Consider the following 110529-nt stretch of genomic DNA (forward strand, 5'->3'; position numbering starts at 1 on the left):
GGCGCGGCTGCGCGACGGGCGTAGCGGCAGGACCAGGTTTTCCGGCAGGAAGCCGTGCATCACCCAGTCACAGGCGGCGATCCGCTCCAGGGTCGGCTGCGCCTCGGCGAACAGCGGATGGCGATCGCCACAGAACACGCCGATCTCTTCGCGATACAGCGGGCGGTATTCGAGGCTCGGCCGCGAACGGCTGAAATAGGAGATCGCCAGGTCCAGCTCGCCTTCGATCACCGCCAGTTCCAGCTCGGTGGGCGAATTGACGAAAAGGTTCAGCTGGACATCCTGGTCGCGCCGCTGGAAGCGCGCCAGCGCATCGCCGAAACGGGCCTGGGGCAAGGTCGCGAGATTGTCCGCCAGGCCCAGGTACAGCTCCCCGACCAAACGTCCGGACAACGCCTGCGCCTGGTCGCGAAACAGGCCGATGGCGTCGAACATCGTTCGCGAAGCCTCCAGCACCCGGCGACCCTTGGCGGTCAGTCGGAAGCCGCCCTTGCCGCGCTCGCAGAGCCGGTAGCCGAGGCGCTTCTCCAGGCTGGCGATGTGCATGCTGATGTTCGACTGGCTCATGTTCAGCTCGGCCTGGGCCGCGGTGAAACCGCCGCACTTCACCACGCAGGCGAAGATGCGCAACAGACGCAGGTCTAGGTCGGTGACGTTTCTCAGCATGGCGGTCCGATCCGGCGCGAGGTCCCGCAGTCTAGCCGAGCGCCGCGACACGCGGCCATCCAGCGGCGGCGCACCAGAGGCGCTGGCGTATCATCGAAAATCTGGTCTATTCCAATTTCTTGAAAATACGTAGAAAAGTCCCGCCAAAAGGTGCCGCCAGGACAAGAAAATGCACCAATCCCAGGCAATCCCTCGAAAAAATCGAATCGTTTCGCCCTGTTTTTGGTCTAGACCATAAAAATACCCGGTGCTAGATTGACCTTCGCCAGCCGGCCCAGCCTGACCGGATCGGCGCCACGTACCGCCACCAAGCCTTCACAATCCATCTCAGCCTCGGCAGGACCGAGCAGGAGCGCGTCGACAGCCAACCTTGCGCACGAAAAAAGCCATGGGAAAGGCATCTGGCCTAGACCATGCATCCGGACAGCTTTGCAGCAGCACAACAAGAACAACCTCCCCGCACTGTCTAGACCCATAGGGACCCACATGAACAACCACAACGGTACCCTGCACCGTGGCTGGCAATCGCTCCAGCGCTGGCGCATCCAGATCTTCGTCATCACCTGGCTGGCCTACGCCGCCTTCTACTTCACCCGCAAGGCCTTCTCGGTGGCCAAGCTCGGCATCGCCGAAGACCCCTCCTTCGAGCTCGACAAGAGCGCCATGGCCGATCTCGATGCCCTCTACCTGGCCGCCTACGCCGTGGGCCAGTTCATGTGGGGGGTGTTCGCCGACCGCTTCGGCACCCGCGTGGTGGTGCTCGGCGGTTTGCTCACCTCGGCGCTGGCGGCGCTGGTGATGGGTACCTTCGCCACCCTGCCGATCTTCGCCGCCTGCATGGTGGTCCAGGGCCTGGCGCAGTCCACCGGCTGGTCGGGGCTGTGCAAGAACATCGGCGCCTTCTTCGCCACCTACGAGCGAGGCCGCGTGCTCGGCCTGTGGAGTACCTGCTACGCCTTCGGCGGGCTGGTGGCGACGCCGTTCGCCGGCTGGTGCGCCTACCGGTTGACGCATGACTGGCGCATGGCCTTCCTGTCCTCGGCGGGAGTGGTGCTGGCGGTGGCCGTGCTGTTCTTCTTCCTCCAGCGCAACCGTCCGCAGGACGTCGGCCTGCCGCCCGTGGAGGCCGAGGCCGCGCCCCCCGCCAACGCGCCCCGGCCAAGCCATTCCGGCGCCCTGCTGAAGGCGCTCAGGAATCCCCACGTGCTGGTCCTCGGCCTCGCCTACTTCCTGCTCAAGCCGGCGCGCTACGCGATCCTGCTCTGGGGCCCGGTGATCATCTACGAACGCATGCCGGAGATCGGCAAGGTCGCCTCGGCCATCGTGCCTTCGGCCTTCGAGGTCGCCGGGCTGGCCGGGCCGATCCTCATCGGCCTGGCCTCGGACAAGCTGTTCGGCGCCCGCCGCATGCCGGCCTGCGTGCTCAGCCTGGCGGCGCTGACCGTGAGCCTGGCGCTGTTCGTCCCGGCGATGCAGAGCGGCAGCCTGTACCTGGTGGTCGGCCTGCTGTTCATGATGGGCGTCACCCTCTACGGGCCGGACTCGATGATCAGCGGCGCCGCCGCCATCGACTTCGGTACCAGCGAAGCAGCCGGTACCGCCACCGGCTTCGTCAACGGCTGCGGCTCGGTCGGGGCGATCCTCGGCGGCCTGCTGCCGGGCTACTTCGACACCCTCACGGTGTTCTTCGTGTTCACCGCCACCGCGCTGCTCGCCAGCCTGCTGCTGGTGCCGTTCTGGAACAGCCGGCCAGGCGCGTGCCGCGTCGAACCGAAGGCGCATGCCGGCGGGCCGCTGCTGGCGGCCGGCAAGCCGCGTTGAAACCTCGCCGAACCACCGCCCGGCGCCAGGCGTGCCGGGCCAATCCCTAGCGAACAAGGAACCGCCTATGCCACTTGCCCTCTTCGACCTCGACGACACCCTGATCGACGGCGACTGCGCGACCCTCTGGGGGCGCTACATGACCGAACTGGGCTGGGTCGAGAAGACCGCCTTCCTGCACCAGGAACGCCGCCTCATGGAACTCTATGCCGAGGGCCGGCTGGCCATGGAGGACTACATGGACTTCAGCCTGGCGCCCATCGCCGGCCGCACCCCGGCGGAGATCGCCGGCGCCGTCGAGGATTTCGTCGCGCGGATCATAGCGCCGCGCATCCACGCCGACGCCCTGCGCTGCCTGGAACGCCACCGCCAGGCCGGCGACCGCCTGCTGATCATCTCCGCCTCGGCGCACTTCCTGGTCAGCGCCATCGGCCGCCGGCTGGGGGTGGACGAGGTGCTGGCGATCGACATCGAGGAGCGCGACGGCCTCTACACCGGGCGCACCCGCGGCACCCTCACCTACCGCGAGGGCAAGGTCCGTCGCCTCGACGCCTGGCTGGCCCAGGAGGGCGAGACGCTGGCCGGCGCGACCTTCTATTCCGACTCGCGCAACGACCTGCCGCTGCTCTCGCGGGTCGACCGGCCGCACACGGTGAACCCCGACCCGGCGCTGCTCGGGCACGCCCGCGAGGCCGGCTGGCCAGTGCTGGAATGGCGCTGAGAAGGCGCGCCGCGCTATACCGCCGGCGGCCCGGAAGCATTACCCTGTAGCCCCCCGGAGCCCCAGCGGAGAAGCGTCGATATGCGCGACGAGCCGTCCCGCCCCCTGACGGTGATCTACCAGTCCCTGCGCGAGCAGATCGAGCGCGGCCTGCTCGCGCGCGGCAGCAAGCTGCCCAGCGAACGGCAATTGAGCGAGCTGTTCTCGACCACCCGCATCACCCTGCGCGAGGCGCTCGGCCAGTTGGAGGACCAGGGCCTGATCTACCGCGAGGAACGCCGCGGCTGGTTCGTCTCGCCGCAGCGGCTGCTGTACAACCCGCTGGTGCGCAGCCACTTCCACGCGATGGTCGCCGACCAGGGCCGGGTGCCGGAGACCGAGGTGCTCGGCGCGGCGATGATCCCGGCCAGCGTCGACATCTGCCAGCGCCTGGAGCTGCCGGCGCTGTCGCGGGTGTTCCAGATCCGCCGGGCGCGGCGGGTCGACGGGCGGCTGGTGCTGTACGTCGAGCACTACCTGAATCCCGCCTACTTTCCCGGCATCGAGCGCTTCGACCTGACTCGCTCGCTGACCGATCTCTACGCCAACCACTACGGCATCCGCTACGGCCGGGTGCGCTTCGAAATGGTCCCGACCATCCTCCCGGCGGAGGCCGCGGGACCGCTGCGGGTCTCGGTGGGCAGCCCGGCGCTACAGATCGTGCGGATCAACCGCGACCAGGCGGGCCGCCTGATCGACTGCGACCTGGAGTACTGGCGCCACGACGCGCTGCAGGTCAACGTCGAGGTGCCCGAGTAGCGCTCCGCGGTCCTGTTCCTGGCGCATGCATGACCGCCTGGCGGGTTTCCCGCCGCTTCCAGCGCATTGGTCGACCGCTGGGCACGCTGCGTCGACGCTGAGCGGTTGCCGCTGACGGCACGGCCTGCTAAAAGCGGCGACGACATTCGAAAATGCGATACGACCATGAGCGACAGTGAAAAATCGAATAGCCGCCTGTTCGACCTCGACCTGCTCCGCGCCATCGTCACGGTGGCCGACTGCGGCAGCTTCACCACTGCCGCCGCGCGCCTGCACTCGACCCAGTCGACCGTCAGCCAGAAGGTTCGCCGCTTGGAGGAAATGGCCGGACACCGCCTGCTGGAGCGCGGCAACCGCGACGTGTTGCCGACCGACGCCGGCGATACGCTGCTCGGCTATGCCCGCCGCCTGCTGGCACTGAACGACGAACTGGCCGAGGCGCTATCCGGCGCCACGGTGGCGCTGACGGTACGTATCGGCGTGCCGGACGACTTCGCCGCCGGCCGTACCACCGAGCGACTGGCGGCCTTCAACCGGCGTTATCCACAGGTCAAGCTGGAAGTCACCAGCGGCATGAGCCGCGACCTCAGCGCCAGCTACGACCGCGGCGAACTGGACCTGGTGCTGCTCAAGCAGCGACGCGCCAGCCGCGAGGCACTGGCCTGCTGGCCGGAAAAGACATGCTGGGTGGACAGCGCCAGGAACCCCTGCATCGACCTCGACCCGCTGCCCATCGTCACCTTCCCGCCGCGCGGGGTCTACCGCGACGAGATGATCGCCGCCCTGGAAGCGGTCGGCCGGCGCTGGCACATCAGCTTCACCAGTTCCAGCCTCAGCGGTCTGCAATCGGCCATCGCCGACGGCATGGGCATCGGCCTGCTGCCGCTGCGCGCGGTGAGCGCAGGCCATGCGGTACTGCCGAAGAACGCCGGGCTGCCGGCGGTGGACGTGTTCGAAGTGGCGCTGCTGCACCGGCCGGCGGCGGATCCGATGGTGAAGGCGCTGGCGCGCGTGCTGTCGCGGGTGCTGGCGGAAGATACCCGGAGCCGCCCCGCATTCGAAAAATGAATATGCTGGATTCCAACATTTAATTTGTGCATGCGCCAGGCGCTGGATATCGTTGCCGTCAGCAACGGCTCGCGCCCGCCCGTTTCGCTCCGGCGGCGCGTGAGCCGGCAGCAAGACAACAACGAGGAAACGCTCCATGTCCAAGTCCAGCTACTACGCGCCGCACGGCGGGCACCCGGCACAGACCGAGCTGCTCACCGACCGGGCGATGTTCACCGAAGCCTATGCCGTGATTCCCAAGGGGGTGATGCGCGATATCGTCACCAGCCACCTGCCGTTCTGGGACAACATGCGCATGTGGGTGATCGCCCGCCCGCTGTCCGGCTTCGCCGAGACCTTCTCGCAGTACATCGTCGAACTGGCGCCCAACGGTGGCAGCGACAAACCGGAGCAGGATCCCAACGCCGAGGCCGTGCTGTTCGTCGTCGAAGGCGAGCTGAGCCTGACCCTGCAGGGCCAGGTCCACGCCATGCAGCCGGGCGGCTACGCCTTCATTCCGCCGGGCGCCGACTACAAGGTGCGCAATACCACCGGCCAGTACACCCGCTTCCACTGGATCCGCAAGCACTACCAGAAGGTCGACGGCGTACCGCTGCCGGAAGCCTTCGTCACCAACGAGCAGGACATCCAGCCGCTGGTGATGCCGGACACCGAAGGCCGCTGGAGCACCACCCGCTTCGTCGACATGAGCGACATGCGCCACGACATGCACGTCAACATCGTCAACTTCGAGCCGGGCGGCGTGATCCCCTTCGCCGAGACCCACGTGATGGAGCACGGCCTGTACGTGCTGGAAGGCAAGGCGGTGTACCGCCTGAACCAGGACTGGGTCGAGGTGGAGGCCGGCGACTTCATGTGGCTGCGCGCCTTCTGCCCGCAGGCCTGCTATTCGGGCGGCCCGGGGCGCTTCCGCTACCTGCTGTACAAGGATGTCAACCGGCACATGCGCCTGACTCTCAATGCGCCGCATTGAGGGCGGGACAGGCTGAAAGGGAACCCGGCGCCATGGCGCCGGGTTTTTCGTTTGCGGAGGGCGCCCAGCCCTTCGTCAGCTCCGGGCGCGGAGGACTTCAGGACGAACCGAACATGGCTGTCCAGTAGATTCCCGCGTCGCTCTTCGGATCGGTGGCGTAGGCCGCGCCCAGCTCGCGGTAGCCGGGGTTCATCAGGTTGGCGCAGTGGCCCGGGCTGGCCAGCCAGCCGTCGACCACCTTGTCCACCCCGTCCTGGCCGGCGGCGATGTTTTCGCCGACCAGCCCGCCGCTGTAGCCGGCCAGCTCGGCGCGGTCGCCGGGGGTGCGGCCGTCGCGGTCGAGGTGGTCGAAGAAGTTGCCGTTGGCCATCGCCCGCGAATGCGCTTCGGCGGCGCCGCCAAGGGTGGCGTTCCAGGCCAGCGGCTGGGCCGCTGCGTAGGGCTTGCCACCGCACTGGCGGGCTTGCCCGCGGGCGGCGTTGATCCGTTCCAGGAGCTTCTGCCCTTCCGCCTGCCAATCGCCCATGCCGCCGCGCAGCAATGGCCGGGCGAGGACGATGCGCCAGTCGCGGTCCTGGCGGCTGACGCCGACGTCGACGAATTGCGGGTCGAGCACCACGCGGCAGAAGCTTTCCTGCAGCGCCTTCATCGCCGCGCCGGCATCGCGCGGCCCGGAAAGGCTGATCGACTGCACGTTGACCATCGGGTAGGCAGCCTGCGCCATCGCCTGCTGCAGGTCGCCGGCGGCATTCACCGGCAAGGCCAGGCGCGGATCGGCGGCCAGCGGCGGCAGTTCGCCGCTGGCCTGCCCGCCGCAGGACTGCACCTGACCGCGGTAAGCGTTGATCGCCTCGATCAGTTGCGCCTCGTCGGCGGCACTGGCGGCCGCTGCGAGCGCCAGCCCGAGCGTCAGTACGGCCAAACGCGGGATGCTTGGGATTGCCATGGAAATCTCCTCGATCTGATGGCGCCTATGATGCGCGATTCCGCGGCGCGCCGCCGCATTCGACCGGAACCCGGCGCCGGCGTTGCAGGCTCAGGCCGGCGCTTCGGCGAACGCCTCCACCAGCCGCTCGATCACCGCGCGGACCCGCGCGGTGTGGCGCAGGTCCTTGTGGGTAACCATCCACACCTCGTATGGCCGGCGTCGCTCGCGCTGCGGCCAGACCCGCACCAGTCCGTCGAGCTCGCCCATGTACAGCGGCAGCTCGCAGAGCCCCAGGCCGCGCGCCAGGGCCTGGCGCACCATCATGTTGGAATTCACCGCGATGACCACCCGGCCGTCGCGGATCGGCTCGCCGCCCAGGGTCAGTTCGCGCTGGCTGTGCCAATAGGGTTCGTACATCACCAGGTCGTGGCCGCGGAAACGCTCGCCGGGCACCGGTACGCCGTTGCGCCGCAGGTAGTCCGCGGAAGCGAACAGGCCCATGGGCCAACTGGCGAGTTTTCTCAGGATCAAATCGGGATTTTCCGGCCGCAGGGTGCGAATCGCGATGTCGGTCTCGCGCTTGGGCAGGTCGACCACGGCCGAAGCGCTGTCGAGCAGCACGCGGATATCCGGGTGTTCAAGGTGCAGGCGGGCCAGGGCGGGTAGCACGAAGTCGACGGCCAGGGAGTCGGTGGTGGACAACCGCACCTCGCCGGACAGTCGGTGGTCCATCCCGCGGGTCCGCCGCAGCAACTCCAGGGCCGAGCGTTCCATCTTCTCGGCCAGTTCGAAGGCCGCCTCGCCGGCCGGGGTCAGCAGGTAGCCGGACGAGGTGCGCAGGAACAGGGTCGAGCCCAGCGCCGCCTCCAGCGACGCCAGCCGCCGGCCCACCGTGGCCTGGTCGACGTGAAGCGCGCGGGCGGCGCCGCGCAGGGTGTGCTCGCGGCAGAGCGCGAGGAAGACGCGGGTGTCGTCCCAATTCATGGCGGTTTTCCTGATGCATTTTCGCATCAGTCTAATGAAAAAGCGCTGCGCGACCACGGCATCCGCGCTGATTACCATGCGAACCAGGTCCGAACCATTTTCCCAGGAGCATGCGATGAGCAGCACGAACCGATTTCCCGAACGAATGACCGCCATCGAGATCGCCCGGCCCGGCGGCCCCGAGGTACTGGTGGCGACCAGCCGGCCGCTGCCGACGCCCGGCCCGCGCGAGGTCCTGGTCGAAGTCCGCGCCGCCGGCGTCAACGGTCCCGACGTGCTTCAGCGCAAGGGCGTGTACGACCCGCCGCCCGGCGCCTCGGACATTCCCGGCCTGGAGATCGCCGGCACGGTGCGGGCGGTCGGCAGCGAGGTCAGCCGCTTCGCCGTCGGCGAGGCGGTGATGGCGTTGATTCCCGGCGGCGGCTACGCGCAGTTCGCGGTGGCCGACGAGCGCACCACCCTGCACCTGCCCGACGGCCTGGGCATGGAGGAAGCGGCGGCGCTGCCGGAAACCTTCATGACCGTCTGGGTCAACCTGTTCCAGCGCGGTGGCTTCAAGGCCGGCGAGACGCTGCTGGTCCACGGTGGCGCCTCCGGCATCGGCACCGCCGCGACCATGCTGGGCAAGGCCTTCGGCGCGGCGAAAATCTTCACCACGATCTCCAGCGAGGCCCAGCGCGAGGCCAGCCTGCGCCTCGGCGCTGACCTGGCGATCAACTACACCGAGCAGGATTTCGTCGAGGAAGTGCTGCGCGGCACCGAAGGTCGCGGGGTCGATGTGATCGTCGATATCGTTGCCGGCGACTATGTGACGCGGAACTACCAGGCGGCGGCGATGAACGGACGGATCGTGCAGATCGGCGTGATCAAGGGCAAGGCCGCCGAAGTCGACCTGTTCCCGATGCTGAGCAAGCGCCTGGTCCATCTTGGCTCGACCCTGCGCTCGCGGAGCCACGACGAGAAAGGCGCGATCATCGCCGAACTGGAGCGCCAGGTCTGGCCGCACGTGCGCGCCGGCACTGTCCGGCCGCAGGTGTTCCGCACCTTCCCCCTGGAACAGGCGCGCCAGGCCCACGAACTGATGGACTCCGGCCAGCACATCGGCAAGATCGTCCTCACGTCAGCTCCCTGAGGCCGCTCAGACCTCGATATCGCCCAGGCGCAGCGCCCGCGCCACCGCCTGGGCGGTGGACGCCGCGCCGAGACGGCGGCGGGCGGCACGCAGGTGATTCTCCACGGTGCGCTCGGAAATCATCAGGATCGCCGCCACCTCCGCCTGCTGCTTGCCCAGGGCGATCCATTGCAGGACTTCCCGCTCGCGCTCGCTGAGCGCTTGCGCATCGCCCGCCGACACAGGGCCGCGCAGGCGCTTCAGGGCGAAGAACAGGATCGGGCAGAAGGCCTGGGCGGCGAGCTTGCAACCGGCATTCAGGTCCAGCCGCTCGCCGGCGAAAGACACCGCGCCCTCCAGGCCGTTGCGGCCGAACACCGGCACCTGCATGCCATTGACCTGGCCGAGGTCGCGGACCCCACGGACGATGCGGTAGGTCATGCGCTCGGGATCCTCCGAGGGGCTCTTCGACCAGAAGAACGGCTCGTCCAGTTCGAGGATGTGCCGGGTGACCGGACAGTGCAGAAGATAGGCGTCGCGCTCCTGGGCGCTGCGCCCTTCGGCCCAGTCGCCATGGACGAAGAACAGCTCGTCGATCAGTTCGTCCTCGTCGGGGCGGGGGAACAGGCTGCAGACGATCACCCGGTCGAAGCCCAGGCGTGCGGCGAACTCCACCATCTCGCGGCAGACCGCCTCGGTGGTAGCGGCCTTGCGCAGCCGGGCGACGCTGTCGAAGAGAAGGCTGGCGTAGTCGGTCATGGCGCGGGCATTCCTGGCTTTTTCCGCATGATCCCCGGCTTGCCGGCAAAAGCCCATAGGGGAAAACCCTCAGGCGACCGATCGTGGGTTAGGGGATTTCCCCTATTTCGCCGGCCGGCGACCCCGCCTATCGTCTTGGTACGACCTCCATCACGCAGAAAGGAACGAGCCATGAGCAACGAGCGCGATACCAGCAGAACCCCGACGCCCGACCCCGCCGAGCACAACGCGTTCTTTCCCTCGCCCTATTCCCTGAGCCAGTACACCTCGGCAAAGACCGACTTCGACGGCGCCGACTACCCGACCCCGTACAAGGGCGGCAAGAAGGTGCTGATGATCGGTACCGACGAACGCTACATCCTGATGCAGAACGGCAGCATGTTCTCCACCGGCAACCACCCGGTGGAAATGCTCCTGCCGATGTACCACCTGGACAAGGCCGGCTTCGAGTTCGATGTCGCCACGCTCTCCGGCAACCCGGTGAAGCTGGAGATGTGGGCGATGCCCGGTGAGGACGAGGCGGTGAAGAGCATCTACGCGAAGTACCTGCCCAAGCTGAAAGCGCCGCGGAAGCTCGCCGACCTCCTGGAGCAGGCCGTCGCCGACGACTCGCCGTACGCCGCGGTGTTCGTTCCCGGCGGCCACGGCGTGCTGGCGGGCATTCCGCACAGCCGGGAGGTGAAACGGCTGCTCAATGCCTTCCTCGCCAAGGACCGCTACATCATCACCCTTTGCCACGGTCCGGCCTGCCTGCTGGCACCGGCGGTCGACGAGAAGCCGGAGGACTACCCGTTCAAGGGCTACGAAATCTGCGTGTTCCCCGACGCCCTGGACACCGGCGCCAACCTGGAGATCGGCTACATGCCCGGTCCCCTGCCCTGGCTGGTGGGCGAGAACCTGCAGAAGCTCGGGGTGAAGATCCTCAACAAGGGCATCACCGGCCAGGTCCACCGCGACCGCAAGCTGCTCACCGGCGACAGCCCGCTGGCCTCCAACAACCTTGGCAAGCTGGCCGCCAAGACCCTTCTCGAAGCGTTCGCCCGCTGATTCCCCGCCGCGCCCCGTCCGTGCCCCACGGACGGGGACATCTCCCGTTCGTCCCGGCGTCATCGAACTTAAACCGGCCTGGCGCAGCATCGTCCTTCAGGAAGAGGAATGGCGCGTTGCCCGACGCCGTTCGGCGAAAGACGAATCGATGACCGCACAGAAAGAAAACTCTGACAGCACACCGACTAGTCGTCCTCCCTTCCCGCCGTTACGGTTCCGGGCTTGCGCACAAAGCCGAACCCAAGGGGGCCCCTCATGTCACTGCCGCCGTACCTCAAGCCCGGCGACAAGGTCGTGTTGTACGACCAGCACTGCCGCTTCTGCACGCTCTGGAGCGGTTTCCTGGCACGCCGCGCCGACCACCGGCTGAAGCTGCTTGCCGCGCAGTCCGCCGAAGGCCTGGCGATTCTCGATTGGTTCGGGCTGGCACCCGATCATTTCGACACCTGGCTGTTCGTCGACGGCGCCTACGCCTGCGACGACAACGATGCCCTGCTCGAGGTGCTGCGCCTGTTGCCGGGCCCCTGGCGTCACCTGCGCTGGCTGCGCCTGCTGCCAGCCTGGCTGCGCGACGAGTGCCACGAGGCGCTACGGCGCAACCGCTGGCGCTGGTTCGGCCGCCAGCGCCCACCCCTTCGTCGTCGCTCCTGGCGTCCCCGTCGAGCCTGACGCCTCTCCGCGCTGGCCGTGGCGGGTTATGCTGCCTGCGCACCAGCCTGCGGACCCATACTTGCCATGGCCCTTGACCCGAGCCAACGCCGACGACTGCGCCACGCGCTATCCGACGCCTTCGTCGACACTCTCCTGGAGCCCGAGGATATCGCCCGGCGGATAAAGGGCGTCGACCCGGCGTTGCTGGAGCGGTTGTTCTTCGAGGAAGTGGCGCCGGTCTGCCACGGCAACCTGCTCAGCCCCGCTCCGGCGGTATGGACCGCCTTCGACGAGGCCTGGCTGGAAGAGGCCATCGAGCGACGCCTGGCGCGGCAAAGGAGCTGCGCCCTGCGACGCTGGCACGAGCGCTGCCTGGTCGCCTGGCTGCGATGGCGATACGCCGACACCTGGCGCGCGATCGCCGGCGCTCTTTGAGCGAGCGCCTCAGCGAAATACCGAATGGATGAGCTTGCCGGCCTTCTTCGTGTCGACCGCCTGCTGGCGTACCGGCGGCAGCGGCTCGCGCTTGTCCTTGTCTGCCTCGTTCATCTGCGCCACCCAGGCGTCCACCCGATCGCGGCTGACGGCGCCGTAGTTGAGACGGCAGCTGTCGACGAGGGTCTTGCCCTTCTTCTCCTTGTAGCTGCACTGCACGCGGAAGTCGCCGATGTAGTTGGTGGCGAAGCTCTCGGCACGGAACGGCGCGGAGAACGGCTTGGAGGTATAGGTCTCGTAGTAGTAGTCGGTCTTGGTCAGCGGCGTAGAACGACAGTTGGACTCCACGTTCACCGCCGTGTGGGTGACGCTGCGCTTCCTTTTCTGGACCGTCTTCTCCAGCGCCTCGCCGTTGGCCTCGCAGCGCTCCTCGTACGCACCGGTCTCGCGGGTGACGGTATAGGACAGGTACCTCACCTCGAACTCGTAAAGCTCGTAGTAGCGCGGCGTCAGTGCGAGGCTGAACAGCTCGGAGTACGACGAGGTGGTGACGTGGGCCGCATGGGTCTTGGAGGCGGGATCGCGGAAACGCAGGGTCAGGCGGGTGGACGGGTCGTTGCTGCCGGTGTTCTCGAAGCCGACCACGCCGGTGACGAAGCTGGGCGGATCGCCGGCGCGCATGGAGAACCAGGACGACACCGAGCCCTGGTTCGCCGGGTTGATGTTGCAGCCCGCCAGCGCTGCCATGCAGGCGAGCACGGCAGGTAGCTTTCCTTTTCTGGGCGTCATTGAAATCCCTTTGCTCGCGACAGGAGGAAAATATCGTTAGAAAACAACGTTGAGAGGCCGGCAAGGATACCCGACTGGCGCACGGGTCACATCATTATGACATCACACCGCCCGCCGGCGTTGCCGCGACCGTTCGTCGAACCTGTGAATTCCGGTAGTTTCCCTTGCCGTCGCTGGCGTCCCAGGATCGGGATTTCCTGTGTTCGCCGGGAGGGTCCTGGCGTGTCCACGACCAGCCTCTGCCCCTCCGCCACGCGGGAACACGGTCCCGGCGCGAAACGCGTCCTGCCTCTGCTGTTCCTCACCTGCCTGCTGGATGCCGCTGGCGTCGGCCTGATCGTGCCCCTGCTGCCGACGCTGATCGGCAGCGTGGCGCCGCTGGCGATCCGCGACGCGGCCACCTGGGGCGCCGCCCTGGTGATGACCTTCGCGCTGCTGCAATTGTTCTTTTCGCCGGTCCTCGGCAGCCTCAGCGACCGCTTCGGACGCCGCCCCGTCCTGGTCCTGGCGATGCTCGGCTTCGCCCTCAGCTATCTGCTGCTGGCGCTGGCCGACAGCCTCTGGATGCTGTTCCTCGGTCGCGCGCTGGCCGGGCTCACCGGCGCCAGCGTGGCCACCGCGATGGCCTGCGCGGCTGACCTCGGCACGCACGGGCAGCGCACCCGGCACTTCGGCTGGCTGTACGCCGGCCTCGCCCTGGGCATGATCCTCGGCCCCGCCCTCGGTGGGCTGCTGGCGGTGCACGGCACGACGCTGCCGCTGTTGCTGGCCGCCGGCCTGTGCCTGCTCAACGCCCTGCTCGCCGGCCTGTTCCTCGAGGAAACCCTGCCCCCGACGCGACGCCGCCGCCTGGATCCGAGGCGGATGAATGCCTTGCGCTCGATCAGCGGCCTGGCTCGGCAACCGGGGGTCGGACGCCTGCTGGCGGTGCTTGCCCTGGTATTCCTCGGCTTGCAGGCGGTGATGGTGGTCTGGCCGTTCTTCGTGATCGAGAAGTTTCACTGGAGCAGCGCCTGGATCGGCTACTCGCTGGCCCTCTACGGCGTGCTCGCGGTGCTCGCCCAGACCCTCGGCGTGAACCTCTGCAAGCGGCGCCTGGACGACGCCCGCCTGCTGCGCCTGGGCCTCGCCCTGCAAGGCTGCGGCCTGCTGCTGTTCGCCCTGGTCGACTCGTCATTCTGGCTGGTCTGCGCGCTGCTGCCCTTCGCGCTCGGCAGCCTCGCCACCCCGGCCATGCAGGGGCTGCTCTCGGCCCGCGTGCCGGTCGACCGCCAGGGCGAGTTGCAGGGCGTGCTGAGCAGCCTGATGAGCCTCGCCGCGATCGTCGGTCCGCCGCTGATGAGCGGCCTGTTCCACTGGGGCAGCGGTCCGCTCGCGCCGCTGCCCCTGGCCGGCGCGCCATTCCTCGCCGGCGCCCTTCTCGTTCTGGCCGGGCTGGTCCTGGCCTGGCAACTTCGACCTACGGGAGAAGAACGATCATGGACCGGATAGACATGGGCGTGCTGGTGGTACTGTTCAATCCTGGCGACGACGACCTGGAACACCTTGGCGAACTGGCGGCGGCGTTTCCGCAACTGCGCTTCCTTGCCGTCGACAACTCACCGCACAGCGATCCGCAGCGCAATGCCCGGCTGCGCGGGCAAGGCATCGCCGTGCTGCACCACGGCAACCGGCAGGGCATCGCCGGCGCCTTCAACCAGGGGCTCGACGCGCTATTCCGGCGTGGCGTGCAGGGTGTGCTGCTGCTCGACCAGGACTCCCGTCCCGGCGGCGCCTTCCTCGCCGCCCAGTGGCGCAACCTGCAGGCGCGCAACGGTCAGGCCTGCCTGCTCGGCCCACGGATCTTCGACCGGGGTGACCGGCGCTTCCTGCCGGCCATCCATCTCGACGGACTGACGCTCAGGCAATTGTCTCTGGACGGCCTGACGACCCCGCAGCGCACCTCGTTCCTGATCTCCTCCGGCTGCCTGCTGACCCGCGAGGCCTACCAGCGCCTCGGCCACTTCGACGAGGAACTGTTCATCGACCACGTGGACACCGAATACAGCCTGCGCGCCCAGGCGCTGGACGTGCCCCTGTACGTCGACCCGCGGCTGGTCCTCGAGCACCGCATCGGCACGCGCAAGACCCGCCGCCTCGGCGGTCTCAGCCTCAGCGCGATGAACCACGCCCCGCTGCGCCGCTACTACCTGGCGCGCAACGGCCTGCTGGTCCTGCGCCGCTACGCCCGGTCCTCGCCGCTGGCCCTGCTGGCGAACCTGCCGACCCTGACCCAGGGCCTCGCGGTGCTCCTGCTCGAACGCGACAAGCTGCTCAAGCTGCGCTGCCTGGGCTGGGGCCTGTGGGACGGCCTGCGGGGACGCGGCGGCGCGCTGGAGACCAACCGCCCGCGCCTGCTGAAGCGCCTCGCCGGCCCGGCCGTGGCGTCCGTAGCTTCCGGCAAGGCCAAGGCCTAGTCGGCGAAACGCATTCCCGCATAGGGCGCTTGCCGGCACGCCGCGAGCCGGCTGCGCAGGTCGCCGACGTGGGCCTCCAGGCGATGGCCGTCCGGGTCGAGGAAGTAGAACGAATCGCCCTCGCTGCGGTTCTGCTTCCATTCGCGCACGCCATGCGCGCGCAGCTGCGCGGCGAAGCGGGCGAAATCCGCGGCGGCGATGCCGAAGGCGTAGTGCGTGTAGTCCGCGGCCGGCCCGCCGTACTGCGGCTCCCGGGACAGGCACAGCCACAGCGAACCCAGTTCGAGATAGGCGCCCTGGTCCCAGCGCGCTTCCAGGCGAAAGCCGAGAAGATCGCGGTAGAAGGCGATGCTGGCCGGCAGGTCGGCGACCGCCAGGGTCAGGTGATTGAGACCGGTGAGCATGGGGGGCTCCTTGCAAGGTTTGGCGGGAGGACGATTCAGGCACGCCCCAGCCAGTCGCCGCGGATCATTTCCATCAGTTGGCGCAAGCCGGGTTGCGGCTGGCGTCGGCTCGGATAATAGAGGCAGAACGGCGCGCCCATCGAGGTCCAGTCGGGCAATACCAGTTGCAGCCGGCCGCTACGCAGCTCCTCGGCGATTCCCACTTCCAGGCAGTAGGCCAGGCCAACGCCGTCCAGGGCCGCGGCGACCGCCGTATTGCTTTCGTTGACGCTGAAAGGGCCGGGCACGTCGACCTCGACCATCCGCTCGCCGTCGCCCAGTTCCCATTTGTAGAACGAGTTGTCGCCCAGGCGCATGCGGATGCAGGCGTGCCGCAACAGGTCGTCCGGCCGCTGGGGCACGCCGTGGCGCGCCAGGTAATCGGGCGACGCGGCCACCACCCAGCGCAGCTCCCCGGTCAATGGCACCGCGACCATGTCCTGGGGCACCGTGCCGCCGTAACGGATGCCGGCGTCGTAGCCGTCGGCGACGATGTCGACCATGCGGTCCTCCACCGAAAGTTCCAGTTGCAGGTCCGGATACGCCTCGGTGAAGCGCCTGAGGACCGGCCCCAGCAGCAGCCGCGAGGCATCGCGCGGCACGTTCAGGCGCAGCCGGCCCACCGGCGAGGTGCGATAGGCATCGAGCTCGCCGAGCGCCTCGCCGATCACCTGGAAACCATCCTCCAGCTTGGCCGCCAGCGCGCTGCCGGCATCGGTCGGCACCACCGAACGGCTGGTACGGTTGAGCAGCTTCACCCCGAGCCGCGCCTCGAGGTTGCGCATGCTGTGGCTCAGCGCCGAGGTACTGACACCCAGTTCCTGGGCCGAGTGACGGAAGCTGCGGCGCCGGACGATGGTCATGAAGACGTTCAGGTCGGCGAGTTCGGAACGGGTGAAAGCCGGCATTCCAGGGCTCCTGGCAGTTCTCGGAGGTCAATGCAGCATTGAGCCACATTCAATCTCGGGTGATCTAGAGTAATCGCTCCGTGCCGCCGGGCGCATTGCCGGCAAGCGTTTTCCCGATCTGCAGGAGTATTTCCATGAGTGTTGAAAGCATTCGCATCGAGGGTATCGACACGCCGGTCTCGCGCATCGGCCTCGGCACCTGGGCCATCGGCGGCTGGATGTGGGGCGGCGCTGACGACGCGACGTCGGTGGAAACCATCCGGCGTGCGGTGGAATCCGGGATCAACCTGATCGACACCGCGCCGGTCTATGGCTTCGGCCATTCCGAGGAGGTCGTCGGCAAGGCCTTGCAGGGCCTGCGCGACAAGGCGGTGATCGCCACCAAGGCGGCGCTGGAGTGGAGCGACGCGGGCATCCACCGCAACGCCTCCGCCGCACGCATCCGCCGGGAGGTCGAGGACTCGCTGCGGCGGCTGAAAACCGATCGTATCGACCTGTACCAGATTCACTGGCCGGACCCGCTGGTGGCGCACGAGGAAACCGCCGGCGAACTGGAGCGCCTGCGCCGCGACGGCAAGATCCTCGCCATCGGCGTGAGCAACTATTCGCCGGAACAGATGGACGGGTTCCGCCAGTTCGCTCCGCTGGCCAGCGTGCAGCCACCCTACAACCTGTTCGAGCGCGCCATCGACGCCGACGTGCTGCCCTACGCCGAGCGTAACGGCATCGTCGTGCTGGCCTACGGAGCGCTGTGCCGCGGCCTGCTTTCCGGACGGATGAACGCCGAGACCCGCTTCGATGGCGACGACCTGCGCAAGTCCGACCCGAAGTTCCAGCAGCCCCGCTTCGCCCAGTACCTGGCAGCGGTCGCGCAACTGGAGGAACTGGCTCGCGAGCGCTATGGCAAGTCGGTGCTGGCCCTGGCCATCCGCTGGATTCTCGATCGCGGCCCTACGGTGGCGCTGTGGGGGGCGCGCAAGCCGGAGCAGTTGAACGGCATCGCCGACGCCTTCGGCTGGCGCCTGGACGACGAGGCCATGGCCCGCATCGAGCGGATCCTCGCCGAGACCATCCAGGATCCGGTCGGTCCCGAGTTCATGGCGCCGCCCAGCCGCAACGCCTGATCGGACGGCCGGGGCGGCAACGCCCCTGGCCGCTGGCCTGACGGAGCGGCGGAAGGCAAAATGGCGGTTTTTCTCAAGGACTGCCGGATCAGTTATGGAAAACGTCTACAAGACCCCGGAAGCGCCCCTGGTGGAAACCCGCGGCGCGAAGCGGGCGCATTTCTTCGTCACTTCCCTGGGCAAGATGAGCGTGCTCTTCCTCGTCACCCTGGGGCTCTACGGCGTGTACTGGATGTACAAGCACTGGAAGGCCCAGCAACCGCAGATGGAGCGGCGGATCAGCCCGGTATGGCGGGCGATCTTCGGCATCTTCTTTTTCCACGCCCTCGCCCGGCGGATCCACCAGGCCCTGCCGGAAGAGCGCCAGGCACTATGGAGCCCGAGCAAGGATGCGACCTGGGCGGTGCTGCTGACGGTCGCGGCGAACCTGATCAGCCACCTCACCGACGTGGTCCCCGCGCTGGAGCCCTACTCGCTGCCCTCGCTCCTGCTGCTGCTCACGCCGCTTATCCCGATGCGCAACATCCAGCGCCAGGCCAACCTCGCCAGCGGCGACCCGCAGGGCACGGGCAACGCCGGCTATTCGGGCTACAACCTGCTGTTCATCGTGCTCGGCGCGCTCTACTGGCTGCTGATCCTGATCGGTTCCGCGGTGATCCTCTTCGGCTCGTCCCAGGGCTGAGCCGCCTCAGCCGGGAAACGCCCGGCGCAACAGTTCGGGCAGCACCTCGCCGGCCGGACCGACGAGACAGTGTTCGCGCGGATGGCGGGTGCGCACCGGTTGCGGGTTCACATGCACGACGCTGGCACCGTGTTCCAGCGCCAGTCCGGGTATCCGCGCCGCCGGCTGCACCACGCCGGAAGTGCCGACGCTGAGCAACAGGTCGCACTCGCAGGCCGCGGCGAAAGCCTCGCGCAGCGCCGCCTCGGGCAGCGCCTCGCCGAACCAGACCACGCCCGGCCGGACCTGTCCGCCGCAGGCCGGACAACGCGGCGGCTCGATCCGTCGTCCCTCTTCCGGCTCGACCGAATCGGGCAAGGCGTCCCGGTAGGCTGCCGCGCAGATCGCGCAACGCGGCGCGTGCAGGCTGCCATGCAGGTGAAGGACGTCGCGGCTGCCGGCGCGTTCATGCAGGTCGTCGACGTTCTGGGTGACCAACCGGGTGCCGGCGATCCGTCCGCTCAACGCGGCGATCGCCCGGTGCGCGGGATTCGGCTGGACACCCAGCACCTTCAGGCGGCGCCACTCGTACCAGCCCCAGACCAGCGTGGGATCGTCGGCGAAGGCCGCGGGCGTGGCCAGGGCCGCCGGATCGTAGCGCGCCCAGAGACCGCCAAGGGCATCGCGGAAGGTGGGAATCCCGCTTTCCGCCGACACCCCGGCGCCCGTGAAGATCACCAGGCGACGGGCGCCGGCGAGCAGTTCGACGACAGCGCGCATCTCGCTCCTCCGCTTACAGCGCGGACAACGCGCGGTATTCGTCCTGGGCATGCTGGTCGGTCATGCCGCTGACGAAATCCTGGAGCATGCGGCAGCGGTGGTAGAACTCCCACTGCCGCTGCAACGGGTCCTCCGCCACACCTTTCATGGCCTCCAGGTAAGCCTTGATCTGCTGGCTCGGCAGGCGCCGAACCAGCAGTTGCGGATGCGGCGCGGCGGCCTGGCGACCTTCGGCGAGGGCCTGGAACTCCTCGGCCGGCAGGCGCAGCAGCGGCGCGTAGAAATCCAGCAGGCCCTGGATGATGCGGTAGCCCTGCAATTCCAGGGTTTCCACCTCCGGATGGCAGAACACCCATTCCATGGCCACGTCCTTGAACGTCTGGACGATGGCGTGCGGCAGGCTGCCGTCCTCCATCAGCGCGCGGCCGAGGGTGCCGGCATGAACCGCTTCGAGGTTGTCGATGAACTGCTGGGCGGCGTGCTGGACCAGCGGGTGGATCATTTTCACTCGCAGGCGGATGAAGAATTCGCTGACCTTGTTGATCGGCTCCCGCTCGGCCTTTTCCAGCGAGTAGTCGACCATCCGCTGGAAGCTCATGTTGTCCGCGTCGCCGGGAATCGGCGCGTCCGGCGAATGGTGGACGGCAAACTTCTTCACCAGCAGATCCGCCAATTGACGGATGTCGAGGATGCCTTTTTCCACCGAGTCTTCGATATCGGCCAGGCAATAGGAGATATCGTCGGCCGCTTCCATGATGTAGGCCACAGGGTGGCGAGTGCCCGGGCGCATGCCGAGGACTCGGCGCAGTTCGTCGACGAAGGCTTCCTCGGAAAGATAGAAGCCCGGCTTCTTGTTCAGGTAGTGGTTCGCCGCCGCCTTGTCCGGCTTCGGCTCGTAGGCCGGGCGCACGTACTTGAGCAGGCCGGCGGTCTGCGTGTAGGTGAGGTTCAGGCGCAGCAGCTTCACCACCAGGCGGATGGCCTGGGCGTTGCCTTCGAAGTGCTTGAGGTCGGTGAGCATGCGCTGCTGCAACAGGCCGTCGCCCTGGCCCGGCGGTATGCGGCGCTCGAACAGGGCGTCGAGGTTGCGTTCGAACCAGTCGTTGATGGCGTACTCGCCGAAATGACCGAACGGCGGATTGCCGACGTCGTGCATCAGGCAGGCCATTTCCACCAGGCTTTCCAGCGCGCCTTCCAGCCCGTCCAGGCCGACCTCCGCGGCACGCGGGCCCAGTTGGCGGAACAGCGTGCGGACGATGAAACGCCCGGTCTGCTGCACTTCCAGGGAATGGGTCAGGCGGCTGCGCACCGCCGCGTTGCGCTCCAGCGGGAAGACCTGGGTCTTCTGCTGCAAGCGACGCACGGCGGCGGAATTGACGATGCGCCCGCGGTCGCTTTCCAACTGGTAGACGATGTCTTGCAGATCGGTATTCCCGGCATGTCCGTAGGTTTCCCTGTCATGCGGACGCTGGCGGGATATCCGCTCCTTGAAATCCACGGCCCCTGGCATCTGGCGCTGTTCTCCACTCGGTCGGCTGCGAACCCCGAGCCTAGCGCGTGGCGGCGGTTTAACCAAGGTCGCGACAATCCGTCCCACTACCGTTCGCGATCCGCCCTCTTCCCCGGGCGGCGGCAACTGGCAGAATACCCCGCTCGGCACCAGCGACCCCCGCCGCAGAACGGGGGCGCCGCCGATCATGCGTGCGCCCAGAGAAACAGGAACGTTCAGGGAGGTTCCGCATGAGCATCACATCCACCGACATCTGCCAGGCCGCCGATGCCCTCAAGGGGTTCGTCGGTTTCAACCGCAAGACCGGCCGCTACATCGTGCGTTTCAGCGAAGACTCCTTCGGCATGGACGTAGCCGACGACAGCATCACGCCCACCAGCGAGTTCGTCTGGAGTTCGGTACGCGACGACGTCATGCGCCTGGGCCGCGAGCAGTTGCAGATCCTGCTGGAACAGAACATCAACGAACGACTGAACATCGGCGAGCCGCTACTGGTCTATCTGCGCCGCCAGGACCTGCCGGAAATCACCGCACAACGCCAGTTGCGCTGAGCGCCGTCGATCGCCGCCCGCGCCGGGCGCTGCGCCACGCATTATGCTGGAAGCGTCCGCCGCCGTCCGGCGCCGCGGACGCCATCGGCCATCCGGCGCGCCACGCAGGTGCTGCCTGGGGAGGTGAACGCCATGAGCAAGGGACTGAACGCGAAGAAGGAAACTCGTAGGAAACCGCTGAAAACCGCCCAGGAGAAACGCCTGGCGAAACGAGCGAAAAAACACGCTCCGGCGGCGCCGCTCGGCACCCCATCGCGGAGCTGAGCCAGGCCGGAGCGGAGCCGCAGGCGCAATCGCTCAATCGTCCGCGGCGGGGTCCAGGTCGGGGAACAGCACCTCGGTGAAGCCGAACTTGCTGAAGTCGGTGATTCGCGAGGGATACAGGCGGCCGATCAGGTGGTCGCACTCGTGCTGCACCACCCGCGCATGGAACCCTTCGACGCTGCGGTCGATCGGCTGTCCCTGCGGGTCCAGGCCCTGGTAGCGGATGCGCCGATGGCGCGATACCGCGCCGCGCAACCCCGGCACCGACAGGCAGCCCTCCCAGCCCTCTTCCATCTCGTCGTCCAGCAGGGTGATCCGCGGGTTCAGCAGGATGGTCGGCGGCACGGCCGGGGCGTCCGGATAGCGCTCGCTGCGCTCGAAACCGAAGATCACCAGCTGCAGGTCGACGCCGATCTGCGGCGCGGCCAGCCCTACCCCGCCGACGTGATGCATGGTTTCGAACATGTCGTCGATCAGCCGTTGCAGCTCCTCGCTGCCGAACAGTTCGGACGGCACCGGCTGCGCGATACGCAACAGGCGCTCGTCACCCATCTTGAGGATTTCCCGGATCATGCCGCCCCCTGATAAAGGTCAGTAACGCCCTACATGCTCAGCCAGAAAACCAGACAGGACAAGACGCAAAGCGCTTCCATCTCCGGCAATTGCGCCATTGATTTGACACCGAACGGCTTTCTTTCCCGGCACATCCGGTAATATTCGCCGCACACCGACTACACTGGCCAGTCGTGCCACCCCGCTACGTTTTCCTGGAGGAAACCTTTTTGCCTTCGTTGCCCACCTTGCAGCCCCTCGACCTCTACAGGCGCACCCTGGCCTGCCTGGTCCTGGCGGTTTCCTGCCTGGGCGGCGGAGGCCTGTGGGCGGACGACGCACGGACGTCGGTCGAGCAACGCAGCAATGCGGTCAGCCAGGTTCTGCTGGGCATATTCAGCTACGTGCGCTGGCCGAAGGAGCCGGCGGTCCTGCAACTCTGCGTGGTCGGACCGACCGAGTACGCCGACGGCCTGCTCCGCGGCATGGTGCAGGCCAATGGCAGGCGCGTGCATGCGGAACGCCGCGCGGTGGACAACCCGGACCTCGGCACGCTCTGCAACGTGATCTACCTCGGAGTGGTCGACGAGCGCGAGCGCCAGCAGGTGTTCCGCAGCCTGGCCGGGCATCCGGTCCTGTCCATCAGCGAGCGTGGCACCGAATGCAGCGTCGGCAGCATGTTCTGCCTCAACGTCGGCGGCCCGCGCATCACCTTCGAGGCCAATCTCGACTCCATCGCCCGCAGCGGCGTACGCGTGCACCCGAGCGTATTGAAACTGGCAAGGCGGCAGGCCACTCCGTGATGAACCGTCGTCGTCGCTATACGGGTTCCAATCCATCGCTGCGCCGGGTGCTCTATCGCGCGCACCTGGGCGTGGCGCTGGTCGCGGTATTCACCGCCGGGCTGGCGGTGACCCTGGTCGGCCTGCTGACCCTGCGCGCCTATGCCGACCCCAACCAGCAACTGATCGCCCGTTCCATCAGCTATACCGTCGAAGCCGCGGTGGTCTTCGGCGATGCCCAGGCCGCCGAGGAGTCCCTGGCGCTGATCGCCTCCAGCGAAGAGGTCTCCAGCGCCATCGTCTACGACCGCCAGGGACAGACCCTGGCCAGTTGGCATCGGGAAAGCACCGGGCCGCTGCACCTGCTGGAACAGCAACTGGCGCACTGGCTGCTCAGCGCGCCGACCGAACAACCGATCCTGCACGACGGCCAGAAGATCGGTTCGGTGGAGGTGAAGGGCTCCGGCGGCAGCCTGCTGCGCTTCCTGCTCACCGGTTTCGCCGGCATGGTCCTGTGCCTGCTGCTTACCGCCCTGGGCGCCTTCTACCTGTCGCGGCGGCTGGTACGCGGTATCGTCGGCCCGCTCGACCAACTGGCGAAGGTCGCGCATACCGTGCGCCGCGAACGGGATTTCGAGAAGCGCGTACCGGAAGCCGGCATCGCCGAGCTGAGCCAACTGGGCGAGGACTTCAACGCCCTGCTCGACGAACTCGAATCCTGGCAGGCGCGCCTGCAGGACGAGAACGCCTCGCTGGCGCACCAGGCCCACCACGACAGCCTGACCAGCCTGCCCAACCGCGCCTTCTTCGAAGGCCGCCTGAGCCGGGCGCTGCGCGATGCCAACGAGCATCGCGAGCAATTGGCGGTGCTGTTCATCGACAGCGACCGCTTCAAGGAGATCAACGACCGCCTCGGCCATGCCGCCGGCGACACCGTGCTGGTCAACATCGCCATGCGCATCCGTGGGCAGTTGCGCGAAAGCGACCTGGTGGCGCGCCTGGGCGGCGACGAATTCGCCGTCCTGCTCGCACCGCTGGCGTCCGGCGCCGACGCCCTGCGCATCGCCGACAACATCATCGCCAGCATGCAGGCGCCGATCCGGCTCAGCGACGGCAGCACGGTGAGTACCTCGCTGACCATCGGCATCGCCCTCTATCCCGAGCACGCGGATACCCCGGCGGCGCTGCTCCACGACGCCGACATGGCGATGTACATCGCCAAGCGCCAGGCCCGCGGCAGCCGGCGCCTGGCGGAACTCAACGACCCCCGCATCCTTCAGGAAGAAAAGGAGATAGACAGTGCTACCCCAGAGGCTCCACCCAAGTAGATTGCTTGCCCTCGCCCTGTTCAGCCTTGTGCTGGGCCTGGCCGGTTGCCAGACCAAGCCGCCGCAGACCGGCCTGAGCGCCGAGCAGATCGCCGTGCTCCAGGAGCAGGGCTTCGAACTCCGCGACGAAGGCTGGGAGTTCGGCATGTCGAGCAAGGTGCTGTTCGGCAACAATCTCGACCGTCTCAATCCCGACAGCCGCAACACCCTGACCAAGATCGCCCGCGCCCTGCTCGCGGTAGACATCGACAAGGTCCGCCTGGAAGGCCACACCGACAACTACGGCGACGAAGGCTACAATCAAAAGCTCTCCGAACGGCGCGCCGAATCGGTGGCCGCGGTATTCCGCGAAGCCGGCATGCCGGCGGCCAACATCGAGGTCCGCGGCCTTGGCATGAGCAAGCCCGTGGCCGATAACAAGACCCGCGCCGGCCGCAGCGAGAACCGCCGCGTCGCCATCATCGTTCCCGCCGAGTAATCCTGCGCTCGCGGGCTGCGTACGGCCCACCCGTACCTGGCCCGTCCATCGCCCGGCCCCGCCACTACCCCGCTTCCGGCCTATGTTGAAGGAAGAAGCCAGCAGACCGGCGTACCGGCCGCCGCTGCCGCGGATGCTAGACTGAATGCTGCGCAAGAAACCGACAATCCCGGCCGACCTGCCGCTTGCGGGTGCTCCGGGATTCACCGACAGGGGGTATCGACCTTTGCCTGTTCGCCCAAGGAACAGGCCGTCAGACGATGGGAGGCATGCCATGAACCGGCATTACTACATCAGCGACAACCTCGACGAGCTGGAACGGCTCGAAGCCGAACTGGAAGCCAGCGGCATCGCCACCGAGCAGATCCACGTCCTCAGCGAAAAGGACGCGGAGACCGGCCAGCGCCATCTGCACGAAGTCTCTCCGTTCATGAAGAAGGATGTGGTCCGCTCCGGCCGTGTCGGCCTGCTGGTCGGCCTCGTCCTGGCCATCGTCGCCGTGGCCTTCGCCTATGCCAGCGGCTGGACGGAAACCGCCGCCGGCTGGATTCCGGTGATCTTCCTCGGCGCCATGCTCTGCGCGTTCTGCCTGTGGGAAGGCAGCTTCTTCGGCCTGCAGCGCACCAACCGCGCCTTCCGTCCCTTCGAAGAACGCCTGCACCAGGGGCAGCACCTGTTCTTCGTCGATGTGAAGAACGCCCAGGAGCCGATCCTGGTCAACGTGGTCAGCCACCACCCGCGCCTGCAGGACGCCGGCACCGGCCCCGCGGTCTCTCCGCTGCTGCTGGGCTGGCAGCAACGCTGGCGGCAGTTCCGGCGGATGGTCTGAGCGGCGGGGCCTGCGCACCGCGCAGGTCCTGCGGCGTCCCTCCGGCTGCTAGAATATCCGGCTACCCGCCCGCCATCCCGGCCGGCGCGGCCCGTCAGGAAACTCCATGAAACTCGATAAAGCGGCAGCCATCGCACAGCTCAACCAGGCCTTGGGCATGTCCGTGCTGGATGCCGGCAACACCCTGCTCGCCCGCTTCAACAAGAGCAAGAACGTCTGGTGGTTCGATATTCCGCTCAGCCAACTGAAGGCCGGCAAGTTCCTCAACCTGCTGCTGGCGAACCCGGCCGGCGATGCAGTGGAGCACCTGAAGGTGCCCACCGGTTTCCTTCGCCAGCAGCAGGACAGCCTGGAACTGCGCGACAAGAACGCCCGCCGGCCGACCCTCAGCCTGGAGCTGAGCGCGGACCCCGGCAAGCGCCTGCGCGACGTCCGCCCCGGCGGCGCTGGCCTGGACTTCGCCCCGTTCCTCCAGCCCTGAGCGGAAACCTCAGCGCGGCAGTTCGATGCGTTCCGGATGGATCAGGATCAGGCCTTTCTTGTAGAGGCCGCCGATGGCCTTCTTGAAGGTCCCCTTGCTGACCCCGAAGAGCCGGTGGATATCTTCCGGCGAACTCTTGTCGCTGAGCGGCAGGCTGCCGCCGGCCTCCAGCAGCCGGGCGAGAATCTGCTGGCTCAGCTCGATGGCGGCCTCGGCGCCGACCGGCTGCAGGCTAAGGGCGATCTTGCCGTCCGCGCGCAATTCCTTGATGTAGCCCTGTTCGCGCATGCCGCTGCGGAGGAACTTGAACGCCTCGTTCTTGTGGATCAGGCCCCAGTGCTTGCCCTCGATGATCGCCTTGAAGCCCATCTCGGTACGCTCCACCACCAGCAGGTCGACCGCCTGGCCGACGCTGTAGCGTGGCGGCAGGTTGTCCAACTGGCGGTCCAGGCGTGCGGTGGCGGTGATGCGGTTGGTGCGCTTGTCCAGGTAGACGTAGACCACGCAGTAGTCGCCGACCTGCAACGGACGCTTTTCTTCCGAATGCGGCAGCAGCAGGTCCTTGGGCAGGCCCCAGTCGAGGAACAGGCCGATCCGGTTGATCTCCACGACCTTCAGGCTGGCGAAACCGCCGACCTGGACCTTGGGCGTCTGGGTGGTGGCGATCAGGCGGTCGTCGCTGTCCAGGTAGATGAACACGTTGAGCCAGTCGCCCACTTCGCTGGGCTGGTCCTTCGGCACATAGCGCTTGGGCAGGAGGATCTCGCCGTGCTGGGTACCGTCGAGATAGAGCCCGAACTCCGTGTGCTTGACCACCTGCAGTGAATTGAAACGCCCGATGACCGCCATGTTGTCTCCCCCTGTCGAAGGGGCGGCATTCTACCGGGCGCCACGCAGGCGAGCGGAAGTTTTTGCCGGTACGCCGACGCCGCTCATCGCCTTGCCGGCCATTCGCGCCGAAACATCCTGAACCACGCGGACATTTCCCAAATGCCGACTGTCTACTGGCAGTAAGCACAACGATGTTTCAAAATCGTGAACCCTAAAGACTTTTTTGGAACATCCTTATCAAGGATTCTCGCTGCCGCTCATCAGGAGTTCCTGTGCGTCCACTCAGCCGTTGGCTCTCATCTTGCGGCTCGCTTCTGGCGCTGGCCGCGCTGTTCCTGGTCGTTCCCCTCGCCGGCCGCTACTGGCTCGGCTGGTCGACGCCGTTCGGCTATCTCTCGGACCTGGCCCTCGGCAGCCTGCTGGTGCTGCTCCTGCATCGACGCTCCCTGTGGTTCGCGCTCCCGGTCATGCTGCTCTGGTGCCTGTTCCTGATCGGCAATGCCGAACTGGTCGGCGCGGTCGGGCGCATGCCGGAACCTTCCGACCTCAAGTACCTGCTGGATCCGCAGTTCGTCAGCAGCTCCACCCAGGGCGGCGGCCTCGCCCACCTGCCACTGGCGCTCGGCCTCGGTGGCGCGACATTGCTTTGCGTGCTGCTCTGGCGTCGCCGCGGACCGCGCCTGCCGCGCTATGCCTACGCGCTGCCGGCGGCGTTCCTGGCGGCGCATGTCGGCCTGCAATACCTGCGTCCGAGCGATGCCGACCAATGGCAGCAGTACAACCTGCCGCACAAGCTGCTGGCCAGCGCGCTCAGCAGTGGCCAACTGGCGGTCGAAGACTGGCTCGCCGACGACCGTCCGGACACCCCGCCGGACGTCGCCGGGCTCAACCAGCTCGACCTTTCCGGAACGCCGCTGCTGGCCGGCGGAGGGCGCGCGCGCAACGTCCTGATCGTGGCCATGGAGGGAATCCCCGGCGCGTATATCGCCGCCAACCGCGCCGCCATCAACAGCAGCTACCACGAAGCGCCGATGCCCAGGCTGAGTGGCTGGGCCGAACGGGCGATGACCACCCCGGACTACGTGCTGCACAGCCACCAGACCATCCGCGGCCTCTACGCCATGCTCTGCGGCGACTACAGCAAGCTCGACTCGGGCACGCCGAAGGGCGTCGAGCTGCTCAACAACCCGGCCCGGGCCAGGGAGTGCTTGCCCGCCCAGCTGCGCCAGCACGGTTTCAGCACGCACTTCCTGCAGGGTGCCGGCCTGCGCTTCATGGCCAAGGACAAGGTCATGCCGCAGATGGGCTTCGACAAGACCCTCGGGCGCGACTGGTTCCGCAACACGTCCTACCTGGAGTTTCCCTGGGGCATGGACGACAAGGCCTTCTTCGAGGGCGCCGCGACCTACGTGAAGCAGCTGCGCCAGCAGAAGAAACCCTGGATGCTGACCCTGCTCACCGTCGGCACCCACCAGCCCTACTCGGCGCCTGCCGACTACCTGGCCCGCTACCCGAGCGCCAAGCAGGCCGCGGTGGCCTATCTCGACGACGCGATCGACGCCTTCCTCGCCGACCTGGAGAAACAGGGCGTGTTGCGCGACACCCTGGTGGTGCTCACTTCCGACGAATCCCACGGTGTCGACCAGGTGCGCCTCGCCTCGGCCTGGGGCTTCAACCTGGTACTGGCACCGGAACAGGCGGCGCTGCCGCCGATCAAGAGCGGCGTCTACGGCCACGTCGACCTCGCCGCGTCCGTCCTCGACTATTTCGGCTACCGCGTGCCGGCGGGGATTTCCGGGCGCTCGCTGTTCCGCGACTACGCCAGCGGCCGCGAAATGATGTCCTACACCAACGGCATGCTGCGCCACCACGACGGCAAGGACACCTTCGTCGAATGCGATTTCCAGCAGGTCTGCCGGCGCTACCGCAGCGAGGGCTTCATCGCCGACGAAGCCGAGTTCCTCGGTCGCTTCAGCGGTCGCCAGGCACGCCTGGTCAGCCAGCGCGCCGCCGTTCTCGACCACTCCGTGCAACAGGCCGGCCAGTTGGGCCAGGAGTTCCAGTTCGCCACCCACGAACGCATCCGCCTGAAGCCGGAAACCCACAACGACTGGACCGACAACCTGATCGGCGCGCAATACCTGGAGATGCCGAAGAACAGCAGGACCACGGTCACCCTGAAGATCCGCGCCTTGCAGATGGACCGCAACGGCGCCCGGGTGACGCTGAAGACCAAGGAGTTCGAACGCGACGTTCCCATACCGGTACCGGACATCCCGCGCCTGCTCAAAGGCAAGCCGCTGGACATGAGCTTCACCTTCGACAACCCGGAAGCGCGCAAGGCCTTCTCCTTCCACTTGCTCGCCGAGGGCCGCGGGATCATCGAGATCAGCGACTTCCACGTGGTCACGGCGGCCAACCCGGAACCCGTGGAAAGCCGCAGCCAGGTCGCCGAAGCGGCGAAGGAACAGCCGCTGCTGAGCACCCTGAAAAGCCTGTTCGCCAACCGCCCCGAAACCGAGGAAGCGGAACGCGCGGACGCCCCTCGGGAGCGCACCGTCATCCCCGAACAGAAGGCCCTGATCCTTTCGCACTGACCGCGCCGGAGCGGCCCACCCGGCCGCCGCGCGCTCCCCGCTGAACCCAGCGCCGTCGCGGGCGTCGAAGATTCGCAAGCAACCAGGCGAAACGGAGAACGGCATGAAGCACCTGGCATTCCTCGCCCTCGGCGGACTCCTGCTGGCGCCCCTGGCCGAAGCGGCCAGCTTCGATTGCGAAAAGGCTGAGCGAGCGGACGAAAAGGCCATCTGCGCGAACCGGGCGCTGAACGACAAGGACGTCGAGATGAGCGTCAAGTACCACTTCCTCCGCGGCCTGTTCGCCATGGGCGGCCGCGGCGCCATGCAGGACCGGCAGCAGGACTGGCTGCGCCAGCGCCGGCGCTGCGGTGGCGACACCGACTGCCTCTCCCGCGCCTACGCGCAGCGTATCGACGAGCTGGACAAGCAGTACGCGGGCATCGACAAGCCGCTCTGAAGCTAGCGTCCGCCGGCAGCGAACTGCAGTTCCGCCAGGCGCGCATAGAGCGGGTTCTCGGCGATCAGCCGGGCATGGCTACCAATGGCCACCAGCCGCCCCTGGTCGATCACCGCGATGCGGTCGGCGCTCTGTACCGTGGCCAGGCGATGGGCGATCACCAGGGTGGTACGTCCGCTCATCAGGCCTGGCAGGGCCTGCTGGATCAGGTGCTCGCTTTCCGCATCCAGGGCGCTGGTCGCCTCGTCGAGCAGCAGCACCGGCGCGTCTACCAGCAACGCCCGGGCGATCGCCAGGCGCTGGCGCTGGCCGCCTGACAGGCCGATGCCGCCCTCGCCCAGGTGGGTGGCGTAGCCCTGCGGCAGACCCAGGATGAACTCGTGGGCATGCGCGGCACGCGCTGCGGCCTCGACCTCGGCGGCGCTGGCATGCGGACGGCCGTAGCGGATGTTTTCCTCGACGCTGCCGAAGAACAGCGCGGGGTTCTGCGACACCAGGGCAAAGCTGCGGCGCAAGTCGGCCGGGTCCAGTTCGACGATCGGCTGTCCGTCCAGCAGCAGCCGTCCCTGCTGCGGATCGAAGAAACGCAGGAGCAGATCGAACAGGGTCGACTTGCCGGCGCCGGAAGGTCCGACCAGGGCCAGGGTTTCCCCCGGTTCGACGGCCAGGCTGATGTCGTCGATGGCCCAGTGTTCGGGACGGGTCGGATAGGCGAAGCGCACCGCCTGCAATTCGATCCTCCCGCTCACCCGTGCCGCCAGCTTGCGTGGTTGCGCTGGCGAGCGGATCTCGCTGCGCGCCCTGAGCAGCTCGGCGATGCGCTCTGCGGCGCCGGCGGCGCGCTGCAATTCGCCGATCACCTCGCTGAGGGTGCCGAAGGCCATACCGACGATCAGGCTGTAGAAGACGAACGCGGCCAGTTCGCCGGCCGAGATGCTGCCGGCGATCACGTCGCGGCCGCCGACCCAGAGCATGACGCCGACCGCGCCGAGCACCAGCACGATCACCACGGTGATCAGCCAGGCGCGCTGGGCGATGCGCTTGCGCGCGGTGTCGAAGGCGCGTTCGACGGTGCCGGCGAAGCGCTGGCGATCCTGCGCCTGGTGGTTGTAGGCCTGCACGGTCTTGATCTGACCGAGGGTTTCACCGACGTAGCTGCCGACGTCGGCCACCCGGTCCTGGCTTTCCCGCGACAGGCTGCGCACGCGGCGGCCGAACAGCAGGATCGGGGCGATCACCAGCGGCAACGCCAGCACCACGATGCTGGTCAGCTTGGCGTTGGTGACGAACATCAGCAGCACCCCGCCGACCAGCATCAGGGCATTGCGCAGGGCCATCGACAGCGAGGAACCGATCACCGTCTGCAGCAGCGTAGTGTCGGCGGTCAGGCGCGACTGGATCTCGGAGCTACGGTTGGTTTCGTAGAAACCGGGATGCAACTCGATCAGGTGGTCGAACACGCGCTTGCGGATATCGGCGACGAAGCGCTCGCCGATCCAGGACACCAGGTAGAAGCGCACGAAGGTGCCCACGGCCAGGCCGAGCACCAGCACGAAGAACAGCAGGATGTAGCGATTGAGCAATTCGGGCGAGGCGGTGAGGAACCCCTGGTCCACCAGCAGGCGGATGCCCTGGCCCAGGGACAGGGTGATCGCCGCGGTGAACAGCAACGCCACCAGGGCCCCGAGCATGCGCCAGCGGTAAGGCGCCATGAAGCGCCAGGCCAGGCGCAGGGCGATACGTTGGCGGGAGGAGAGAATGGCTGGCATGCGGCGCTCGCTCGGCAGCTGGGGTTCCGCAGGTTAGCACCGGGAACGCAGCGAGGCGATGCATGCCCCGGCCGGCAGCGCGATGATATCGACGTATATATCCGGGCAACTTAGCCGATAACTAATCGTGAACTTTTCATTATTCTCGATATAGGTGAGATAGAGGCCCGGAGAACTTTCTCGCATCAACTAATGCAAACATTGGAATTCATGCCGGGATGCGCGAAGGGAGTTATCCACCTGGCGGTATCCTGCGTCGCCCGGGATCGGCGGAACATCCAGCCGCGGAGACCTCGAGCAGTTCGCCGCCGGATCGCCAATGCCGCAGCGCCTCGCTCGGGTATTGCCTAACGGACTTTATAGAAAACAGCAGGTTACGTCCGAAATCTGATCGACAATATTCAAGATGAAATAAAACGCCGCTTCGGTTATAATGAACGGCCATATTTAATGCAGAGACAGGTCCCCGGATATGGCCATCATGAAGAAAACCGTCGCGCCGAAAGCCGCCAAGCCGGCTCCCGCGGTCGAAACCCGCGAGTCCATCGAAGCGCAGGTCGCCGCCTTCCTCCAGGCCGGCGGCGAGATCCAGAAGATCGCCAAGGGCGTCAGCGGCCAGGTCTACGGCCCGTCGCGGCAGATCACCATCAGCAAGAAGCGCTGAACGCCCGCCCCTCGCCGGGGACTACGAAGGGGATGGCAGGCCGGCACGCAGATGTGCCACGCTCCATCCCCTTTTTCATTGCCTGAATCCCGAGCCCTTCATGCCTGGCCATCCCGATCCACTGCACGGCGTCACCCTGGAAAAACTGCTCACCGAACTGGTCGCCCACCACGGCTGGGCGGAGCTTGGCAAACGGGTCGACATTCGTTGTTTCAGGAACGACCCGAGCATCAAGTCCAGCCTCGCCTTCCTGCGCAAGACGCCCTGGGCCCGGGAAAAGGTCGAGGCGCTCTACGTCCAGCTCAAACGCAACCAAGGCTGAAGGCTAGCGCGCCAACCCCAGGCGCAGCAATTGCCCGTCCTTCTGGTCGGTGAGCAGGTAGAGATAGCCGTCCGGGCCCTGCCGCACGTCGCGGATGCGCACCCCGAGATCGCCCAGCAGGCGCTCTTCGTGGACGACCCGGTCGCCATCCAGTTGCAGGCGGATCAGTTCCTGCGTCGCCAGCGCGCCGATGAACAGGTTGTGCTGCCAGGCCGGGAAGCGCTGCGCATCGTAGAACGCCATGCCGCTGATCGCCGGCGACTTCTCCCAGACATGGTGCGGCGCCTCGGTACCGTCGACGGCCTTGCCCCTGGCTTCGGGGATCGGCAGCAGGGTGTAGTTGATTCCATGGGTCGCCAGCGGCCAGCCGTAGTTCCCGCCGGCCTGGGGTATGTTGATCTCGTCGCCGCCGCGCGGGCCGTGCTCGTGGGTCCAGAGCCGGCCGGTCCAGGGATTCAGCGCGGCGCCCTGCTGGTTGCGGTGGCCATAGCTCCAGATCTCCGGCCGCGCGTCGGCACGGCCGACGAAGGGATTGTCCTTGGGAACGCCGCCGTCCGGATACAGGCGGACGATCTTGCCCTGCAACTTGTCCAGGTCCTGCGAGGTGCTGCGCTGGTTGTTCTCGCCGAGGGCGATGAACAGGTGGCCCTTGCCGTCGAAGACCAGGCGCGAGCCGAAGTGATGGCCGCTGGAAAGCTTCGGCAACTGCCGGAAGATCACGTGGAAGCCCTCCAGCCGTCGCTTGTCCGCCGATAACCGGCCGCGTCCCGCCGCCGTTCCGGCGCGGCCGTCCTCGCCGGCCTCGGCATAGGTCAGGTAGACCAGCCGGTCCTCAGCGAACCCCGGCGACAAAGCGACGTCGAGCAGGCCCCCCTGGCCGCTGGCGAAGACCCTGGGTACGCCTTCCAGCGGCGCCGACAACTGTCCCTCGGGACTGACGAAACGCAAGCTGCCGGGCCGCTCGGTGACCAACATGCCCTGGTTGTCCGGCAGGAAGGCGACGGCCCAGGGATAGGCCAGACCGCCAACCACCGGGGTGACCTCGACGGCGCCCAGCTCGCTGTCGTGGCGACCGGCGTCCACCGCCTCGGCCGACGGGGCGAGCAGTGCGACAGCGCTCAGCAGAATGGCATTCAAAGACAGGCCCGGCATGCGTTCTCTCCTTCCCAAGCAAAAACACCACTCTAGTCGCAGATCCGCCGCGCCTGGCGGTCCGCACACGGGCTGTAACAAACCCGCCCCTCAAAGCAAGGCGACCATTTCCTTGAGGGTCACCGCCCAGGTGCCCTTGGCATTGATATAGCGATAGCCGAACCGGGAACCGTGCGCCTCGCTGGTGATCACCGCGTTCCAGGCCTGCCCGCGCGGCAGGTCGTGGGCCGGGTCGAGGAGCAGGAAGGCGCGCTCGCTCATGCCGATGGCCAGGCCCCAGTGGCGGATATCGCTGCCCTTGCGGCCGTGGAAACCGAGCACTACCGGAAAGCCGGCCTCCAGGTATTCGCGGGTGTGCCGGACCAACCTACGCCCCTCGCCCTTGAGGGCGAAATGCTCGGTATCGTTGATCTCGGCCAGCAGCTCCAGCAGGTCGACGCCGGTGGTGCCGACGCGCAGCAGCGGGCCGTGCTGGTCCAGCGCCTTCATCAGGCGCCCGTAGCGACTGCGACTGTCGACCCGCTCCAGGCCCTTGGCCTGGCGCCGGCGCAGTTGGCCGCGGACCAGCATCGCCATGACCAGGCAGTAGGGCCCGCAGGCGCCGTCCATGTCGCCCTGGCGCAGATGGACCTTGTCGCCATGGACGTTGCACAGGCCGCCGCTGCCATCCTCGTCCAGGTCCCATTCCAGGCCATCGATCAGGCGTGACTGCATGAGGGTCTCCTCTCCGGTTCCTTAAGTTGGGACCGAGCGGGCGCCGAATCATTCCTCGGCGCCCATCGCCACAACGAGTAAACTGGCGGTCTTTCATTCCAGTAGCCTCGCCATGACCGACCCGATCCGCCTGTCCAAACGCCTCGCCGAACTCACCGCCTGCTCGCGCCGCGAAGCCGAGCTGTACATCGAGGGCGGCTGGGTCAGCGTCGACGGCGAAGTGATCGAGGAGCCACAGTTCAAGGTGCTCGACCAGCGCGTGGAGCTGCTGCCGGGCGCCCGCGCGGAAACGATTGAACCGGCCACCCTGCTGTTGCACAAGCCGGCCGGCTGGCGCCACGACGACTTCGAAGGCCTGCTCGCTGCGGGGCGGCGCTGGAGCGATGACCCCAGTCCCTTGCGAGCGCTGAAAAAACACTTCGCCCGCCAGCGTCCCACCCTTGCGCTGGACAGCGAGGCTTCGGGGCTGGTGGTGTTCAGCCAGCAGCACGGCGTACTGCGCAAGCTGGTGGACGACGGTGCACGGCTGGAGCAGGAATACCTGGTCGAGGTCGCCGGCGACCTGGCCGCCGGCGGCCTCGAGCGCCTGCGCCACGGCCTCGCCTACCAGGGCCGCAGGCTATCGCCGTGCAAGGTCAGTTGGCAGAACGAAAGCCACCTGCGCTTCGCCCTCAAAGACGTGCTGCCCGGCCAGTTGCGCTTCATGTGCGAAAGCGAGGGGCTGGAAGTGCGGAGCATCCGCCGCCTGCGCATCGGCGCGCTGTCGCTGGCCAGGCTACCGCTCGGCGAATGGCGCTACCTCGGCCTCCACGAACGCTTCTGAGCGCTCATTCGAGGCCACGCAGGGCGCGCCCCGGCGACTGCCCGCAGACCCGCCGGTACATGGCGATGAACGCGCTGTCGCTGGCGTAGCCCAGGGCGTGGGCGACCTCGGTCACCGAGCGGCCTTCGGCCAGGCGCCTCCGCGCTTCGAACAAGCGCGCCTGGGTTCGCCAGCGGGAGAAACCCAGGCCGGTCTGCTCGGTGAACAGACGCGCCAGGGTCCGCCCGCTGGCGCCGACCTCACGTCCCCACGCCTCGATGCTCCAGTCCAGCGCGGGTTGCGCCAGCAGCGCCTCGGCCACCTTCAGCGCCCGCGCATCGCGCGGCATCGGCAGGCTCGCGGCGTGTGCCGGCGCGCTCGCCAGTTCATCGAACAGTGCGCGCAACAGCGTCAGGTGCGGCCCTTCCAATTGCAAGTCGGCTGCCCAGCCGGTCATGCGCAGGATCAGTTCGCGCATTAGCGGCCCGACTTCGAGGACCTGGACGCTGTCCGGCAGCTCGGCGAACGCCGAGGGTTCGAAGTACAGGCTACGGTAGGCGAAGCGCCCGTGCAGGACCGTGCGATGCGGCACGCCGGCCGGCAGCCAGGCGGCCTGGAGCGGCGTCAATTGGCAAATGCGCTCGGCGAAATACAGCGTGACGCTACCGGCCGCCATGTACAGCAACTGCGCGCGCCGGTGGCAATGCCAGTCGCTGCGGTGGCCGGTGCTGTCGACCTCGAGGCCGACCACCGGGCAGCGGGCGAGATCGGGATCCTCGACTCGTTCGTAGGGATAGCGCGGCACCTTGTCCTCTTCGCGATGTTTTCCGTCCTGACCGCAGCATTCTGCCAGGCGCAGTCGGCCTAGGCTTGGCTCTTTTTTCCGGAGCCATCATGCCTGACCGTCCTCGTCCTCCCCTGCTGCTGGTGCTCGCCCTGCTAGCCCTGCCGCAAGTCGCCGAAACCATCCTTTCCCCCGCGCTGCCGGCCCTGGCCAGCCACTGGCGACTGGACGACGCTACCAGCCAGTGGACCATGGCGCTGTTCTTCGTCGGTTTCGCCCCCGGCATCTGGCTCTGGGGCTGGCTGGCCGACCGCCTCGGCCGGCGCCCGGCTCTGCTCGGCGGGCTCGGCCTGGCGGCCCTGGCGACCTTCGGTGCCTGGGCCAGTACCGACTATTCCTACCTGCTTGCCTGTCGCCTGGTCCAGGGCCTCGGCCTGGCGACCTGCTCGGTGACGGTGCAGGCCAGCCTGCGCGATGTGCTGCAAGGCCTGGCGTTGATGAGCTATTTCGTCACGCTCGGCGCGGTGCTGGCCTGGTCGCCGGCAGTCGGCCCCCTCGGCGGCCAGTGGCTGGCCGACCTCGGCGGGCACCCGGCGGTGTTCGCCACCCTGGCGGTGCTGCTCGCCTCGCTGGCGGCGCTGGTCGTCCCGGCCTGGCCGGAAACCCGTCCGCTGCTGGCGGGCACGCCCGAGCCCGCGACCCTGGCGATCTTCCGACGGGTCCTGGCCGACCGCCCGCTACAAACGCGCGCACTGCTGGTGGCGGTGCTCAATGTGCTGGTGTTCTCCTTCTACGCCGCCGGGCCGTTCATGGTCGGCGACCTGCCCGGCCTGGGCTTCGGCTGGATCGGCCTGGCCATCGCCATTGCCGGGAGCCTCGGCGCCTTGCTCAACCGACGCCTGCCGCGCACCTGGAACAGCGCTCGCCGGGTACGCCTGGGCCTAGCGCTGGCGGCCGCCGGCGCGACAGCGCAGACGCTGTTGGCCGCCGTCGGATACGCCGAAGGCCTGTACTGGGCGCTGCCAGCCCTGCCGATCTTCATCGGCTTCGGCGTGGCGATTCCCAACCTGCTGGGTCCGGCGCTGCACGCCTACGACGATTGCCGGGGACGCGCCGGAGCCCTGTTCGGGCTCGCCTACTACCTGCTGATCGGCCTCGGACTGGGCGCGTCCACCCTGCTACCGTTCGACCGTCCCTGGCCGCTGGCCGCGTACTGGAGCCTGCTGGGCCTGGTCGCACTGCTGCTGGCCAGGCGGCTGCCGGAATGAAAGCGGCGCCAGGTACGCCCGTGCAAACCGGACGACCGGCCCGGAAAGCCGGATAGGGCGGCCGTCGCGACGCTGCTATGCTGTGATGGCACAGCGCCCATGCGGACCCGCAGAACGTGGCCAGAACGACGCTCGAATCGATCCAGCACGCCATCGAGGTGAATTCGTCCCTGGCCCTTCCCATCGCCCTGGAGAATCTCTCGCGTCTGACCCACCTCGCGCTGCTGACCGTCCCCTTCAACCTGATCCACATCCTGGTGTTTTCCCTCAAGGACTTCCGCCCGGACCTCGGCCATCAGCTCTGGCGCCAGGAAATCATGTACGCCCATGGCGCCATGGCCCTGCTCTTCGGCGGCATCGGCCTGCTCGCGCTATGGCTGCGCCGCCAGCCGCCCAAGCTGTGGCGCATGCGCCTGCTGATCCTGCTGGGCGGCGCAGGGATCATAGGCTTCGGCGTCGCCATCGCCTGCATCGACCAGCGCATCACCAGCAACATCACGCCGCTGCTGCTGGCCTGTTTCGCCTGCGCCATGTTCATCCTGATCCGCCCGGCCTACGCGGTGCCCTTCTACGGTCTGGCGATGCTGGCCTTCGAGGTGGCGATGGACCACGCCCAGGCCGACCCGCAACTGCGCCTGTCGAACCAGGCCAACGGCCTCACCGCGTTCGGCCTCGGCCTGCTGCTGTCGCTGATCCTCTGGCACGGCCACGTGCGCAACCTGCGCCAGCAACGCAAGCTGGAGTTGCAGCGGCAGGAGCTGGAGGAGAAGAATCGCCAGTTGGAGTACCTGGCCGGTCACGACCCCCTGACCGGCCTGTTCAATCGTCGCGAGTTCGACCAGTTGGTGCTCATGGAGCTCGCGCGCATCGCTCGCCAACCGCAGCCGCTGAGCCTGCTGATGGTCGACCTGGATCACTTCAAGTACATCAACGACCGCTATGGGCACCCCTTCGGCGACGAGGTCATCCGCCATGCCGCCAACCTGCTGCGCGGCAATACCCGTAGCAGCGACAGCGTGGCGCGCCTGGGCGGGGAAGAATTCCTCCTGCTCCTGCCCGACACCGCCGAGCAGCAGGCTCGCAGCCTTGCGGAAAAACTCCGCGAACGCCTCGAAGGTACCCCGCTGGCGACGCAGGACGGCGTGCTCTGCCTGACCGCCAGCTTCGGCGTGGCCAGCCTCGACGGAGGCGGCCAGGCCAGCTACGAGCAGCTCTACAGCGCCGCCGACCAGGCTCTCTACCGGGCCAAGAGCAGCGGTCGCAACCGGGTGGAAGTGATTCGCCTGGCCAGCCTCGCGGAAAGCCTGCGGTAACAATTGATCGGCCGGCCCTGACGAGCGGTCGGTCAGCCGCCCGAACCTTAGTTAAGATGGTCCGTGGCGCTCTAGCTCGCCGCTCTTCCTGCCCTTCCGACCTGCCCGACCTCGCCCGGCCCCATGCCGCGGCCTTGCCGTTGGCGTCGTGCGGGAAGACCGGCGCAGCGCCGTTGTCCGCATTACCAGGGGAGAACCATGCTCAAGCACCTGCTCGTGCTCACCTGTGCCCTGCTCGCCAGTTCCTCGGCCCTGGCCCAGGTGATGGCCCGCGACCTGGGCGATTTCGAACTCAAGCTGGCCACCAGTCCGACCCGCAGCATGGCCCAGGGCCTGGTCACCCCGGGCAGCTCCGGCAGTTTCCACGGCGGCCTCGACCTAAGCCACGAAAGTGGCTGGTACATCGGCAACTGGACCTCCAACCTCGACCCCGGCAAGCCCACCGAGATCGACTCCTACGCCGGCTTCAAGCGCCCGCTGAACAACCGCCTGGGCTACGAAATGGGCCTGATCCGCTACAGCCGCCCGGAGCAGCCGGCCAACGACGCAGCCGAACTCTACGGCGGCCTGTCGATCTTCGGCAGCCGGCTCGGCGCGGCCCTGAGCAGCGACCCGGGGCGCAACGACACCACCCTGTTCGCCGACCTCGGGGTCAACCCGCCGTTCGGTTTCGACGTCACCCTGAAGTACGGCAACCATCGCCTGGACAACCCGGCGAGCCTCAGCGGCGGGGGCTACGTGAGCGTCTTCAACGACTGGTCGGTGAACCTCTCGCGGCCCTGGCTGGGCATCGACCTGAACCTGTCCTACAGCGGCACCAGCCTGACCGGCAGCGATTGCAGCGCCTACTCGGGACACAACAGCTACTGCGACACCACATTCATGCTGAAGGCGTCGCGTCCGTTCTTCTGAGTCGTCAGTCGTCCTGGCGGCGGGTACGCTGGGCGAGTTCGTCGAGCTGTTTCTGCTCGCGCTTGTCCTCGGCCTGGCGCGCCTCTTCCAGGTAGCGCTCGACCAGCTTGCGCAGCCCTTCCAGGCGGGCGTATCTCTCCTGCCAGTTGAGCCGCGCCTTGTCCACCGCCTCGCGGTGCCAGGTCACGCTGTTGGCCTGCTGGGCGACGGCGGTCTCCAGTTGCGAGAGGAAGCGCTGGTAGTTCATCAGCCACTGGCCGCTGACGCCCTTCTGGCCCTGGCTGATCCATTGCTGCTGGTAGTCGTTGCGGTAGCGTTCCAGCTCCGCCAGCTTCTGCTGTGCCGCGAGCAATTGCTGCTGGCACCTGCCCAACTGGGTCGCGGCATCCCGCTCGGCCTTGCTGGCCATGTCCACCACCGGCGCCAGCCGCGCCGCGCGCTTCTCCATGCCTCAGGGCGCCTCAGGCCTGCCCGCCGGCGAGCAGGCTCGCCAGCCGCGCACGGCTTTCCGCCAGGCTTTCGCTTTCGTCGAGGCCCTGGCGCAGGAACTGGCGCATGACCGGGAAGCGCGCGATGGCCAGGTCGGTCTCGGGATCGCCGCCGGCCACGTAGGCACCGACGCTGATCAGGTCGCGACTCTGCTGGTAGCGCGACCAGAGCTGCTTGAAGCGCTGGGCGTCGCGCAGGTGCTCGGCCTCGACCACCTGCGGCATCACCCGGCTGATCGAAGCTTCGATATCGATGGCCGGATAGTGGCCTTCCTCGGCCAGCCGCCGGGACAATACGAAGTGCCCGTCGAGCACGCCGCGAGCGGCGTCGGCGATCGGGTCCTGCTGGTCGTCGCCCTCGGAGAGCACGGTGTAGAACGCGGTGATCGAGCCGCCACCGGCTTCGGCATTGCCGGCGCGTTCCACCAGCTTCGGCAGCTTGGCGAACACCGATGGCGGATACCCCTTGGTCGCCGGCGGCTCGCCGATGGCCAGGGCGATCTCGCGCTGGGCCTGGGCGTAGCGGGTCAGCGAGTCCATCAGCAGCAATACGTTCTTGCCCTTGTCGCGGAAGTACTCGGCGATCCGCGTGCAGTATTGCGCGGCGCGCAGGCGCATCAGCGGCGCGTCGTCGGCCGGCGAGGCGACCACCACGGAGCGCTTGAGGCCTTCCTCGCCGAGGATCTCGTCGATGAACTCCTTCACCTCGCGACCCCGCTCGCCGATCAGACCGACGACGATGATGTCGGCCCTGGTGAAGCGGGTCATCATCCCCAGCAGCACCGACTTGCCCACCCCGGTACCGGCGAACAGGCCGAGGCGCTGGCCGCGGCCGACCGTGAGCAGGCCATTGATCGAGCGGATGCCGACGTCGAGAGGTTCGCTGATCGGGTGGCGCTTGAGCGGGTTGATCGTCGGGCCGTCCATCGGCACCCAGTCTTCGGCGCGCATCCCGCCCTTGCCGTCGAGGGCGCGGCCGGCGCCGTCGAGCACCCGGCCGAGCATCGACATGCCCATCGGCAGGCGCCCGGTGTCCGGCAGCGGCACGACCCGCGCGCCAGGCGCGATGCCGGCGAGGCTGCCGACCGGCATCAGGTACACCTTGCTACCGGAAAAGCCCATCACTTCGGCCTCCACCTGCACCGGGTGGTAGCCGCTTTCGTTGATCACGTTGCAGCGGCTGCCGACCGCGGCCTGCAGGCCTTCGGCTTCGAGGGTCAGGCCGACCATGCGCAGCAGGCGGCCCTCGACCACCGGCTGCGCCGGCAGCGAGACAGCCTCGGTGTAGCCCTCCAGGCGCCTGGCGAAACTGGTTCGCTCAAGGCGCATCGACGTCTCCGGGGGCGTCGAGGTCGATCCGGATGTCGCTGGCCAGCGGATGGGTCGCCTGTTCGCGCTGTTGCTCGAACAGTTGCTTCACTGCCTGCGCCAGGCGCGTCTCGATGGTCGCGTCGATGCGACTGTGTTCGGTCTCGATGCGGCAGCCGCCGGGCAGCAACGAATCGTCCTCGAGAATCCGCCAGCTCTCTTCGTGGCGCTCGCGCAGCGCCTTGACCCGCTCGAAGTCCTGCGGGTTGACATGGATACGGATGTTCGCCGCGCCCATCGGCAGCAGCTTCAGAGCCTCGCGCAGGACCTGGCGGACATGGCTGGAGTCCATGTGCAGTTCGCGCTGGATCACCTGGCGGGCAACGTGGTTGACCAGGTTGACCATGCCCTGCTCGATCAGGGCGTCCTGCTCGGCGATGGGTTCCAGGAGCTGCGTCATCAGACGCTCGAGACTTTGCAGGCGCTCCTTCAGCGCCTCCTCGGCTTCCTGCCGCGCCTTCAACTGGCCGGCGTGGAAACCGTCGCGCTCGCCGGTGGCGAAGCCTTCGTTGTAGGCGTCCTGGCGGATCGCCTCGATTTCCTCCAGCGTCGGCGGCTTGACGGTCTCCAGCTCGACCTCTTCCACCGCCGGCGGCGCCGGCGCGGGTTCGGCGACCGCGGGCACCTGCGGCGCGGCAACGGCCGGCTCGTCGCGCGGCTCGTCGAAGCTCGGCAACGACCAGAGGCCGAAGGCCGCCACGTCCTTGCCGCGGATCAGTTCGCTGGGATTGTCTTTGTCCTTGTCGTGGGGGACCACCTCAGATCATCTCCTCGCCACCCTTGCCGCCCAGCACGATATCGCCGGACTCGGCCATGCGCCGGGCAATGGTGAGGATTTCCTTCTGCGCACCTTCCACTTCGCTGACCCGTACCGGCCCCTTGGCCTCCAGGTCGTCGCGCAGCAGCTCGGCGGCACGCTTGGACATGTTCTTGAAGACCTTCTCGCGGATCGCCTCGTCGGAGCCTTTGAGCGCCAGCACCAGTACGTCCGAGGAGACTTCCCGGAGCAGCGCCTGGATGCCGCGGTCGTCGACGTCGGCGAGGTTGTCGAAGACGAACATCAGGTCCTCGATCTGTCCGGACAGGTCTTCGTCGACCTCGCGGATCGAATCCATCAGCTGGCCTTCGATGGAGCTGTCGAGGTAGTTCATGATGTCCGCCGCGCGCTTGACCCCGCCCATGGTGGTGCGGGTGGCGTTGGAGTTGCCGGCGAACTGCTTCTCCAGGATCAGGTTGAGTTCCTTCAGCGCCGAGGGCTGCACGGTGTTCAGCGAGGAGACGCGCAGGACGATATCCAGGCGCACCTTGTGGTCGAAATGGCTGAGCACCTCGGCGGCCTGGTCGGGATCGAGGTAGGCGACCACGATGGCCTGGATCTGCGGGTGTTCGTAACGGATCACGTCGGCCACGGCACGCGGCTCCATCCACTTCAGGCTGTCCAGGCCGCTGGTGCTGCCGCCGAGGAGGATGCGGTCGATCAGGTTGTTGGCCTTGTCCTCGCCGAGGGCCTGGGTGAGCATCTTGCGGATGTAGCCGTCGGCACCGACGCCGAGGCTGGTCTGGTCGCCGACCACTTCGACGAACTCGCCCATCACCTGCTCGACCTGCTCGCGATGCACGTTGCGCATCGACGCCATGGCCACGCCGACCCGCTGCACCTCTTTCGGCCCCATGTGCCGCAGCACCTGCGCCGCGTCGGTCTCGCCGAGCGACAGGAGCAGGATGGCGGCCTTGTCGACCTTGGTCAGTTTGGCGGCGAGACGATTCTCACTCATGGCGCTTACTCATCGGCGTTGATCCACTCTTTCACGACCTGGGCGACGCGGCCCGGGTCCTGTGCGACCAGGTTCTTGATCGCGTTCAATTGCGCATCATACCCCTCCGTGGGGCTCGGCAGGAGGATGCTCGACGGCCCGCCGATGCTCACCCGGTCGTCGGCCAGCGAGCCTTCCAGGCCACTCTCGCCCAGCGCCAGGTCGCCGTCGCGACCGCCGCCGCCGGCCAGCGACTTGCCCTTGCCGCCGCCGGTGATGTTGCTCAGCACCGGACGCAGCACGCCGAACACCAGGACCAGGATGAACAGCACGCCGAGCACCTGCTTGACGATGTCCCAGAACCACGGCTGCGAGTAGAACGGAATGCTGTCGATCTCTTCGGCCTGGGCCGGGGCGAACGGCGCGTTGATCACGCTGACGCTGTCGCCGCGGCTGGCGTCGTAGCCCACCGAATCCTGTACCAGGCGGGTGAAGCGCGCCAGTTCGTCGGCGCTCCAGGGCTGGTGGCTGACCTCGCCGGTCTTCGCGTCGACCTTCATCTGGTCGTCCAGCACCACCGCCACCGACAGTCGGCGCAAGCGCCCCTGCTGCTGCTTGGTGTAGCTGATCGAGCGGTCCAGTTCGTAGTTGCGGGTGGTCTGGTCGCGCTTGTCGGTCGGGTACGGCGCCAGCTCCGGCTTGCCGGTCTTCGGATCGATGATGGTCTGGCCGTTGGCGTCCTTCAGCGGCTGGCCCGGCGCGACGTAGTCGGCCGGCGCGCTGGCGGTGGCCTGCTGCGGCGCGCTGGCCGGGCCCGGCGGCTGGTTCGACAGCGCCCCCGGCACGCCCTGCGGGCCGGACGAATTCTGCCGTTCCTCGTTGTTGCGTTGCTCGCTGCGCAGGGCCGGCTGGTCCGGGTTGTACATCTCCGAGGTCGACTCGACCGCGCTGAAGTCGACGTCGGCGGACACCTCGGCCTTGTAGCGACCGTTGCCCAGCACCGGTTGCAGGATATTGTGCACGCGCTGGGTGAGCAGGCCTTCCATGCGCCGGGTGAAGTCGAACTGCTTGCCGGCCATGGTCAGCTCGGAGAGTTCCTGCTGGTCGGAGAGCAGGTTGCCCTTCTGGTCGACCACGGTGACTTGCGACTTGTCCAGCTCCGGCACACTGGTGGCGACCAGGTTGACGATCGCCATCACCTGGCTCGGCTCCAGGCTGCGACCCGGATACAGCTCGACCAGCACCGAGGCGCTGGGCTTGCGGTCGTCGCGGACGAACACCGAACTCTTCGGGATCGCCAGGTGCACGCGGGCGGCCTTGACGTTGTTCAGGCTCGACACGGTGCGCGCCAGCTCGCCTTCCAGGCCGCGGCGGTAGTTGGTGGCTTCCATGAACTGGCTGGTGCCCAGCGCCTGTTCCTTGTCGAGGATCTCGAAACCGACGTTGTTGTCGGTCGGCGCCACGCCGGCGGAGGCCACCTTCATGCGTGCCCGGCCGAGGTCGTCGGCCTTGACCAGCAGCGCGCCGGAGTTGGGTTCGACCTTGTAGGGAATGTCCGCCGCGGTCAGCGCTTCCACCACACGGTTCGCGTCGACCCCGTTGAGGCTGCCATAGAGCGGCTTGTAGTCCGGCTGCTGGGACCAGAGCACGACGGCGAAGCCGATCGCCACGCTGGCGGCGAGACCGACCAGCAGGCCGATCTGGCGCAGCATGGTCATCTCGGAAAGGTTGTCGAGGAACGACAGTCCCGGGAAGGATTTCTTCAGCATCCCGGCACCGCCGCTCTTGGCGGGAACCTGGCTGTCGATCAGTGCATCGGCCATGAACTAGTTATCCTCGCGCCGCTCAGACCGGCATCTGCATGATGTCTTGGTAGGCCTGGACCAGTTTGTTGCGCACCTGGGTCATGGCCTGGAACGACACGCTGGCCTTCTGGCTGGCGATCATCACGTCGGTCAGGTCGACGCCGCTCTGGCCGACCTCGAAGGCGTTGGCCATCGCGGTGGAGGCCTGCTGGGTCTCGTTCACCTTGTCCACGGCCTGGGAGAGCATTTCCGAAAAGCTCGGCGCCCCCACTTCGGCCGGCGCCTGAACCGGTTTGGCCTTGGCCATGGCTTCCATTTGCATGGAACGCATTTCCAGCATCAGACGATTGAACTCGACACCCTGACTCATGACTCTTCCTCCAACAGCCGCGGCTTTTTTGACGCCGCCCGGCACTTTGCAGAGGAGTTAGCAACAAGGGTGCCAAGTCGACCCCAAGGCCCGGCATCGGCGTTCGCCGCCAATGCCCGCGACCGCTGCAGGGTCCGTCCCTGCTCCGGTTATCGGCAGGCGCGCACGCTCGAACAGCCCCGGGCGACGACCGGCGGCGGACGCAAAAGGCCCGCACGAGGCGGGCCTGGGGAACATGGCGAGCACTCAGATGGCGTAGAGATAGGCCTCCACGTCCATCCCCGCGTCGCGCATCTGGGCGAGCTTGTAGCGCAGGGTCCGTGGGCTGATGCCAAGGCGCTCGGCAGCCTCCTTGCGGCGGCCGCGCTCGGTGCGCAGGGTATCGATGATCACCTGGAATTCGCGGCGGCGCAGGTCGTCGCCCAGCGCGCCGCTAGCGTCCTGGCCTGCGGCCGGCGACGGAATCTCGACGCTCGGCGGGGTGGCCGGTGGCATTGCCGGCATGGGCACCGGCACCGGGGCCGCGAGCGGCATGCCGATCGGCGCGGTGAGGCACAGGTCGGCGGGCTGGATCAGGCCGCCCTGTTGCAGGATCAACGCACGCTGGATGGCGTTGTCGAGTTCCCGTACGTTGCCCGGCCAGGCATGCCGGACCAGGCACTGGGCGGCCTCGGGGCCGAGCGCCACCGCGCCGAGGTTCATCTTGCGGCTGTGCTTGCGCAGCAGACGCTCGGCCAGCGGCAGGATGTCCGCAGGGCGTTCGCGCAGCGGCCGCCAGGCCAGCGGGAAGACCGACAGGCGATAGTAGAGGTCCTCGCGGAAACGCCCCGCCGCGACTTCCGCCGCGAGGTCGCGGTTGGTCGTGGCAAGCACGCGGATATCCAGGTTGATCGGTTTGCGCGCACCGACCCGCTCCACCTCGCGCTCCTGCAATACGCGCAACAGCTTGGCCTGCAGGCCGAGGGGCATTTCCGATATCTCGTCGAGAAGAATGGTGCCGCCGTCGGCCAGCTCGAACTTGCCGGGCTGGGCGGCAATGGCGCCGGTGAAGGAACCTTTCTCGTGGCCGAACAGGGTGGCCTCGAGCATGTTGTCCGGGATCGCCGCGCAGTTGATCGCGATGAACGGCTTGCCGGCACGCGGCGATTGCTGGTGGATATAGTTGGCCAGGACTTCCTTGCCGGTCCCGGACTCGCCGGAGATCAGCACGGTGGAATCGCTGCGCGCGACCCGCGCGGCCAGTTCCAGCAACTGCCGGCTGGCCGGCTCCAGGGCCACCGGACCATCCTCCTCGCTGCCCGGCAACTGGCCCAGCGCATGGCGTGCCACCAGGTCGAGCAGCGCCCGCGCCTCGAACGGCTTGACCAGGTAGTCGGCGGCGCCCTGGCGCATCGCCTCGACGGCGCGATCGACCGCGCCGTAGGCGGTCATCAGCAACACCGGCAGGTGCGGGTAGCGTGTACGGATCAGGCCGAGCAACTGGTGCCCGTCCATGCCCGGCATGTTCACGTCGCTGATCACCAGGCTGAAGGCTTCGCGGGCCAGGACCGGCAGCGCCGCCTCCGCCGAGTCCACGGCGACGAACTCGTGACCGCCCAGCAGCAGGGTGTCGCTGAGGGCTTCGCGTAGTGCGCGGTCGTCTTCGACCAGCAGGACTTTGGCTGCCATGGGGTTACTCCTGAATCGCAGAAAGAGGCGCCGCCGGAATCAGCGGCAGGATCAAGGTGGCGCAGGTGCCGCGCCCCGGCCGAGAGCGCAACTGCAATTGCCCCTGGTGGGCGCGCGCCACGGCCTTGACCACCGCCAGGCCGAGCCCGGTACCGGTGGTCTTGGTGGTGAAGAAGGGTTCGCCCAGGCGCGCCAGGGTCGCCGGGTCCATACCCGGTCCGTTGTCGCTGACGCTGAGGCGCAGGCTGTCGGCGCGGGCATAGAGATGCACCTTCAGGCGCAGTTCGGGCCCGCAGGCCTGGATCGCGTTCTCCACCAGGTTGAGCACGGTGCCCACCAGGGTGTCGCGATTGCACAGCAGCTCGCCGCCGCGCGCCTCGCACTGCCAACGCACCTGGAGCCCCTGGACATGGACTTCGGCCGCCGCGCGCAGGCTGTCGAACAGCGCCTTCGGCGCCACCCGGTCGGTCAGCGGCAGCTCGCCGCGGGCGAACACCAGCATGTCGCGTACCTGATGCTCCAGTTCGTGCAGGCGCTCCTTCAGGCGCCCGGCGAAGCGTTGCTGCTGGTCGGTCGGCAGCGCCTGCTCGCTGAGGTGCCCGGCATAGAGCAACGCCGCTGACAACGGCGTGCGGATCTGGTGGGCCAGCGAGGCGACCATCCGCCCCAGCGCCGACAGGCGCTCGTGGCGCGCCAGTTGCTCCTGGAGACGGCGGGTATCGGTAAGGTCGTTGAGCAGGATCAGTTGACCCGGTTCGCCGTTCAGCGAGCGGGTGGCGATGGACAGGCGTCGCCCGTCGCGCAGGGAAATCTCGTGACCGTCATCCTCGCGCGGAGCGAAGCAGCGGGCGATCACCTCACGCCAGAGCATGCCCACCAACGGCTCGCCAAGCAGGCCCAGGGCCGCCGGGTTGGCCTCGCGGACCACGCCATGGGCATCGATGACGATGACGCCGCCGGGAAGCAGGTCGAGCAGGCTCTGCAAGCGGTTCGCCAGGCGCTCCTTTTCCGCCAGCTCCTCCATGCGCTGCGCGCTGACCAGGGCCAGTTGCCCTTTCAGCTCGGTAACGCGCTCCTCCAGCAGGCTGTAGGACTCGCTGAGCTGGCTGGACATCTGGTTGAACAGCGCGAAGGCCTGCTCGAGGCCGGCGCGGCTGGTGGCCTCGGCCGTATCGGCTGGCTGCTCGGGGAAGGCGTTGAGGGCTGGTTGCATTGCGTTTCTCTCGGTCGGCGCGACGTCATGGTTCTGTCGGTCGACGGAGATATAGCAATACCCGTGCCTAAATTTTTTTCATTTGTAAATCAAAGCGTTGCGAAACGACCTGTCAATCATCCGACAGGTCGTCGTCGCGCCGGCTCATGCCGTACTTGCGCATCTTCTCCACCAGCGTGGTGCGACGGATGCGCAGGCGTTCGGCGGCCCGCGCGACCACTCCGCCGGCGTCGTCGAGGGCCTGCTGGATCAGGCCCTGCTCGAGGTTGGCCAGGTAGTCCTTGAGGTCCAGGCCTTCGGCCGGCAGCATCGCCGGCGCGTCCATTCCCGGCAGCCCGGCGTTGATCGCCGCGCGCTCTTCCAGCTCTTCGCGCAGGCTGCTGGCGAGTTGCTCGTCCTCGTCGTCGACATGGCGGAATTTCTTCGGCAGTTCGCCGACCCCGATCACCCCGTATGGATGCATGATCGCCAGGCGCTCCACCAGGTTCGCCAGTTCGCGGACGTTGCCCGGCCAGTCGTGGCGGCAGAGCGACATGATTGCCGCCGAGTTGAAGCGGATCGACCCGCGCTTCTCATGCTCCATCCGCGAGATCAGTTCGTTGAGCAGCAGGGCGATGTCTTCCACCCGCTCGCGCAGCGGCGCCATCTCGATGGGGAATACGTTGAGGCGGTAGTAGAGGTCTTCGCGGAAAGTGCCGTCCTCGATCATCTTCTCGAGGTTCTTGTGGGTCGCGGCGATGATCCGCACGTCGACGTTCTGCGTCTTGTTGCTGCCAACCCTTTCGAAGGTGCGCTCCTGCAGCACGCGCAGCAGCTTGACCTGCATCGGCAGCGGCATGTCGCCGATCTCGTCGAGGAACAGGGTGCCGCCGTTGGCCAGCTCGAAACGTCCGGCACGACTGGTGATGGCACCGGTGAAGGCGCCCTTCTCGTGGCCGAACAATTCGCTTTCCAGCAGTTCCGCCGGGATCGCCCCGCAGTTCACCGGGACGAAGGGCCCCTCGCGGCGCTTGGAATGGTAATGCAGGTTGCGCGCCACCACTTCCTTGCCGGTGCCGGACTCGCCGAGGATCAGCACGCTGGCATCGGTATCGGCGACCTGCTGCATCATCTGCCGCACCTGCTGGATCGCCCGGCTGGTGCCGACCAGGCTGCGGAACAGGTTCGGCTCGCGGGAACGGCCGCGCTCGCGGGCCTGGTCGTACATCTCGCGGTAGACCTGGGCGCGATGCAGGGAGTCGAGCAGCTTGTTGTAGCTGGGCGGCATCTCCAGGCTGGCGAGCACCCGGCGGCGCAGCTCTTCCGGCCAGTCGGCCGGGGCCGGCTCGCCGATCAGCAGGATCGGCAGGTACTCGTCCCAACTGGCCAGCTGCTTCAGCAGCTCTACCGCCCCGCCCTTCGACTCGACGCTACCGAGCAGCACGCACAGGGCTTCGCGACTGTTGCTCAGGCCCGCCGCTACCTCTCGCCAATCCTCGCTGTTGCAGGTCAGCTGATCTTCGCCGAGGAAGTTGAGAATGACTGCCAGGTCGCGACTGCGATCGAGATTGTCGTCAATCAGCAAGAGTTTGGTTTCGCGCCACATTTTGATCAGCTGCCTTGCATCGAATGGGTCTCGCTCGACCCGAAAGAGGGCTGGGACTAATGCCTATTTCTAATAAGCAGCCAGCATTTGGCCACTAGTTAAGTCAAATGTGAACGATTAGTCAATTTTATGGCGTGTTTTTTTTGCTGTTTCCGACAGGGAGAGGCAATAAAAAACCCCTACAGACCGCATGGAAAGCAGTACTGGCAGGGGTTTTGGGGGATATGTAAATTTTTCCGAAAAGCCTTGCGCCAAAGTAACGGCACAAAGCCATGAAAAACTTATCCGAACATCTGGTAGACCTTGGCGCCTTTACTCGCACGCTGCAGACCGGTCAGCTCCGCACCGATCGCTTCGCGCTGCTGCCGGCAAGCGCTGAGCATATCGTTGTACAAGCTGAGCAACTGCTCCAGGCTCACGCGCAAGGCCTGCTCGTCGCGCTCGTCATCATGCATGGCCTGGTCGATCTTGACCTGACAGACCTGATCCAGCTCACCGATGGCATCCCAGTTGCCGGCCTGCAACGCATCGGCCAGGGCGAGTCGGGTTTCATCCAGTTGTTGCGTGGCTTGGCTCATAACCGATCCCTTTACATCTCTTTCAGTGCGAAATACCGTCCCAACCGGACTTCACTTCCAACAACAGGGCGCTGACTTCGTCTAGCAGGCTGGTATCGTTGCTGGTATTGGCCTCGACCAGACGAGCGATCATGTACTCGTAGAGACGATCCAGATTGCCGGCCAGCTCGCCACCACGCTCGCTGTCCAGCGCTTCGCGAAGGCCGCCGATGATGCCGATGGCCTTGCCGATCAGGATCCCCTTTTCCGGGATCTGCTCCCGCTCCATCGCACCACGCGCCTGGGCCAGACGCTCCAGACCACCCTGCATGAGCAGTTGGATCAGACGGTGCGGGTTGGCATCGGAAACCTGAGCCTCGATGCTGACCTGCTGGTATTGCTTCATCGCTTTCATCGCGTACATGGACCGCTCCCAGTGGGCTTCGCTATGACCAAGTTATCGGCAAGGAGCGCGGGAGCTTTACGGTGGGCGGGAGGTTTTTTTGCCGGCGATACGGCCTTGGGCCGCACCGCCAGCCAGCGGATCAGGTCTTCTTGCCGCTGCCGTAAGGCAGGCTGGCGAGGTTGTCCGTGATGCTCTTCTGACGCTTGGTCATTTCATCCTGCATCGCGGAAAGCAGGTTGAACTGAGTGGTCAGTTTCTCCTGCAGCGCCGCCAGCCGCTTGGCCAGATCAGCCTTCTGCGTGTCGACGTTGCTGAGGGTCTTCTGCAAGGTCGTGGTGCGCTGGTCGAGAATCCCCTGGGCGTCGGTGTAGGGCTTCATCTTATCGCCCAGGCGCTTGGCCAGGCCGGTATCGCCGGTGAAGTAGCTGGCAACGCCTTCGAAGTCGGCGCTGATCGCCTTGTCGAGCTTCTTCTCGTCGATCTCCAGCGTACCGTCCTTGGTCGTGGTGATTCCGAGGGCGGCAAGGTTGCGTACGCTGCCGTTCTCGTTGGAGGCGATCAGTTCGCTGCGCATGGTGTTGACCAGCGCACGGACGGAGGCATCGCCGAGCAGAGCACCAGTGACCGGATTCTTGTCTTCGCCGACCTTGGTCACCACGGTCTGTTCGTTGATGAACTTGGTGAGGGTGTTGTAGGCCTCGACGAACTTCTTGACGTTGTCCTTCACCCCGGCATCGTCCCGGGAAACAGTCAGGGTGATCGGCTTGCCGGCTTCGGTGACGGCTTTCACGTCGAAGCTGACGCCGTCAATGACGTCGCTCACGCTGTTGGAGGCGATGCTGCGCTTGAGGCCGTCGACGGTGATTTCACCGTTTGCCGCCTTGGTCACGTAGCCGGCAGCGGCGCCGTCGCTGAGCTTGGGAGCCGTCGCGGGATCGAAGGCCAGTTGACTGAGCGACGTATTGCCGCCGCTGCCGTCATCGCTGACCTCGACCTTGATGTCCTTGCCGTCGCCGGTCTTGGTGCTGCTCAGCACCAGACGCGAGCCGGAGTTGTCGGTAATGATGGTGGCGCTGACGCCCGCTTCCTTGCCGGCCTGATTGATGGCGTCACGCATGCCGGCCAGCGTGTTGTTGCTGGAGTCGACGGTGATCGCCGGCAGCTTGGTGTCGCCGACGGAGATGTTCAGCGTACCGCTGTTGAACTTGGCATTGGCCGGATCGGCGATGGCCTGGAGGGCAATCTTGCTGCTGGTGGCAAGGCTGTTGACCTGGATCTGGTAGGTGCCAGCCACCGCGCTCTGGGTGGCGCTCGCCTTGAGAATGTCTTCGTTGGAAGACTTGGCGGTGCGCGCCATGAACACAGCATTGCTGTTCAGCGCCGTGAGCGCCGTCTGGAACGCGCTGATCGCACTCTTGAACTGACCCAGGGCAGTGAGACGAGTAGTGGTGGTCTTCTCCAGGGTGGCGAGCTGGTTGGTCTTAGCCGCGCCCTCCAGGTTCACCATCTTGTTCACCAGATCGGTGTAATCGGTCGAGCCTACTCCTATCGAGATACCGGCCATAATCCATCTCCGTCAAAAAACCGTGCATGTACTGCCCTATCCCTTCGATAGGGCAAGCACCATGCCAAGTCGTTCAACCCGCGCGTCAGGCGCGGGTTTCGAACAGGACACTGCGTACGTCGTCGAGCCGGGCGGCAAGTTTTAGTACTTCTTCGGAAGGGATTTGCCGCACGACTTCGCCCGAGTCACCGTCGATCACCTTGACCACGACCTGGCCAGAGGAGTCGTCGATGCTGAAGTTCAAGTTGCGCTTGACGCTCTGCACGAAAGACTGGATGTCGCTGACGGCGAGCCCCAGGTCATCGCGAGATTCGCTGGCCTCCCGGGAAGCCGTCACTTCCGGCAACGGTTTGCCGCTGCCATCCGCTGCGCTGCGCGGCGCAAAGATATCGCCGCTGGCCTCCGGGGCCCTGCCGGTCTTGAACGTAGAAAGGGAAGTGATATTTCCGACGTCCATTTCTCATGCCTCGCAAAGGGAAAAGGGAGGAAGGGTCACCCCTTCCTCCCAGTACCGCGTGAGTGACCGTTCCCGGGCTTAGCGCAGCAGGCTCAGGACCGCCTGCGGCAGCTGGTTGGCCTGGGCCAGGATCGCGGTACCGGCCTGTTGCAGCACCTGGTTCTTCGACAGCGCCGCGGTTTCGGCAGCGAAGTCGGTGTCCTTGATGCGGCTACGAGCGTTGGTAGCGTTTTCCGAGATGTTGGTCAGGTTGTCGATAGTGTTCTTGAAGCGGTTCTGAACAGCACCGAGGTCAGCACGCTGGGCGTCGATCGCAGCCAGGGCGTTATCGACTACCGCGATGGCGTTCTGGGCGCCGTCGGCAGTGGAGATGTCGACGCTGGCAACGCTGTTCTTCTGCGCGGCGCTGGCGTTGCCGAAGACCTGCGAAGCCTGGGTGCCGGTACCGCTGACCGAGTAGGCGGTCGGCGAGTTCAGTTGCACGTAGCCGGTCACGATGGTGGTGGTAGCGGCAGTACCGCCGGCAGCTACCACGTTCTTGGCGGCCGCTTCGAACTTGCCGTCGGAACCCTGGACCTTCACTGCGACCTGACCGGTAGCAGCGGTACCGGTCTGCGCACCGAACTTGACGTTCTCGCCGGTAGCGGAGGTGATGGTCAGTACACCCTTGTCGTTGATGCTGGCAGTGATGCCCAGCTTCGACGAGTTGGAGTTCAGTTGGTCAGCCAGATCCTGAGTGGAGGTCACGCCTGCCAGGCTCACGGTGTTGCTGCCAACGGTTACGTCGAAGTTCAGCGAACCACCGGTCACGCCGCTGACATCAGCGGTGAACACGGTACGGGCACGAGCCGACAGGTTCGGGATCGCACCGTCCATCTTCTCGGCGATGGCCTTGGCGCTATCGCCGGCGGCGATGGCGATGTTCTTCACCTGACCGCCACCGACCAGGTTGACGGTGCCCGAGGCGATGCCCGAAGCGGTCGCGGTGCCCGCTACGCTGGCGACGGTACCCGCGCCGTTGCTGCCGACCTGGTAAGAACCGATGGCGCTGGCAGAGGCATTCTGCAGGCTGATGTCAATGGTCTCGTAGGCGTTGGAACCGACCTGGAAGCTGGTGGTGCCGAAGGAGCCGTCGAGCAGCTTGCGGCCACCGAAGGTGGTGGTATCGGAGATACGGGTCAGTTCGGCCTGTTGCGCAGCGACTTCTTTCTGCAGGGCGGCACGGTCGGCGTCGCTGTTGGAGCCGTTGGCGGATTGCAGGGCCAGGTCGCGGATACGCTGCAGGATATTGGTGGACTGCTGCAGGGCACCTTCAGCGGTCTGCGCCAGGGAGATGCCGTCGTTGGCGTTGCGGGTGGCAACGTTCAGACCGCTGATCTGGTTGGACAGGCGGTTGGAGATCTGCAGGCCGGCAGCATCGTCCTTGGCACTGTTGATGCGGTAGCCGGTGGTCAGACGCTGCAACGAGGTGTTGAGGTCGTTGGAAGAAGCATTCAGGTTGCGCTGAGTGTTCAGGGAAGCAATGTTCGTGTTGACTGTAAGGGCCATGGTGATTTCCTCCAAAGGACCTATTTCGGTTACCTGAGCTTGCGATCTCTCGGCCTGCTTGCTCAGGTGCCCCAAGAATTCGCGTTCATGGTGTTTATCGGCGTTTCCCGGCGGAGCTTTAGAGAAAAAATCAACATTTTCTTTTTCTCTTCCTCTTCAGTGGGTTACATGCTTCGAAGAGGACTCGCCAATATCGGTCCTAAACCGCCCCCGGTTGGTCCGGCAGAGGGTGGAAGTTCCGACACCCATTGCATCGACCCCCCGGCGATTTTCTTTAGCCCTCCCGTGCAACAGGGCACGCCGGGCATGAAAAAAGGCCGATGGCTTGCGCCACCGGCCTCGTTCGAGAAAACCCCGGATTCAGTCCGGCAGCCAGGCTGCCGCCCATGCCTCGAGATGCGCGCCTTCGAGCATCCAGTCGCGGCGCACCGCCTCGCGCAACTGCGCGCCGGCCGCGGCGTTGGCGTCTGCATCGGCCAGGTGCGCGCGGATCGCCTCCAGCCAGTCCCTGGAACGGTTCTTCACCCGCGTGACCGGGAGACTGTCGCGATAGCAAAGCACGTCGCTGCAGATCACCGGGAAGCCGAGCACGCCGTACTCCAGGAGGCGCAGGTTGCTCTTGCACTCGTTGAAGCGGTTCTGCTCCAACGGCGCCAGGGCGAGATCGAGGTCGAGGCTGGCCAGGTAGGCGGGATAGCGTTCGATCTCCACCCCCGGATGGTATTCGCGCACATAGGGACGCAAGGCATCCGGGCAGAATCCGAAGAACACCCAGTCCACCTCGTCCGCCAGCTCGCGCACGACCTCGGCGATCACCTCGAGATCGCCGCCATGGCCGATCCCGCCGGCCCATCCGACCCGTGGCCGCTCTGCGTCCCGGCGCCGACTGGAAAGGTCGCGCCACCAGGGCAACGGAAGGCGGTTCGGCACGACCCGGATGTCCCCGTGCATGCGCCGGAATGCCTCCGCCAACGGTTCGGTCGAGACCACGAAACGGTCCGCCAGGCCCAGGGCACGACCGAGGATCTGGCGAATGTCGCCGGGCATCTCGGCCCGATGCAGGCTCTTCAGCGGCAGCTCGGGCAGATAGTCGTCCAGTTCGTAGACCCGGAAGGCGCGGTTGAACGACCGCATCCGGGAAATGGCCCGCAACTGCTCTTCGCTGATCTGCCGCTGGAGAATCACGCTGTCGACCTCCAGGCGCTCCAACGCCACCGGCTGCAGGAGCGACTCGCTGAGCATGCCGTCCAGCAGGCCGGCGTCGTGCAGCGCGCGGAACGGCTGACGCACGCGATAGTGGCCACAACCGTAGGGATCGGCAGGATGCGCCAGGACCCGCGGCAGCGGCGACCGTCCGAACAGCGGTTGCCAGGCCGGTACCTCGGGGCGCTCCAGGGCGAACCCGGCCCCCTCCAGGCTGAGATTGCGGTTGTACGCGGGATCCCGCGCCAATGCCGGTAGCCAGCGCCGGTAGAGCGACTCATCGGCCTCCACGGAAGGCAGCTCGACGTTTCCGTTCTGGGCCAGGATTGCATAGGGCGTCCACACCGACAGGTAGCCGAGCTGGCGGGCACGCAGGCTGAAATCGACGTCGGCGTGGCCATGAGCGAAGTCGTTCTCGTCGAAGCCGCCGAGTTCGTCGTGCAGCGAGCGCTTGAACAACAGGCAGGAAGCCGACAGAGCCGTGTGATTCTGGACGACCAGCAGGCGATGCATGTAGCCGGCGCTGTCTCCCGCCTCGCCGGCGAACGCGCGGCCCGCCGTGCCGCCCAGGCCAAGCACCAGGCCCGCCTCGCGAATCGTTCCGTCCAGGCCCAGGAGCTTGCCGCCGACCGCCCCGACCTCCGGGCGGCGGCCGTGGTTGAGCAACTCGCGCAACCAGTCCGGACGAAGGGCCACGACCCCCGCCCCCAACGACAGGAGGAATTCGCCTCGGGCCTCGGCCACGCAGAGGTTGAGGCACCCGGCCAGGCTCGAAGCCTGCGGGCTGAGCACCCGGATCTGCTCGCTCCCCAGTCCCTGGACCGCCTCCAGCCAGGCGGCCATGTCGGGCGCCAGCGGGCCGGAGGCGACCAGCAGCAATTCGTAGGACGGGTAGTCGGTGTTCTCCAGGAAGCTTTCCACGCTGCGCTGGAGAGCGCTCAGGCTGTCTCCCACGGGAAGCAGCAGGGACACTGCCGGCGTCCCCGGATAGTCGTAGGCGATGCGGTTGATCACCGCCAGCCGGCCCGGCTCGATCCGGTGCGGAACCCCGAGGCGGTTCAGGTGCTCGTCGACCACGCTCGCGATGAACGGGCGCACGGCGGCGCTCGCCAGCCATTCTCCGAAGGCGCGAGCGCTGTGGTAGAGGACCTCGGCGAGATGGCCGATACGATCCAGGCCCTCCCGCTCCGCCAGGCGGAACATGAAGTCCTGCAACGCCAGATCGCCGAAGCCTTCCTGCAAGCCGCCCTGCGCCAGCAAGGCGGCACGCTGGAAGGCCAGGGAACGACCGCAGTAGGGGTAGCTGCGCAGAAGGTCGAGGTTGAAGTCGGGCTTCAGCAACGGTGCCTCGTAGCGTCCGTCGCACACATGGTCTTCATCGCTGTAGCAGCACAGCAGCGCGGTTTCCGTACGGATCTTTTCCGCCAGCAGGAGCAACGCGGAACGCGCCAGTTCGTCTCCGGCATGGATGACGATCAGCCAGTCGGCGTCGCTGGCGGCCGCCGCCAGGTTGATCCGCTCGGCGGCGGAACCACCCTCGGCCAGCCACGCCAGGCCCTTGCGCGCGAACGCCGGGGCTCTGCCCAGTATCCGCGTGCGCCAGGCCGGCAAGGCCTGGCCGTCGATGCTCGCCAGGCTGCGCTGCAGGTCTGCGTCCTCGGCCTCCTCGGCAAGCACCAGGACTTCGATCCGCGAGTCGCGTCGCAAAGCGTCGATGAAGGGACGGTAGCGGGCCGGCTCCACTTCGCGCCCGTGCAGCCAGGTCTCGTATTCGCTGCGGAAGTCCTCCCCCGCCTCCGGGCTCGCTGCGCCGGCCGCGAGGGCCGCGCAATAGTCTCCCGGCGCCGGCTGGAACGCGGTCTGGAGCAGCAGGGAGACCGGCGTGGAAACGCCTTCGAAAGCCGGATAGCTGCCGTCGCACTCCAGTTCGATCGTCATGCCACCGCGTTCGTCACCCCGGAACGGCAGGACCAGCGACTTCGCTCGCGCGTCCTCGACGCTCACGCGGCTGAAGAGCTGGCCGTTAAGGCACACGCGCAACTGGAACGGGAAACGGTCGTAAAGCTGGCTGGCGAAGGGCGTGACCTGCAGGACGACCTGGCGCTGGCGCAGCGGCAGGCCCGACACGCAAGGAACCGCGCGCAGCCGAGCGCGCGCGCAGAGCATATGCACGTCGCCCTGGCGCAACAGTCCCTCTTCGGCGAACAGGTTCAACTGCCCGACGGGCCATTCGACCGGCGCCTCGGCTGCCGCCACGGCGCGCAGCCACAACGGCTGCTCCGCTTCGTCCGGCAGGTCGGCCAGTTCCTCGCGCAACAGCGCGGGCGCCAGCAGACGCCAGGCCGGCTTCGGCTGCAGGCGCGCGAGCAACCTGTGCAGGCGGCGGGCGCTCCAGTCGGTTTCGCCAGCGGGCCCGGCCTCGCGCTCCTCCAACGCCAGCCGGGCATGCCGCAACTGGCCCATGGCGATGGCCGGCAGGAGCGCGCTTACCTGATGCGCGCTGCCCGGCAGCAACTGGCCGTCGTCTTCCACCAGAAGCACCGCCGAAGCCCTGCGTTCGAGCGTGGCAGCCTCCGCGTCGCACCAGGCCCGCCACGAATCGAAGCGCCGCACGTCGGCCGGCAATGCCGCGCCGGACGGAGCGATCAGGTCGATACGGCGATGGGCGAAGCAGGCCGCATAATGTTCGGCCAGGCGCTGCCCGCCATCCGCAGCGGCCCGCGCGTCGAGCACGATCTGCAAGCGCGGCGCCTCGGCGATCGCTGCGGCGACCCTCTGGACGCTGCGTCCGTCGCGAAACCGGCCGTACAGCTGCTGCGTGCGGTTCTCCTGGGTATCGCGACTCTCCGCGTGCCGGGTAAAGGCATTGGCCAGCAGGTCGAGCAGTTGCTCGTCGTCGGCGAACTCCAGTCCGATATCGCGCCAGGCGTTCCCTGGAGCCTCCGGGTTGTAGGCCCAGCGGGCGATCCGCTGTTCGCGGGAGAACAGCAGGATCGGTCGGTCGAGCGTCATGAACTCGAAGATCAGCGAAGAACGGTCCGCCAGCAGAATGTCGGCTTCGGCGAAGCTGGCCGCGATGCTCGCCTCGGGGTCGTCCACCAGAGTGACCAGCGGGTCCGTGCGTGACTGTTCGCGCCAGAGCTTCATGAGGTCGCGGAACAGATCCTTGTCGCTGACGAACGCATGTTCGTGCTGGACGATGGCGGGATGCGGCTTGATGATGATCCGCGACGCGGGATAGACCTTGCGGATCAATGCCACCACACGCTCGCCGAGGTGGACGGCGGCGCTGATCTCGGGGTTGTAGGTGGGGGCGAAGAGGATGGTCGGCGCGTTCTCCGCCGGGGTTCTCGCGGGCAGCCGGAACACCTCGTCGCACCAGGCGTTGCCGGTCAGCAGGAAACCGTTGCGCGGCATCACCGAGGAAGCCAGGGTGTCGTCGATGTCCCAGGCGCTGCCGCACAGATAGTCGGCGTAGCGGTAGGTGCCCTCGGCGAATCCGTAGCGGGTGACCGAGCCATGGCGCATGCCGACCAGCAATACGTTGTGCGCATCGCAGTAGTCGCGCCAGAACTCCACCGACCAGCCGTCGGCCACCGCTATCACGTCCGGTTTCCAGGCCATGACTTCATCGATGTCGAGGCTCAGGAGGCTGTCCTCGAAACACTCGGCCAAAGGACGCAACGAGCGGTAGTGGAAAGGCATGTTGCCGTAACAGGCGACCCTCAGGCCCGAGTAGCGCTGCATGCGCGCAACCGCCAGGTCCTGCCGGAACAGTTGCAGCACCCGCTGGCGTCCGCCGTCGTCCGGCGCGCCCAGGCGCAGTTCCGCGACCTGCCGCAAGCCCAGGGAAAGCGCCAGGCGGGCCTGCGCCTGGGGACTCCGGCAAGCGCCTGCGGCGCATACCGAGAGAGCCTCCTCCAGCAGCAGCCAGCCGCGATCCTCCAGGCTCTCCACCGCGCGCAGGAGCAGGCGCATGGCCTGCCAGTCGTCCGCCACGCCTCCCACCGCCCCGCCCAGGCAAGCCAGGCGGAAACGCTCGTTGCCAGGCAGCTCGCCAGCGACGGAAGCCTCGACGACCTTGTGTGCGCCCCCGGCGAACGGCGCGCCGTCCAGCCCGGAAACCCAGACCGCGTCCCCCTCCTCCAGCACCGGCAAGACCTGCCGCTGCAGCCAGGCCAATCGCTTCCCGGCATCCCCGCCGTCGCGCCGGCCGGGTTCGCTCACGCTGTCCTCAATCATTCAGGTTCCAGTTATTCAGGTGCACGCGCCGCGCCATATCCAGGTCGCTGGCGGTATCGATGTCGAAGGCGTCGAGTTCCTGCGCGGGCAGCGGCAGGTACGGTTCGAGCGCCTGGTACACGTATATCGGCCGGTCCACCACCATGTCCGGCCGGAGAATCGCGATACCCGTCCATTCGTAGGCGTGCTGCGGCTCGCGGGTGAAAGCGGTGACCGCCTCGCCACCCGCGTCCAGCAGAACGCGCACGCCATCGCTGGTGGTGTAGCGCGAGACGCCGATCAGGCCCGCCTGCCCGGCGGCAGCGCGGAGAAAGCGTTCGAACGAGCGATTCTCGATGAAGGTGTCGCCATCCACGGCGAGGAAGCGCCGGTCGAGATAGCGCGAAACCCGGTGGATGCTCTGCAAGGTATTGGTTCGGTCGAAATCGGGGTTGCGCACGATGATCGCGTCCCTGCGCAGGTTGCGCACCTGCTCGATGACCAGTTCCTCCTGGAACCCCACCACGACCCAGACGTTCGGGATCTCCGCCAGGCGCTCGAGGTGCTGGGCCAGCAGCGTCTTGCCACCAACCTCGACCAGGCACTTGGGTTTGTTCAGTCCCAGACGAGAGCCGATGCCCGCCGCGCTGATCACAGCATGTTCAATAGGCGACACAGGGCTTCTCCTTCATGGACCACGAAATCGCTCAGGCCGGTCAGCACCCGGTTCGGCACATGCACTCCGCCGTAGGCCACGCGCAGATCGGCGGCCTCGAACATCGGCACGTCGTTCATCCCTTCGCCGACAGCGACGATGCGCTCGAACTCGCCGCGCAGGGAGGTCACCGCGTCGCCCTTGTGGAGGATCTCCTCGACTCCCTCCAGACGTCCGTCGCGCATCCGCGCCCGCGAGGTGAAGCTGCGCACTCCGAGGCGTTCGAGCACCGGCTCGACCCAGAGGTCCAGGTTGCCGGTCACGACGAAGCATTGCCGAGGGCGCGCGGAAATGAACGCCTGGATATGCGGGTCCAGCTCCACCTGCTGACGCAGGGCGCTGTGGATCCACTCCAGGTTCGCGTCGCGCAGCAAGCGGACACGCAGCTTGAAGGATTTGTCGAACGGCAGGAAACCGTCGATGGTGGCCTGGGTCAGCACCTCGATCTCGTCTTCGAGACCGACGGACGACGCGATCAGCGGCAACAGTTCCTGACGGGTCAGGGTTCCATCCAGGTCGAAGCAGTAGGCAGTGCGCACAGAGTCATCCCCGTCGCTGCAGGATCATGAAGTACTGGCGGGTCTCCACACGCTTTTCCAGCGCTTCGGCGAACAGGCAGTCCTCTTCGAGAATCGCAGGCCCTTCCCCTCCGCCGGCCTGTACGAGCATGTCCTTGAGTTCGGCGACGGTGCGATAGACCGCCGAATACTCGTGTTCAAGTTCCTTCGAAAAGAAGCGATCCAGGGTCAGGCGCTGTTCCACGGCTACCGGTTCGCGCAGGTAGATCCGCCCGCCCGGTGCGCACAGCTGCAGCGCCTGGCGCAACAGTTCCTGGCAGTCGCTGTCGTTGAGATAGATGAGTAGTCCCGAGACCAGCAGCAGGTCGTAGGGAGGACTGAGCGCCAGCTCGGCGGGACGGATGTCGGTCGCCGACATCCGCTGGAAAAGCAGCCGCTCGTAGCCGCGCTGCCGTGCCTCGTCGCAGGCTTTCTCCACCAGCGCGGCGGAGAAGTCGATGCCCAGGTAATCGGCCTGCGGCGCTTCCTCGGCCAGCAGCCAGCCCCAGCGCCCGATACCGCAGCCGATGTCGAGGACCCGCCGGGCCATACCGAGGGCGAGTCCCGGAGCGACGCGCAGTTTCTCGCGCCGATCGCGCTCCTCGACCAGTTCCGGCTGCTGGTCCTGATACATCGTCGAACTCAGGGCATTGCGATATTCGCGGGCGGCCCGACCTTCGAAGAAAGCCAGCGTGCTTTCGTAGTCGATAGCGACAGGCCTGCCCTTTATCCGTTGTTTGTCGGTCATTCCGTAGCCTGCTGTCGACTCCGCGCCCCTACAGGGCTATCGCTTGTCATCCGCTTAACTCAGGTAGTTGAACAGGCTCAAGCCGCGAATCTTGACGAAACTCTGCTGCGCCGCATCCATGATGGTGGATTGCAGGGTCAGCCGTGACAGCGCTTCAGGGTAGTCCAGATCCTGGATCTGCGAGATCACGGCGGTATTCACCAGGGTCACGTCGTCGATGAAGGTTTCCGTAGATTCGGCGACGTTCATCCGCGCGCCGATGCGTCCCTGGCCCGTGAGGATCTGCGAGTTCGAAGAGTCCAGGTTGGAGATCGCCACCCCCACCGCGTCGCGGATAGCCAGGTTTCCAGCCGGCGTGTCCTCGGCGCTGAGCAGGGCCTTGCGCAAGTCCGACACGGTATTGAGCAAGCTGCGCTTTTCCTGGTCCGGCTGGCGCTTGATACTGAAGGTGTCGCCGCCCTGCGGCTCGCCGTCGATCTGTACCTTGACGCCGCCGAAGGTGATGAAGTCGCTGGTCTGGGCGTTGTCGTCGATCTTGCCGCTGGCGAGCGTGGCGAAGCTCGGCGGGTTGGGGTCGCTGGTGCTCCAGTCGTAGCCCGGCGGGATCGTCTTGAGGTCGTAGACCACGTAGTTCTTCGCGTCGGTGAAGTGGATACCGACGCCATCGCTGGCCAGCGGTGGCGTGCTCGACGGGAACACCGTGTCGTAGGCTTCCTTGTCCGTCACCAGGCCCAGGGAGATGCTGCTGTCGCTGGGGTTGCCGCTGGCGTCCAGGCCTGCGGCGTCCTTGCCGGTGGAGACCCGGTTGGCGTTGCTGCCGCTTTCGAAAAGGATCTTGCCGTTGTCGCTGATGGCAATGAAGGTGCTGCTGGCGATCTGTACCTCACGCTGGCCTTCGTCGCCGTTGTAGGAGTAGGTACCGTCCGGGTTGCGAACGAACGGCTGGGTATCGCCCTGGCTGCCGGAGAACAGGTACTTGCCGCTGGCGTCGCGGCTGTTGAGCAGGTTCAGCAGTTCGTCCTCGCGCTGCGCCAGTTCGGTGGCCAGCGCGTTCTTGTCCGAGGCGTCGAGGCCGCCGTTGCCGGCCTGCACGGCGATCTCGCGGATACGATGGATGACCGTGCCGACCGAATTGAGGATGGTCTCCTCCTGCTGCAGGCTGTTCTTCGCTGCCGTGATGCCCGATTTGTACTGACTGTTGAGCGCCTGCTCCTGGTTCAGCTGAAGCAGCCGGACGGCGCCGACCGGGTCGTCGGCCGGGGTCAGCAGGCGCTTGCCGGCACTGATTTCGGCCTGGGTGCGCGTCAGGTCGGCATAGTTGCGGGAGATGCCACTGACCGAGTTGTTGAAAGCCTGGATCGTTGAAATGCGCATGACGACGGTCTCTCGGTTAAGGCGCTCAGCGGAACGCGCCTATCAGGGTATCGAACAGCGAGCGGGCAACTTGAATGACCTGGGCCGACGCGCTGTAGTACTGCTGGAACTGGATCAGGTTGGCCGCCTCTTCGTCGAGGCTCACCCCGGACAGCGAGTCGCGGCTGTCCTGCGCCTGCTTGAGCACGGTCTGCGAGGCGTCGGCGCTGGCGCGCGCCTGGGCGGTCAGGGTGCCGACCCGCTCCACCAGCCCACCGTAGGCGTCGTTGTAGGTAGACCCCGTGCTGCCGGTACCGCCCACCGTCGGCTTGGTCTGCAAGGCATTCAGGTTGAGGGCGTTGCGGTTGTCCGAAATGCCGTCCTTGTTGAAGCTCAGGGTGAAACTGTCGCCAGTCTGCGGCACGTTGGACAGGTTGAACTCGTAGGTATAGGTCTGGCCGCTGCCCGGATCGGTATAGGCCATGCGCACGCTGTTGCTGGTACCGCTGTTCAGCGTCGGACTGCCGGGCAGCGCGTTGCCGTCCTTGTCGACATAACTCCAACCGGCCGGCAGCGGCGAGGTCATGGTGTAGGTCTTGCCATCCGCGCTGACCGTCGCGCTCAGCGGCAGACCATTGGCGCCGAAGGCGTTCTGCAGAACCGCCGGATCGATCGGCGACGGTCCGCCGACCAGGTTCGGCTGGCCGATGGCGCCGCTGCCGCGGTTGTTGGTGGTCGCCTCGGCGCGAGCGGACCCGGCGAAAGCCAGTTGCGAAGCGTTCTTCAGGGTTGTCTCGATATCGCTGGCGCCGCGCCGGGTCGGCTGCAGGGTGAAGCGGTCGCCCGCGGCCGGCAGTTGGTCGAGGGTCACGCTGAAGCCCTGGTCGACGCCGTTGGCATCCTTGAACGAGAGGGTGTAGGGACCGGTACCGCTGACCGTGACCTGCATGCTTGCGTCGTCGCCCAGGCGCCGCGCGGTGAAATTGGTGCCGTCGAAGTCCAGGCGGAAATCGCTGGAATTCAGCTTGCTGGTATCGGTGATGTTCAGGTTGGCGTGGACATTGCCGGTGTTGCCGTTCTTCGCCAGGACCCGCAGCGCCGTGATGTCCGGATCGTTGATGTCGCCGAACAGGTTGGCGCCGGCCTTGCCCGCCAGGTCCAGGCCCTGCCCCAGTTGCTTGTTGACGGTATCGGCGAAGGTCAGCGCAAGTTGGCCGAGCTTGTTGTAGGAGCTATCCAGGACGGTATCGCGATACGCCAGCAGGCCGCCCATCTGCCCGCCGGAGACCAACCGGGTCACGTTTTGCGTGGAGTCGCCAAGCGTGAGCTGCACCTGGTAGCGGGTCGGGTCGTCCAGCCCCGGCACCACGCTCAGCGTCGAAACGGTATTGCCCACCACCAGCGGCTGGCCGCTGCCGATGAACAGGCTGACGCTGTTGTCGTCCTGGGTGACCGCGGTCACGCCGACCATCTCGGAGAGCTTGCGCACCGCTTCGTCGCGCGCGTCCAGCAGATCGTTGGGCACGGCCCCGGCGGATTTCGCCTTGGCGATGGCATCGTTGTACTCGGCCACGCTCTGGCTGAGATTGTTCACCTGCGAGGTCAGGGCACCCAACTGCTGGTTGATCAGGCTGTTCTGCTTGTCCAGTTGGTCGTAGAGGGTATTGAAGGTCTTGCTCAGGCCCTGCGCCTGGGCCAGCACCGCCTCGCGCGCCTCGGTCGAGGACGGGTTCTGCGCAGCGGTCTGCAAGGCGGAAAAGAAACGCTGCATCGCCGGGCTGACCCCGGTGGTGTTATCCGCCAGCAGCGAGTTGAGCTGGTCGATCTGGCCCAGGAAAGCGCTCAACTCGCTGTTCTGGCTGGTGGCGTTGCGCAACTGGCCGGTGAGGAAGTCACTGGCCAGGCGGCGCACGTCGACGATCTGGCTGCCCGAGCCCATGTAGCCGGCACCGCTGAACTGCGGGACCTGGGTCTGCTGGATGGCATCCTGGCGGCTGTAGCCCGGCGTCTTGACGTTGGTGATGTTGTGCCCGGTGATGGTCAGCCAGGTCTGGCTGGTGCCGAGGCCGGACAGGCCTATCGAGAGTAGGTCGGACATGGGTCAGTTCCTCCTTGCTCAACCCAGAGGCGGCGTGCCGGCGGCGGCGACGGCCTGGTAGGTCTGCATCTGTCTGGCGATCTGCGCCACCTTGCGGGCGTACTGCGGATCGGTGGCGTAGCCGGCGCGCTGCAGTTCCTGCATGAAGCGCTCGGGGTTGGCGGCGCTGTCCAGGGCGTTCTGGTAGCGGTCGTTGCCCTGGAGGAAGCTGACGTAGTCGTGGAAGCTCTGCTCGAACGACGAGTAGGAGCGGAACGCCGCGACCTCCTTGACCGCCTTGCCGCCTTCGTATTCGGTGGTGAGAGCGCGCGCCGAGGCACCATCCCAGCGGCTGCCGGTCTTGATGCCGAACAGGTTGTGGCTGCTGCCGCCATCCTGCTGGCGGATGATCGATTTGCCCCAGCCGGTCTCCAGCGCGGCCTGGGCCACCAGGTAGCGGGCATCGACGCCGATCCGCTCGGCGGCCTTCTGGGCCATCGGCAGCATGGTGGCGATGAACTCGTCGGCCGAGGCGAACATCGACTTGCCCCTGGCCAGCGGCGGCTGGGCGATGCGCCGGCTGCCCTGGCTGTCGACGCCATCGGTGGAGAAACCGCGGCGGCTCGCCGCCGGGTAGCTCTGCGCCGGCAGGTAGCTGTCCTGGCCCAGGCTCTGCATCTGGCTGGCGGCCGGCGAGGCGGAGGGAACGATGCCGGCGAGCATGCGCTCGGCCAGCTTGCCCGGCAGCGCCAGGCGCCTCTGGTTGAGCAGCTTCGAGTCGTCGCGGCCGGCTTCCGGCATCGGCAGGGCCTTGCCGGCCTGCGCGCTGGGGTTGCTCGGCCAGCGACCGGCGCCGTTCTCGGCGACCCGGGCGAACGGGTTTTCGCCGTTGCCCCTGGAGCCTTGCTTCATCTTCGACAACTGGCGCACCAGCACGTCGGCCAGGCCGATGCCGCCGGCATTCTTCGACAGGCTCACCGACAGTTGCTGGTCGTACATGTCCTGGTACTGCTTGGTGGTCTGGCTGTTCATGAAATTGCCGTCGCCCAGCGCTTCGTTGGCCGAACGCATGGATTTGAGCATCTCGTTGAGGAACAGCGATTCGAATTCCTGGGCGACCTTGCGGATGTTCGCCTCGCCGTCGCGGTCCTTGCCGACCTTGAGCTGGTTGAGGCGGTTGAGATCGGTATAGGAGCCGCTGTCGGGGCCTGCGCCGATACCGCTGAGCAAACGGGAATCCATGGCGTCGTCCTCAGATCACGATCAAGTCGGCCTGCAACGCGCCGGCCTGCTTCAGGGCTTCGAGGATCGCCATCAGGTCGCTCGGCGCGGCGCCGACCTGGTTCACCGCGCGGACGATGTCGTCCAGGGTGGTGCCGGGACCGAACTTGAACATCGGCTTGGTCTCCTCCTCGGCGTTCACCCGCGAGCGTGGCACCACCGCAGTCTGGCCGTTGGAGAAGGCACCGGGCTGGCTGACGATCGGGTCCTCGGTGATGCTCACGGTCAGGCTGCCGTGGGTGACGGCGGCCGGCGATACCTTGACGTTCTGGCCGATGACGATGGTGCCGGTGCGCGAATTGATGATGACCTTGGCCACCGCCTCGCCCGGCTGCACGTCGAGGTTCTCCAGGATCGACAGGTAGTCGACCCGCTGGTTCGGGTCGAGCGGCGCGCTGACCCGCACCGAGCCGCCGTCCACCGCATGGGCGACGCCCGGACCGAGCAGTTCGTTGATGCGGTCGACGATGCGCTTGGCAGTGGTGAAGTCCGGGCGGTTGAGGTTCAGCGTCAGGCTGTTGCCCTGGTCGAAGCCGCTCGGCACCGCGCGTTCGACGGTGGCGCCGGCCGGGATACGTCCGGCGGACGGTACGTTGACGGTGATCTTCGAGCCGTCGCGGCCTTCGGCGTCGAAGCCGCCGACCACCAGGTTGCCCTGGGCGACCGCGTAGACCTGGCCGTCGATACCTTTCAGCGGAGTCATCAGCAGGCTGCCGCCGCGCAGGCTCTTGGCGTTGCCGATGGACGACACGGTGACGTCGATCGGCTGGCCCGGCTTGGCGAACGGCGGCAGGTCGGCATGCACCGATACCGCGGCGACGTTCTTCAACTGCACGTTGCCGACGTTGGCCGGCACCTTGATGCCGAACTGCGCCAGCATGTTGTTGAAGGTCTGCAGGGTGAACGGCGTCTGCGTGGTCTGGTCGCCGCTGCCGCTCAGGCCGACCACCAGGCCATAGCCGATCAACTGGTTGGTCCGCACGCCCTGGATGCTGGCGATATCCTTCAACCGCTCGGCCTGGGCCGCGCCGGCGGCCAGGAGCAGCGCGGCGAGGGCCAGCAGGTGCTTGAACTTGGTCATCGCGAGCGTCCTCAGAACGGCCACAGCGGGCTGAGGAAGAAGCGGTCCAGCCAGCCCGGCTGACTGGCATCGGCGAAGGCGCCGGTGCCGGAGTAGGTGATCCGGGCGTCGGCCACGCGGGTCGAGGACACGGTGTTGTCGGTGGCGATATCGTCGGCGCGGACCAGGCCGGCGATGCGCACCAGCTCGTTGCCGGTGTTCAGGGTCATCCACTTCTCGCCGCGCACGGAGAGGATGCCGTTGGGCAGCACCTCGGCCACGGTCACGGTGATCGAGCCGGTCAGGCTGTTGCTCTGCCCCGCCTGGCTATCGCCCTTGGCGTCGCGCGAGCCGCCGTATTCGGCGCTGAGGCTGAGGTCGCCGCCGCCGATCGGGTTGTTGGTGGTCATGCCGCTACCGAACAGCGAGGTCAGCCCCATCTTGGTCTTGCTGTCCTTCTGGATATCGGAGTTGGCTTTCTTGCTCGCCTGGGTCTTCTCGTTGAGGGTGATGGTAATGATGTCGCCCACGCGGAAGGCCTTGCGGTCGTCGTAGAGGTTCTGCTCGAAGCCGGCCTGGTAGATCGCGCCGTTGTTCTGCGCGGCGGGCAGCGGGGTGCGCGGCAGCACCGGCGCGTAGTACGGATCGTTCGGCTTCGGCGGTGGATTGACGCAACCGCCCAGGGCGGTGGCGATGCCAAGCAGGGAGACGATCATCAGCCGGTTCATATCAAGCTACCTCGCGGCGTACAGCCAGGGCCCGGTCAGGGCCCGTCAAAGATTCTGGGTGACGAAGGACAACATCTGGTCGGCGGTGGAGATGACCTTGGAGTTCATCTCGTAGGCGCGCTGGGTGGTGATCATGTTCACCAGTTCCTCGACCACGTTGACGTTGGAGTTTTCCAGGGTGTTCTGGGCAACCGTGCCGAGGCCGTTGAGACCCGGCGTACCGACCTGCGGCGCGCCGCTGGAGCCGGTTTCCAGGAACAGGTTGTTGCCGATGGCCTGCAGGCCGGCCGGGTTGATGAAGTCGGCGGTCTGGATGTTGCCGATCACCTGCGGCTGGGCGTTGCCGGTGGTGGTCACCGAGACGGTGCCGTCCTGGCCGACGGTGAAGGTCTGGGTCTCGTTGGGCACCACGATCGCTGGCTCCAGGGCGAAGCCGTTGGAGGTGACGATCTGCCCGTCGGAGTTCAGGTGGAAGCTGCCGTCGCGGGTGTAGGACACGGTGCCGTCCGGCAGCAGGACCTGGAAGAAGCCGCGCCCGTTGACCGCCATGTCCAGCGGCTGCTCGGTGGTCTGCAGGCTGCCCGGGGTGAAGATCTTCTGGGTGCCGACGACGCGCACACCGGTACCCAGTTGCAGGCCCGAAGGCAGCTCGCTGTCCTGGGTCGACTGGCCGCCCGGCTGGCGCCGGATCTGGTACAGCAGGTCCTGGAACTCCGCGCGGTCGCGCTTGAAGCCGGTGGTGGATACGTTGGCCAGGTTGTTGGAAATGGTGGTCAGGTTCATGTCCTGGGCGGACAGACCGGTCTTGCTGACCCACAGTGCCGATAACATCGTCGTGCTCCTCGGGTGCCGGTTTTATGGCACCACGCTCAAGTGATTAGCTGATTTGCAAAACCCGCGCCATGGCCGCCGAATCGTCCTCGGCGGTGCGCATCATCTTCACGTGCAGCTCGAATTGACGGGACAGCGAGAGGATCGCGGTCATCTCTTCCACCGCGTTCACGTTGCTGCTTTCCAGGAAACCGGAGACCACCTTCACGTTGGCGTCGGCCAGCGGCGCCTGCTCGCCCGGCTGCGGCTTGTAGTGCAGCAGGCCGTCGGTACCCTTCTCCATCTGCTTCAGGTTCGGGTTGACCAGTTTGATCCGGTCCACCACGGCGACCACGTTGGGGTTCTCGCCAAGGGCGCGGATGCTGATGGTGCCGTCCTGGCCGATCTCCACCTTTTCCTCCGGCGGCACGGCGATCGGCCCACCGTTGCCGAGCACCGGCAAGCCGTCGCCGGTGCGCAGCATGCCGAGGGCGTCGATATGCATGCCGGCGGTACGCACGTAGGCCTCGCTGCCATCCGGCGCCTGGACCGCGACGAAGCCGTCGCCGTCGATGGCGATGTCCAGCTCGTTGCCGGTTTCCTGGAGGCTGCCATGGCTGAAATCGGTACCGGGCCGCTCGCTCATGGCGAATACCCGCGCCGGGAAGCTGTCGCCGAACACCTGCATCGAACGCGCCTGCTCGAAGTCGCGACGAAAGCCGCTGGTCGAGATGTTCGCCAGGTTGTTGGCATGAGCACGCATCGCCAGGGTGTTCTGGCTGGCCCCGCTCATGGAGACGTACAGCATCTTGTCCATCGAATCCTCCAGGCACCGGCACAATCCGCCGGGCTTTCTTGCAGGTTATCCAGCAAGCGCCGTGCCAGAATTCGAAAAAACAATTAATACATTGATTTAAAAGGATTTTATAAAACAGAAAGCCTCCTTTCGGAGGCTTCGGGGGCAACCCCTGGCCAGGGGTTGCCGCTGGCGGCAAGGGCCTTGCCGGTGCCCGGACGGCACCGGCACGCCGTCATCAGCGCAGGTTGATGATGGTCTGGGTCACCGCATCCTCGGTCTGGATGGTCTTGGCATTGGCCTGGTAGTTGCGCTGGTGGACGATGAGGTTCACCAGTTCGTTGGAGATGTCCACGTTGGACGCTTCCAGCGCGCCGGATTGCAACGCCCCCAGGGTGCCCGAGCGCGGCGCGCCGACCGCCGGCTCGCCGGACTCCGCGGACTGCACCCAGGAGGTCTTGCCGATCGGCGTCAGGCCCTGGATGTTGGCGAAGTTCGCCAGCACCACCTGGCCCTGCACCTTGGACTGGCCATTGGTGTAGCGGGCGAAGATCACCCCGGTGTCGTCGATTTCCAGGCCTGCCAGCTGACCGGTGGTGTAGCCGTCCTGGATCGGGTTGCTCTGGGCGAACGCGGTGGAGTACTGGGTGGTCTTGCGCATGTCGAAGGAGATGCCGCTGGCGGCACCGGTCGCGCCATTCCAGGCGTAGGTCGGCGGGGTCTTGCCGTCCGAGGCCGCCGGAATCCAGCCGGTGCCGGGAGTCGGCGGATTGCCGGTGGCCGGACTGAACTGGATCACGTTGGTGGTCGCGTCGATGCTGAAGCCCGGCCCGCTGGTGCTGCCGTCCGGCGCCCGAACCGAGGTCATCTGGCCGCTGGCGTCGAAGGTGACGTTGAAGCTCATCGGCGTCTTGTTCGACGGATCGAGCGGATTGACGCCGTCGATCAGCACTTTCATGGTCCAGCTGTTCTCCGGAATCGGCGGGGTCGCATTCGGGTCCGGCTCGTTCTTGATGAAGAACTGGCTCATGGTGTGGGAGTTGCCCTGGCTGTCATAGATGCCCAGCGAAGAGGACGAGTTGTAGGTAGCGGCGTCGGACGGATCGAACGGCGTCACGGTCGGCGGCTTCAGCGTCGAGTTGAGGTTGTACGACTGCTGGATGCTCGAGGTGGCCTGCGGCGCCTGATTGGCGCGCTCGACCTTGAGGTCGGTGACCACGCCGTTCTGCAACTGGCCGTTCGGCCCGACGGCATAGCCCTGCAGGCGGTAGCCGTTGTTGTCGACGATGAAATCCTGCTTGTCGGTATTGAAGTAGCCGGCGCGGGTGTAGCTGATCGCCCCGTTGTTGCTGGTGACGAAGAAGCCGTTGCCGTTGATGGCCAGGTCCAGCACGCTGTTGGTCGAGTCGATGTTGCCCTGCTTGAACATCTGCGAGACGTCCGAGAGCAGCACGCCGCTGCCCTGCGGGTTGCTGCCCGAACCCAGCACCGAGGCGGCGTAGACGTCGGCGAACTCCGCGCGGGATTGCTTGAAGCCTACGGTGCCGGCGTTGGCGATGTTGTTGCCGGTGACGTTCAGGCCGCTGGAGGCCGCCTGGATGCCGCTCAGGCCGATGTTGAAACTCATGGATAGCTCCTTGCCGGAAACGCCGGCTTACTGGCCGATGATCTGTACTTTGGACAGCGCGATGCTGCCCAGGCCTGCGAGGTTGAGCATCAGCTCGCCGCCGTTCTGCCCCAGAGTGACGCTGTCGACGTTGGCCGGCAGGTAGGTCTGGAGCCCGTAGGTCTTGCCGTCGATCGAGGTCTGCGCCTCGAACTTGTAGGTGCCCGGCGGCATGATGTTGCCGCTGCTGTCCTTGCCGTCCCACATGAAGCTGACGCTGCCGGCAGCCTGCTGGCCGAGGTTGATGCGATTGACCACGGTGCCCTTGTCGTCGTAGACGTTGACCCATACGTTGCTGCTGGAGACCGGCAGGTTGAGGGACGCCTTGAAGGTGTCCTTGGTGTCCACCACCGACTTGTCGGTCGCCACGATGACCTTGCGCCCCACCAGCGACGAGGCTTGCAGGGCCTGCGACGACTGGTAGTTGGAGAGAATGCTCTCCATGCTCTTGTTCAGCGACTGCACGCCTTCCACGGTGCTGAACTGGGCCAGTTGGGCGATGAACTCGCCGTTCTGCTGCGGCGACATCGGGTCCTGGTTCTTCAACTGGGCCACCAGCAGCTTGAGGAATTCGTCCTTGCCAAGGTTGCTGCTGCCCTTGACGCTCTGCCCGGTCTCGGTGGCGCCGCTGCCGGCGGCGCGCTTGCTGCCGTTGACGTTGCCGGTGTTGCTGCTGGTGCCGCTGACGTTATCGATGCTCATGCTCTACTCCGCTCACTGACCCAGGGTCAGGACCTTCTGCATCATCTGTTTGGCGGTATTCATCATTTCCGCGTTGGTCTGGAAGGCACGGCTGGCGGAAATCATGTCGGCCATTTCCTCGACCACGTTCACATTGGGGTAATACACGTAGCCGTTGGCATCCGCGGCCGGATGGTTCGGCTCGTAGCGCGGCATCAGCGAACTCTGGTCCTCGACGATGCCCAGCACCTGCACGCCGGCGCCGGAGCTGTCCTGGTCGGCGAACAGCGAGCCGCTGTCGCCCTGGGCCTGCTGGAACATGGTGGAGAACACCGGATGGCGGGCGCGGTAGGTCTTGTCGACGCTGGAGGAAACCGTCTCGGCGTTGGCGATGTTGCTGGCCACGGTGTTCAGGCGGGTGCTCTGGGCGCTCATGCCGCTACCGGCAATGTTGAAGACACTGGCGAGGGACATGGCGGTTACTCTCCACGCAGGGCGCTGACCAGCCCTTTGAATTTGCTGTTGAGGAAGGTGAAGGACGCCTGGAAGTGCATGGCGTTCTCGGCGTAGTTGGCCTGCTCGATCTGGGCGTCGACAGTGTTCTGGTCGATCGACGGCTGGACCGGGATGCGGTACTGCAGGCTGCCCTCGCCCATGCCGAAACCTTCGGCGGCGATATGCCGCTCGTTGGTGGTGCGGGTGGCGAAGGTACCCTTGGCGGCCTTGTCCTTCTGCTCGGCGAGAACCGCGGCGAAGTCCAGGTCGCGAGCCTTGTAGTTCGGGGTATCGGCGTTGGCCAGGTTGTTGGCCAGCACTTCGGCGCGCTGGGCGCGGAAGCTGAGGGCCTGCTGGTGGATACCGAGTGCTCTGTCGAAACTGATGCTCATGGCTGCGAACCTGTTTGCCGGTGTGGCTTTCGTCGCCAACATTTCAGCAAGGCCCGTGCCAAATTATTAAAAACCTTTATATTCAATAACTTGAATTTATTTAAGGGTAACCCGGAAGCGGCAAGCGGCAAGCCGCTTCCGCTTGCCGGCAAGGGTGGCAAGCCCCTGGAACGGCTTCTCCGGCAAACGAAAAAAGGCCCGATATCGTCGATATCGGGCCTTTCCCATGCTTCCGGCCGCCGGGGACACGGCTCACTCGTGGCGAATGATCCGCTCGAGATCCACCGGTTCGCCGGGATGGGCATGCAGCTTGGCGCGAATGTCCTCGAACATCGCATCGTATTCCTTGTGCACCCGGGTGATCGCGCCGAACTTCGGGTGCAGGCCGTGCTTCTGGGCGACCCGCGTGGCATCGCTGGCGAAGTTGAAGGCGGTATCGCGCGGCAGCTCGAAGGAGTCGCTGAACGGCTTGCCGTCGATCTCGCCGTCCATGTCGAAGTGCACATAGGCGCCGGATTCGGCGTTCTGCCGCACCTCGTAGCGGATATGGATATTGATGTCCTGCTGGTCGAGGCCGGGCAGGCTGACCAGATGGAGGTGGCCTGGTTCGAACATGACGAATCTCCTGGTGGGAATCGGAATCAGTCTAGCCAGGGTCGAGCGAAAGAAAACCGCCCTGGATCAGTGCAACGTCGCTTTTTCCGCGCGTTCCTGAATGACCACCCAGGGCGCCACCACCACCGCCCAGAGGGTCGGGTCGCGTTCGAGGAAGTCCTTGGCCGCATCCTCCCCGACCTTGCTCAGGCCGCCGCCGGAAAGCCAGGCGGCGACCTTCTCGCGGTCGTCCCCGGCCAGGGCCTCGGCGACTTCCACCAGGTCCAGCGCGGCATCGACCTGGAGCAAGGCGCCACGGGCGAAAAACGGTTGCAGCTCGGCCCAGGAAATGACCGCGGTCTCGCCGAGCAGCTTGGCATAGAGGGTGCTAGTTTGTTCTGTCATGGGATCTACCTGGATTGCATGGGCGCCATGATAACGCCCGCCGGTAGCCCACGACAGCCGAAGGGAAACCGGGCCCAGGGAGGTGAGGCAGGTCCGCGCCGTTTTTCTATACGTTTATGTCAACCAGGCGACACGACTCACGGGAGCTCGCCGTGCCGTGCTTTTCAAGCGACGAAGCGCCGCTCTACACTGTACCGGTACAGTTCCCGGGGTCCGTCCATGACGATCACCCGGTCTCCTCCGGCCCCCGCGGCCGCGAGACTACAACAATGACAACACACAAGAAGAGTGGAGCACTATGAAGAAGGGTACTCAGCGTCTATCCCGCCTGTTCGCCGCGATGGCCATTGCCGGGTTCGCCAGCTACTCCATGGCCGCCGACACCATCAAGATCGCCCTGGCTGGCCCGGTCACCGGTCCGGTAGCCCAGTACGGCGACATGCAGCGCGCCGGTGCGCTGATGGCAATCGAACAGATCAACAAGGCAGGCGGCGTGAACGGCGCGCAACTCGAAGGCGTGATCTACGACGACGCCTGCGATCCCAAGCAGGCCGTGGCGGTCGCCAACAAGGTGGTCAACGACGGCGTCAAGTTCGTGGTCGGCCATGTCTGCTCCAGCTCCACCCAACCCGCCACCGACATCTACGAAGACGAAGGCGTGCTGATGATCACCCCGTCGGCCACCGCCCCGGAAATCACCTCGCGCGGCTACAAGCTGATCTTCCGCACGATCGGCCTGGACAACATGCAGGGCCCGGTGGCCGGCAAGTTCATCGCCGAACGCTACAAGGACAAGACCATCGCGGTACTGCACGACAAGCAGCAGTACGGCGAAGGCATCGCCACCGAGGTGAAGAAGACCGTGGAAGACGCCGGCATCAAGGTTGCCGTCTTCGAAGGCCTGAACGCCGGCGACAAGGACTTCAACGCGCTGATCAGCAAGCTGAAGAAAGCCGGCGTGCAGTTCGTCTACTTCGGCGGCTACCACCCGGAAATGGGCCTGCTGCTGCGCCAGGCCAAGCAGGCCGGGCTGGACGCGCGCTTCATGGGCCCGGAAGGGGTCGGCAACAGCGAAATCACCGCGATCGCCGGCGACGCTTCGGAAGGCATGCTGGCGACCCTGCCGCGCGCCTTCGAGCAGGATCCGAAGAACAAGGCCCTGATCGACGCCTTCAAGGCGAAGAACCAGGATCCGAGCGGCATCTTCGTCCTGCCCGCCTACTCCGCGGTCACAGTGATCGCCAAGGGCATCGAGAAAGCCGGCGAGGCCGATCCGGAGAAGGTCGCCGAGGCCCTGCGCACCAACACCTTCGAGACTCCCACCGGGAACCTCGGGTTCGACGAGAAGGGCGACCTGAAGAACTTCGACTTCACCGTCTACGAGTGGCACAAGGACGCCACCCGGACCGAGGTCAAGTAAGCATCGTTGCAGTACGGAGCCCACGTCACCCACCGTGGGCTTTGTTTTAGTACCCGCATGATTCCGCGAGCGGCGGCCCGGCAAGGGCAGGCGAAGACCGGCAGCGTTCACTCCTGGTGGACGGGAGCGCGGCTTTCCCCTGCCTCCCGCCGGCCCGCCGCGCGCCGGATCGTGACGGGTCTCAGCAGCGTTCCGGCCCCACACCCGCGAGCCGAACGTCTACCTGCCGTACAACGGCGGGCGTTTAGCGAGAGAGTCCCATGCCCGAGATTTATCATTACCTACAACAATTGGTTAACGGCCTGACCGTCGGCAGCACCTATGCGCTGATCGCGATCGGCTACACCATGGTCTACGGCATCATCGGCATGATCAACTTCGCCCACGGCGAGGTGTACATGATCGGCTCGTACATCGCCTTCATCGCCATCACCCTGCTGGCGATGATGGGGCTGGACAGCGTTCCGCTGATGATGCTCGCCGCATTCGCCGCCAGCATCATCGTCACCAGTGCTTTCGGCTACAGCATCGAGCGGGTCGCCTACCGCCCGTTGCGCGGCGGCAACCGCCTGATCCCGCTGATCTCCGCGATCGGCATGTCGATCTTCCTGCAGAACGCCGTGATGCTCTCGCAGGACTCCAAGGAAAAGGCCATCCCGACCCTGCTGCCCGGCAACTTCGTGTTCGGCGAAAGCAGCATGAACGGCGTGGTGATCTCCTATATGCAGATCCTGATCTTCGTCGTCACCTTCCTGGTGATGTTCGGCCTCACCCTGTTCATCTCCCGCTCCCGCCTGGGCCGCGCCTGCCGCGCCTGCGCCGAGGACCTGAAGATGACCAACCTGCTGGGTATCAACAGCAACAACATCATCGCCCTCACCTTCGTCATCGGCGCCGCCCTGGCCGCCGTCGCCGCGGTGCTGCTGGGCATGCAGTACGGCGTGATCAACCCCGGGATCGGCTTCCTCGCCGGGATCAAGGCGTTCACCGCCGCGGTGCTCGGCGGCATCGGCAGCATCCCCGGCGCCATGCTCGGCGGCCTGCTGCTGGGCGTCGCCGAAGCCTTCGGCGCCGACGTGTTCGGCGACCAGTACAAGGACGTGGTGGCCTTCGGCCTGCTGATCCTGGTGCTGCTGTTCCGACCTACCGGCATCCTCGGTCGTCCGGAGGTGGAAAAAGTATGAGCCAGTCCCTCAAGCGCGCGCTGTTCAGCGCCCTCCTCGTGATCCTGGTGTCCTATCCGATCCTAGGCCTGAAGCTGCGCACCGTCGGCATCAAGCTCGAGGTCCTCGGCGCCGATGCGCAGACCCTCTGGACCATCGCCGCGGCCGCCCTGGCCATGTTCGTCTGGCAGCTGTTCCGCGACCGCATCCCGCTCAAGCTGGGTCGCGGCGTCGGCTACAAGGTCAACGGCAGCGGCCTGAAGAACTTCCTCAGCCTGCCATCGACCCAGCGCTGGGCGGTCCTCGCCCTGGTCGTGGTGGCTTTCGTCTGGCCGTTCTTCGCCTCGCGCGGGGCGGTGGACATCGCCACCCTGATCCTGATCTACGTGATGCTCGGCATCGGCCTGAACATCGTGGTCGGCCTGGCCGGCCTGCTCGATCTCGGCTACGTCGGCTTCTACGCGGTAGGTGCCTACACCTACGCGCTGCTCGCCGAGTACGCCGGGTTCGGCTTCTGGACCGCCCTGCCGATCGCCGGGATGATGGCCGCGCTGTTCGGCTTCCTCCTCGGCTTCCCGGTGCTGCGCCTGCGCGGCGACTACCTGGCGATCGTGACCCTCGGCTTCGGCGAGATCATCCGCATCCTGCTGCGCAACATGACCGAGATCACCGGCGGTCCCAACGGCATCGGCTCGATCCCCAAGCCGACCCTGTTCGGCCTGACCTTCGAACGCCGCGCGCCGGAAGGCATGCAGACCTTCCACGAGTTCTTCGGCATCGCCTACAACACCAACTACAAGGTCATCCTGCTCTACGTGGTGGCCCTGCTGCTGGTGCTGCTGGCCCTGTTCGTGATCAACCGGCTGATGCGCATGCCGATCGGTCGCGCCTGGGAAGCGCTGCGCGAGGACGAAGTGGCCTGCCGCGCTCTCGGTCTCAACCCGACCATCGTCAAGCTCTCCGCCTTCACCATCGGCGCCAGCTTCGCCGGTTTCGCCGGCAGCTTCTTCGCCGCCCGCCAGGGCCTGGTGACGCCTGAGTCCTTCACCTTCATCGAGTCGGCGATGATCCTTGCGATCGTCGTGCTCGGCGGCATGGGTTCGCAGCTCGGCGTGATCCTCGCCGCGGTGGTGATGGTGCTGCTCCAGGAAATGCGCGGGTTCAACGAATACCGCATGCTGATCTTCGGCCTGACCATGATCGTGATGATGATCTGGCGTCCCCAGGGACTGCTGCCGATGCAACGCCCGCACCTGGAGCTGAAGCCATGAGCCGACCGATTCTCGAAGTGAGCGGCCTGACCATGCGCTTCGGCGGCCTGCTGGCCGTCAACGGCGTCAACCTGAAGGTCGAGGAAAAGCAGGTGGTCTCGATGATCGGCCCGAACGGCGCCGGCAAGACCACCGTGTTCAACTGCCTGACCGGCTTCTACCAGCCCACCGGCGGCCTGATCCGCCTCGACGGCGAGGAGATCCAGGGCCTGCCCGGCCACAAGATCGCTCGCAAGGGCGTGGTGCGGACCTTCCAGAACGTCCGCCTGTTCAAGGAAATGACCGCGGTGGAGAACCTGCTGGTCGCCCAGCACCGCCACCTCAACACCAACTTCCTCGCCGGCCTGTTCAAGACCCCGGCATTCCGCCGCAGCGAGCGCGAGGCCATGGAGTACGCCGCGCACTGGCTGGAGGAAGTCAACCTTACCGAGTTCGCCAACCGCAGCGCCGGCACCCTCGCCTACGGCCAGCAGCGACGCCTGGAGATCGCCCGCTGCATGATGACCCGCCCGCGGATCCTCATGCTCGACGAGCCGGCCGCCGGCCTCAACCCGAAGGAGACCGACGACCTCAAGGCGCTGATCGCCAAGCTGCGCAGCGAGCACAACGTGACGGTATTGCTGATCGAGCACGACATGAAGCTGGTGATGAGCATTTCCGACCATATCGTGGTGATCAACCAGGGCGCCCCCCTGGCCGACGGGACGCCGGAGCAGATCCGCGACAACCCGGACGTGATCAAGGCTTATCTGGGGGAAGCGTGAGCATGCTGAGTTTCGACAAGGTTTCCACCTACTACGGCAAGATCCAGGCGCTGCACGACGTCAGCGTGGAAGTGAAGAAGGGCGAGATCGTCACCCTGATCGGCGCCAACGGCGCCGGCAAGTCGACCCTGCTGATGACGCTCTGCGGTTCGCCGCAGGCGGCCAGCGGCAGCATCCGCTACGAAGGCGAGGAACTGGTCGGCCTACCCTCCTCCACCATCATGCGCAAGAGCATCGCGGTGGTCCCGGAAGGCCGCCGGGTATTCTCCCGCCTGACGGTGGAAGAAAACCTGGCGATGGGCGGCTTCTTCACCGACAAGGACGATTATCAGGTGCAGATGGACAAGGTGCTGGAGCTCTTCCCGCGCCTGAAGGAGCGCTACGAACAGCGCGCCGGGACCATGTCCGGCGGCGAACAGCAGATGCTCGCCATCGGCCGCGCGCTGATGAGCAAGCCGAAGCTGTTGCTGCTGGACGAACCTTCGCTCGGCCTCGCGCCGATCATCATCCAGCAGATCTTCGAGATCATCGAGCAACTGCGTCGCGAAGGCGTCACCGTGTTCCTCGTCGAGCAGAACGCCAACCAGGCGTTGAAGCTCGCCGATCGCGCCTACGTGCTGGAGAACGGCCGGATCGTCATGCACGACACCGGCGCCGCCCTGCTGACCAACCCGAAGGTGCGCGACGCCTACCTCGGCGGCTGAGCACCGTCCCGCCGGAGACTTCAGCGCATAAAAAAACGGCCCTCGCGGGCCGTTTTTTATGCCGAGACGTACCGGCTACAGGCCGTAGCGCTCGATGGCGTCCAGGTGCGGCTGGGTGTCGACCTCCGCCGCTTCCGCCAGGCGCAGCCAGCACATCCGGTGCGGCCATTGCCCGGTGGCCTCCTGCAACGCCTGGTGCAGTTCGCGCGGCGCCTGCTGCGCGGGGGTCGCGACGGTGAAGTAGATCGCCCGCAGTTCCTCGCCGTTGCTGGTATCGGTGACCTGGTAGTCGCGGTTGCTGTGCACCCAGACCTTCCAGCCGCGCGCGTCGAGCGTTTCGCGGAAGGCGTCGAAGGCCTCGTCGCCCGGATACACGCCGTCCACCAGCCAGCTCGGCGAGTAACCACCGCTCTCGAGGACGTGCACCACCGCATAGGTGGGAACGAAACGCTTGCGTTCCTCTTCGTCTTCCGGAGCCGGATAGATCAGCCCGGCGTCGAACACCACCCAGTCACCGACCCGCTGGCTGCGGTTGCCCGGCGCGTTCTCGAGGACCCGCGCGGTCACCGGGCCGGTGCGCCGGGCGTAGTAGTCGAGCGCTTCGCCATCCTCGATGTAGCGGACGATCACCCAGCCCCAGTCTTCCTCGATCGGTCCGTCGCCGGCGGCGAACTCCATGCCCATGCCGGCAGCGACCTCGCGCAGCATCGTCCAGTCGCGCGCGGCGCTGGCAGCGGTCATCTGGTCCCACTGCACCGACTGCGGCTCCTCCAGCTTGCCGGCCAGTCGCTGGTAGGCCTGCGCCGCCTCGGCGAAGCGATCCTGCTCCATCAGCGCCTTGCCCAGCAGGCTGTGGGCTCCCAGCGAGCCGGGGGAAATCTCCAGCACCGACTGGCAGGCGCGCTCCAGCTCCGGCCAGTCGTTGAGTTTCTCGGCCAGCTTGACTTCGCTCCACAGCGCGATCAGCGGCACGCTGTCGGCGTAGAGCCGGCCGAGGCGCTTGACCTGGTCGTACTCGCCGCGGGCCAGCAAGGCATTGAGCAGGTAGTAGGCCAGTTGCTGCTCCTCGTCGGTGTGGCGCTCGACGTACTCCCAGAGCAGGTCGATGGCCTCGTCGTCGGCGGAGCAGGCCTGTAGCGCCGAGGCGGCCACTTCGCGCAAGGCGGTGTCGTCGGGCCGCTCGGCCAGCGCCTGGAGCAGCCACTGCACTTCTTTCTCCGGGTTGCGCGGCGCGTCTTCGCTGCCCTGCGCAGCCAGCCAGTCGAGCAACTCCGCAGCCGGCACCGGCAGCTCCTGCTGCTGCGGCGCGGCATCGATCTCCTCCCTCAACCCGGCGAGCAACTGGCTGGCGCCCCGATCGCGCTGCAACTGTTGAGCATGCTGTTCGGCCAGCGCCAGGTGGCGCCTGGCGCTCCATACCGAACCGCGTTGCAACGCGAGGCGGATGGCCTGGCTGGCAACATCGATGACCACCCGGTGCGCGCCCTTCTGCGAGTAGTGTTCGAGCATCTGCTGCAGGCGCCCGCCGAAGTCCCAGGTGTTGCGCTCAGGGGTCCGTTGCAGCAGCAGGTAGACGGCGCGCAGCCAGATCGTACGGTAGCGCGGGGCAATCTCGGAGAACGGCAGCAGCGCCTCCAGGGCCTCCTCGTCGCGCCCCAGCAACGCCAGGCCGTGGGCCTTGTACAGACGCCGCGGCTGGCTGATGTTGTTCCACTCCGCTCCCTCGACCTTCTCCTCCATCTCGCCGATCAGGGCCAGCGCCTGTTCCGCGCGCCCCAGGTTCAGCAGGATCGCCACGCGCATCTCCAGGAGGCTGTCGAATACCTCCTCGCCGGCGGCGAGGATCTTCTTCTCCTGTTCGGCCAGGAAGGCCAGGGCATCTTCGCCGCGCCCGTCGTCGAGCAGCGCCTCGGCCTTCTCGTTGCTCAGGCAGTGGAAGCAGGCCCAGGTCGGGTCGATCCGCGCCAGGGTCTCGTCGCACACCTCGATGCGCTCCTCCACCCAGCCCGGGCCGTCGACGTTGGCGTAGCACGACGCCAGGTCCTGGGTCACGCAGACTGACTGCGGGCAGGCCTGGGTGTCGTCGCGATTGGCCAGTTCGAACAGGGAAACGGCGTCGGCCAGGGCGGTCTCACCCTCCAGTTGGTTGCCGACCCGGTTACGCATTTCCCAGTGGCGGACGAAGATTTCCAGCCACGGGTTGTTCAACGTCCGGCTCAGCGCCTTGACCTCCGGCAACAGCGCCTCGGCGCGCTCCACCTCGAGGTCGCAGACGTACGCGGTGAGTTCGTCGATCAGCCGCGCACTCTGCTCCTGGCCGGCCTCACGCAGGTCGGCGCGGAGCTTCTCCACCCAGTTCCAGATATCCATATGCTTCAGTCTCCATCAGGCGTGTTGCGAATTTTCTTATTGCCCCAGCAGGCGCTTCACCGAATCGGCGAGTCCGGCCAGGGCCTGGTTCAGCGAGGTCGCGGGCTGGCCGCGTCCCTGTCCGGCGATGATCACTTTGAACGAGCGCAGCAGCAACGCCGCATGGGCCGCTTCGTCGCGTTCCTCGCCGACGGCCGCGAGCAGCGCCTGCACCGCCGGATTGTCGAGGTTGACGTAGAGCCGGCTCGGCTGGCGATTGTCGAGCTTGCGGGTGAACTGCCGGGCCAGGCGCAACGCCGCGGTGGAAATACGCTTGTCGGCCTCGTCGTCCTCCAGTCGCCGCTTGAGTTCGGCGTCGCGGTCGGGCACCACCACAAGCGGCAATTCCTCGGGGCTGAAGCGGGCGATCACCAGTTGCTCCTCGGCGCCGCCCAGGTGTTCGGCCAGCCAGCCGGTCTCGCGCTCGGGCAGTCGGTCGAGGCGGAACAACTGGCGGTTGCCCTGCTCGGTGCCCAGCTCCACCAGGCGCATCCCCTTGGCCTGCGCCCAGCGACGGAGGAAGGGTACCACCGCATAGCGATTGCCATGGGCCACCGGTACGCCCATGGCACGGAACAGCATTTCCTCGAAGCCGCTGTCGTTGTCCAGCAGCACATGCACCGCTCCGCGCGAAAGGAGTTCGGAAGCCGGGAGGTCGCCCTGGGAGGTGGGTACGCGCAGGCTGTCCATCATCAGCGCGAACAGACGCTCGTCGCACAACGCCGCTCCCAGCAGGGCCTCGTTGTGCCGCAGCAGGACCCGCCGCCAGGCCTCCGGCTGCTGCCGCGCCACCTCGCCGAGCCCGGCGATCAGCGCCTCGGCCAGCGCATGCTGGATCGCCGCGTAATGGTCGTCACGCTGCAGGTCCTCGCGGCTGGCGGTGGGCGTCAGGCGGTTCGATTCGATCACCCCGCCGACGAACCCGGCCCAGGACGGCAGCAGGTCGCGGGCGTCATCGTCGAGCAGCATGCCGCGGAGGAAAACCGAGAGATTGCGGTTGTCGCTGGTGCCATAGGTGCCGCCGTCCTGGATCCACAGCAGGCCCTGCACGTCGACCCGCTCGTCCGGGCGCACCGGCAGGCAGCAGATCGGCTCGAAGTCGTGCTCGAAGCGTGCGGCGAACTCCAGGTCGCGGCGCTGCCGTTGCAGCGGGTGCAGCGCGGCGTCGGCGGCCAGCCGCCACGGCGGCGGCTCCGGGTTGATCGACTGGGCGTCGCCGCCGACGTGGATCGGCTCGCGCAGCAGCACGCAGTAGCGTTCGAGGATCTCGCGCAGGCGCGCGGCCTGGGTCAGCGCACTGTATTCGTCCTGCAGTTCGAGGGTGATCTCGGTACCCACCGGGCGCGCCGGCATCGGCGTCACGCTGTATTGCTCGGCGTTGCTGGAGACGTAGCAGAAGCCCAGTTCCGGCTGCTGGTAGGACGTGGTCCGCACGCTGACCCGGCGGGCCAGGACGAAAGCGGAGAGGAAGCCCAGGCCGAACATGCCGATCAGCCCGCTGTCCTCGTGGCCGGACTGGCGCAGTCCGCGGGTGTAGCCGACGCCGACGGTGGCCAGGTAGGCGTGGATTTCGTGCTCGGTGAGCCCGGCGCCGGTGTCGACGATGCGCACGGTGTTGCTGGCACTGTCGCCGATCACCTCGATTCGCGACGGCCCTTGCCAGTCGGGCTGCTCCAGGCGGCGACGGAGGATCGAGTCGTGGGCGTTCTGCATCAGCTCGCGCAACGCCACGGTGGGCGTGGAATAGAGGTGCTTGCTGAGCACCGACATCACGCCGTTGAGGTCGACTCCAGCGCGACGGATCTGGGGAGTGTTCGATTGCGGAAAGCTGCTTTGCATGTCCCTATCCAAGCGTTCGATGAATGGCGTCCGCTCGCACGCGAGCGGTCCGGTGCGGGATTCTGCCACGTTCCGTCACGTTCCTTGTGCAACGACGTGCCCGCGATGAGCTTCAGGCCGCATGGAAGCGGCCCGGAGTGCAATAGAGCCGCGTCGCGGCGAAATGTTCAACCCTCCAGGCCGATCAATTGTCGCCGGCTGCGCTCGAACCAGTCGAGCAGGTAATCGGCGAGTACCTGGGTGCGCCGCGGCAGGCCGCCCTGGAACGGATGGACGAGGAACATCGGCGTGCTGCGCGTCTGGTAGTCGCGCAGCAACCAGGCCAGGCGGCCGTCGCCCAGTTCGTCGTGGACCATGTATGACGGCAGCCGGGCGATGCCGGTGCCGGCCAGCGCGGCTTTCTTCAACAGGCTGTAGTGGTTGCTGGCGAGAAAGCCGGCAACCCGTACCCGCTCCAGCCGATGGTGGCGGTGATAGAGCCACTCCTCGTGGCCGCTGTAGTGCGAGTTCAGCAGGCACTCGCGCTCGGCCAGCTCGGCCGGGCGTTGCGGCTCGCCGTGTCGCGCCAGGTAGGCGGGACTGGCGCAGGTGATTTCCTGCAGGACGAACAGCGGCCGCGCCACCAGCCGGGCGTCCTGCTCGACCCCAGAGCGAATCGCCAGGTCGAAGCCCTCGCCAACCAGGTCGCGCAGGCCGTTGTACAGGTCCAGCTCGACGCGCAGCAGCGGATGGCGTTCCTGGAAGTCCTCCAGCAGTGCATCGAACAGGGTCTCGCCCAGCGAGACCGGGAGGGTCACCCGCACCCGTCCTTCCGCTCGCTCCTGCAAGCGCGCCACCGCCTGCCGCGCGCGCTCGGCCTGCACCAGCAAGGCCTGCGCCTCGGGCAGCAGCGCGGCGCCGGCGGCGGTCAGCGAAAGACGGCGGGTGGTGCGGTGCAAGAGGGTCACGCCGAGCTTCTGCTCGAGGACGCCAATGCGCTTCGACAGTTGGCCCTTGCTGCAACCGAGACGCTCGGCGGCGCGGGTGAAACTGCCCAGGTCGTGGAGTACGGCGAAGGCGGCGAGATCGTCCAGGTCCTTCACGATTGTTTCCCTATGAAAACGGTAGGTTGTCGATTGACAGGATTATCCATGGCAAAAGCGACTCTACACTGGAAACCACTCACCTTCACTCAACGAGAGGCCTGTATGAAAATCATCCTGATCGGCGCCAGCGGCACCCTTGGCAAGGGTATCGACAAAGAACTCTGCGAGCGCCACGAGATCGTCCGGGTAGGCAACAGCAGCGGCGATTTCCAGGTCGACATCAGCGACTCAGACTCCATTCGCGCCCTGTTCGAGAAAACCGGTCGCTTCGACGCGCTGGTCGCCGCGGTCGGCAAGGTGCACTTCGGCGCCCTGGAGGAAATGGGCGAGGCGCAATACCAGCTCGGCCTGCGCGACAAGCTGATGGGCCAGGTCAACCTGGTACTGCTCGGCCGCGAGTACGCCAACGACGGGGGCTCCTTCACCCTCACCAGCGGCGTGCTCGCCGAGCAGCCGATCCGCTTCGGCAGTTCGGCGAGCATGGTCAACTGCGCCGTCGAGGGCTTCGTCCGCGGCGCAGCCCTGGAGTTGCCGCGCGGCCTGCGCATCAACGCCGTCAGCCCGACCGTGGTCAGCGAGGCGCTGCCCGGCTACGCGCCCTACTTCCGTGGCTTCAAGCCGGTTCCGGCGGCGGACGCCGCGCTGGGTTACGCACGCAGCGTGGAAGGCGCGCAGACCGGCCAGGTGTACCGCATCTGGTAAGCGATATTTCTCAGGAGAGGCGGTCGGCGTAGCAGGTCGGCGAACTGCCCGGCTGCTGGCGGTCCAGCTCCTCCTCGAGGAACTCGGCCAGCACCACGGCATTGTTGTGCTGCTGGTCGTGGGCGCCGTAGAGCAGCGTCAGGGTGCCCTCCCGAGCGCTGTCGAGCAGGCCCCACCAATGTTCCGGGTGCGCCTGCAACTCGGCGCGGTAGTGTTCGCGGAAGCTGTCGAAGAGTGCCGGATCGTGGCAGAACTGCTTGCGCACCTCGTTGGAGGGCGCCACGTCCTTCAGCCAGTCGTCCATGGCCAGGGCCTCCTTGCGGATGCCCCGCGGCCACAGCCGGTCCACCAGTACGCGCCGGCCATCGGCGGGCGACGCCGGTTCGTATACACGCTTGCATTGGATCATCGATCGACTCCCTGGTTGCGATGAAGTCCGATCCGGACTTGAGCTAGGCCCGGACGCTCGGTAACGTGGGCGCATTTTCGATGGAGTCTTCCCTATGCGCCCTGCCCGTCTGCTGGTCTACAGCCTGCTCCCCTTGTTCGCCGCCTGCCAGGTGTGGAAGCCCGAATCGCCGAGCACCAGTGTAGACACCCGCTTCCAGGGCGAACTGGTGAAGATCAACGGCGCGCTGCAATTCCGCCCCTGTACCGAGAAGCGCCTGTTCAGCATCGAGGACGTGGCCAATACCGGCCTGCGCCGCGAAGCCGACAGCCTGTTCGACGACGGCGCCCAGGGCCTGTTCGTCGACCTGCGCGGCACCATGGGACCGGCCAAGGTCCGCGGTACCGACGGCAAGCTGGAGGTCAGCCGACTGTACCGCGTGCAGAACGAGGGCCCCGGCTGCGACGACCCGAACTTCAAGCTGCTGACCTTCGCCGCCAGCGGCAACGAACCCTTCTGGAGCGCCAGGGTGAACAACCAGGGCCTGCGCCTGGACCGCCCCGAACACGAGACCCTGGCCTTGCCTTACGTCGCCGAGGAACTGCCGAACGGCAGCACCAGCTATTCCAGCGAGGCGAACGGCAAGAAGGTCGAATTGTGGATCGCCCCGTCGTCCTGCACCGACAGCATGAGCGGCGCCTTCAGCAGCTACTCCGCCGAACTGCGCATCGATGGCGAGACGCTGCGCGGCTGCGCCTATCCGGGCGCACTGGGCAAGTGAAGCGAGGGGCCGCGCAGCGGCGGCCCTTCCCTACAAGAGCAGTCCGGCCTGCTCCAGGCGCCGCCGCAGCGCCGTCAGGCCGCCCTCGTATTCCCAGTAGGCGACGCGCCCGTGGGAGGCGCTGACCAGCAGGTATTTCTCGCTGATCGACTGGATCCGTTCGATGCGCAGCAGTTTCTCGACGAAGCGTTCCTCGCCGATCTGCTCGACGATTTCCCGGTTGTCCGCGTCGTAGCCGTGGACCATGAAGGCGGCGCGCACCTTGAGGCGGATGAAACTCATCGCACGGCTCTGCGCTGGAGGGAAAGATTGCGATGGCACACTGTCGAGCGCCCCGAGCCGTTCGGTCGCCGCGCCGGATCGGCGTAGGTTTCCAGCTCGACGAAGCCGGCCTTGCGCATCATTCCCGCCGACGCCAGGTTCTCTTCGTGACGATCGATATAGACGTCCTCGATGCCTTCGTCGGCCAGTTGGGCCAGCACCGCCTCCAGCAACGCGCTGCCGAGCCCCTGGCCGGCCGCCGCCGGATGCACTACCGCCTCGCAGATGTAGGCCCGCGGCGCATCGGCACGCTGCGGCTGGTAATGGGCGAAATCCTCGGTGCGACGGAAGCTGGCGAACCCCAGCAGCCGATCGTCGCGCTCGGCCAGGACGGCACGTACCTCGCCGTCGGCGATGGCTCGCAGATGCGCACGCACCCCCTCCTCCGGCAAATGGTTCCAGGGATTCGGCCCGTGGCGCAGCAACAGGTCGGTCATGGCCTCGATATCGCCGGTTTCGGCAGCTCGCAAACGGTGCATATCCACTCCTTCAAAGTCCAGCCACCAGCAGCCCGTCGGGCAACGCCACGCCCCGCTCGATGCAGGCAGCCAGCGCCTCGACCAGGGGTTCCAGCGCATAGCCCTGCCTGGCCAGCCAGACCGGATCGTAATAGGTGGTCGCATAGCGTTCGCCGCCGTCGCAGAGAATCGCCACCAGCGAACCCTTCTCGCCGGCCGCGACCATTTGCCGTGCGGCCACCAGGGCGCCGATCAGGTTGGTTCCGCTGGAGCCGCCGACCCGCCGCCCCAGGCGTCGGGCCAGGTAATGCATGGCCGCCAGCGACCAGGCGTCCGGCACCTTGACCATCGCGTCGATCACTTCCGGCAGGAAGGACGCCTCGACCCGCGGCCGGCCGATGCCCTCGATCCGCGAACCGCAATCCAGGGTCAGGCCACGGTCGCCGCTGACATAGGCGTCGAAGAACACCGAACGCTCGGCGTCGGCGCAGAGTACCCGGGTGCAGTGCTGGCGATAGCGCACGTAGCGGCCGAGGGTCGCCAGGGTGCCGCCGGTACCGGGGCTGGAGATCAGCCAGGTCGGGGTCGGGTACGGCTCGTGGCGCATCTGCTGGAAGATCGATTCGGCGATGTTGTTGTTCGCCCGCCAGTCGGTGGCGCGCTCGGCATAGGTGAACTGGTCCATGAAATGGCCACCGCTCTCCCGCGCCAGGCGTTCGGACTCGGCGTAAATCTGGGTGGGGTCCTCCACCAAGTGGCTCTGGCCGCCGTAGAAGGCGATCTGGGCGATCTTTTCCTTCGAGGTGCTGGCCGGCATCACGGCGATGAAGGGCAGGCCCAGCAGGCGTGCGAAATAGGCTTCGGAAATCGCCGTGGAACCGCTCGATGCCTCGATCACCGGCGCGGCCGGCCTGAGCCAGCCGTTGCACAGCGCATAGAGGAACAGCGAGCGCGCCAGGCGATGCTTGAGGCTGCCGGTGGGGTGGCTGGACTCGTCCTTGAAGTACAGTTCGACGCCAGGCAGGCCGGGAGTCTCCAGGGGGATCAAATGGGTATCGGCGCTGCGCTGGAAATCCGCTTCGATGATGCGGATCGCCTCGCGGGCCCATTGGCGGTGGTCGACGGTCATGGAAACTCCTTCAGTTCAGGACGCCGGCCGGAGGCGGCGGCGGAGCGCTGCGCCACTGGCTGATGGCGACGCCGATGAAGACCAGGCCGGCAGCGAGCATCTGCGGGCCGTTGAGGGTTTCGCCGAGGAACAGCGCGGCGAATACCAGGGTGAAGACCGGGATCAGGTTGATGAAGCCCGAGGCCTGGCTGGCCGGCAGTCGACCGACGCCGAAGTTGTACAGGCCGTAGGCGCCCACCGTGACCACCACGCCGAGATACACCACCGCCTGGATCCCCAGCGCGCTGGGCTGGCTCGGCAGGTCGGCGCTGGCCAGCGCCAGCGGCAGGAAGAACAGCGTGCCGACGAAGGCCTGCATGGCGGTCAGGGCGAATGCCGAGTAGCGCGCCGAAAGGTGCTTCAGCAACAGGGTATAGCCGGTGGCGCAGAGCATCGCGAGAAGTTCGAAGAAGTTGCCCAGCAGCGGCTGCGGCGCGTGCAGGTCGGGCTCGCCGGCGAGGCTCAGCCAGATCGAACCGAGCACCGCCAGGCCAAAGCCGATCCAGGTCATCCGGCCGATCCGTTCGTGCAGCAGCAACCAGGCCCCCACCGCCACCAGCAACGGCAGCAGCGCGGTGATCATCCCGGCCTGGGCCGCGCTGGTGTATTGCAGGGCGAAGGATTCGCAGAGGAAGTACAGGCAGGGTTCGCAGACGGCCAGGCCGAGCAGGTACTTCCAGTCGCCCGGGCGGTAGTCGATGCGTCCGCGCCAGCGCCAGGCAACGAGGAACACCAGGCTGCCGAGGGCCATGCGACCGAAGATCACCCAGAGCGGCGGCAGTTCGCGGAAAGCGACCTTCAGCACCACGTACGAACTGCCCCACAGCGCCATCGCCAGGATCAGGCAGGCCAGGGCGAACCAGCGCGTCCGAGTCAAGGGAATCTCCACCACGGGCGCCGCCGCGCCGCCGGAAAAAGGACTCCCAGTATAGGCAGCCGGCTAGCTGCGCCGACAGGCACAGAAAGCGGGCAAAACTGTTGCGCCGGGCCTCACTGCTCCCAGGGCTTGCCGCGAGTCTTCTTCTCCAGCGGCAACTGCTGCAGCACCGCGGCCTTGGCCAGCATGTAGGCGCTGACCGGGGCGCTGATGAAGAGGAACAGGCTGATCAGCAATTCGTGCAGGCTGATGCCCGCCTGGCGGTTGGAGAAATAGATCAGCGAGGCGACGATCACCCCGCCGACCCCGAGGGTGGTGGCCTTGGTCGGCCCGTGCAGGCGCATGAAGAAGTCCGGCAGGCGGTACAGGCCGATCGCGCCGATCAGGACGAAGGCGCTGCCCAGCAGGAGGAACGCCGAGACGATGATTTCCAGCCACAGGCTCAGGGGTTCGCCAGTCATTCGATGATGTCTCCGCGCAGCATGTATTTGGCCACCGCCACCGTACCGACGAAGCCGAGCACCGCGATCAGCAGCGCCGCCTCGAAGAACAGGTCGCTGTCGCGCCAGATGCCGTACAGCACCAGCAGCGCGATGGCGTTCACGTAGAGGGTGTCCAGCGCCAGCGCCCGGTCCGGCAGGCACGGCCCCTTGACCAGGCGCGCCAGGGTCAGCAACAGGGCCAGGCCGAGCAGCGCCAGGCACAGCGGGATCACGTAAGCGAGCATGGGAAGATCTCCTTCAGCGGCGCTTCGTAGCGTTGCTTGATCTCGGCGATCAGCGCCGCCTTGTCCGGCACGTCGAGGCCGTGCACCAGCAAGGTCTTGCGGTCGTCGCTGAGGTCCGACGACACCGACCCCGGGGTCAGCGAGACGATGCTCACCAGCACGCTGATGGCGAGGTCGTTCTCCAGCTCGATCGGCACCTCGACGAAGGCCGGACGCAAGCGCTCGATCGGTCCGAGGGTCAGGCGGGCGACCTGGATGTTGGCGACGAGGATGTCCCACATCACCAGCGCCAGCAGCTTCAGCAGCAGCAACGGATGCCACTCCTGGCTGCGCCCGACCAGCAGGCGGTTGGTTAGCAGCGGAATGCACACGCCGAGGAAGGCGCCGAGCAGCCAGTGGCCGATGGCGAAGGAATCCACCAGCAGCAACCAGACCAGCAACAGCAGGACACTAAGCACGGGATGAGGCAGTACGCGAAGAAGCGGACGCGGCAACGAGCGGCTGATCATGCGGCACCTCCGCGGGTGATGATCTGGCGATACAGGTCGAGGTCGTGCAACTGCGCCGCGGTGGCCTGGACGTAGGCCAGCAGCGGCTTCGCGGCGAACACCAGCAACGGGCCGGCGGAGAGCAACAGGATGCAGGCGAACAAGCGGCCGTGGTCCAGTTCGGCGCTACCGAGCACGGTATGCCCGGTGCGCCAGAACAGCGTGCTGCCGGCCCGGCTCAACGCCACCAGCGCCACCAGGCCGCTGCCCAGTACCACGCTCCATAGGGCCAGCGCCTGGCTGCCGGGAGCGACCGACTGCAAAAGCATGACCTTGCCGAAGAACCCCGACAATGGCGGCAGACCGGCAACGGCGATGGCGCCGATGAAGAAAGCCCCGCCGAGCAACCGAGGATTCTGCAACGCCGGGCCCTGGACCAGGTCGCCGGCCTTGTCGCCGCGCTGGCGGGCGACCAGGTCGGCGAGCAGGAACAGGCCACCGGCGATCCAGGTACTGTGCAGCAGGTAGTACAGCGACGCCGCCAGCGCCCGCTCGCTGCCCAACGCCACGCCAGCCAGGAGGGTTCCGGCGGAGACCACCACCAGGTAGGCCAGCAGGCTTTGCAGGGTCCGCGCCGCCAAGGCACCGATCGCGCCCAGGCCGAGGGTCGCCAGGGCCAGCGGCCAGAGCCAGGCCTGCGCCAGGTTGGCCAGCTCGCCGGCGGCATCGCCGAAGACCAGCGTGTAGACCCGCAGGATCGAATAGATGCCGACCTTGGTCATGATCGCGAACAGCGCCGCCACCGGCGCGCTGGCCGCGGCATAGGCGCGCGGCAGCCAGAAGTACAGCGGCAACAGCGCCGCCTTCAGGGCGAACACCACCAGCAGCAGGAGCCCGGCTGCCGCCAGCAGCGGCGCGCGCTCGGCATCTGCCATGGCGATCTTCTGCGCCATGTCGGCCATGTTCAGGGTGCCGGTGAGGCCATACAGGGTACCCACGGCGATCAGGAAGAACGCCGAGCCGACCAGGTTTAGGATCACGTAGTGCAAGCCCGAGCGCACCCGCTCCGCGCCGCCGCCATGCAGGAGCAACGCGTAGGAGGCGATCAGGAGTATCTCGAAGAACACGAACAGGTTGAACAGGTCGCCGGTCAGGAAGGCGCCGTTGATACCGAGCAGCTGGAACTGGAACAATGCGTGGAAATGCTTGCCCAGGCGGTCGTCGCCACGCAGCGCGTAGATCAGCGCGGCGCTGCCGAGCACCGCGGTGGCCAGCAGCATCAGGGCGGCGAGACGATCGAGCATGAGCACGATGCCGAACGGCGCGGCCCAGTTGCCCAGGGCATAGACGCTCAGGTCGCCGCTGGCGGCCGTACGTATCAGCAGCAGGCTCAGGGGGATCAGCGCCAGCGCCGCGAGCAACGACAGGCCGCGCTGCCAGCGCTCGGCCAGCGGCAACAGCAGCAGGCTGCCGGCAAACAGGGGGAGCAGGATCGGCAGGATCAGCCAATGGCTCATGGGCGCGGCTCCTCCTCGTCCGGACGGCCATCTACGTGGTCGCTGCCGAGGTCACCGAGGCCACGCAGGGCCAGGACCACGACAAAGGCGGTCATGGCGAAGCCGATGACGATGGCGGTCAGCACCAGCGCCTGCGGCAACGGATCACCATACTCCCCGGGAGTGCCGATCACCGCGACGCTGCCGCCGAGTCGGCCCATGGCGAACAGGAACAGGTTGACCGCGTAGGAGATCAGCGTGAGACCGAGCACCACCGGGAAAGTCCTCGCCCGCAGCAGCAGGTAGACGCCGCTGGCGGTGAGCAGGCCGAGGGTGATGGCGAACAGGGCTTCCATCAGAGCGCCTCCTCTTGTGCGACGGGTTCAGGCATCAGGCTGAGCTTGCCGAGGTAGGACAGGATCAGCAGCGCGGCACCGACCACGGTGAGGTACACGCCGAGGTCGAACAGCATCGCCGTGGCCAGCTCGATCTCGCCGATCAGCGGCAACTCGAAGTGGCCGAACGCGGAAGTCAGGAACGGATAGCCGAACAGCCAGCTGCCGAGCCCGGTGAGCCCGGCGATCAGCACTCCGGCGCCAGCCATGGCCGCATAGTTCAGCGGCAGGCGCTGCTCGACCCACTGCGAGCCGCTGGCGATGTATTGCAGCACCAGGGCGATGGCAGTCACCAGGCCGGCGATGAAACCTCCGCCCGGCAGGTTGTGGCCGCGCAGGAAGATGAACACCGAGATCAGCAACGCCAGCGGCAGCAGCACCCGCGACAGGGTTTCCAGGATCAGCGGGTGCTTGGCGTGGGCCCAGTTGCGACCCTGCGGGTCGCAGGTCGGCTTGTGCAGGGCGAAACCGGCGAGCATCGCGTAGATACCGACGCCGGCAATCGCCAGCACGCTGATCTCGCCGAGGGTATCGAAACCACGGAAGTCCACCAGGATGACGTTGACCACGTTGTAGCCGCCGCCCCCGGAGACGCTGTTCTCGACGAAGAATCCGGCGATGCTCTCGTAGGGCCGGGTCAGCACCGCGTAGGCCAGCAGCGCCACCAGCATGCCGACCCCGCCGGCCAGCGCCACGTCGCGCAAGCCGCGCAGGCTGGAGGACTCCGCCGGAGTGCGCGAGGGCAGGAAATACAGCGCCAGCATCAGCAGGACCATGGTCACCACTTCCACCGACAACTGGGTCAGCGCCAGGTCCGGGGCCGAGAAGCGAGCGAAGGCCAGGGCTACCAGCAGGCCGGCGACGCTGAGGATCAATAGCGCGACCAGGCGCATGCGATGGAACAGCGCCGTGGCCAGGCCGCTGAAGGCCAGCACCAGCATGCCCAGGGCGGTGATACCGTCCAGCGGGGTCAGCCCGCGCGAGCCGGTCAGCCTCGCCAGCGGTGCCAGCTCGACCGCCACCACGACCAGCGCCGCGCCCAGCAGCCAGGCCAGGTAGCGCTGCAGCGACCCGTTCTCCAGCCAGGCGGTCAGGCGCGCGGCCAGGGCCACCACACGTTGCACCTGCTGCTCGAAGACCAGCTTGGCGTCCACCTCCGGTAACCCGGCGTACCAGTTGAACAGCGGCTTGCGCAGGACATAGACCAGCACACCGCCAACCAGCGCCACCACGCTCATCAGCAATGGCAGGTTGAAACCGTGCCAGATCGCCAGGCTGTATTCCGGCAGTTGCCCGCCAAGGCTGGCACTGGCGGCGGCGGCCAGCAGCGGCGCCACGGTGTAGGCCGGCAGCATGCCGACCAACAGGCAGAGGAACACCAGGATCTCCACCGGTACCTTCATGTAGCGCGGCGGCTCGTGGGGCGGGAACTTCGGCAACCGGGCCGGCTCGCCGTTGAAGAACACGTCGTGGATGAAACGCAGCGAATAGGCCACCGAGAACACGCCGGCCAGGGTCGCCACCGCCGGCACCAGCCAGTTGAAGCTGCCCAGCAGGTTCTGGCTGAGGGTTTCGCCGAAGAACATCTCCTTGCTGAGGAAGCCGTTCAGCAGCGGCACCCCGGCCATCGCCAGGGAGGCGACGATGGCCAGCACCGCGGTATGCGGCAGGTACTTCCACATCCCGTTGATCAGGCGCATGTCGCGGCTGCCGGTCTCGTGGTCGATGATCCCGGCGGCCATGAACAGCGAGGCCTTGAAGGTCGCGTGGTTGATGATGTGGAACACCGCGGCGACGTTCGACAGCGGGGAGTCGAGGCCGAACAGCAGGGTGATCAGGCCCAGGTGGCTGATCGTCGAGTAGGCCAGCAGCCCCTTCAGGTCATGCTGGAACAGTGCCATGCCGGCCCCCAGCAACAGCGTCACCAGGCCGCTCAGGCTGACCAGGTAGAAGAACCACTCGGTGCCGGCCAGCGCCGGATACAGCCGGGCCAGCAGGAATACGCCGGCCTTGACCATGGTCGCCGAGTGCAGGTACGCGGAAACCGGGGTCGGCGCCGCCATCGCGTGGGGCAGCCAGAAATGGAAGGGAAACTGCGCCGACTTGGTGAACACGCCGAGCAGGATCAGTATCAGCACCAGCGGATACAGAGCGTGGGCGCGGATCAGCTCGCCAGCCGCGAGGACCTCGGTGAGTTCGAAGCTGCCGGCGATGTGGCCGAGCAGCAGCACCCCGGCCAGCAGCGCCAGGCCGCCCCCTCCGGTAACGGTCAGGGCCATCCTCGCACCCTTGCGGGCGTCGGAACGGCTGCCCCAGAAGCCGATGAGCAGGAACGAGGACAGGCTGGTCAGCTCCCAGAAGAGCATCATCAGCAAGAGATTTTCCGCGAGCACCACGCCGAGCATGGAGCCCATGAACAGCAGCAGGAAAGCGAAGAAACGCCCCATCGGCTCCTGTTCGGAGAGGTAGTAGCGGGCGTAGAGGATCACCAGCAGGCCGATGCCGAGGATCAGCAGGGCGAAGAGGAAACCGAGGCCGTCCAGGCGCAGGCTGAGGTTGATGCCGATTTCCGGCAGCCAGGAATAGCTGGCGGTCAGGGTCTGCCCGGCGAACACCGTGCCGCGCTGTCCGAGCAACAGGATCAGGCCGATCAGCGGCGCCACGCCGGCGGACGCCGCGCACAAGGTGCGGCCGCCACGCTCGGCAAGCAGGGGCAACAACGCCCCCATGAACGGCAGCGCGATGATCAGCGCCAGAATCATGGGCTACTCCTCTTCGATGGCGGAGCCCCCGGCATGCCTGGCCGGCGGTGCTTCCCCGCGGTTGTCGGTGCGCGGCCGGATCGCCAGCAGCTCGAAGCCCCATCGGCCACCGGCAGGCGCGGCGCGACGGAACTACGATTATCGCAATCTATCGAACGAACGTCATGGATTGAATTATTACAAAATTCAGGCGTTCCGACTGCCGGAAAGCCGAAAAAAACTCTGCAGCGGCAACGACTTGAAGCTTAGCAAGACAACGCTCGCAGTGGTTCGGCGCTACAACGAAAACGGCCGGCGAAATGCCGGCCGCGGGATAACGTGGGAAGAATCAGTGGGCGACGCGGCTGGTGCCGTTGACGGTCAGGATGCGCACGCGCTCGCCGACGCGGAAGATCTGGCCCTGGTCGACCTGCTGGACATAGGCGCGGGTGCTGCCGTCGTCTTCGCGCACGGTGATCTCGACGCCCTGGGTGCGCGTCAGGCCTTCTTCGGTAGCCGCGCCCAGCAGGCCGCCAGCGACCGCGCCGATGATGGCCGCGACGTAGCTGCCCTTGCCGCCGCCCACCGCGCTGCCGGCGACACCGCCGACGCCGGCACCGGCGATGGAACCGATCGGGGTCTTGGTGCCTTCGATCTTGACCGGGCGCAAGGCCTGGATGGTGCCCATGCGTACAGTCTGCACGGTACGGGCTTCCTCACGGCTGTAGGTATCGCCGGTGAGGCTGGATTGGCAGCCGCCAAGAGCCAGGGCCATGGCGGTGAAGGAAGCAACGATCAAGGCAGACTTGCGCATAACGGCATCTCCGAAAGGGATAACTGACGAATATTAGACTCTCCCGCAGCCGCTCCTGTCACCTGGCCGGCGCGAGATAATCGAATCGATTCAGCAATGGTACAGGTTCGTTCAGTTTCGACCGAACCCTCCCGCTTTCATCGGCGGGACCGATCGGCTAGGGTGAGCGCCCGCAGAAGGAACAGCCATGGACTATTTCATCATCGTCGTCACCACCGCCGCCGGCCTGTATTTCCACTGGTGGATCTACTGGCGCATCCGCCGCTGGATGGACCGCGACCTGGCGCTGTCATTCGCCGGCGACGACCCGCAAAAGCGTGACTATCTGTTACAGCGACTGGCCGAGGCCAAGGCCAGCAAGGTGAAGCGGCGCGACCTGCCGGCCTGGCTGGAGCGCGCCGCCGCCGACTACCCTTCCCGCGAAGCCTGAGCCAGGCGCCAGAGCCGGGCGATCTGCTCGGCGCGCGCCTCCAGTTCCGCCGCCGCTCCGGCACAGGCCTGCTCCAGGCTGATCGGTCCCGGCGCCAGGCTGAACGCCGCATCGATGCCGGCGTCGTGCAGGCGCTGGTAGCCGTCGCCCAGGCTGCCGGCCAGGGCTACCACGGGAACGCCGGCCTGGCGCGCGATTCGCGCCACGCCCACCGGGGTCTTGCCGTGCAGGCTCTGCGCATCCAGGCGGCCCTCGCCGGTCAGCACCAGGTCGGCACCGACCAGCGCATCGGCCAGCCCGGCCAGCTCCGCCACCAGTTCGATGCCTGGGCGGAAACGCGCGCGGAGGAATGCCCTCGCGGCGAAACCCAGGCCGCCGGCGGCGCCGACGCCCGGCACCCGGCTGAAGTCCTCGCCAAGGGTCGCCGCGACCACCTTGGCGAAGTGCGCCAGGGCGGCATCCAGTTGCGCCACCTGTTCAGCGCTGGCGCCCTTCTGCGGACCGAACACCGCCGACGCGCCGCGCGGCCCGCATAGCGGGTTGTCGACGTCCGCGGCGACTTCCACCGCGACATCCACCAGGCGCGGATCCAGCCCGCCCAGGTCGAGACTGTGCAGGCCAGCCAGCGCGGCGCCGCCGGGCGCCAGTTCCTCGCCGTCGGCAGCCAGGAAACGCACGCCGAGCGCGCCCAGCAGGCCGGCGCCGGCATCGTTGGTAGCGCTGCCGCCGAGGCCGAGGATGATCTTCCGCGCCCCGGCGTCCAGCGCCGCACGGATCAGCTCGCCAGTGCCACGGCTGCTGCTGCGCGTGGCGTCGCGGCGGTCGCGCGGGACCAGGTGCAAGCCGCTGGCGGAAGCCATTTCGATCACTGCGGTGGCGTCGTCCAGCCAGCCCCAGTGCGCCAGGGTCGGCTCACCGAGCGGGCCTTCGACACGGCATTCGCGACGTTCGCCGGCGGTGGCGGCGAGTACCGCATCGACCGTACCTTCGCCGCCGTCCGCCAGTGGCCGCAGCAACACCTCGGCCTGCGGGAAGACTCGCCGCCAGCCGCGGGCGATAGCCTCGGCGACGTCGGGCGCGGACAGGCTTTCCTTGAACGAATCAGGAGCAATCACGATTTTCATCAGTCACCTCGCAGGGCCGGGAGTCCCCGGCCCCGCTTCAATCAGAGCAGCACAAGGCTGAGCAGCCATACCGCGAGCATACCGGCGATACCCTGGACCAGGGTCGCCAGGGTCTGGGCGCGATAGGCAGTGGATACGGTCATGCGGCTGAACTGTGTGACCACCCAGAAGAAGCTGTCATTGGCGTGGGACACCGTCATCGCTCCGGCACCGATCGCCATGACCGTCAGCACCCGGCCCATCTCGCTGTCCAGGCCGAGCTGCGGCAGCAGCGGAGCGACCAGCGCCGAGGTGGTGACCAGCGCCACGGTGGTCGAGCCCTGTGCGGTCTTCAGCGCGGCCGCCACCACGAACGGCATGAACAGGCCGATGCCCAACGCTGACAGGGTGCTGCCCAGGTAGTCGCCGAGCGGAGTGATCTTCAGCATCGCACCGAAGGCGCCGCCGGCGCCGGTGATCAGCAGGATCGGCGCGGCCGACTGGATGCCTTCCACCACGCGCTCATGGAATTCCTCGCGCTTGCTCTGGCCCTTGAGCAGGGTGCAGGCCAGCGCCAGGCCGACCAGCAGGGCGATCACCGGTTGACCGAGGAAGTTCAGGCAGGCGAACAGTACGCCCTCGCCCAGCGGCTTGCTCGGGAATACCGCGACCGAGCCAAGGCAGATCAACAGGATCGGTACGAAGATCGGCGCGAACGCCTGGGTGGCGCTGGGCAGCTTGCCGTAGCGGGCACGCAGCTCGCTGAAGTCCTCTTCGGTCTGGACGACCTGGCCGTCGTCGACCAGGGGAATGTCCTTGCCGACGAAGCGATTGGCCCACCACATGCCGGCCATCGCGGTGACGAAGGCGACCACCAGGCCGACCACGATCACCAGGCCAAGGCTGGCGTCCAGGCCGAGGTTGCCGGCCGCGGCGATCGGTCCCGGGGTCGGCGGCACGAAGGTGTGGGTGGCGTAGAGACCGGTGGCCAGGGCCACGCTCATGGCGATGGTGGATATCTTCATCCGCGCTGCCAGGGCGTTCTTCAGCGAGTTGAGGATGACGAAGCCGGAATCGCAGAACACCGGGATCGACACCAGGTAGCCGATGATCGACATGGTCAGGGTCGGGAAGCGTTCGCCGAGCAGGCGGATCACGCTTTCCGCCATGGTGATCGCCGCACCGCTGCGCTCGAGGATCACCCCGATGATGGTGCCGAGCACGATGACGATGCCGATGTAGCCGAGGATGCTGCCGAAGCCGCCGGTAACGGTCTTGACGATTTCCGCCGTGGGTACCTGGTAGGCGAAGCCGGCGATCAGCGCGGCCGCCAGCAGGGCGAGGAACGGGTGCAGCTTGAGTCGCGTGGTGGACAGGACGATAAAGGCGATCAACGCCAGCAGGATCAGGACCAGGGTCATGAGCCGCCTCCTTGTTGTTATGGGTGTGGGATGGGCGCCCAGGGGCGGGTCATTTTCGCTCCGTCGGGACCGACCACGCCTTGTGCAACGGCCAGAGGAAGACGGCGCTGGAAGGGGAACATTTTGTGCGACCGCACAGTGAATCGATTGATCCGCCCGTTACCCGCGGCGCGGAACGAGCAATTGCAGCCCCAGCAACAATTGCTGGCGGTGCTCCAGGCGAGCGAGATCGAGCCCGCTGATCGAAGCGATGCGCTCCAGTCGGTAGCGCAGGCTGTTGCGATGGATCCCCAGCGCCTGGGCACAGGCCTGGGCGTGCCCGTCATGGGCGCACCAGGACTCCAGGGTAGCGGCCAGCGAACCTTGCGGATCGTGGTCGAGCAACCGCTGCAAGGGCGCCAGCAGCTGCCGCACCTGCCAACTGTCGCGCTGGCTGAACAGCAGGCTGGCGAGGCGGTGTCCGTCCAGGGTCACGACCCGCCGACCGGGCAACCGGCTGCGCGCATAGTCCAGCAGGTCGCGTGCGGCGCAGGCCGAGGCGCGCAGCTCGGCCAGGTCGTGCGCCGGGTCGCCGGCACACAGGCGCGCCACGCCCCAGCCGCGCGCGTCGGCGCGCTCCAGCCAGTGCTCGAGCGTATCTGCGTGGGCTACCGGCCGGCACCAGAACACCAGGCGCTCGCCCAGCGCCGCGCTCCAGTGCTCCGCCCGGCCGCCGAGTGCCGCCAGCAGGCGAGCCTGGCAAGGCAGCGGATCGGCATGCTCGGGCAGTTCCAGGAAGACCGCCTGGCGCGGCCAGTGCATGGCCAGCCCCAGGTGTTCGGCATCGGCCGCCAGCGCCCCGAGGCCGTGGCCGGGATCGAGCAACTGGCGCAGCCAGGCTTCGTGACGCTGGCGTTGCCAGTGTCGCTCGTCCTGCATCTGGCGCTGTTCCATGAGCATTTCCGCTGCCATCCGCACCAGCTCGGCATAGGGCCGGACCACCTCCGGCGCGCCGGTGATGCCGAGCACGCCGACCAGCCGCTCGGCGTGCAGCAACGGCAGGTTCACCCCTGGCCGCACCCCGCGCAGGCAGGCGGCGGCCTGCTCGTCGATTTCCACCACCCGCCGGTTGGCCAGCACCAGTTGCGCCCCTTCGTGGCGGGTATGCAGGCGCGATGGATCGCCGCTGCCGATGATCATGCCCTGGGCATCCATCACATTGATGTTGTGCGGCAGGATCGCCATCGCCCGATCGACGATGTGCTGCGCCAGCGTCGAATCCAGTTCGAACATGGAGGACTCAGGGCGCCAGGCGTTCGCGCGACCAGCCGCCGTCCTGGCGTCGATAGTCGAGACGGTCGTGCAGGCGGCTCGGCCGCCCCTGCCAGAACTCGATGCGCTGCGGCAGGAGACGGTAGCCGCCCCAATGCTCGGGACAGCTCGGCGGCTGGTCGGCGAAACGCCGCTCGGTTTCCGCGAGCAGCCGTTCCAGCTCGGCGCGATCGGCGATGACCCGGCTCTGCGGCGAGGCCCAGGCGCCCAGGCGACTGCCCAGCGGACGCACCTGGTAGTAGGCGTCGGATTCCTCGGGAGTGACCTTCTCGACGCTGCCTTCGATGCGCACCTGGCGCTCCAGCGCCGGCCAGAAGAAGGTCATGGCCGCCCGCGGATTGGCCGCCAGTTGCCGGCCCTTGGCGCTTTCGTAGTTGGTGAAGAAGGTGAAGCCGCGCTCGTCGAGGCCCTTGAGCAGGAGGATACGGCAATGCGGATAGCCGTCGGCGTCGACGGTGGCCAGGGTCATGGCGTTGGGTTCGACCGGCAGGCGCTCGGTCTTCACCGCGTCGTCGAACCACTGGCGGAACAGGCTGAAGGGATCGCTAGGGGCGTTGGCCTCGCTGAGGCCATCGCGGGTGTACTCGCGGCGCATATCGGCCAGGGACTGGGTCATGGCGCATCTCCAGGGGGAAATGCGCCATAGCTTAACCGCAGACTCCGCCTCGCGCTTGATCCGGGACAATGGCGCCAAGCGCCCTGCCCCGGTTCGGCTCAGTTGCCCTGGGCCAGGGACAGCAGGCTGGCGCGCTGGGTATAGAGCACTTCGACGCGACGGTTCTGGGCGCGGCCGGCAGCGCTGGCGTTGTCCGCGCGCGGCATGTCGGAACCGACCCCCTTCAGGCGCAATTGGTCGCCTTTCAGGCCGCTGAGGCGGAAGATCGCCGCCACCGACTGGGCACGCTCGAAGCTCAGCTTGTCGTTGACCGCCTTGCTGCCGGTGCTGTCGGTATGGCCGAGTACCAGGATACCGCTCTGCGGATCGGCCTGGGCCATCTTGGCGACCTTGCCCAGCGGGTTGAGGGTGATCGGCATCAGCATGGTGTGGCGCTTGGGATTGAACGAGTAGTCGGCGGGGGCGATGACGATCAATGCGTTGTCGCGGCGTTCGAGGGTAAACTCGCTACCGGCGATCGCTTCGCGCAGAGCTTTCTCATGGGCATCCAGCCACTCCTTGGTGACCTTCTGCTGGACCAGTGCCGGCTTGCCCGACGCCTTGCTCGCCGAGCTGGCGCCGAACGGCCACCACCAGGGGTTGGCGGCCTTCGGCTCGGCTGCGGCGGCGACTTCTTTCTTCGCCGCGGCGATCTCGGCCTTCTGCTCCGCAGCCTTGGCGGCTACGTCCCGACCGCCTTCGTCCTTGCCGAACGGCCACCACCAGTGGCTGGAGCCGACATGCTCGGCTTCGGCCTTCTGTTCCGTGGCCTGCTTGGCGACGGTCTGTCCGTCGTCCTTGCCGAACGGCCACCATGAATGGCTGGAAGCCTGCTCGGCCGGAGCCTTGGCTGGCTGCGAGGAAGCGTCCTGGGTCTGGAAATAGCTGCAGCCGGAGGCGGTCATGCAGAGAAGAAGCGTCGAGGTCTTAAGCAGTTTCATACGTCGGGGTCCGTTGGAAGTGAAAGAAGGCGAGCCCGATGGAACATTCGGCTCAACCGCCGGTCACATCGCAGCGATGCCGGAGTCGATCCACTGCCCCGGCAACGCCCTATCTCATACGACGCTTTAGATTGTGTCGCTAAGCCATTATTTGGCAATGAAATTTAGCGTCGAGCCGACAAGCGGTTAAAAGTTAACCAACGGATTACAGACACTCCCCCGCGACACGCGCCAGCTGCTGCGCCCGCGGATCCATCAGCACATACGGCCCCAAGGCGTTGCTGACAAAGGAAAAAGCCAGGTCGCGCTCGGGATCGGCGAAGCCGATCGAGCCACCCGCCCCAGGGTGGCCGAAGGCCTTGGGGCCGAGTCCGTAGGTCGCATTGGCCACGCCCGGTTGGTCGAGCATGGTGCCGAGGCCGAAGCGGGTCCGGGTCAGCAAGGTCCGATCCTCGCCTACCGCGTGTTCGTGGGCCAACTGGCCCAGCAGTTCATCTTCCAGCAAACGTCCCTGCAACAGGCCGCTATAGAAGCCGGCGAGCGCGCGCGCGTTGCCATGGCCATTGGCGGCCGGCTGCTGCATGCGTCGCCATTCCGGCTTGTTGGTGCTGGTGAGGATCGACGGCGGATTGGTGAAGGCACGGGTGGTCAGCGCCAATGGCTCGCTCATCATGGTCTTCAGCATGCGCTGGGCGGCAGCGTCGCCGAGGCTGCCCTTGCTCCGTGCCATGTGGGCGACGCGGCCGAACTGGCTGTCGTCCAGGCCGACATGGAAATCCAGGCCCAGCGGTGCCGCGGTGCGCGCCACGATGGCCTCGCCCGGCTCGCGGCCGTCGACCCGGCGGATCACCTCGCCGAGCAGCCAGCCATAGGTAATCGGTGCATAGCCGTGCGCTTCGCCAGGCGTCCACCAGGGCTCCTCGGCGGCCAGTGCCGTGGTCATCGCCTGCCAGTCGTAGAGTGCCTCGGGCGGCATCTGCTCGCGCAGCGCCGGCAGGCCGGCGCGATGGCAGAGCAACTGGCGCACGCTGATCGCTGCCTTGCCGGCCGCGGCGAACTCGGGCCAGTAGCGTGCCACCGGCGCGTCCAGTTCGAGCTTGCCCTCGGCCACCAGTTGCAGCACGGCAACGGCGGTGAAGGTCTTGGTGCAGGAGAACAGATTGAGGATGGTGTCGCGCTGCCAGGGCTGCTCGCCGTCCTTGTCCGCGACGCCGCCCCAGAGGTCGACCACCGTCTCGCCACCGACCTCCAGGCACAACGCCGCGCCGCGCTCCTGCGGATTGTCGAAAAGCCGGGCGAAGGCCTCGGCAAGCGGGGCGAAACGGCTGTCACAGTGGCCTTGGGGCGTCATGGGCAAGTTCCGGTGGGAAAGTGGTCGGGGCATTCTTCCAGCCCTCGGCGGCCTTGTGAACCCTGACATAAGAGGGGTTCGCCGCAAGCGGGCGGCGGTGAATGCGCGCTCATGAACCGGCTGAATCCTCGCGCGGCGGCAGAGGCTCGACGGCAGGCATGGACCTGGCCATCGCCGACAGTCGCGACAGGGCGGCAAGGTTGCTTCGGCGCACCGTGTCGACGAAGCCGGCGAACGGCAAGCCCGTGATCCCGACCAGGCCTATATGGCCGTTCTCGCCGTCCAGCAGACGCCCGCTGGCCGGTTGGTCGAGGTACTGGAACCAGTGAGCGCCGACGATATACGGACTCTTCAGCGCCGCCTCCAGGAACGTTCGGTAGGAGTCGCCGCGCGCCCGCTCATTGGCCGCCTCGCTGACACCACCCCAGAACGGACCGCGATCCCGCGAGCCGAAGTGGAACTCGCTGATCAGCACCGGCTTGTCCAGCCGCGCCAGCAGGGAGTCGTCCAGGCCCTGCCCGGGCAACGGCGTATAGAGGTTGAAACTGAGGAGGTCGCAATACCGGGCGCAGGAGGTGATCGCCTCGGGAGTGCTGACGGCGAAGCGGCCGCCGAGCAGGAGGTGGTTCGGTGCGTGCCATTGCAGGGCGTCGCGCAGGGTCTTGAAGTAAGCGTCGGCATACAGCCGGAGGAAGGCGCTGTAGTCCTCGGCGATGGCCGGATGCCCCTCGCCCGGCAGCGGAGCCGCGTAGCCCGGCGCCTCCAGGGCCTCCCAGGCGGCCAGCTCGATGCCCCAGGCCTCGGCCAATGCCTCATGGCCCAGGTACTTGGCTTTCAATTGCTTGACGAAGGCGCGCTTCGCCGGACTGTCCATGGACAGCGTCAAGGCTCCGAAAGCGAGGCCGTAGCGCGCCAGGGCCGAGCCGTCGCGCCCGGCCCAGGCCAGTTCGTTGTCGGCGTAGTAGCCGAGCAGCCAGGGATCGTCGCGGTGGTCGCGAGCAGCGATGGCGATGACGCGCTCGGCGGCCATGGCGAAGCGCGGGTCGAAGGGATCGGGCATGGCTCCCCACCAGTCGAAACCGCTGCTGACCGTGGCGTAGTCGCCGGCGATCGACAGCGGCAGGCTGTAGGGCATCCGCGCCTGTGCGGCGAGCGCCGGATCGCTCCAGTTGCCGAGGCTGTTGAATCCCCATGCCGAGAGGCGCTCCAGGGTGCGCTGGCGCCATTCGCCGGCGAGCTGGTCGGCACTCGCCTGGGGAGCGATGCGCTGGCGATTGGCACCGAGAAAATCGAACCAGCGGCCATGCCCGAAGCGCCGCCCGGCCTGCGCGGCGACGCCGCGGCGGTCGTCGCCCTCACCGAAGAATGCGGCCAGCGGCTCACCCTCCGCCGGCAGTTCGGCGAACATCGGCTCGCGTCCTTCGACGTAGGTCCGGCTGCCGTCGGCGGTCACCGCATTAACGCCCAGCGACCAGAACGGATGTCCTTCCGGAGTAACCAGCCACCAGCGCCCGCCACGTTTTTCCGTGCGGAAGAAACCGCTGGCTTCGAACACCGGCCCACCCAGCAGGCCGCCGAAACGGTCGCGCGCCGGTGTCTGCCGCTCCCAGTCGCGGAGCTGTGCGGCCTCGGCCGCATAGGCGCTGCGCAACTGCTCGTCGGAACGAATCTTTTCCGGCCAGTCGGCGCGGCTGTACTGGCCATAGCGATCGATCAGGCCGGTCAGGATGCTCCGCTCCACCGCCCTCCCTGTGCGTATGCCGAAACGTCCGAGCAGGATACTCTGGGGAGCTTGCGGCGAGCGCAGGGACAGGCTCAGCGCTCCGACCCTGGCGCGGTCCAGCGAGCCCTCCACGCGTGGCGCCAGCAGCACCCGCTGGCCTTCGACCATCTGTGGCATCGGCGGCCCCGCACGCATGCCCAGAGCCTCTGGCGAAACCGCCCGCAACGGCACCAGCAGGGTCTGCGGCGGGCCTGCCGGTAGCTCGATGGATGCCTGCAGCCCCGGCGCGCCCTGCTCGCCCTCGATCGCGACCTCCAGGGTCATGTCCCAGCTCATCGCGTTCTGGATGCGCAGGCTCACGTAGTCCGCTGCGGACCAGTCCCAACGGCCCAGCGCCGGACTCATGCGCAAGGTGGGCCGTTGCGCCGGGCTGAAGGTGACGCGACGGAGAATGTCGCCCTCCGGGGTGGCCTCCGCCGTCGCGCTGGGCAGGTCGGCATCCTCAAGGGTGATGCCGACCACGGCCATTGGCTTGACGAAGTTGAACAGTACCTGCTGGATGTCGCTCGCCGCCAGCGGCGTGGCCACCGCGAGCAGGCCGAGAAGCAGGGGGAGATGCCAACGCGAACGGATCATGAAGCCTGTTTTCCTTAACTCCATCCCGGCCTGGGCAAATGCCGGGAATTCCTGATGCGGCTCGGACGTGAAGGCTGGCGCCCTCCCGCGCAGGCCAGCGCGTCAGGCGATTTCCCGGCGGAACGGCGGCAATGCATTGAGGATAGCCTTGCCGTAGCGCTGGGTGACCACGCGGCGGTCCAGCAGGGTGATGGTGCCGCGGTCCTGCTCGGTGCGCAGCAGCCGCCCGCAGGCCTGGACCAACCGCAGCGAGGCGTCTGGCACGGCGATCTCCATGAACGGATTGCCGCCGCGCGCCTCGATCCACTCGGCCAGCGCCGCCTCCACCGGGTCGTCGGGTACCGCGAAGGGAATCTTGGCGATCACCACGTGTTCGCAATAGGCCCCCGGCAGGTCCACGCCTTCGGCGAAACTGGCGAGGCCGAAGAGCACGCTGTCCTCGCCGTCGTCGACTCGCGACTTGTGCTTGTTCAGGGTTTCCTGCTTGGACAGGTTGCCCTGGATGAACACCCGCTTGCGCCAGTCGCGGTCGAGACCGTCGAAGACTTCCTGCATCTGCTTGCGCGAGGAGAACAGCACCAGGCTGCCGCGCGCGCCCTTCACCAGTTCCGGCAGCTCGCGAATGATCGCCGCGGTGTGCTCGGCGGCGTTGCGCGGATCCGCCTTGAGGTCGGGAACCCGCAATACCCCGGCCTCGGCATGGTGGAAGGGGCTCGGCACCACCGCGGTGACCGCGTTGCGCGGCAGGCCCGCGCGCATGCGGTAGCGGTCGAAGGTGCCCAACGCGGTCAGGGTCGCCGAGGTCACCAGCACGCCATAGGCGACGTTCCACAGGTTGCGGCGCAGGGTCTCGGCGGCGAGGATCGGGCTGGCGTTGGCTTCGATGTCGTAGAAGCTGCCGCTCTCGGCGAGGGTCAGCCAGCGCGCCATCGGCGGGCTGTCCTGCGGGTCCTCGCAGGTGAAGGCGGTCCACAGTTCCCAGTTGCCCTGGGCGCGCGCCAAAAGACTACCGAACAGCGGGTACCACTCCTCCGCCTGGTGGCTGGCGATGCCGCCGGCGCCTTCGCCGTCCATCGCCTCCTTGAGGATATCGGTGAGGCGGGTGAACAGGTCGGTCAGCTTGGAGAAGCCTTTCTTCAGCTCGATGCCCATCTCGCGGATATGCTCGGGGACCACCCCGCCGACGAAACGGTGACGCGGCCGCTCGCGACCCTCCATGTCCTCGCCGGCGCGGAAATCGCCGATCTCTTCGCAGGCGGTGAACATGAACTGCTGCTGGGTCTTGATCTCCCGGGCCAGCTCCGGCACCTGTTCGATCAGGCGGCCGAGGTCGCCCGGCAGCGGGTGCTGGGCGAGCAGCTTGGTGAGGTTCTTGGCGATCTGCTCCAGCCAGTCGGCGGTAGCGCGCAGGCGGGTGAAATGGGCGAAATGGCCAATCGCCTTGTCCGGCAGGTGATGGCCCTCGTCGAACACGTAGAGGGTCTCGCGCGGATCGGGCAGGATGGCGCCGCCGCCCAGGGCCAGGTCAGCCAGGACCAGGTCGTGGTTGGTGACGATCACGTCGACCTTGGTCATCCCTTCGCGCGCCTTGTAGAAGGCGCACTGCTGGAAGTTCGGGCAATGTCGGTTGGTGCACTGGCTGTGATCGGTGGTGAGCTGCGCCCAATGCGCGTCGTCGATCGCCTCCGGCCAGCTGTCGCGGTCGCCGTCCCAGCGGTTGCCGGCCAGGCGTTCGATCATCTGGTTGAACAGCTTGCTGCTGGTCTCGTCGACATCGATGTAGAAACCGTCGTCGGCGAACAGTTGCGCCGTCGCGCTCTGCGCCTGGCCTTCCTGCAGCAGCACGTCGAGCTTGGACAGGCACAGGTAGCGCCCGCGGCCCTTGGCCAGGGCGAAGCTGAAGGCCAGCCCGCTGTTGCGCAGCAGGTCGGGAAGATCCTTGTGGACGATCTGCTCCTGCAGGGCGACGGTCGCGGTGGCTATCACCAGGCGCTTGCCACTGGCCTTGGCGCAGGCGATCGCCGCCAGGCTGTAGGCCACGGTCTTGCCGGTACCGGTTCCGGCCTCCACCGCGACCACCGCCGGCTCGCCCTCGCGGTGCCCCTCCTCGTCCTCCTTGATCGCGCCGAGGGCCTTGGCCACTTCGGCGATCATCAGGCGCTGGCCATAGCGAGGCTTCAGCTCCTTGGCTTCGAGAAAGCGGGTGTAGGCACCCTGGATCTGGGACTTGAGTTCGGCGCTGAGCATGGAATTCCTGGGCCCGGCGCGCAGCGGAAGACGAATCCGCCGGCGCGCCATAGCTGGATAAATTTTCAGTGGTTCGACAGGGCGGCTATGATAACGCGCTTCGTCACAACCGCCAGCGGAGATCGCCGAATGACCCCCTACGCCCTCGTCTACGCCCTGCATGTCCTGGCCGCCCTGGTCTGGGTCGGAGGCATGTTCTTCGCCTGGACGATTCTTCGTCCGGCGGCCGTCGCCGCGCTGGAGGCCCCAGCCCGCCTGGGCCTGTGGCTGGAGGTGTTCCGCCGTTTCTTCCATTGGGTCTGGGCTGCGGTGATCCTGCTGCCGATCAGCGGCGTCGGCATGCTGCACCTGAGCTTCAACGGTTTCGCCGGCGCGCCGCGCTACGTACAGGTAATGATGGGGCTCTACGTCGCCATGCTGGCACTGTTCCTGCGGGTGCAGGCGCTGCAAGTGCCGGAACTGCGCCGCGCGGTGCAGGCCCAGGACTGGCCGGCAGGCGGGCAGGCGCTGGGGAAGATCCGCCGCACCGTCGGCTTCAACCTGCTCCTCGGCCTGTTGCTGATAGCCCTGGTAGCGGCACGCCCGAGCCTCTGAACCGGCGATGCGCCGGAAGCCGTGCTGCCGGCCTCTCCTCAGAAGCGCACGACGTCCAGGCTGCCGTCGCTGCCGTTGGTGCCGTTCGCGCCGTCCTCTCCGCTGCGCCCCGCACGACCGGCATCCACCGAGTAGATCCAGCAACCGGTGGCGTTATCCACCGCACCCGGTTTGCCGGCCTTGCCTCCAGCGCCGCCGACGCCGCCTTGCAGACGGGTTTGCAAGCGCTCCAGAGGAAAATCGCCCGGCACTTCCAGACGAATCCGACCGCCCGCCCCGCCCGGACCGCCGTCGCTTCCGGATTGGCCGTCGCCACCTTTCAGCGCGCTGCCCCAGAGGCAGCCGGAGGCCTTGCCGGAAGCCCCGTCCAGGCCATCGTAACCCGGCGCGCCGACGCCACCGCGGGCGTCCAGCAGCAGGCTTTCCACCTCCACCGCCTGCAGGCGCAAGGTCAGGTCGCGGCCGTTACCGGCGCTTTGCCGGAAGGTGCCGGTCGCGCCGGGCGCGGAAATGATGCTGCCATCGGCCAGGCGGCCGCTGACGACTTCGATGCTGATTCGCTCCTCGCCTGGCGCCACGCCGATCCGGGCGTTCTTCGCCATGTGCAGTTCCTCGATGCGCAGGACGCTGACCTCCAGCGGAATCAGCAGGGCGGCATCCTCGCCGATCTCCACTCTGCGCAGGCGCAGCTCCTGGGCCCGCTTGGGCAGGCGCATCACCGAGTTCGCCTGCACCTTCACGGTTCCGCCGATACCCTGCTGGCGTGCCGGCGGCGCCTCGGCCGAAAACACGGCGCCAGCCCAGGCCAGGGGAACGACCAGGAACAATCCGAGCATGGCCTTACGCATGATCGTCCTCCTTGTCCTGCGGTAACTCGCTGGCCGGGCTCAACGCCGGCAACGCAAGCATGTGGAAGACCCCGAACAGCAAGACCTGGAGACGATCCAGCCAGGGATGCGCGCGCGCTTTCAGGCGTCCTCCGAGGACGAGAATCTCGATCAGGTGGATCAACAGGATCAGGCCGCCGGCTATCGACAACAGCCAGTTCAGCGGATAGGCGAACGGATGCAGCAGATTGACCAGCACCGCGCCCCAGAACACCAGGGTCACGAGCTTGCCCAGCCCGAGAAACGCTTTCATGGAACTCCCCCCAAGACATCGTGTGCGGGGGAACATACTCGCCAGCCCGCCGCGGCGCCAGCCATGAACGAAAACGGGGGCTTCGACGCCCCCGTTCTGCTCCGTGCCGCCAGCGTCATTCGCGCTTGATGAGGATTTCCACCCGGCGATTCTCGGCCCGCCCTTCGCGAGTCTTGTTGTCGGCGACCGGCTGGCTTTCGCCCAGTCCCTGCACGCCGACGATGATGCTCGAAGGCACCCCGGCATCGATCAGATAGTTCGCCACGGCATTCGCGCGCCGTTCCGACAGCTTCTGGTTGTAGGCATCGGAACCGACGCTGTCGGTATGCCCGGTGATACTCAGGCGCGTACTGGCCGCCTCGCCTTTCAGGCGTTCGGCGATGCCGTTGAGCTTCTCGCTGTCGGCGGCGTCCACCTTCGACGAATCGAAGGCGAAGTGCAGGTCGCGCACGACAATGGTTTCTTCCTTGACGACAGGAGGCGGCGGCGCGACTTCCTCGACCGGCTGCGGAGGCGGCGGCGCGACCTGTTCACCGGCACCGTGCACCCAGCAATAGGCGGCACCGACGCCACCGCCGATCAGGGCGCCCCAGCCGGCCCAGCTGCTGCTTTCGATCGCGCCCAGGCCGGCGCCGGTAACACCACCGACCGCCGCACAGGTCGGCCAGTCGCTTTTCTGCAACCCTGCGCAACCGGTCAGCAAGCCGCTGACCAGAATCAGGGGTAAAGCGGTCCTCGTGATGCTCATTGGAACTCTCCTCGTGGATCGGTTGTAACCGACAAATAGGGAGTAAAGACCCCAGCCGAAAAAAGCGCCAGCACTAGGCCATGCAGGCGCTTCAGGCTAGTCTTGGCGAATCCCAGGAGAGTGTTTTCCCATGAGCGAACCGATTTCTCCCCGCACCCCGCAGCAGGCCCTGGCCGCGTTGCTCGCCC

Annotated in this window: 110 protein-coding genes (2 of these 110 cut by a window edge); 38 read left to right on the forward strand and 72 right to left on the reverse strand. The window is 66.7% G+C overall.

Annotated features, from left to right (window positions below; genetic code table 11):
• A protein-coding gene (locus ACM0M4_RS20845) for a LysR family transcriptional regulator (RefSeq protein WP_003116332.1) crosses the window boundary here: on the reverse strand, positions 1-666 show its 5' portion. 237 nt of this gene lie to the left of the window's left edge; 666 of the gene's 903 nt are visible here — the first part of the coding sequence; it begins with the start codon at positions 664-666; the stop codon falls past the left edge of the window.
• 486 nt (positions 667-1152) lie between these two features.
• Here ACM0M4_RS20845 and ACM0M4_RS20850 point away from each other — a divergent pair, with 486 nt between their 5' ends.
• The 5 genes from ACM0M4_RS20850 (at position 1153) to ACM0M4_RS20870 (ending at position 6047) form a co-directional block, all read left to right on the forward strand.
• Positions 1153-2487 (forward strand): MFS transporter, encoded by a 1335-nt coding sequence (locus tag ACM0M4_RS20850; protein WP_004348658.1) that lies wholly within the window; start codon positions 1153-1155, stop codon positions 2485-2487.
• Between the two features lie 67 nt (positions 2488-2554).
• Positions 2555-3208 (forward strand): HAD family hydrolase, encoded by a 654-nt coding sequence (locus ACM0M4_RS20855; protein ID WP_003082318.1) that lies wholly within the window; start codon positions 2555-2557, stop codon positions 3206-3208.
• Between the two features lie 81 nt (positions 3209-3289).
• Positions 3290-4006 carry a UTRA domain-containing protein gene (locus tag ACM0M4_RS20860; protein ID WP_003082314.1) on the forward strand — a complete coding sequence of 239 codons (717 nt, stop codon included), beginning with the start codon at positions 3290-3292 and terminating at the stop codon, positions 4004-4006.
• Between the two features lie 165 nt (positions 4007-4171).
• On the forward strand, positions 4172-5074 hold the full coding sequence (locus tag ACM0M4_RS20865) for a LysR family transcriptional regulator (RefSeq protein WP_003109090.1): 903 nt from the start codon (positions 4172-4174) through the stop codon (positions 5072-5074).
• Between the two features lie 136 nt (positions 5075-5210).
• Positions 5211-6047, forward strand: a complete 837-nt coding sequence (locus ACM0M4_RS20870; RefSeq protein WP_034031813.1) for a bifunctional allantoicase/(S)-ureidoglycine aminohydrolase — start codon at positions 5211-5213, stop codon at positions 6045-6047.
• 97 nt (positions 6048-6144) lie between these two features.
• Here ACM0M4_RS20870 and ACM0M4_RS20875 read toward each other — a convergent pair whose 3' ends face one another.
• Together ACM0M4_RS20875 and ACM0M4_RS20880 are read right to left on the reverse strand one after the other, a co-directional pair.
• Complete coding sequence (locus ACM0M4_RS20875; protein WP_023875650.1) at positions 6145-6993, reverse strand: CAP domain-containing protein; 849 nt, start codon at positions 6991-6993, stop codon at positions 6145-6147.
• A 90-nt stretch (positions 6994-7083) separates the two neighbouring features.
• A complete protein-coding gene (locus ACM0M4_RS20880) occupies positions 7084-7959 on the reverse strand; it encodes a LysR family transcriptional regulator (RefSeq protein WP_003449062.1) in 876 nt (291 codons plus the stop codon).
• A 145-nt stretch (positions 7960-8104) separates the two neighbouring features.
• Here ACM0M4_RS20880 and ACM0M4_RS20885 point away from each other — a divergent pair, with 145 nt between their 5' ends.
• Positions 8105-9091 (forward strand): NAD(P)H-quinone oxidoreductase, encoded by a 987-nt coding sequence (locus ACM0M4_RS20885; protein WP_003082297.1) that lies wholly within the window; start codon positions 8105-8107, stop codon positions 9089-9091.
• Positions 9092-9097: 6 nt separating this feature from the next.
• Here the strand turns inward: ACM0M4_RS20885 and ACM0M4_RS20890 are convergent, their stop codons facing one another.
• Positions 9098-9829, reverse strand: coding sequence for a PA1136 family autoinducer-binding transcriptional regulator (locus tag ACM0M4_RS20890; RefSeq protein WP_003112485.1), 732 nt, complete (start codon positions 9827-9829; stop codon positions 9098-9100).
• Between the two features lie 171 nt (positions 9830-10000).
• Here ACM0M4_RS20890 and hchA point away from each other — a divergent pair, with 171 nt between their 5' ends.
• From hchA to ACM0M4_RS20905, 3 genes are all read left to right on the forward strand, one after another.
• Positions 10001-10876 carry a glyoxalase III HchA gene (hchA, locus tag ACM0M4_RS20895; protein ID WP_003449060.1) on the forward strand — a complete coding sequence of 292 codons (876 nt, stop codon included), beginning with the start codon at positions 10001-10003 and terminating at the stop codon, positions 10874-10876.
• 255 nt (positions 10877-11131) lie between these two features.
• On the forward strand, positions 11132-11545 hold the full coding sequence (locus tag ACM0M4_RS20900) for a thiol-disulfide oxidoreductase DCC family protein (RefSeq protein WP_003163116.1): 414 nt from the start codon (positions 11132-11134) through the stop codon (positions 11543-11545).
• A gap of 66 nt (positions 11546-11611) precedes the next feature.
• Positions 11612-11962 carry a DUF7079 family protein gene (locus tag ACM0M4_RS20905; RefSeq protein ID WP_003082290.1) on the forward strand — a complete coding sequence of 117 codons (351 nt, stop codon included), beginning with the start codon at positions 11612-11614 and terminating at the stop codon, positions 11960-11962.
• A gap of 9 nt (positions 11963-11971) precedes the next feature.
• Here ACM0M4_RS20905 and ACM0M4_RS20910 read toward each other — a convergent pair whose 3' ends face one another.
• A complete protein-coding gene (locus ACM0M4_RS20910; protein ID WP_003133880.1) occupies positions 11972-12661 on the reverse strand; it encodes a hypothetical protein in 690 nt (229 codons plus the stop codon).
• 312 nt (positions 12662-12973) lie between these two features.
• Between ACM0M4_RS20910 and ACM0M4_RS20915 the strand changes: the two genes are divergently transcribed.
• Both ACM0M4_RS20915 and ACM0M4_RS20920 read left to right on the forward strand, forming a co-directional pair.
• On the forward strand, positions 12974-14242 hold the full coding sequence (locus ACM0M4_RS20915) for an MFS transporter (protein WP_003145470.1): 1269 nt from the start codon (positions 12974-12976) through the stop codon (positions 14240-14242).
• The gene (locus ACM0M4_RS20920) at positions 14230-15207 is read left to right on the forward strand and encodes a rhamnosyltransferase (protein WP_003112489.1); all 978 of its coding nucleotides are present in this window, start codon (positions 14230-14232) and stop codon (positions 15205-15207) included. The genes ACM0M4_RS20915 and ACM0M4_RS20920 overlap by 13 nt, the downstream gene beginning before the upstream one ends.
• On the opposite strand, the gene ACM0M4_RS20925 is transcribed toward ACM0M4_RS20920, so the two are convergent.
• Positions 15204-15611, reverse strand: coding sequence for a FosA family fosfomycin resistance glutathione transferase (locus ACM0M4_RS20925; protein ID WP_003082280.1), 408 nt, complete (start codon positions 15609-15611; stop codon positions 15204-15206). The genes ACM0M4_RS20920 and ACM0M4_RS20925 overlap by 4 nt on opposite strands.
• 35 nt (positions 15612-15646) lie before the next feature.
• Entirely contained in the window at positions 15647-16558 is a 912-nt protein-coding gene (locus ACM0M4_RS20930) for a LysR family transcriptional regulator (RefSeq protein WP_003086503.1), read from the reverse strand.
• A 134-nt stretch (positions 16559-16692) separates the two neighbouring features.
• Here ACM0M4_RS20930 and ACM0M4_RS20935 point away from each other — a divergent pair, with 134 nt between their 5' ends.
• Both ACM0M4_RS20935 and ACM0M4_RS20940 read left to right on the forward strand, forming a co-directional pair.
• A complete protein-coding gene (locus ACM0M4_RS20935; protein WP_003082273.1) occupies positions 16693-17682 on the forward strand; it encodes an aldo/keto reductase in 990 nt (329 codons plus the stop codon).
• Positions 17683-17776: 94 nt separating this feature from the next.
• Positions 17777-18364 carry a DUF4234 domain-containing protein gene (locus tag ACM0M4_RS20940; RefSeq protein WP_003082271.1) on the forward strand — a complete coding sequence of 196 codons (588 nt, stop codon included), beginning with the start codon at positions 17777-17779 and terminating at the stop codon, positions 18362-18364.
• Positions 18365-18370: 6 nt separating this feature from the next.
• On the opposite strand, the gene ACM0M4_RS20945 is transcribed toward ACM0M4_RS20940, so the two are convergent.
• Both ACM0M4_RS20945 and dgt read right to left on the reverse strand, forming a co-directional pair.
• Positions 18371-19123 (reverse strand): SIR2 family NAD-dependent protein deacylase, encoded by a 753-nt coding sequence (locus tag ACM0M4_RS20945; protein ID WP_034019850.1) that lies wholly within the window; start codon positions 19121-19123, stop codon positions 18371-18373.
• Positions 19124-19136: 13 nt separating this feature from the next.
• A complete protein-coding gene (gene dgt / locus ACM0M4_RS20950; protein ID WP_003133889.1) occupies positions 19137-20633 on the reverse strand; it encodes a dGTPase in 1497 nt (498 codons plus the stop codon).
• Between the two features lie 230 nt (positions 20634-20863).
• On the opposite strand from dgt, the gene ACM0M4_RS20955 reads away from it, so the two are divergent.
• Together ACM0M4_RS20955 and ACM0M4_RS20960 are read left to right on the forward strand one after the other, a co-directional pair.
• Positions 20864-21184 carry a DUF2025 family protein gene (locus ACM0M4_RS20955; RefSeq protein WP_003082265.1) on the forward strand — a complete coding sequence of 107 codons (321 nt, stop codon included), beginning with the start codon at positions 20864-20866 and terminating at the stop codon, positions 21182-21184.
• Between the two features lie 132 nt (positions 21185-21316).
• Complete coding sequence (locus ACM0M4_RS20960; RefSeq protein ID WP_003086493.1) at positions 21317-21448, forward strand: hypothetical protein; 132 nt, start codon at positions 21317-21319, stop codon at positions 21446-21448.
• Between the two features lie 33 nt (positions 21449-21481).
• On the opposite strand, the gene def is transcribed toward ACM0M4_RS20960, so the two are convergent.
• Positions 21482-22021, reverse strand: a complete 540-nt coding sequence (def, locus tag ACM0M4_RS20965; protein WP_003120589.1) for a peptide deformylase — start codon at positions 22019-22021, stop codon at positions 21482-21484.
• Between the two features lie 209 nt (positions 22022-22230).
• On the opposite strand from def, the gene yfiR reads away from it, so the two are divergent.
• The 5 genes from yfiR to ACM0M4_RS20990 all read left to right on the forward strand — a co-directional run bounded on the left by yfiR (position 22231) and on the right by ACM0M4_RS20990 (position 25898).
• Positions 22231-22803 carry a diguanylate cyclase inhibitor YfiR gene (gene yfiR / locus ACM0M4_RS20970; protein ID WP_003082257.1) on the forward strand — a complete coding sequence of 191 codons (573 nt, stop codon included), beginning with the start codon at positions 22231-22233 and terminating at the stop codon, positions 22801-22803.
• Positions 22803-24110 carry a diguanylate cyclase TpbB gene (gene tpbB / locus ACM0M4_RS20975; RefSeq protein ID WP_003082256.1) on the forward strand — a complete coding sequence of 436 codons (1308 nt, stop codon included), beginning with the start codon at positions 22803-22805 and terminating at the stop codon, positions 24108-24110. Before yfiR ends, tpbB begins: the two co-directional genes overlap by 1 nt.
• The gene (locus tag ACM0M4_RS20980) at positions 24082-24588 is read left to right on the forward strand and encodes an OmpA family protein (RefSeq protein ID WP_003082254.1); all 507 of its coding nucleotides are present in this window, start codon (positions 24082-24084) and stop codon (positions 24586-24588) included. Before tpbB ends, ACM0M4_RS20980 begins: the two co-directional genes overlap by 29 nt.
• Before the next feature lie 274 nt (positions 24589-24862).
• On the forward strand, positions 24863-25417 hold the full coding sequence (locus tag ACM0M4_RS20985) for a magnesium transporter (protein WP_003112496.1): 555 nt from the start codon (positions 24863-24865) through the stop codon (positions 25415-25417).
• Positions 25418-25523: 106 nt separating this feature from the next.
• Positions 25524-25898 (forward strand): hypothetical protein, encoded by a 375-nt coding sequence (locus ACM0M4_RS20990; RefSeq protein WP_003082252.1) that lies wholly within the window; start codon positions 25524-25526, stop codon positions 25896-25898.
• 9 nt (positions 25899-25907) lie between these two features.
• On the opposite strand, the gene ACM0M4_RS20995 is transcribed toward ACM0M4_RS20990, so the two are convergent.
• Complete coding sequence (locus ACM0M4_RS20995) at positions 25908-26747, reverse strand: CvfB family protein (protein WP_034016725.1); 840 nt, start codon at positions 26745-26747, stop codon at positions 25908-25910.
• A gap of 254 nt (positions 26748-27001) precedes the next feature.
• On the opposite strand from ACM0M4_RS20995, the gene ACM0M4_RS21000 reads away from it, so the two are divergent.
• Both ACM0M4_RS21000 and ACM0M4_RS21005 read left to right on the forward strand, forming a co-directional pair.
• On the forward strand, positions 27002-29326 hold the full coding sequence (locus tag ACM0M4_RS21000; RefSeq protein WP_003082248.1) for an LTA synthase family protein: 2325 nt from the start codon (positions 27002-27004) through the stop codon (positions 29324-29326).
• 103 nt (positions 29327-29429) lie between these two features.
• On the forward strand, positions 29430-29765 hold the full coding sequence (locus ACM0M4_RS21005; protein WP_003082246.1) for a lysozyme inhibitor LprI family protein: 336 nt from the start codon (positions 29430-29432) through the stop codon (positions 29763-29765).
• A 2-nt stretch (positions 29766-29767) separates the two neighbouring features.
• On the opposite strand, the gene hcuC is transcribed toward ACM0M4_RS21005, so the two are convergent.
• Positions 29768-31534, reverse strand: coding sequence for a hydrophobic compound transporter HcuC (hcuC, locus tag ACM0M4_RS21010; protein ID WP_003082245.1), 1767 nt, complete (start codon positions 31532-31534; stop codon positions 29768-29770).
• A gap of 472 nt (positions 31535-32006) precedes the next feature.
• On the opposite strand from hcuC, the gene ACM0M4_RS21015 reads away from it, so the two are divergent.
• Together ACM0M4_RS21015 and ACM0M4_RS21020 are read left to right on the forward strand one after the other, a co-directional pair.
• Complete coding sequence (locus ACM0M4_RS21015) at positions 32007-32198, forward strand: hypothetical protein (protein ID WP_003109112.1); 192 nt, start codon at positions 32007-32009, stop codon at positions 32196-32198.
• A 100-nt stretch (positions 32199-32298) separates the two neighbouring features.
• Positions 32299-32520 carry a VF530 family DNA-binding protein gene (locus tag ACM0M4_RS21020; protein ID WP_003082243.1) on the forward strand — a complete coding sequence of 74 codons (222 nt, stop codon included), beginning with the start codon at positions 32299-32301 and terminating at the stop codon, positions 32518-32520.
• Positions 32521-32523: 3 nt separating this feature from the next.
• Here ACM0M4_RS21020 and hcuB read toward each other — a convergent pair whose 3' ends face one another.
• Together hcuB and hcuA are read right to left on the reverse strand one after the other, a co-directional pair.
• The gene (gene hcuB, locus ACM0M4_RS21025) at positions 32524-33672 is read right to left on the reverse strand and encodes a hydrophobic compound transporter HcuB (RefSeq protein WP_054376100.1); all 1149 of its coding nucleotides are present in this window, start codon (positions 33670-33672) and stop codon (positions 32524-32526) included.
• Between the two features lie 90 nt (positions 33673-33762).
• Complete coding sequence (gene hcuA / locus ACM0M4_RS21030) at positions 33763-34386, reverse strand: hydrophobic compound transporter HcuA (protein ID WP_003082239.1); 624 nt, start codon at positions 34384-34386, stop codon at positions 33763-33765.
• A 112-nt stretch (positions 34387-34498) separates the two neighbouring features.
• Here hcuA and ACM0M4_RS21035 point away from each other — a divergent pair, with 112 nt between their 5' ends.
• A complete protein-coding gene (locus ACM0M4_RS21035) occupies positions 34499-35209 on the forward strand; it encodes an rRNA pseudouridine synthase (protein ID WP_003086466.1) in 711 nt (236 codons plus the stop codon).
• A gap of 4 nt (positions 35210-35213) precedes the next feature.
• Here the strand turns inward: ACM0M4_RS21035 and ACM0M4_RS21040 are convergent, their stop codons facing one another.
• Entirely contained in the window at positions 35214-35993 is a 780-nt protein-coding gene (locus ACM0M4_RS21040; protein ID WP_003082235.1) for an AraC family transcriptional regulator, read from the reverse strand.
• Between the two features lie 89 nt (positions 35994-36082).
• On the opposite strand from ACM0M4_RS21040, the gene ACM0M4_RS21045 reads away from it, so the two are divergent.
• The 3 genes from ACM0M4_RS21045 (at position 36083) to ACM0M4_RS21055 (ending at position 39465) form a co-directional block, all read left to right on the forward strand.
• Positions 36083-37240, forward strand: coding sequence for a multidrug effflux MFS transporter (locus tag ACM0M4_RS21045; RefSeq protein WP_221345422.1), 1158 nt, complete (start codon positions 36083-36085; stop codon positions 37238-37240).
• A 116-nt stretch (positions 37241-37356) separates the two neighbouring features.
• Positions 37357-38553: a diguanylate cyclase RoeA gene (gene roeA / locus ACM0M4_RS21050; RefSeq protein ID WP_003082226.1), complete on the forward strand. Its 1197-nt coding sequence runs from the start codon at positions 37357-37359 to the stop codon at positions 38551-38553.
• A gap of 198 nt (positions 38554-38751) precedes the next feature.
• Positions 38752-39465 (forward strand): TorF family putative porin, encoded by a 714-nt coding sequence (locus tag ACM0M4_RS21055; protein ID WP_003086461.1) that lies wholly within the window; start codon positions 38752-38754, stop codon positions 39463-39465.
• Between the two features lie 4 nt (positions 39466-39469).
• Here the strand turns inward: ACM0M4_RS21055 and fliJ are convergent, their stop codons facing one another.
• The 31 genes from fliJ to ACM0M4_RS21210 form a co-directional block, all read right to left on the reverse strand.
• Positions 39470-39913 (reverse strand): flagellar export protein FliJ, encoded by a 444-nt coding sequence (gene fliJ / locus ACM0M4_RS21060; RefSeq protein WP_003082220.1) that lies wholly within the window; start codon positions 39911-39913, stop codon positions 39470-39472.
• A 13-nt stretch (positions 39914-39926) separates the two neighbouring features.
• Entirely contained in the window at positions 39927-41282 is a 1356-nt protein-coding gene (gene fliI / locus ACM0M4_RS21065) for a flagellar protein export ATPase FliI (RefSeq protein WP_003086458.1), read from the reverse strand.
• Entirely contained in the window at positions 41272-42078 is an 807-nt protein-coding gene (fliH, locus tag ACM0M4_RS21070) for a flagellar assembly protein FliH (protein ID WP_003082217.1), read from the reverse strand. The genes fliI and fliH overlap by 11 nt, the downstream gene beginning before the upstream one ends.
• A 1-nt stretch (position 42079) precedes the next feature.
• Positions 42080-43096, reverse strand: coding sequence for a flagellar motor switch protein FliG (gene fliG / locus ACM0M4_RS21075; RefSeq protein WP_003082212.1), 1017 nt, complete (start codon positions 43094-43096; stop codon positions 42080-42082).
• Between the two features lie 5 nt (positions 43097-43101).
• Positions 43102-44898 carry a flagellar basal-body MS-ring/collar protein FliF gene (gene fliF, locus ACM0M4_RS21080; protein WP_003109118.1) on the reverse strand — a complete coding sequence of 599 codons (1797 nt, stop codon included), beginning with the start codon at positions 44896-44898 and terminating at the stop codon, positions 43102-43104.
• A 22-nt stretch (positions 44899-44920) separates the two neighbouring features.
• On the reverse strand, positions 44921-45250 hold the full coding sequence (fliE, locus tag ACM0M4_RS21085; protein WP_003086454.1) for a flagellar hook-basal body complex protein FliE: 330 nt from the start codon (positions 45248-45250) through the stop codon (positions 44921-44923).
• Positions 45251-45496: 246 nt separating this feature from the next.
• The gene (fleR, locus tag ACM0M4_RS21090) at positions 45497-46918 is read right to left on the reverse strand and encodes a sigma-54-dependent response regulator transcription factor FleR (protein ID WP_003082202.1); all 1422 of its coding nucleotides are present in this window, start codon (positions 46916-46918) and stop codon (positions 45497-45499) included.
• Positions 46919-46922: 4 nt separating this feature from the next.
• Positions 46923-48131 (reverse strand): sensor histidine kinase FleS, encoded by a 1209-nt coding sequence (fleS, locus tag ACM0M4_RS21095; protein WP_003109120.1) that lies wholly within the window; start codon positions 48129-48131, stop codon positions 46923-46925.
• Between the two features lie 112 nt (positions 48132-48243).
• Positions 48244-49716 (reverse strand): transcriptional regulator FleQ, encoded by a 1473-nt coding sequence (fleQ, locus tag ACM0M4_RS21100; protein ID WP_003086448.1) that lies wholly within the window; start codon positions 49714-49716, stop codon positions 48244-48246.
• Between the two features lie 281 nt (positions 49717-49997).
• The gene (gene fleP, locus ACM0M4_RS21105) at positions 49998-50294 is read right to left on the reverse strand and encodes a pili length/flagellar attachment protein FleP (RefSeq protein ID WP_003082194.1); all 297 of its coding nucleotides are present in this window, start codon (positions 50292-50294) and stop codon (positions 49998-50000) included.
• A 22-nt stretch (positions 50295-50316) separates the two neighbouring features.
• A complete protein-coding gene (gene fliS / locus ACM0M4_RS21110; protein WP_003082192.1) occupies positions 50317-50697 on the reverse strand; it encodes a flagellar export chaperone FliS in 381 nt (126 codons plus the stop codon).
• A 121-nt stretch (positions 50698-50818) separates the two neighbouring features.
• Positions 50819-52243: a flagellar filament capping protein FliD gene (gene fliD / locus ACM0M4_RS21115; RefSeq protein ID WP_003082190.1), complete on the reverse strand. Its 1425-nt coding sequence runs from the start codon at positions 52241-52243 to the stop codon at positions 50819-50821.
• A gap of 85 nt (positions 52244-52328) precedes the next feature.
• Positions 52329-52700 (reverse strand): flagellar protein FlaG, encoded by a 372-nt coding sequence (locus ACM0M4_RS21120; RefSeq protein WP_003082188.1) that lies wholly within the window; start codon positions 52698-52700, stop codon positions 52329-52331.
• 78 nt (positions 52701-52778) lie between these two features.
• Positions 52779-54248, reverse strand: a complete 1470-nt coding sequence (fliC, locus tag ACM0M4_RS21125) for a B-type flagellin (RefSeq protein WP_115288841.1) — start codon at positions 54246-54248, stop codon at positions 52779-52781.
• A 360-nt stretch (positions 54249-54608) separates the two neighbouring features.
• On the reverse strand, positions 54609-59693 hold the full coding sequence (locus ACM0M4_RS21130; protein WP_023119943.1) for a CDP-glycerol glycerophosphotransferase family protein: 5085 nt from the start codon (positions 59691-59693) through the stop codon (positions 54609-54611).
• Positions 59686-60348 carry an NTP transferase domain-containing protein gene (locus ACM0M4_RS21135; RefSeq protein ID WP_003082180.1) on the reverse strand — a complete coding sequence of 221 codons (663 nt, stop codon included), beginning with the start codon at positions 60346-60348 and terminating at the stop codon, positions 59686-59688. The genes ACM0M4_RS21130 and ACM0M4_RS21135 overlap by 8 nt, the downstream gene beginning before the upstream one ends.
• The gene (locus ACM0M4_RS21140; protein WP_003082178.1) at positions 60324-60926 is read right to left on the reverse strand and encodes an HAD-IB family phosphatase; all 603 of its coding nucleotides are present in this window, start codon (positions 60924-60926) and stop codon (positions 60324-60326) included. The genes ACM0M4_RS21135 and ACM0M4_RS21140 overlap by 25 nt, the downstream gene beginning before the upstream one ends.
• A gap of 4 nt (positions 60927-60930) precedes the next feature.
• On the reverse strand, positions 60931-61692 hold the full coding sequence (locus ACM0M4_RS21145) for a class I SAM-dependent methyltransferase (protein ID WP_003082176.1): 762 nt from the start codon (positions 61690-61692) through the stop codon (positions 60931-60933).
• Between the two features lie 54 nt (positions 61693-61746).
• The gene (gene flgL, locus ACM0M4_RS21150) at positions 61747-63066 is read right to left on the reverse strand and encodes a flagellar hook-associated protein FlgL (RefSeq protein WP_003111492.1); all 1320 of its coding nucleotides are present in this window, start codon (positions 63064-63066) and stop codon (positions 61747-61749) included.
• A gap of 25 nt (positions 63067-63091) precedes the next feature.
• Positions 63092-65143 carry a flagellar hook-associated protein FlgK gene (gene flgK / locus ACM0M4_RS21155; protein ID WP_003140599.1) on the reverse strand — a complete coding sequence of 684 codons (2052 nt, stop codon included), beginning with the start codon at positions 65141-65143 and terminating at the stop codon, positions 63092-63094.
• 18 nt (positions 65144-65161) lie between these two features.
• Positions 65162-66364: a flagellar assembly peptidoglycan hydrolase FlgJ gene (gene flgJ, locus ACM0M4_RS21160; RefSeq protein WP_003116316.1), complete on the reverse strand. Its 1203-nt coding sequence runs from the start codon at positions 66362-66364 to the stop codon at positions 65162-65164.
• A gap of 10 nt (positions 66365-66374) precedes the next feature.
• Positions 66375-67484 (reverse strand): flagellar basal body P-ring protein FlgI, encoded by a 1110-nt coding sequence (locus ACM0M4_RS21165; protein WP_003082169.1) that lies wholly within the window; start codon positions 67482-67484, stop codon positions 66375-66377.
• Between the two features lie 11 nt (positions 67485-67495).
• Positions 67496-68191 (reverse strand): flagellar basal body L-ring protein FlgH, encoded by a 696-nt coding sequence (flgH, locus tag ACM0M4_RS21170; protein WP_003082166.1) that lies wholly within the window; start codon positions 68189-68191, stop codon positions 67496-67498.
• A 45-nt stretch (positions 68192-68236) separates the two neighbouring features.
• Positions 68237-69022, reverse strand: coding sequence for a flagellar basal-body rod protein FlgG (gene flgG / locus ACM0M4_RS21175; RefSeq protein WP_003082164.1), 786 nt, complete (start codon positions 69020-69022; stop codon positions 68237-68239).
• A 46-nt stretch (positions 69023-69068) separates the two neighbouring features.
• Positions 69069-69818 carry a flagellar basal-body rod protein FlgF gene (gene flgF, locus ACM0M4_RS21180; protein WP_003082159.1) on the reverse strand — a complete coding sequence of 250 codons (750 nt, stop codon included), beginning with the start codon at positions 69816-69818 and terminating at the stop codon, positions 69069-69071.
• 217 nt (positions 69819-70035) lie between these two features.
• Positions 70036-71424 (reverse strand): flagellar hook protein FlgE, encoded by a 1389-nt coding sequence (flgE, locus tag ACM0M4_RS21185; RefSeq protein ID WP_003086405.1) that lies wholly within the window; start codon positions 71422-71424, stop codon positions 70036-70038.
• 27 nt (positions 71425-71451) lie between these two features.
• Positions 71452-72165, reverse strand: coding sequence for a flagellar hook assembly protein FlgD (gene flgD / locus ACM0M4_RS21190; RefSeq protein WP_003082153.1), 714 nt, complete (start codon positions 72163-72165; stop codon positions 71452-71454).
• A 12-nt stretch (positions 72166-72177) separates the two neighbouring features.
• Positions 72178-72618, reverse strand: coding sequence for a flagellar basal body rod protein FlgC (gene flgC, locus ACM0M4_RS21195; protein ID WP_003082150.1), 441 nt, complete (start codon positions 72616-72618; stop codon positions 72178-72180).
• 5 nt (positions 72619-72623) lie between these two features.
• Entirely contained in the window at positions 72624-73031 is a 408-nt protein-coding gene (gene flgB, locus ACM0M4_RS21200; RefSeq protein ID WP_003082144.1) for a flagellar basal body rod protein FlgB, read from the reverse strand.
• Between the two features lie 252 nt (positions 73032-73283).
• Complete coding sequence (locus tag ACM0M4_RS21205) at positions 73284-73646, reverse strand: DUF5064 family protein (protein ID WP_003082140.1); 363 nt, start codon at positions 73644-73646, stop codon at positions 73284-73286.
• A 66-nt stretch (positions 73647-73712) separates the two neighbouring features.
• On the reverse strand, positions 73713-74030 hold the full coding sequence (locus ACM0M4_RS21210) for a DUF2288 domain-containing protein (RefSeq protein ID WP_003086400.1): 318 nt from the start codon (positions 74028-74030) through the stop codon (positions 73713-73715).
• A gap of 298 nt (positions 74031-74328) precedes the next feature.
• Between ACM0M4_RS21210 and ACM0M4_RS21215 the strand changes: the two genes are divergently transcribed.
• The 5 genes from ACM0M4_RS21215 to ACM0M4_RS21235 all read left to right on the forward strand — a co-directional run bounded on the left by ACM0M4_RS21215 (position 74329) and on the right by ACM0M4_RS21235 (position 79352).
• Entirely contained in the window at positions 74329-75450 is a 1122-nt protein-coding gene (locus tag ACM0M4_RS21215) for a branched-chain amino acid ABC transporter substrate-binding protein (RefSeq protein WP_023120801.1), read from the forward strand.
• A 260-nt stretch (positions 75451-75710) separates the two neighbouring features.
• Positions 75711-76634, forward strand: a complete 924-nt coding sequence (gene livH, locus ACM0M4_RS21220) for a high-affinity branched-chain amino acid ABC transporter permease LivH (RefSeq protein WP_003086391.1) — start codon at positions 75711-75713, stop codon at positions 76632-76634.
• Positions 76631-77884, forward strand: a complete 1254-nt coding sequence (locus ACM0M4_RS21225) for a high-affinity branched-chain amino acid ABC transporter permease LivM (protein WP_003082131.1) — start codon at positions 76631-76633, stop codon at positions 77882-77884. Before livH ends, ACM0M4_RS21225 begins: the two co-directional genes overlap by 4 nt.
• Positions 77881-78648 (forward strand): high-affinity branched-chain amino acid ABC transporter ATP-binding protein LivG, encoded by a 768-nt coding sequence (livG, locus tag ACM0M4_RS21230; RefSeq protein WP_003082125.1) that lies wholly within the window; start codon positions 77881-77883, stop codon positions 78646-78648. Before ACM0M4_RS21225 ends, livG begins: the two co-directional genes overlap by 4 nt.
• Before the next feature lie 2 nt (positions 78649-78650).
• Positions 78651-79352, forward strand: coding sequence for an ABC transporter ATP-binding protein (locus ACM0M4_RS21235; protein ID WP_003086389.1), 702 nt, complete (start codon positions 78651-78653; stop codon positions 79350-79352).
• 75 nt (positions 79353-79427) lie between these two features.
• Here ACM0M4_RS21235 and ACM0M4_RS21240 read toward each other — a convergent pair whose 3' ends face one another.
• The 3 genes from ACM0M4_RS21240 to ACM0M4_RS21250 form a co-directional block, all read right to left on the reverse strand.
• Positions 79428-81722 (reverse strand): hypothetical protein, encoded by a 2295-nt coding sequence (locus tag ACM0M4_RS21240; protein ID WP_015648329.1) that lies wholly within the window; start codon positions 81720-81722, stop codon positions 79428-79430.
• Positions 81723-81758: 36 nt separating this feature from the next.
• Positions 81759-83669: an ATP-binding protein gene (locus ACM0M4_RS21245; RefSeq protein ID WP_221345423.1), complete on the reverse strand. Its 1911-nt coding sequence runs from the start codon at positions 83667-83669 to the stop codon at positions 81759-81761.
• 98 nt (positions 83670-83767) lie between these two features.
• On the reverse strand, positions 83768-84682 hold the full coding sequence (locus ACM0M4_RS21250; RefSeq protein ID WP_003082110.1) for a LysR family transcriptional regulator: 915 nt from the start codon (positions 84680-84682) through the stop codon (positions 83768-83770).
• A 105-nt stretch (positions 84683-84787) separates the two neighbouring features.
• On the opposite strand from ACM0M4_RS21250, the gene ACM0M4_RS21255 reads away from it, so the two are divergent.
• A complete protein-coding gene (locus ACM0M4_RS21255; RefSeq protein ID WP_010792069.1) occupies positions 84788-85387 on the forward strand; it encodes a short chain dehydrogenase in 600 nt (199 codons plus the stop codon).
• A 10-nt stretch (positions 85388-85397) separates the two neighbouring features.
• Here the strand turns inward: ACM0M4_RS21255 and ACM0M4_RS21260 are convergent, their stop codons facing one another.
• Complete coding sequence (locus tag ACM0M4_RS21260) at positions 85398-85796, reverse strand: DUF488 domain-containing protein (protein ID WP_003116310.1); 399 nt, start codon at positions 85794-85796, stop codon at positions 85398-85400.
• A 94-nt stretch (positions 85797-85890) separates the two neighbouring features.
• Between ACM0M4_RS21260 and ACM0M4_RS21265 the strand changes: the two genes are divergently transcribed.
• Positions 85891-86556: a COG3650 family protein gene (locus ACM0M4_RS21265; RefSeq protein WP_221345424.1), complete on the forward strand. Its 666-nt coding sequence runs from the start codon at positions 85891-85893 to the stop codon at positions 86554-86556.
• A 30-nt stretch (positions 86557-86586) separates the two neighbouring features.
• Here ACM0M4_RS21265 and ACM0M4_RS21270 read toward each other — a convergent pair whose 3' ends face one another.
• From ACM0M4_RS21270 to ACM0M4_RS21320, 11 genes are all read right to left on the reverse strand, one after another.
• Positions 86587-86838: a hypothetical protein gene (locus ACM0M4_RS21270; RefSeq protein ID WP_003082096.1), complete on the reverse strand. Its 252-nt coding sequence runs from the start codon at positions 86836-86838 to the stop codon at positions 86587-86589.
• On the reverse strand, positions 86835-87356 hold the full coding sequence (locus tag ACM0M4_RS21275) for a GNAT family N-acetyltransferase (protein ID WP_003082093.1): 522 nt from the start codon (positions 87354-87356) through the stop codon (positions 86835-86837). Before ACM0M4_RS21275 ends, ACM0M4_RS21270 begins: the two co-directional genes overlap by 4 nt.
• 10 nt (positions 87357-87366) lie before the next feature.
• Entirely contained in the window at positions 87367-88464 is a 1098-nt protein-coding gene (locus tag ACM0M4_RS21280; RefSeq protein WP_003112514.1) for a PLP-dependent cysteine synthase family protein, read from the reverse strand.
• A 10-nt stretch (positions 88465-88474) separates the two neighbouring features.
• The gene (locus ACM0M4_RS21285; RefSeq protein WP_003082086.1) at positions 88475-89380 is read right to left on the reverse strand and encodes a DMT family transporter; all 906 of its coding nucleotides are present in this window, start codon (positions 89378-89380) and stop codon (positions 88475-88477) included.
• A 113-nt stretch (positions 89381-89493) separates the two neighbouring features.
• The gene (locus ACM0M4_RS21290; RefSeq protein ID WP_003082083.1) at positions 89494-89841 is read right to left on the reverse strand and encodes a Na+/H+ antiporter subunit G; all 348 of its coding nucleotides are present in this window, start codon (positions 89839-89841) and stop codon (positions 89494-89496) included.
• On the reverse strand, positions 89838-90107 hold the full coding sequence (locus ACM0M4_RS21295; RefSeq protein WP_003082079.1) for a K+/H+ antiporter subunit F: 270 nt from the start codon (positions 90105-90107) through the stop codon (positions 89838-89840). Before ACM0M4_RS21295 ends, ACM0M4_RS21290 begins: the two co-directional genes overlap by 4 nt.
• Positions 90092-90616: a Na+/H+ antiporter subunit E gene (locus tag ACM0M4_RS21300; protein ID WP_003082074.1), complete on the reverse strand. Its 525-nt coding sequence runs from the start codon at positions 90614-90616 to the stop codon at positions 90092-90094. Before ACM0M4_RS21300 ends, ACM0M4_RS21295 begins: the two co-directional genes overlap by 16 nt.
• Positions 90613-92112, reverse strand: a complete 1500-nt coding sequence (locus ACM0M4_RS21305) for a monovalent cation/H+ antiporter subunit D (protein ID WP_003123177.1) — start codon at positions 92110-92112, stop codon at positions 90613-90615. The genes ACM0M4_RS21300 and ACM0M4_RS21305 overlap by 4 nt, the downstream gene beginning before the upstream one ends.
• Complete coding sequence (locus ACM0M4_RS21310; RefSeq protein ID WP_003082068.1) at positions 92109-92447, reverse strand: Na+/H+ antiporter subunit C; 339 nt, start codon at positions 92445-92447, stop codon at positions 92109-92111. Before ACM0M4_RS21310 ends, ACM0M4_RS21305 begins: the two co-directional genes overlap by 4 nt.
• Positions 92447-95248, reverse strand: coding sequence for a monovalent cation/H+ antiporter subunit A (locus tag ACM0M4_RS21315; RefSeq protein ID WP_003082059.1), 2802 nt, complete (start codon positions 95246-95248; stop codon positions 92447-92449). The genes ACM0M4_RS21310 and ACM0M4_RS21315 overlap by 1 nt, the downstream gene beginning before the upstream one ends.
• Positions 95249-95576: 328 nt before the next feature.
• Positions 95577-96041, reverse strand: coding sequence for a glycine zipper 2TM domain-containing protein (locus ACM0M4_RS21320; RefSeq protein WP_003082056.1), 465 nt, complete (start codon positions 96039-96041; stop codon positions 95577-95579).
• Positions 96042-96228: 187 nt separating this feature from the next.
• On the opposite strand from ACM0M4_RS21320, the gene ACM0M4_RS21325 reads away from it, so the two are divergent.
• On the forward strand, positions 96229-96471 hold the full coding sequence (locus ACM0M4_RS21325) for a hypothetical protein (protein ID WP_003082053.1): 243 nt from the start codon (positions 96229-96231) through the stop codon (positions 96469-96471).
• Here the strand turns inward: ACM0M4_RS21325 and ACM0M4_RS21330 are convergent.
• The 8 genes from ACM0M4_RS21330 to dinG all read right to left on the reverse strand — a co-directional run bounded on the left by ACM0M4_RS21330 (position 96450) and on the right by dinG (position 107859).
• Positions 96450-97595 (reverse strand): glycerate kinase, encoded by a 1146-nt coding sequence (locus ACM0M4_RS21330; RefSeq protein ID WP_003082051.1) that lies wholly within the window; start codon positions 97593-97595, stop codon positions 96450-96452. The two genes, ACM0M4_RS21325 and ACM0M4_RS21330, sit on opposite strands and share 22 nt — an antisense overlap.
• A gap of 41 nt (positions 97596-97636) precedes the next feature.
• On the reverse strand, positions 97637-98995 hold the full coding sequence (locus ACM0M4_RS21335) for a GntP family permease (RefSeq protein WP_003086363.1): 1359 nt from the start codon (positions 98993-98995) through the stop codon (positions 97637-97639).
• A 159-nt stretch (positions 98996-99154) separates the two neighbouring features.
• A complete protein-coding gene (locus tag ACM0M4_RS21340; RefSeq protein WP_003112517.1) occupies positions 99155-100267 on the reverse strand; it encodes a CdaR family transcriptional regulator in 1113 nt (370 codons plus the stop codon).
• A 7-nt stretch (positions 100268-100274) separates the two neighbouring features.
• A complete protein-coding gene (pdxH, locus tag ACM0M4_RS21345; RefSeq protein WP_003082041.1) occupies positions 100275-100922 on the reverse strand; it encodes a pyridoxamine 5'-phosphate oxidase in 648 nt (215 codons plus the stop codon).
• A 98-nt stretch (positions 100923-101020) separates the two neighbouring features.
• On the reverse strand, positions 101021-101902 hold the full coding sequence (locus ACM0M4_RS21350; RefSeq protein WP_003082037.1) for an OmpA family protein: 882 nt from the start codon (positions 101900-101902) through the stop codon (positions 101021-101023).
• A gap of 205 nt (positions 101903-102107) precedes the next feature.
• Entirely contained in the window at positions 102108-103253 is a 1146-nt protein-coding gene (locus tag ACM0M4_RS21355; RefSeq protein WP_003163128.1) for a serine hydrolase domain-containing protein, read from the reverse strand.
• A gap of 109 nt (positions 103254-103362) precedes the next feature.
• Positions 103363-105636, reverse strand: a complete 2274-nt coding sequence (locus ACM0M4_RS21360) for a beta-agarase (RefSeq protein WP_003120626.1) — start codon at positions 105634-105636, stop codon at positions 103363-103365.
• Positions 105637-105714: 78 nt separating this feature from the next.
• Positions 105715-107859, reverse strand: coding sequence for an ATP-dependent DNA helicase DinG (gene dinG, locus ACM0M4_RS21365; protein WP_017002298.1), 2145 nt, complete (start codon positions 107857-107859; stop codon positions 105715-105717).
• 129 nt (positions 107860-107988) lie between these two features.
• Between dinG and ACM0M4_RS21370 the strand changes: the two genes are divergently transcribed.
• Positions 107989-108453 (forward strand): CopD family protein, encoded by a 465-nt coding sequence (locus ACM0M4_RS21370; protein ID WP_003082024.1) that lies wholly within the window; start codon positions 107989-107991, stop codon positions 108451-108453.
• Positions 108454-108491: 38 nt separating this feature from the next.
• On the opposite strand, the gene ACM0M4_RS21375 is transcribed toward ACM0M4_RS21370, so the two are convergent.
• From ACM0M4_RS21375 to ACM0M4_RS21385, 3 genes are all read right to left on the reverse strand, one after another.
• Entirely contained in the window at positions 108492-109301 is an 810-nt protein-coding gene (locus tag ACM0M4_RS21375; RefSeq protein ID WP_221345425.1) for a collagen-like protein, read from the reverse strand.
• Positions 109294-109593 (reverse strand): DUF1145 domain-containing protein, encoded by a 300-nt coding sequence (locus ACM0M4_RS21380; protein WP_003082018.1) that lies wholly within the window; start codon positions 109591-109593, stop codon positions 109294-109296. The genes ACM0M4_RS21375 and ACM0M4_RS21380 overlap by 8 nt, the downstream gene beginning before the upstream one ends.
• A gap of 115 nt (positions 109594-109708) precedes the next feature.
• A complete protein-coding gene (locus tag ACM0M4_RS21385) occupies positions 109709-110341 on the reverse strand; it encodes an OmpA family protein (RefSeq protein WP_003082015.1) in 633 nt (210 codons plus the stop codon).
• Between the two features lie 130 nt (positions 110342-110471).
• Here ACM0M4_RS21385 and ACM0M4_RS21390 point away from each other — a divergent pair, with 130 nt between their 5' ends.
• Positions 110472-110529, forward strand: partial view of a DUF6231 family protein gene (locus ACM0M4_RS21390; protein WP_003086343.1) — the start only. It continues 440 nt past the right edge of the window; 58 of the gene's 498 nt are visible here — the first part of the coding sequence; it begins with the start codon at positions 110472-110474; the stop codon falls past the right edge of the window.

The organism is Pseudomonas sp. 18-147 (assembly GCF_051048045.1).
Classification (GTDB): domain Bacteria; phylum Pseudomonadota; class Gammaproteobacteria; order Pseudomonadales; family Pseudomonadaceae; genus Pseudomonas; species Pseudomonas aeruginosa.

Coding starts and splice junctions, on each gene's coding strand:
- ACM0M4_RS20850 (WP_004348658.1), top strand. CDS start 1,153: ATGAACAACCACAACGGTACCCTGCACCGTGGCTGGCAATCGCTCCAG.
- ACM0M4_RS20855 (WP_003082318.1), top strand. CDS start 2,555: ATGCCACTTGCCCTCTTCGACCTCGACGACACCCTGATCGACGGCGAC.
- ACM0M4_RS20860 (WP_003082314.1), top strand. CDS start 3,290: ATGCGCGACGAGCCGTCCCGCCCCCTGACGGTGATCTACCAGTCCCTG.
- ACM0M4_RS20865 (WP_003109090.1), top strand. CDS start 4,172: ATGAGCGACAGTGAAAAATCGAATAGCCGCCTGTTCGACCTCGACCTG.
- ACM0M4_RS20870 (WP_034031813.1), top strand. CDS start 5,211: ATGTCCAAGTCCAGCTACTACGCGCCGCACGGCGGGCACCCGGCACAG.
- ACM0M4_RS20875 (WP_023875650.1), bottom strand. CDS start 6,993: ATGGCAATCCCAAGCATCCCGCGTTTGGCCGTACTGACGCTCGGGCTG.
- ACM0M4_RS20880 (WP_003449062.1), bottom strand. CDS start 7,959: ATGAATTGGGACGACACCCGCGTCTTCCTCGCGCTCTGCCGCGAGCAC.
- ACM0M4_RS20885 (WP_003082297.1), top strand. CDS start 8,105: ATGACCGCCATCGAGATCGCCCGGCCCGGCGGCCCCGAGGTACTGGTG.
- ACM0M4_RS20890 (WP_003112485.1), bottom strand. CDS start 9,829: ATGACCGACTACGCCAGCCTTCTCTTCGACAGCGTCGCCCGGCTGCGC.
- hchA (WP_003449060.1), top strand. CDS start 10,001: ATGAGCAACGAGCGCGATACCAGCAGAACCCCGACGCCCGACCCCGCC.
- ACM0M4_RS20900 (WP_003163116.1), top strand. CDS start 11,132: ATGTCACTGCCGCCGTACCTCAAGCCCGGCGACAAGGTCGTGTTGTAC.
- ACM0M4_RS20905 (WP_003082290.1), top strand. CDS start 11,612: ATGGCCCTTGACCCGAGCCAACGCCGACGACTGCGCCACGCGCTATCC.
- ACM0M4_RS20920 (WP_003112489.1), top strand. CDS start 14,230: ATGGACCGGATAGACATGGGCGTGCTGGTGGTACTGTTCAATCCTGGC.
- ACM0M4_RS20925 (WP_003082280.1), bottom strand. CDS start 15,611: ATGCTCACCGGTCTCAATCACCTGACCCTGGCGGTCGCCGACCTGCCG.
- ACM0M4_RS20930 (WP_003086503.1), bottom strand. CDS start 16,558: ATGCCGGCTTTCACCCGTTCCGAACTCGCCGACCTGAACGTCTTCATG.
- ACM0M4_RS20935 (WP_003082273.1), top strand. CDS start 16,693: ATGAGTGTTGAAAGCATTCGCATCGAGGGTATCGACACGCCGGTCTCG.
- ACM0M4_RS20940 (WP_003082271.1), top strand. CDS start 17,777: ATGGAAAACGTCTACAAGACCCCGGAAGCGCCCCTGGTGGAAACCCGC.
- ACM0M4_RS20945 (WP_034019850.1), bottom strand. CDS start 19,123: ATGCGCGCTGTCGTCGAACTGCTCGCCGGCGCCCGTCGCCTGGTGATC.
- dgt (WP_003133889.1), bottom strand. CDS start 20,633: ATGCCAGGGGCCGTGGATTTCAAGGAGCGGATATCCCGCCAGCGTCCG.
- ACM0M4_RS20955 (WP_003082265.1), top strand. CDS start 20,864: ATGAGCATCACATCCACCGACATCTGCCAGGCCGCCGATGCCCTCAAG.
- ACM0M4_RS20960 (WP_003086493.1), top strand. CDS start 21,317: ATGAGCAAGGGACTGAACGCGAAGAAGGAAACTCGTAGGAAACCGCTG.
- def (WP_003120589.1), bottom strand. CDS start 22,021: ATGATCCGGGAAATCCTCAAGATGGGTGACGAGCGCCTGTTGCGTATC.
- tpbB (WP_003082256.1), top strand. CDS start 22,803: ATGAACCGTCGTCGTCGCTATACGGGTTCCAATCCATCGCTGCGCCGG.
- ACM0M4_RS20985 (WP_003112496.1), top strand. CDS start 24,863: ATGAACCGGCATTACTACATCAGCGACAACCTCGACGAGCTGGAACGG.
- ACM0M4_RS20990 (WP_003082252.1), top strand. CDS start 25,524: ATGAAACTCGATAAAGCGGCAGCCATCGCACAGCTCAACCAGGCCTTG.
- ACM0M4_RS20995 (WP_034016725.1), bottom strand. CDS start 26,747: ATGGCGGTCATCGGGCGTTTCAATTCACTGCAGGTGGTCAAGCACACG.
- ACM0M4_RS21005 (WP_003082246.1), top strand. CDS start 29,430: ATGAAGCACCTGGCATTCCTCGCCCTCGGCGGACTCCTGCTGGCGCCC.
- hcuC (WP_003082245.1), bottom strand. CDS start 31,534: ATGCCAGCCATTCTCTCCTCCCGCCAACGTATCGCCCTGCGCCTGGCC.
- ACM0M4_RS21015 (WP_003109112.1), top strand. CDS start 32,007: ATGGCCATCATGAAGAAAACCGTCGCGCCGAAAGCCGCCAAGCCGGCT.
- ACM0M4_RS21020 (WP_003082243.1), top strand. CDS start 32,299: ATGCCTGGCCATCCCGATCCACTGCACGGCGTCACCCTGGAAAAACTG.
- hcuB (WP_054376100.1), bottom strand. CDS start 33,672: ATGCCGGGCCTGTCTTTGAATGCCATTCTGCTGAGCGCTGTCGCACTG.
- hcuA (WP_003082239.1), bottom strand. CDS start 34,386: ATGCAGTCACGCCTGATCGATGGCCTGGAATGGGACCTGGACGAGGAT.
- ACM0M4_RS21035 (WP_003086466.1), top strand. CDS start 34,499: ATGACCGACCCGATCCGCCTGTCCAAACGCCTCGCCGAACTCACCGCC.
- ACM0M4_RS21045 (WP_221345422.1), top strand. CDS start 36,083: ATGCCTGACCGTCCTCGTCCTCCCCTGCTGCTGGTGCTCGCCCTGCTA.
- ACM0M4_RS21055 (WP_003086461.1), top strand. CDS start 38,752: ATGCTCAAGCACCTGCTCGTGCTCACCTGTGCCCTGCTCGCCAGTTCC.
- fliJ (WP_003082220.1), bottom strand. CDS start 39,913: ATGGAGAAGCGCGCGGCGCGGCTGGCGCCGGTGGTGGACATGGCCAGC.
- fliI (WP_003086458.1), bottom strand. CDS start 41,282: ATGCGCCTTGAGCGAACCAGTTTCGCCAGGCGCCTGGAGGGCTACACC.
- fliG (WP_003082212.1), bottom strand. CDS start 43,096: ATGAGTGAGAATCGTCTCGCCGCCAAACTGACCAAGGTCGACAAGGCC.
- fliF (WP_003109118.1), bottom strand. CDS start 44,898: ATGGCCGATGCACTGATCGACAGCCAGGTTCCCGCCAAGAGCGGCGGT.
- fliE (WP_003086454.1), bottom strand. CDS start 45,250: ATGAGTCAGGGTGTCGAGTTCAATCGTCTGATGCTGGAAATGCGTTCC.
- fleR (WP_003082202.1), bottom strand. CDS start 46,918: ATGGCAGCCAAAGTCCTGCTGGTCGAAGACGACCGCGCACTACGCGAA.
- fleS (WP_003109120.1), bottom strand. CDS start 48,131: ATGCAACCAGCCCTCAACGCCTTCCCCGAGCAGCCAGCCGATACGGCC.
- fleQ (WP_003086448.1), bottom strand. CDS start 49,716: ATGTGGCGCGAAACCAAACTCTTGCTGATTGACGACAATCTCGATCGC.
- fleP (WP_003082194.1), bottom strand. CDS start 50,294: ATGAGCCAAGCCACGCAACAACTGGATGAAACCCGACTCGCCCTGGCC.
- fliS (WP_003082192.1), bottom strand. CDS start 50,697: ATGTACGCGATGAAAGCGATGAAGCAATACCAGCAGGTCAGCATCGAG.
- fliD (WP_003082190.1), bottom strand. CDS start 52,243: ATGGCCGGTATCTCGATAGGAGTAGGCTCGACCGATTACACCGATCTG.
- ACM0M4_RS21120 (WP_003082188.1), bottom strand. CDS start 52,700: ATGGACGTCGGAAATATCACTTCCCTTTCTACGTTCAAGACCGGCAGG.
- fliC (WP_115288841.1), bottom strand. CDS start 54,248: ATGGCCCTTACAGTCAACACGAACATTGCTTCCCTGAACACTCAGCGC.
- ACM0M4_RS21130 (WP_023119943.1), bottom strand. CDS start 59,693: ATGATTGAGGACAGCGTGAGCGAACCCGGCCGGCGCGACGGCGGGGAT.
- ACM0M4_RS21145 (WP_003082176.1), bottom strand. CDS start 61,692: ATGACCGACAAACAACGGATAAAGGGCAGGCCTGTCGCTATCGACTAC.
- flgL (WP_003111492.1), bottom strand. CDS start 63,066: ATGCGCATTTCAACGATCCAGGCTTTCAACAACTCGGTCAGTGGCATC.
- flgK (WP_003140599.1), bottom strand. CDS start 65,143: ATGTCCGACCTACTCTCGATAGGCCTGTCCGGCCTCGGCACCAGCCAG.
- flgJ (WP_003116316.1), bottom strand. CDS start 66,364: ATGGATTCCCGTTTGCTCAGCGGTATCGGCGCAGGCCCCGACAGCGGC.
- ACM0M4_RS21165 (WP_003082169.1), bottom strand. CDS start 67,484: ATGACCAAGTTCAAGCACCTGCTGGCCCTCGCCGCGCTGCTCCTGGCC.
- flgH (WP_003082166.1), bottom strand. CDS start 68,191: ATGAACCGGCTGATGATCGTCTCCCTGCTTGGCATCGCCACCGCCCTG.
- flgG (WP_003082164.1), bottom strand. CDS start 69,022: ATGTTATCGGCACTGTGGGTCAGCAAGACCGGTCTGTCCGCCCAGGAC.
- flgF (WP_003082159.1), bottom strand. CDS start 69,818: ATGGACAAGATGCTGTACGTCTCCATGAGCGGGGCCAGCCAGAACACC.
- flgE (WP_003086405.1), bottom strand. CDS start 71,424: ATGAGTTTCAACATCGGCCTGAGCGGCATCCAGGCGGCCTCCAGCGGC.
- flgD (WP_003082153.1), bottom strand. CDS start 72,165: ATGAGCATCGATAACGTCAGCGGCACCAGCAGCAACACCGGCAACGTC.
- flgC (WP_003082150.1), bottom strand. CDS start 72,618: ATGTCCCTCGCCAGTGTCTTCAACATTGCCGGTAGCGGCATGAGCGCC.
- flgB (WP_003082144.1), bottom strand. CDS start 73,031: ATGAGCATCAGTTTCGACAGAGCACTCGGTATCCACCAGCAGGCCCTC.
- ACM0M4_RS21205 (WP_003082140.1), bottom strand. CDS start 73,646: ATGTTCGAACCAGGCCACCTCCATCTGGTCAGCCTGCCCGGCCTCGAC.
- ACM0M4_RS21210 (WP_003086400.1), bottom strand. CDS start 74,030: ATGACAGAACAAACTAGCACCCTCTATGCCAAGCTGCTCGGCGAGACC.
- ACM0M4_RS21215 (WP_023120801.1), top strand. CDS start 74,329: ATGAAGAAGGGTACTCAGCGTCTATCCCGCCTGTTCGCCGCGATGGCC.
- livH (WP_003086391.1), top strand. CDS start 75,711: ATGCCCGAGATTTATCATTACCTACAACAATTGGTTAACGGCCTGACC.
- ACM0M4_RS21225 (WP_003082131.1), top strand. CDS start 76,631: ATGAGCCAGTCCCTCAAGCGCGCGCTGTTCAGCGCCCTCCTCGTGATC.
- livG (WP_003082125.1), top strand. CDS start 77,881: ATGAGCCGACCGATTCTCGAAGTGAGCGGCCTGACCATGCGCTTCGGC.
- ACM0M4_RS21235 (WP_003086389.1), top strand. CDS start 78,651: ATGCTGAGTTTCGACAAGGTTTCCACCTACTACGGCAAGATCCAGGCG.
- ACM0M4_RS21240 (WP_015648329.1), bottom strand. CDS start 81,722: ATGGATATCTGGAACTGGGTGGAGAAGCTCCGCGCCGACCTGCGTGAG.
- ACM0M4_RS21255 (WP_010792069.1), top strand. CDS start 84,788: ATGAAAATCATCCTGATCGGCGCCAGCGGCACCCTTGGCAAGGGTATC.
- ACM0M4_RS21260 (WP_003116310.1), bottom strand. CDS start 85,796: ATGATCCAATGCAAGCGTGTATACGAACCGGCGTCGCCCGCCGATGGC.
- ACM0M4_RS21265 (WP_221345424.1), top strand. CDS start 85,891: ATGCGCCCTGCCCGTCTGCTGGTCTACAGCCTGCTCCCCTTGTTCGCC.
- ACM0M4_RS21270 (WP_003082096.1), bottom strand. CDS start 86,838: ATGAGTTTCATCCGCCTCAAGGTGCGCGCCGCCTTCATGGTCCACGGC.
- ACM0M4_RS21275 (WP_003082093.1), bottom strand. CDS start 87,356: ATGCACCGTTTGCGAGCTGCCGAAACCGGCGATATCGAGGCCATGACC.
- ACM0M4_RS21280 (WP_003112514.1), bottom strand. CDS start 88,464: ATGACCGTCGACCACCGCCAATGGGCCCGCGAGGCGATCCGCATCATC.
- ACM0M4_RS21290 (WP_003082083.1), bottom strand. CDS start 89,841: ATGACTGGCGAACCCCTGAGCCTGTGGCTGGAAATCATCGTCTCGGCG.
- ACM0M4_RS21295 (WP_003082079.1), bottom strand. CDS start 90,107: ATGCTCGCTTACGTGATCCCGCTGTGCCTGGCGCTGCTCGGCCTGGCC.
- ACM0M4_RS21300 (WP_003082074.1), bottom strand. CDS start 90,616: ATGATCAGCCGCTCGTTGCCGCGTCCGCTTCTTCGCGTACTGCCTCAT.
- ACM0M4_RS21305 (WP_003123177.1), bottom strand. CDS start 92,112: ATGAGCCATTGGCTGATCCTGCCGATCCTGCTCCCCCTGTTTGCCGGC.
- ACM0M4_RS21310 (WP_003082068.1), bottom strand. CDS start 92,447: ATGGAAGCCCTGTTCGCCATCACCCTCGGCCTGCTCACCGCCAGCGGC.
- ACM0M4_RS21315 (WP_003082059.1), bottom strand. CDS start 95,248: ATGATTCTGGCGCTGATCATCGCGCTGCCGTTCATGGGGGCGTTGTTG.
- ACM0M4_RS21320 (WP_003082056.1), bottom strand. CDS start 96,041: ATGCGCAAGTCTGCCTTGATCGTTGCTTCCTTCACCGCCATGGCCCTG.
- ACM0M4_RS21325 (WP_003082053.1), top strand. CDS start 96,229: ATGGACTATTTCATCATCGTCGTCACCACCGCCGCCGGCCTGTATTTC.
- ACM0M4_RS21330 (WP_003082051.1), bottom strand. CDS start 97,595: ATGAAAATCGTGATTGCTCCTGATTCGTTCAAGGAAAGCCTGTCCGCG.
- ACM0M4_RS21335 (WP_003086363.1), bottom strand. CDS start 98,995: ATGACCCTGGTCCTGATCCTGCTGGCGTTGATCGCCTTTATCGTCCTG.
- ACM0M4_RS21340 (WP_003112517.1), bottom strand. CDS start 100,267: ATGTTCGAACTGGATTCGACGCTGGCGCAGCACATCGTCGATCGGGCG.
- pdxH (WP_003082041.1), bottom strand. CDS start 100,922: ATGACCCAGTCCCTGGCCGATATGCGCCGCGAGTACACCCGCGATGGC.
- ACM0M4_RS21350 (WP_003082037.1), bottom strand. CDS start 101,902: ATGAAACTGCTTAAGACCTCGACGCTTCTTCTCTGCATGACCGCCTCC.
- ACM0M4_RS21355 (WP_003163128.1), bottom strand. CDS start 103,253: ATGACGCCCCAAGGCCACTGTGACAGCCGTTTCGCCCCGCTTGCCGAG.
- ACM0M4_RS21360 (WP_003120626.1), bottom strand. CDS start 105,636: ATGGAGTTAAGGAAAACAGGCTTCATGATCCGTTCGCGTTGGCATCTC.
- dinG (WP_017002298.1), bottom strand. CDS start 107,859: ATGCTCAGCGCCGAACTCAAGTCCCAGATCCAGGGTGCCTACACCCGC.
- ACM0M4_RS21370 (WP_003082024.1), top strand. CDS start 107,989: ATGACCCCCTACGCCCTCGTCTACGCCCTGCATGTCCTGGCCGCCCTG.
- ACM0M4_RS21375 (WP_221345425.1), bottom strand. CDS start 109,301: ATGCGTAAGGCCATGCTCGGATTGTTCCTGGTCGTTCCCCTGGCCTGG.
- ACM0M4_RS21380 (WP_003082018.1), bottom strand. CDS start 109,593: ATGAAAGCGTTTCTCGGGCTGGGCAAGCTCGTGACCCTGGTGTTCTGG.
- ACM0M4_RS21385 (WP_003082015.1), bottom strand. CDS start 110,341: ATGAGCATCACGAGGACCGCTTTACCCCTGATTCTGGTCAGCGGCTTG.